This is a genomic window from Paraglaciecola arctica (assembly GCF_018861065.1).
Lineage (GTDB): Bacteria > Pseudomonadota > Gammaproteobacteria > Enterobacterales > Alteromonadaceae > Paraglaciecola > Paraglaciecola arctica_B.
Genome location: NZ_JAHKQO010000048.1, coordinates 1 through 115,343 on the forward strand (window position 1 = coordinate 1; position 115,343 = coordinate 115,343).

The window sequence follows — 115,343 nt, forward strand, 5'->3', positions numbered from 1 at the left end:
TGTTAAATAGACTGGCTGGCGTTCCATCAAAAAAATCTGCTGTTCGCCCCTTTAATTTTACTATGTCTTAGCATACCTTTTATATCTACGTTCATTGTAAGAGGTCATGTAATGACAGCTGTGGTCGCAAAAAAAATAACTGGGGGGTGCCTGTGCGGTGCTGTCACTTACGAAGTCAAAAATGACTTCAATCGTTTTTACTTTTGCCACTGCCAACAATGCAGAAAAATTACCGGATCCGCTCATGCAGCTAATCTATTTACTCGCCCCGACGCCATAAAATGGACTGGTGGAGATAGTCACAAGAAACAATTTAGTTATCCGGAGCGTGATTTTAGCGTAGTGTTTTGTACTGAATGTGGCTCCGGACTGCCATTTGTAACTAAGAATGGCAAAGCGTTAATTGTACCAGCAGGAAGTTTAGACGCAGCGCCGAACATTCAACCCAACGACAACATCTTTTGGGCTGAACGTGCGACTTGGTATGATAAAGGTAAACAAGCGCATAAGTGTGCCGGTTTTCCTCGTTAATCCACGGTGCTTTCACCACTGGCTGTTTGTTCTAACATCGCATAATAAAATTGGATAGCGTTGAGATAGTCCTTAACTGCTATTTGTTCGTTGAGTCCGTGGAATTGTTTTAATGATTCAGGATTCAGTGAAACCATCATAAATCGATAAATATTTTTAGATAGGTCTTGAAAGTGTCGTGAATCTGTTGCGCCTACAACTAAATAGGGTGTGACTAATACATTGTCATCCAAACGCCTGATTGAGCTTTCGATGAGCTTAAATCCAATGTTATCTGTAGGGGATACTGCAGAGGCTTCATTAGCCAATTCTGCAGAAAGCGTTACTCTGGGATCGTCAATAACGCTTTCGAGATGTGATTGGATACCAGCGATAGTATCACCGGGTAAAATTCTGAAATTTACCACCGCACTAGCAATAGTGGGTAATACGTTGGATTTAGTGCTGCCTTGTAACATGGTCACAGCTGTTGTGGTTCGAACACTGGCTGCTGAAGTAGGACTTTCAAGTAATGTGCTAAGAACAAGGGGTTCAAGTAACCATAGGTTAGCTAAAGGTAATCGTTGTGATATCGGCATTGAATAGCCTATGTTATCGAACATCAAATTGAAAAATTCTGTTCGAGCTTCAAAAGGATTATTTTCGACACTAACTATGGCGCTAGCTAATACACCTGCTGCTGTATGGGCTGGTGGTTGAGATGAATGTCCACCTTCACCTTTAACTGTAAGTCTAAAGTTTACAAAGCCTTTTTCTGCGACCCCGACCAAGGCTACGGGGTGAGTCGGTCCGGGAATAACGCCATCGGTAATGACACCACCTTCATCCAAGATAAATTCAAACTGAATGTTTTGCTCCGCAAAATATTTTGCTATAGCGATTGCGCCTTCACCGCCCGTTTCTTCATCGTGACCAAAGGAAAAATAGATATCTCTTTGCGGAATATTGTTTTGTTTTAGGTACCACTCTAAGGATTCCATCAGTGCCAGCACGCTGACCTTGTCGTCAATTGCGCCTCTACCCCAAATCACTCCGTCTACTATATTTCCGCTAAAGGGCGGTTGTTGCCATTGGTCTTTGGTTTGTTCGTCAACCGGTACTACATCCATGTGTCCCATAAACAGTGCGGGTTTAAGTTGCGGATTTTGGCCTTTCAGGTGAAAAACCATACTGAAGTCTTTGAATTTAGTAAGCTCAGTGTTCTGGTGCACCAAAGGGAAAGATTGTTTCAAGTGTTGGTGAAATGCCTCAAAAGCTGCAATGTCTAATCTGCTGGTATCATCATAAGATATAGTGGGAATTTGAAGGGCTTTACTAAACCTGTCTAGCGCAGCGCTTTCATTTAAAGGGATAGGAGTTAATGATTCACTAACTTGGTATTGGTTGTTCTCGAATACACTATTGGCGCGATAAACCAAAATAGCCACTACTGCTAGTATAAGAATGACTACAGACAGTAATATTTTTTTCATTAGACAGTCACTTATTGTTATTTACTGGGTAAACTAACGGTCAGTATATCCTTTCACTAAGAGTAATAAAATATTGTCTAACCCTGTTCTATTTTCGGTTGTAGTGCTTATTTGGGGATCGACTTGGCTGGCTATTACTTATCAGTTTGGTGAGGTAGACCCTACGCTTTCAGTGGCTTATCGTTTTTTTATCGCAGCGGCGATTCTATTTGGTTACTGCAAAATTAAAAAGTTATCACTGAGCTTACCTAGGCACATTCATTTTAAAATGGCCGGTGTGGGTTTATGCCTTTATACCCTTGATTACACTCTTTTGTATCAAAGCCAACAGTATATTATTAGCGCGATCGTGGCATTAATGAGCTCTGGAATGGTGTATATCAACGTGTTATTGCGGCGGGTGTTATTAAAAAAACCGATCCGCAGAGAAGTCATGTTTGGGGCGACACTAGGTATGTGTGGCATTGGACTCATTTTTTTACCCGAATTCGCCAAAGTCAGCGCTAATCAATATTTATTGTTAGGTATCGGTCTCGCTCTTAGTTCCTTCTTTTTCGCCTCTCTTGGAAACGTGATTTCTGAACGTATCCTCGATCATGGTACACCTGTCATTCAAATGAATTTTTGGGCGATGAGTTACGGAGTGATATTTATTTTCAGTGCCGCTATGTTCAACGGTGCTGAGTTTAATTTGCCAACTAACCCTAACTACTATTATTCGATGTTTTATTTGTCAGTATTTGGATCGGTTTTAGCTTTTGGTAGTTATATGCAGTTAGTGAAACAAATGGGCTCGGATAAAGCCGCCTATGTAGTGTTGGTTTACCCTATTATCGCGTTACTGTTATCAACTATGTTCGAAGGTTATCAGTGGCATCTAGAAGCTTTTATTGGTGTGGGTGTTGTCTTGATAGGTAATGCTATCGCCATGGGAAAATTACCCCTGCCATTTCTTAAAGCAGAATCCAATCAAGGTTGATTGAATTTTTATTTAATTCATAGACCAGCGTATAAACCTCAGTGTATTTTGGATTTATTTTCAGATAGTTGTAATAACTTTATTTATTTAAAGACTAAGTCATTGAATCTAATATTTTATTGTTTTTTAAGGAAGGCTGAGCCACTTGAGCACAGACTTTAGTCAAATTTTACAAGCGCATAGTGCCTTATTGGGCAGGGTAGCGGCGACTTATGAAGCGAACTTTCATTTACGTCAAGAATTACTGCAAGACATTACCTTGGCGGTATGGCAAGCGCTGCAAAAATTTAAAGGTGATAGTAGTGTAAAAACTTATGTGCTGCGTGTAGCACACAACAAAGCGATTACACACGTTGCCTATCATGCAAAGCAGCCGCGAAATGACAGTTATTGTGAAATAGAGGCGCCCAAGCCGAATCTGCAAACGACAACAGACGAGCAATTGGGGCAGCAGCAACAAATTCAAAATATGCTGAAAGTCATTCGCAACATGCCAATTCAAACCAGACAAGTTGTCACTATGTCTATGGAAGGGCTTAGCTACCATGAAATTGCTGATGCCTGCGGGATCAGTAACTCAAACGCCGGGGTAATACTTAACCGTGCGAGAAAAGTGTTAATGGAGAGCATTTAGTATGTCTGAAGGTCAAGACTCATTGAGCCAATTGTGGCAAAAGCAAAAGGTTGAACAAGCAGATCTACTTGAGGTGACCAAAAAGTGGCGCAAGGTTAGATTGAAGCAGCGCTTTTATGTATTGTTGGATTTTTTAAGTTTAGCGATTCCTTTTGCCATTATATGGTTTAAGGCTGACAAACTAGATAGTTTTACTACCTCAATGTTAATTGCTTTGGCGGTTGTTGGAGTGGCGATGGTGGTTTATATCACCTGGTTGCGACGTTTTTCTTTAGGTTGGTCAAATTCCTCTACAGAGCAGCACATTCAACAGCTACAAAAACAAATTCAAAACAACATTAAAATCGCTAATTTTAGTTTGCAATCTGTGTGGCTTGTGGTGATATTAAGTGTGCTTTTATATGTCTGTCTATATTATTTTCAAGTTTTTCCTCCTGAAAAGCTAAAGGATAAAATAGTGTTTACGGTTAGTTTCAATGCCATTGTGTTGCCTTGTATTTGGGTGTGGGCGGCAAGACGCAAATCGAGATTTAGCAGAGAATTGGCAGAACTTGAACAATTACTCCATGGCAAAAATTCCTAGAGCTAAACCCTATACTGAAATCTCTAAGTGGCTTGAGTAGGGAAAAAAGTAGACGCAAAAAATAAGGTGGATATTCGACCTTGCTCTATTCCTTTCTAAACTAGCGAATTCTATTCTCGAATTCGCTAGTTTTAATCTGGTTTACTGTTGCTTGTGGTTTTTCTTTGCTCTAAACCACACAAAACCTTTATAAGCCACTAGTGCACATAAGCTCCAAAAAGCAATGTGGTAGGCAAAATGAAGGTTTTCGCCAAGGGCATGATCTTGATGTGCGAAGGCACTACTAGTAACCAATAAACATAGCATTGTGAGTAGGTATTTCATGGTGATTCCTTAAAATAGTTAATTGATAATTCGGTTAATGAAGCCTGTTGTTACAGTTGTAACATGCCTTCTTTTTCAATAAATTGGATGATCTCGTCTAAACCTTGCTTGGTTTTCATATTACTAAAAACGAAAGGTTTGTCACCGCGCATTTTTTTGGTGTCTCTGTCCATGACATCTAACGAAGCACCCACTAAGTCTGCCACATCGATTTTATTGATGATTAGTAAGTCAGATTTAGTGATACCTGGGCCGCCCTTTCGAGGGATTTTATCACCGGCAGACACATCTATTACGTATAGGGTTAAGTCCGATAATTCAGGACTAAAAGTAGCGCTGAGGTTATCACCGCCACTTTCTACCAATACAAAATCCAAGTTAGGGTGACGTTCTTGTAAATCGTCTATGGCCGCTAAATTCATGGAAGCATCTTCGCGAATAGCGGTGTGCGGACAACCTCCGGTTTCTACCCCTAAAATTCTGTCAGCTGATAATGCATCATTGCGAGTTAAAAACTCGGCGTCTTCTCGGGTATATATGTCATTGGTAACTACTGCCATGTCATATTTTTCACGTAGTTCAAGGCACAACATCCGTAATAACGCGGTTTTTCCTGATCCTACTGGACCGCCAACGCCTATGCGTAAAATCTGTTTATTTTTGCTCATTACTCACTTCTTTGTTAATTAAATTTTTACGTTAAATCTTTTGGTTAAGCTTGGTTTGATGTTTAGGACCGAAATAAACGCGTGTACTGGGTTTCGTGCCATGCGCTAGCCATGGCTAGGCGCGGTAAGCTAGAACCAATATTATCATCATTTATCTGATTGGCCTGTTCAATAGCCTGTTCAACTTGTTCGCTTAGTTCAAACAGTAAGTTTTGTCCTTGGGTTTGCCCTAATGGCACCAATTTTGTTGCTGCTGCCACTTGGTTATCAATAAAAGCCCAACAAAACCCACTTTGCATGGTCGCCAGTTCAAGGCCAAATAAATATCCTGCTAAAGCAAAAGCGCTGACAAAGCTGATTTGTTTTTCTTTGATTAATGTACTGTAGTGCTGACTATCTATACTTTGAATGTCTTTGAGTAAACGCATTAACGCTTTGCCCATCGCAACGTCAGCTAAGTATAATTCGTTACTCTCACGACAAGCTAGGGCGTGTTGGTTCCATTTAACGAAACCAGAAAAGTCATTCTCTGCTAACGTTTTTTGTAAGCGATTTAACAGCGCTAAGTCAGTATTTGTTATGGAATGCGCTAAATTAAAACCGATCCATTCCTTGGTTGATACCGCGTTGTGAACCCAACCCATTTCCACCGCGTACTCCAAACCTTGAGAAAACGAAAAACCGCCTACAGGTAGGTTAGCACTGCACAGTTGCAGTAACCTGTTAAGGCGCAATGGTTCTTGATTCATTTCGTTTTTAGTCATGTGAATGGGAATGACTGTGTCCATGACCTTGGTTTCCATAGGCGCCGTTCTCCGGTTCAAATATTGCAGGAGTTCGGTCAATTGTTAAGCCGTAGTTTTCCGCTAACTCTTCTAATACGTGGTCAGGTTTAAAACGCACCCATAATTCACCAATTTGCAGAGTTGTATGGCGATTACCTAGATGATAACAAACGCGGCTAAAGTCCATCCAATCCCTAGTGACAGCGGTAGAAACGGGTTCTGCTTTGCCTTTAACCTCAATGAGTAAACCACACTCGGTTTCGAGTACTTCACCCACTAATAAAGGGTGACCACGTTGCATAAAAATGCCTAACTCTTGCCCTTGATCAGTGGTGATTTTGATGCGTGCCTTTTTTCGGGTATCGTGATCCAAAGTCACTGAATCATCAATGGGATCGTGACTATGGGAAAGGCGTTCAAATGCTTGCAACATATTTAATTGGGTTTCCTAAAATAAACAATAACGCTGTGCTAAGGGTAATTCGGTGGCAGGCTCACAGGTGAGTAGTTCACCGTTGGCCCGTACTTCATAGGTTTGTGCGTCGACTTCAATCTCTGGTTGCCAGTTGTTGTGTATCATGTCCTCTTTGCCAATATTTCGGGTGTTTTTACATTCACCTACCATACGTGTCATACCGACTTTTTCAGGTACTCCTAATTCAATTGAAGCTTTAGACATAAAGGTCATTGATGTTTTGGCTGATGCCGAACCAAAAGATCCAAACATTGGACGATAATAAACCGGTTGTGGCGTAGGAATTGACGCATTGGCATCACCCATAGGCGCAGCTGCAATAAAACCTGACTTAATGATCATCGCGGGCTTAATGCCAAAAAACGCAGGTTTCCATAAAACCAAATCAGCTAACTTACCTACTTCAATTGAACCCACTTCATGGCTAATGCCGTGACTGATTGCCGGATTGATAGTGTACTTAGCGATATAACGTTTTATCCTAAAGTTATCATTTCGCTCAGTATCGGGTGCTAATGGCCCACGTTGTTGCTTCATTTTGTGAGCAGTTTGCCAAGTACGAGTGATCATTTCGCCTACTCGGCCCATGGCTTGTGAGTCAGAGGCAATCATACTAATGGCGCCTAAGTCATGCATGATATCTTCGGCGGCGATACTTTCCTTTCGAATACGTGAATCGGCAAAAGCGATGTCTTCTGGAATTGACGGATCCAAATGGTGACATACCATCAACATATCTAAGTGTTCATCAATAGTATTGATGGTATAGGGGCGGGTCGGATTGGTAGAAGAAGGTAAAACATTGGCTTCACCACAAGCACGAATTATATCTGGAGAATGTCCTCCCCCTGCACCTTCAGTATGATAAGTGTGAATGGTGCGGCCTTTAAATGCACCTATGGTGTCTTCAACAAACCCCGATTCATTTAGGGTGTCGGTGTGAATGGCGATTTGTACATCGTACTTTTCAGCGACCGATAAACAGTTGTCTATGGCGGCGGGTGTGGTGCCCCAGTCCTCATGAAGTTTTAGACCACATACACCTGCTTCAATTTGTTCTTCTAACGCTAAGGGCAGACTGGCGTTGCCTTTGCCTAAAAAACCAAAGTTCATGGGGAAATTGTTGGTTGATTGCAGCATTTTGTGAATGTTCCACGGCCCCGGTGTACAGGTTGTGGCATTGGTACCCGTTGCAGGGCCAGTGCCGCCGCCTATCATAGTGGTGACACCAGACATTAAGGCTTCGTCTATTTGTTGCGGGCAAATAAAGTGAATATGCGCGTCAATGCCACCAGCGGTGAGTATTTGACCTTCACCCGCAATCACTTCAGTGCCGGGACCTACCTCGATATCAATGTTGTCTTGAATATCAGGATTGCCAGCTTTACCTATGATAGCAATACGACCATCTTTAATGCCTACATCAGCTTTCACTATGCCCCAGTGGTCAACAATTAAGGCGTTGGTGATCACCAAATCAGGGGTATCTTTGCATGATGCTTGGCTTTGCCCCATGCCATCACGGATAACTTTACCGCCACCAAATTTCACTTCTTCGCCATAGGTAGTGGCGTCTTGTTCTACCTCTAGCCATAAATCAGTATCAGCTAAGCGTACTCGGTCGCCTACTGTGGGCCCAAACATATGTGCGTAGGCATGTTTATCTATACTAGCCATAACTATAATGCTCCTTGTACTAAGGCTCTAAATCCATACACGTGGCGTTTTCCAGCAAATGGCACTAAGGTCACTTCGCGCTCTTGACCTGGCTCAAAACGTACCGCGGTACCAGAAGTAATATCGAGGCGATACCCTTTGCTTTTTTCACGATCAAAGCTTAATGCCGCATTGGTTTCGTAAAAGTGATAATGTGAGCCAACTTGAATCGGTCTGTCACCTGAATTGGCAACAGTGATGGCTATATTTTCGCGGCCAACATTAAGTGTCCGCTCGCCCGCGTCTGTTTTAATTTCGCCTAGGATCATGTTTTGAGTTCTCTTTTTGCTCTGTTTCTAAACAATGGGGTTGTGGACTGTGACTAATTTTGTGCCATCAGGAAAAGTCGCTTCCACTTGCACTTCTTTGATCAGTTCAGCAATACCTTCCATCACCTGATCTCGGGTTAACAATGTTCGGCCATAATCCATCATTTGCGCCACTGTTTTACCGTCCCGTGCACCTTCGATGATTTCCATAGAAATATAGGCCATAGCTTCAGGATAATTAAGCTTTACCCCCCGTTTCAGGCGACGTTCGGCTAATAATGCTGCAGTAAACAACAGCAGCTTGTCTTTTTCTCTTGGTAATAAATCCATCTTTATCTCTACATTTGTGACTTAGGTCCGAAAGACCTGTATGTTTAGGTGAACCAAATTCTAGGTTGTACGCCTTGTTTTTCGATATATAAAGGCCGTATTAGTTTCCAAAGTTCAATAAATAAACTTTTGCACTGATGGGCTTGCTGCCCTAAATAACGTATCACTAAGAGTTGCCGAATATCGGTAATACTAATCAAAGTGTCGGCATTATTGTCAGTGACCATTTCCCTAAGTTGCGAAATTAATTGTGACCTTTGTTCATCACTAACTTGTGCACTTGGAGCATAAGCTAAAAATGTGCCAAATACTGAATTGCCAGCCAACCCAGCGGCGTGGTGCTGAATGTTGCTCTGAGGTTCAATAAGTACTTTATCGTGGTAAATCAGAATGTCGTCACAGTATAGAGTATTGAGCTGTGTAAAACGCCCCGCAGTAAAATTTTCATTGGAACTCGGTAGTCCTAAACAAGTCATGTCCCAACCACAATAAACACTGGAATTGTGTAATTTCACCTCAACATTATTGACACCATTGGCTTGGTCATACACTAAGGTTTCAAGGGGAAAATGTTCGCATTTAGCATCAGTATCTAAGTTAATTTGGGTAACTTGAGTTTGTTTAGGATCCCCAATCGCTAAGTTTGTACGGGCACGATAAAAACGATTGGCTCCTGGGGTAGTGACTAAGGTGTGGGCATCTTGTTTTACATCAATTTTCACATGCAATTCGTCACCAGAGACTATGCCCGCTGGTGGATGTAACAAATACAAGTGGGCACAGTCTCTGCCTTCTGGATAAAAGGCTTTTTGAATCGTAAGTGGCCCACTACGTTTGGTTTTTGTCAGTTGAGTTCCGTAAGATGAATGACCCAATTGTAATTCTAAACTGGCTATCCACTGACTTTTTACTATTTCTATTGCTGCTTCGGTCATCGCATACCTAAGTGAGCGCGCTTTGCTATTTTGTTATCTACAAAGCGCGGTGTTAAACGGCTAAATATTGACCTACAAGCTCATCTGTTAACCCCGCCATAGGGCCAGAAGATATGACTTGGCCTTTTTCCATCAATACAAATTCTTCACCCACCGCTCGGGCAAAAGGCAACTTTTGTTCGACCAAAATAATGGTCATGCCTTGTTCTTTGTTCAATTTAAGTAACACATCACGGATTAATTGCACGATATTGGGTTGAATGCCTTCATTTGGTTCATCCAATATCAGCACATCTGGATTGAGTACCAAAGCTCGACCAATGGCGAGTTGCTGTTGCTGGCCACCTGACAAATCACCGCCACGCCTATGTAACATTTCCTTCAATACGGGAAATAGCTCAAATATGTGTTCTGGTATTGTTTTGCTGGTTTGTCGCTTGCAATTCAAACTGACAGTTAGGTTTTCTTCGACAGTTAACTGCGGAAAAATATGCCGTCCTTGAGGTACATAGCCTATACCAATGTCTGGGCGTAATTCAACTGAACTGTTGCTGATATCCCTGTCACCAAAAGTGAGTTGTCCCGAACTTATCGGCAATAGCCCCATAATGGTTTTTAACAAAGTAGTTTTTCCGACCCCATTGCGGCCCATAATACAGGTACGAGAGCCAGGTTTAATGGCTAAGTTCAAGTCCCATAAAATCTGGGTGCCACCGTACTTTTGATTGACTGCGCTTAATGTGATCATATTAACCTTGCTCCTCACCTAAATACACACGGATTACATCAGGGTTGGCTTGAATTTCAGACATAGTGCCTTCCGCCAATACCGAGCCTTGGTGTAAAACCGACACTTTTCTGGCGATTGAACGCACAAAAGCCATATCGTGTTCGACTACCACAACCGAATGTTCGCCTGCCAAAGAGGTGAGTAATTCTGCGGTGCGTTCGGTTTCTTGCCCTGTCATACCTGCTACCGGTTCGTCTACCAACAACACTCTTGGCTCTGCGGCCAATAACATGCCAATTTCAAGCCATTGCTTTTGCCCGTGTGACAATCTACCTGCTGGATAGTGACACTCGGCCACTAAGCCAATAGTGTGTAAAATCTCACCGATGCGGTCTTCTTGTTCGCCACTTAATTTGTGAAATAACGCGGTCCAAATACCTTTGTCACCTTTAAGGCTCAATTCAATATTTTCAAATACCGATAGCTCTTCAAAAACAGTGGGTTTTTGAAATTTTCGTCCGATACCCGCCCGCGCTATTTCTGATTCGTCGAGCTGTAATAAATCGATCTGCTGTCCAAAGTTTACTTTGCCAGTATCGGGGCGGATTTTACCGGTGATCACATCCATTAAGGTTGTTTTACCCGCACCATTTGCGCCGATCAAACAGCGCAATTCACCATCATTAATATAGAGATTGAGGTTATTTAACGCCTTAAAACCATCAAAACTCAGGTTGACGTCTTCCACATATAAAATCACCCCATGGCGCGTATCAGGCACAATGTTTTCGTGGGCCGTCAGGGGCGAACCTGCTTTATTGGCAGTCATGATTTTGCCTCCACTGAATCAGCTGTGTTGGCAAATTTTTGTTTAATACTTGGAAGCAACCCTGCGATGCCTTTAGGTAATAACAAAGTCACCAATACAAACAATCCGCCTAAGGCAAAGAGCCACGCTTCTGGCATGATGGCGGTAAAGCGAGTTTTGGCGTAACTCACAATAATGGCTCCAATAATCGCACCGTATAAGGAGTTTCTTCCACCTACCGCGACCCAAATCACCATTTCAATAGAATTCAGTGGTGAAAACTCACCGGGATTAATAATGCCCACTTGCGGCACATATAACGCGCCTGCAAGCCCTGCCAACATGGCCGAGACCACAAATATCCACACTTTGTAATGCTCGGGTTTGTAGCCCACAAATCTTACGCGGCTTTCAGAGTCGCGAATCGCCGTGACTACCCTGCCCATTTTAGATTTAACGATAAAATGGCAGGCACAATAAGCGAGTGCTAGGGCAATCGCTGTGGCAATAAAGAGCCCTAATTTGGTGCTGGGAGACTGCAATGAGAAACCAAAAATTTCCTTAAAATCAGTTAGCCCATTATTGCCACCAAAGCCCATCTCGTTGCGGAAAAAGGCTAACATTAAGGCGTAGGTCATCGCTTGGGTCATAATTGATAAGTACACCCCGCTCACACGTGAACGAAATGCTAAACTACCAAAAATAAAGGCCAATAATCCAGGGCCCAAAAACACCATGCACACCATCCATATTACGCTGTTAGATCCTGCCCAAAACCAAGGTAATTCGGTCCAGTTTAGAAAGACCATAAAATCAGGTAAATCAGGGTTGCCATATACACCGCGGTCGCCAATTTGACGCATCAAATACATGCCCATGGCATAGCCGCCCAAAGTAAAAAATGCCCCATGTCCCAAGCTTAGAATACCGCAATATCCCCAAACCAAATCCACTGCCAATGCTAGAAGTGCATAACACAAGTACTTGCCTAATAGGCTGACAGTATAATCGCTCACATGAAAAGCCGATGATTCAGCAAAGATTAAATTACCTATGGTCACCAATATAGTGGTGATAAATAACAGGCCAATTGTCAGATGCAAAGGATCTCTACTACGAAACAATGACTGTTGTTGATTGTTTTGATTAATATCTTGATTAATAGAAGTATTCATTAGTCCGCCGACCTCCCTTTTTGTGGAAATAGTCCTTTGGGGCGTTTTTGAATAAACAGCACCAAACCAACTAATACGATGATATTGGCCAGTACTGAGCCAGTGAGTGGTTCCAGAAACTTATTAGTCAGGCCCAAGGACATAGCTGCCACCAATGTGCCCCACAAATTACCAACACCACCAAAAACCACCACTAAGAATGAATCGATAATATAGGCCTGACCTAGGTTAGGGCCTACATTGGTTAATTGACTTAATACCACGCCAGCTACTCCAGCTATCCCAGAGCCAAGGCCAAATGTAATGGCATCTACCCAATCACTTTTGATACTTAACGCTCTGGCCATATCGCGGTTTTGGGATACCGCACGCACATGTAAACCAAGGGATGTTTTTTTAAGTATCATCAGTAAAGAGACAAATACAAAAATGGAAAACAAAATGATGTATAAGCGGTTATAAGTGAGTGAAAAAATAGGATTGATTTGCCAAGAACCACTCATCCATTCAGGGCTAACCACCTGACGGTTTAAAGGGGAAAATATGGTTCTTACTAGTTGTTGCAAAACTAAACTGATGCCAAAAGTCGCCAACAAAGTTTCGAGAGGTCGCCCTTTTAAAAAGCGTATTACGCCGCGTTCAATTAGGATCCCCACAAAACCGGATACCAAAAACGCTGCAGGAACGGCAATCAGTAATGAATACTCAATCATGGAGGGAAAGGCTAATTGAATCACGTAAGTGGTATAGGCGCCTAACATGATCATTTCGCCGTGGGCCATATTGATTACCCCCATTACCCCAAAAGTAATGGCCAGTCCAATGGCCGCCAATAGTAAAACCGAGCCTAGGCTAAGCCCAAAAAATACAGTTTCAATTGCGCTATAAAAGCTGGCTCTATTGTCGATTTCGTCTAATGCGTTAGTTAATTGACTCTTGAGGATTTGTTGCTCTGCAGTTAAGTCTTTGTTTGGTAGATTTTCGAGCAAACTAACAATTTCATTTTTTACTGTAGGCTCTAATGAGCCGCTAAGTTGTTCTAGCGCTATCAGTTTTTCATCAGAACTGCCTGATTTTAGTTGTTGTAAGGCCAAGGTAGTTGCCATTAACGCCCGCACATCTTGGTCTGTTTCGTCATCAATTAACTCAGTAATAATAGCTGCCGATTGTTTGCTTGGAGAGCTAAGTAACTGCTGTACCGCTTGTAGGCGTATTTGTTTATCATCGTCAGTTAAGTCAATTTTGGCGAGTATGTTGCGCAAAGTGCTGCGTAAACGGTTGTTTGTTTTGACTTTAGACAGTCGCGATTTTTTGACTGGGGTAAGTGATTCTTGGGTTAATACATCGGTTAATTCATACAGATTATTTTCCGTCGACTGAGCATGTACAACTTGTTTGTTGGCTCTTAAATAATACAGCTCTCCGTCGAGCATAAATTGTAATATTGCTCGAGTTTGTGGCTGTTTAGTCTGGGATATTTTTTCAATGAGTGGAGCCATTTTTCGTAATTTTGTTTTAGGTAACTGATTAAGCAGACCACTCAATTGTGAATTAGATTGAGTATCTGAGTCAGGCTGCAAAGCCGCACTTTGCCCAGAAATAAAAATCAGTAGCAATAATAAATATATTCGGTGCATTACCTGTTCCTTGCTATGTGTTGTTATGAACTAAAAAAGTCCGACTTCCCCTGAAAAAACGAGAAGTCGAACAACCAGGGACTGTGTTAAAAAATCATCAGTCGCTGTCCTCACACATAAAACTTAGAAGTTTTGACCCGAACATTTAGCTGTTTTAACATCGAAGTTGCCGCAGCTAACCGGGGCGGTCCAATCAGATATGAGGTTTTTAGAGCTAGGTAAATAGTCTGACCAAGCATCACCAATTACCGTATCAGGGGTTTCCCAAACCACTTCGAATTGACCATCTTCTTGGATTTCACCAATAAGCACAGGTTTAGATAAATGATGGTTTGCATTCATTACTGCAGTGCCACCCGTCAAGTTTGGTACTGCGACACCTATCATTGCTTGCTCAACCGCATCGACATCAGTTGAACCGGCTTTTTCAACTGCTTTAACCCACATTTCAAAACCGATATAGGTGGCTTCCATTGGGTCATTTGTGACGCGTTTTTCATCTCCAATATATTTTTTCCATTGTGCGATAAAGGCGTCGTTGCTATCAGATTCAACACTTTGGAAATAATTCCAAGCAGCTAAGTGACCAACCAAAGGTTTGGTATCAAAACCCGACAACTCTTCTTCACCCACTGAGAAAGCCACCACTGGAATATCTTCAGCAGAAATCCCTTGGTTGCCGAGCTCTTTGTAGAAAGGAATGTTGGCATCTCCATTGATAGTTGAAACTACCGCGGTTTTTTTACCTTGAGAGCCAAACTTTTTGATATCAGAGACAATGCCCTGCCAATCTGAGTGACCAAATGGTGTGTAGTTGATCATGATATCTTCAGCTTTTACACCTTTAGCCAATAGATAAGCTTCAAGAATTTTATTGGTGGTTCGAGGATAAACATAATCTGTACCGGCTAATACCCAGCGAGTTGCACCTATATCATCCATCAAATAATCAACTGCAGGAATTGCTTGTTGGTTCGGAGCTGCGCCAGTATAAAATACATTCTTAGACGACTCTTCACCTTCATACTGTACTGGGTAGAACAATAATCCGTTGAGTTCTTCGAGCACTGGCAACGCCGACTTACGAGATACAGATGTCCAGCATCCGAATATCACATCGACCTTGTCTTTAGCTAATAATTCACGGGTCTTTTCTGCAAATAATGGCCAATTTGAAGCAGGATCAACCACCACAGCTTCAAGTTGTTTGCCTAAGACTCCGCCTTTTTTGTTTTGCTCTTCAATCATCATTAACACTGTGTCTTTCAGTGTGGTTTCACTGATGGCCATGGTGCCCGACAAAGAATGCAATACGCCTACTTTGATGGTGTCTGCAGCGATAGATAGTTGTGTGACTAAACTGCTAGCAATAATTGAGCTAGCAACTATGAGTTTTTTAAGTTTCATTATGATTCCTATTTATAAATTTGTGGTGCCAATTTGTGATGTGATAAAAGTCACGTTTTATAAAGAGTTGTTTAGAAAGTGATCAAAGCTTCAACCGCTAAGTAATCCACATCTACATCGTTTACTTCGTCCATTCGGTATTCAAAGACCATTAACAGGTTTTCATTAACTGAAAAACTGGGCGAAATAGTAATACCACTGGCTTCTTCAAACGACGCACCAGTAGCATCTTCAACTTCATAGTCGTGATAACGAGCTGTTAGTCCTAATCCATTTTCAAAGCCGTAGTTAGCCATCAGCAGAAAACCATCGGCTTCACTACCGGCAAAAGCGGTGTCTTCAGAGGAGTTATATTCAACTGCTAAGGTCAAGCTATCCTTTGAGTAGGCAGCCCAGGTGTTTATCATAGTGGTATCACCATCCACCGAGTAAAAGCCTTTAATAGTGAAATTTTCTGTTGGCATAAAGGCAACCATAGTTTCAACCCCTGGGTGCTCTGTATCAGTCGACTGTGGTCCGGCTAAATCGTTTACGACTGACACCGCCACTGCAAATTTTTCACCGCTATATAGCGCAGATACGCCTTGTTGGTAGTAACCATAGAAGTACTGTGCGTAACCCGTGCCTGAGTATTGAAATAAGCCAGTTGGTTCTTCTGTTTCCCAACCTGTATAACTTAAAAAGCGACCCGCTTTGATACTGAAATTGTCAGATATAGCGTATGAAATAAAAGCCTGCTCAACGTCCACACCTTCAGCTGCATTTTGGTATTCAACATCTACAGTGGCGGTGAGCTTGTTGCCAAAATCATAACCAAAATTTAGTTCTACTTGATCAATGCCTGAATCATGTGATGAGTCAGCACCGTCAACCTCGACTGACAAATAAGACATATCGATAAAGCCGCTTACACTGAGTTTGTCAGCTGTTATTTCAGCCTGTGCAGCATTGATTGTGCCAATTGATAGCAACAGTGACGCTGCTATCCGGGTAAATTTCGCCTGTAGTTTCATTTGTGCATTCCGTTTATTTTTAATTCGAAGTTTGTGTGTGGGTCATCTTTTTTGCATGACGACCTTGAATAAAACGTTTTTAAAGCGGGAGTAAGTATTGCGGGTTTGGTCAAGAGTGAATATGCGTAAAAGCGCGCAAGGGACTACGTAAAATGACGTAGATTTGGTTTTTTAGTCTAAATTAGAAAGCGATGAGCAGAGTTGCTGCGCAACATTAAAAGCATAAATAGAGGCGTGCCAAAAATAGAGGGGGCAATCAGTTAACTATGAATAGAATAAATTGGTTATATCTACGTCAATCTACGCATATTCGTCTTCACCAATAATGTGTAAACTCAATCAACTCGAATGCTAGGTCAGCTGTTTATTTCAGTAGCCAGTTTTAAATTGAAAGCGCTTTTGAATGCAATCCAATAAAAAAATTCTGGCCACTAGAAGAACTTACAATAAGCTCGTTGCTAACGAGATGATGGAAGACTTTGCGCTTCGTTTTACGGCGAAAAGAGCACGTATTTGGTCCCCAGGTCGGATTGCCAATACCGCATTGGGCATTGTGTCGTTTTTGGTTTTGGAAGCGATAGGTGGTGCCATAACCCTGAATTTTGGGTTTGTAAATTCAGCTTGGGCGATTGTTGCGGTTATTTTCGTGGTGTTTTTGACTGGCCTGCCTATTAGTTATTACGCCGCGAAATATGGTGTAGATATTGATTTATTGAGCCGTGGTGCTGGTTTTGGTTACATTGGTTCAACTATTGCGTCACTGATCTACGCCTCTTTTACTTTCATTTTTTTCGCCCTTGAAGCCGCCATCATGTCCATGGCATTGCAAATCTTGTTTGGTATGCCTTTACCCATAGCATACGTGGTTAGTGCCTTAGTGGTGTTGCCATTAGTAACACATGGGATTGCATACATCAGTCGTTTTCAGGTGTGGAGCCAACCTTTCTGGGTAGTTCTGCAACTCATTCCTTTGTATTTCGTGTTTACTCATCCTGATAGTGATTTAAGGCAATGGTTAGGATTTACAGGTCTAGCTGGAGATCAAGGACAAGGTTTTAATCTATTATTATTTGGCGCCGCTTCGGCTGTGTCGTTGTCACTTGTCGCGCAAATTGGTGAGCAGGTTGATTTCTTACGTTTTCTGCCTGAAAAACCCAAGCAGGGGTTATGGCGTTGGTGGACCGCTTTGATAATGGCGGGTCCTGGTTGGATTATTTTTGGTGCATTAAAACTATTCTTAGGGTCGTTTTTGGCCTATTTTGCATTAACCCAAGGTGTCTCGATGGATTTAGCTGATGACCCAGCTAATATGTACAACCTAGCTTTTAGCCTAGTTTTCGACAACCCAACCATTGCCGTAATAGTCGCTTGTTCATTTGTGGTGATATCTCAGCTTAAAATCAACGTAGCCAATGCTTATGCAGGTTCGTTGGCCTGGTCTAACTTTTTCTCCCGCGTTACCCGCAATCATCCCGGTCGAGTGGTGTGGATGGTGTTTAATGTGGCTATAGCACTACTACTAATGGAGCTGGGCATATACCAAACTATTGAAAGTATGTTATCGGTTTACTCAGTGATTGTTTTGGCTTGGCTAAGTTCGGTTACTGCAGACTTGTTGATTAACAAGCCGTTAGGCATCAGTCCACGTCATATCGAATTCAAACGTTCGGGTTTGTACGACATCAACCCAGTGGGTTTTGGTTCAATGTTAATCGCCTCTTTTGTTGGGTTTACTGCGCATTTCGGTTGGTATGGAGAAACCACTAAGGCGTTGGGCTCGTTTATAGCTTGTGGTTTGCCTTTTATAACCGTGCCTTTGATAGGGTATTTAACCAAAGGTCAGTTTTATTTAGTCAAAAATCAACAGGCGCCCATCACTCAAAGTACACAATGCCATATTTGTGAAAATACCTTTGATCAAGAAGACATGGCTTTTTGCCCAGCTTACCAAAAACCGATCTGTTCTTTGTGTTGCTCCTTAGATGTACGTTGCGGAGATCAATGCCGGCCAGCAGGTACTTTGTCCAATCAGTCGCAACACTTTTTTCGACGGTTTTTGACCACTGACTTACTTAGAGTTATGACCACGCCAATGGCGCAGTTTATCGGATTAACGCTCAGTTTAAGTGTTATTGGAGCGGGTTTCCTATTTTTGATTTATTTACAGGTGCCAGTCGATGATGTCGCAGTTAAACAGGTGTTCGCTAACACTCTAATAAAGATATTTTTCTTGTTGTTGATCATTATTGGAGTCGTCAGTTGGTTGTTTATTTTAGCGCGAATTGGTAACCGTTCGGCACTTAAGGAGTTACGTTCGTTAGCTAGCGCTTTGGCTAAAGAAAGTAGCGCTCACGAAAAAACATCTATGGCGTTGCAGGATGCCAAAGTCAAAGCAGAATCTGCAAACGAAGCTAAAAGTCGTTATTTAGCAGGGTTGAGCCATGAGTTGAGAACACCGCTAAATGTGATGTTGGGTTACGCACAGTTACTCAGTCAAGATGATTCGTTTCCGCAATCACAACGTGAGACGTTAACTATTGTTAAACGCAATGGTGAACATCTTGCTGATTTGATAGAAGGGTTACTGGAAATATCAAAAATTGAAGCGGGTAGGTTAACCCTGCAGCGTGACGAAGTTAATTTAAAGGCAATCTTGCAACAGTTGATTGATATGTTTCAAATGAAGGCCGCACAGAAAAATATCGAGTTTATTTACCAGCCCTGTTCAAACCTTCCTGACTATGTTGCAACTGACAAACAGCGATTTAGGCAGATACTAATCAACCTTATTTCAAACGCTATCAAATACACAGAGCGAGGCTCTGTGACACTAAAAATTAGTTATCGTAACCAAGTAGCAAATTTCAGCGTCATAGATACAGGAATTGGTATTTCTGAACAGGACCGTGAGTCTATTTTTAGGCCTTTTGAACAAGTTAGAAACTCTCACACTCAAGCAATTGGAGGTGCAGGGTTGGGGTTAACTATAGCGCGTTCATTAACCGAGTTGATGGGGGGCGAAATTTCCCTTAAAAGTACCCTAGGGCAAGGCTCTACTTTTAATTTTAGATTGATGCTGGTGGAGCTTAATAAAAACGAAAATGCACCAGAAAATACCCAAGCCAAAGCAACGGGTTATCTGCAAGAAACAAAAACAATATTAGTCGTTGAGGATGATCCACACCAAAGACAATTGCTCGCCGATTTGCTTAAACCTTTAGGATTTAAGGTGTTATTAGCAGAACATGCTGCAAAAGGGTTGCAGATGTTAACTGAAAATCAAGTTTCCTTGATCATTTTAGACGTGAGAATGCCTGATAAGGATGGTTGGCAAATGGTCAAGGAGGTCAGAGATCATGGATATGTCATGCCCGTTCTGATGGTTTCGGCTAATGCCCGTGATATTGATAGCCATATGGTTGAAGAACATTTTCATAATGGTTATATGGCCAAGCCTATTAATTTGACCGCCTTGTTAGGAAAAATTGGAGAGTTGCTTAACATACAATGGCAATATGCCTCGACAGAAGAAGCCTTAGATGTTGAGACTGCTAGCGCGAACCTATGCAACCCTGTTACTAAAGAGCAATATAAAACCCTTATTTCACTAGCAGAGATTGGCTATTTATCTGGTTTTAAAAGTAAATTTTCAGAGCTACACGGAATATACGAATTTCCAGTGGAAGTAACCTCGCAAATAAACGAATACGTTGCCCTGTGCAATTTTCCCAAGATTATCGGCTATTTAGAAGAATTGTGCGATGAATAATAAAATGAATAATGTGGTGCTAGTGGTTGACGATTCTCCTGAGTCATTAGGCATGTTGAACGTGGCCCTGAATAATCAAGGGTTTACTGCTCTTGTAGCCCTCAACGGTGCACAAGCGCTCTCTATTGCTGAAAAAATAGAGCCTGACATCGTTTTGATGGATGCGGTCATGCCTGAAATGGACGGTTTTGAAACGTGCCGTAGACTCAAGCTGCAACGGCCAAGCACCCCTATCATATTTATGACTGGATTGACCGAAGTAGAGGATGTTGTGAAAGGGTTTGAAGCTGGAGGCATCGATTATGTTACTAAACCGATTTCACCCGATGAAGTGATTGCGCGAATTAAAACCCATATTCAAACGGCTAAACTCGCGCTTAGCGCACAAGACGCACTAGATCATGCTGGTAGCAAAGTATTTTGTGTAAGTGAACAAGGACGCTTATCTTGGGCGACACCTAAGGCACACCAGATAATCGATGAATTTTCAGGCAACGATATGAGTCCATGGGCGACATTGGCCGGGCTAATACAAGATTGGTTAGTGACTAGCACCAAAGAAAACCTAAAAGTAAACTGTTTTGAAACCCCATTTGAAATTATGTATGAGCGCCAGCAAGATGACAAACATATGCTTAAAGTGGTTGAAAATAAGATACAAAAAACACCACTAGTTTTGCAGCAAAACCTGTCTATCACAAAGCGCGAGTCTGAAGTTTTGTATTGGGTATCTTACGGCAAAACCAATTGGGAAATATCCCAGATATTGAGTATGAGCCCTAGGACTGCAAATAAACACTTAGAGCAAATTTATAAAAAACTCGGAGTCGACAACAGAACGTCTGCAGCGGCGATTTCAATTCGACTTTTAGAATCTAACTAATCACCAATTCAACTTTGAGGTAGGACTTGTGGTAGCTGATAGTTACTTTATACTGCGCCACAACTAAGTGAGGTTTCATGAGCGAAATTAAACAACTACTTGAAAATAATAAAATCTGGTCTGAATCAACAAAAGAGGCAGATCCAGAATTTTTTAACCGTTTATCTGAACGACAAAAACCTGAATACTTATGGATCGGTTGTTCAGACAGTCGGGTGCCAGCGAATCAATTATTGGGCTTGATACCCGGTGATATTTTTGTACACAGAAATGTAGCTAATCTTGTTGTGCATACCGACTTTAATTGTTTGTCGGTATTACAATATGCAGTAGATGTACTTCAGGTTAAGCATATTATTGTATGTGGTCATTACGGGTGTGGGGGTGTAGAAGCAGCTCTCGGCGACCAACAATTCGGTCTAATTGACAACTGGTTGGGACACATCAAAGATTTAGTTGTGAAATATAACGACGAATTAGAGGGGCTGAATGATCAGGATAAATCGGCTCGTATGTGTGAATTAAACGTGTTGGAGCAAGCTGAAAATATTCGCCGTACTAATATTGTTCGCGATGCAAAAGATCGCGGCCAAAGGCTAAGAATTCATAGTTGGATTTATAGTTTACGCAATGGACGTTTGAAAGATTTAGCTAACCCTGACAATTCAGTGCCTACAGAGCTGTAAGCCACTTTTCAATAAGTAATGAATCATCCATGGCGCCTGAGCAAACACCTTCTAAATCGGTTTCAGAGGTTGTTAGATTAGGCGTTGGAAGTAAATCTCGGATAGATTGTACTTGGCTTTAGTCAATTTGTTGTTTATATAAGTCCCGCTTTCAAGACTAAGCTAAAAATTCTAAGCACAATTAATGGTCGGTGCTAGAATCCTCACCCCTAAAATTCAATGGTTTAAACATGTCACTCAATCGCAATTCCAATCCTGGTGAAACAAATAATCAAATCAAGGCCGATATAGGTTTATTTGAGTTTGTTGCGCTAATGGCATTGATGACGTCTTTAGTTGCCTTAAGTATCGATGCAGTTTTGCCTGCATTATCTCAAATCGGGACTGATCTAGAAATTACAGATCCTAGGCAGACTCATCTTATCGTTTCTTTATTTTTTTTCGGCATGGCATTTGGGCAACTTTATTACGGACCATTATCTGACGACAAAGGAAGACGTTACGCGATAATTTCTGGTTTGATTGTGTTTGCGATTGGTTCATTAGTTTGTATTTACGCGGAATCCTTAGAAGTCATGCTAATTGGCCGAGTTATCCAAGCTTTTGGTGTGTCAGGGCCAAGAATTGCAACCTTAGCGGTGATAAGAGATAAGTACGAAGGTGAAGCCATGGCCCGAGTCATGTCATTTATCATGATGGTATTTATACTTGTTCCTATGTTAGCCCCTAGTTTTGGGCAAGCTATTTTATTTTGGTTCTCCTGGCAGTATATTTTTTCATCATTTCTGATTTTTGGGTTACTGACCGGATTATGGTTTTTTATTCGACAACCAGAGACATTGCCTAAAGAAAAGCGATTGCCATTTAGTTGGTTGCAACTATGGCAGTCGAGTAAATTTATTCTTACCCATAAATTAGTGATGTTTTATACCCTTTCGTCGGGTATCATTTTTGGCGCTTTTTTGGCCTATATCAGTTCATCGCAAACCTTATTTCAGCATGTTTACGACACAGGTGATTTGTTTCCTGTGTATTTTGCTTTGTTGGCTTTTTCGATTGGATTTGCATCCTTTATTAATGGCACCTTAGTGATACGTTTGGGAATGCGAACCTTATGTACTTGGGCGATGTTAGGCTGGTTGTTTTTCTCAGGGATCCTAACGGTTTTATGTTTTGTTAATCAGGGAGTGCCCCCCTTTTGGCAGTTCGTAGCTGTGTTGTTTTGCGCATTTTTCTGCATCGGAATTATGTTTGGTAATATCAATGCAATGGCGATGCAGCCCTTAGGTAAAATGGCCGGCCTAGGTGCGGCTATAATTGGCTCGCTAAGCAGTTTAGTCTCAGTACCTACGGCACTATTTGTTGGTAGTTTTATTGAATCTACCATTACACCGATTGCGATAGGCTTTTTGGGGTTTGGTGTGTTGTCGTTTGTGTTGTATTGGAATGCAACTAAGTCCTAAAACAACTGTTGTCTGGTTAAATTCATAAGTTGTTCATAATCTATTCAGTATGCGTCGTTTAGGGTAGTCCGGTATTGAATCAGTGTTCGATTTTATTCAATTTTGATGATTCGATTTTAAGCGCTGTGTATAGGTTGTACCAAAATTTGGTGTATACATAGCGCTTTTTTAATCGCTAGAAGCCACTAATTATTTGACTAAGCGAATGTTTGGCTGGTTCTCGGAAATATCGACTTGTTTTGACGTTCTAAAACCATTCTTAACTCTGTCATAAGTGATACTCTTCATTCCCATAGACTGACAAAATTTATAAATTGTCATGAAATCATCCTTGCTAAGTTCTTCGTCTTTGATGGATAAATGCGAGTCTATGTGCATTTGTTCGCCGCTAGCTGTCAGTTGCGCTATGGCTGAGTATGAGTCTCCATAATTCTTTGATTTTATTGCTCTGACCATTTTTACTTCAAAAAACCAATCATCCATTTTGGCAATACGTGTTATTGATTTATTCATGCTTAATCCTGTTTCTTGTCTATTGGATTGAATGTCGGTGTTGCAGATACGGCGTGCTATTGTTGAGGCTTTCCTGTCACTCGATTTTAGCAAATCGCAGGCCAAGTGCGCAGACACCGTAAAATCAGGGCGTAGCTTAGATTCTTATGGATTTTTAGTCTTGAGGTGTATGCATTTGGCTACGCATGATGATGTTATTGCAAAAAACTATTTAAAAGAGAGGCGTTTTTGAGACTTTTTTAGGCGGAAACCTATGGAGGCTATTAAATTAGGGATATTACCTAGTCTTCTAATACATACACCTAATGTAAGTTCTAAGCATATAACCAATATTGAGAGTCGTTGCTTCTAGGTAACGTGAAGCAAATGTTCTAGAGATACTATTTAACAAACAATGTTTTAGTTATTAAAGACTAAATAAAAAAGCCCAGCCAAAATGGCTGGGCAAGAGGGCTTTTAACAAGCACCTTACGACAGAAATCGTTGCAAACCGTTAGAGTGTAGCTTCTTATGCAGACTCAACAATTGTTTTCATATCAGTCATATAACCACGTAATTTCGCGCCAACTGTTTCTACACCGTGCTCTCTGATGCTTTTGTTGATATCAACAAGTTTCTTGTTATCAACACTGTTTGAGGCAGTTGTATAAGCTTTACCAATAAGGTCAGTACCTATGCTTGGCATAAGTTTTTCAGCCAAAAGCGGAATAGCTGCGTTGGCGAATAAATAGTTACCGTACTCTGCTGTATCTGAGATCACTACGTTCATTTCGTATAGACGTTTACGGGCGATAGTATTAGAAATTAACGGCGTTTCATGTAATGACTCGTAGTACGCAGATTCTGGTAAAATACCGGCTTCTACCATTACATCAAAGGCAAGTTCAACACCTGATTTAATCATCGCAACTAAAAAGATGCCGTGGTCAAAATATTCTTGCTCATCGATATTGCCATCAAAAGCGGGGGAGTTTTCAAAACCTGTTTGACCCGTTTCTTCGCGCCATTTAAGCAAGTTCGCGTCACCATTGGCCCAATCTTCCATCATAGTGCGAGAAAATTCACCGCTGATGATGTCGTCTTGATGTTTGCCAAAAAGAGGACGCAGTAATTCTGTTAATTGTTCAGATAATTCAAAGGCTTTTACCTTGGCAGGATTAGACAATCTGTCCATCATATTGGTGACGCCACCAATTTTAAGTGCTTCAGTGATTGTTTCTAAACCGTCTTGGATCAATTTACCTGCATAGCCAGGATCGATGCCATTTGCGACCATTTTTTCGTAACCTAAAACTGCCGCTACTTGTTGCATACCACATAGGATAGTTTGTTCACCCATAAGGTCAGATTTAACTTCTGCTACAAAAGAAGATTCAAGTACACCGGCGCGATCACCACCTGTTGCTGAAGCGAGTGCTTTTGCGATATCCCAACCTTGGCCTTGTGGATCATTTTCAGGGTGTACGGCAATTAAAGTTGGTACACCAAAGCCTCGTTTATATTCTTCACGTACTTCCGTACCAGGGCACTTAGGTGCACACATTACAACGGTGAGGTCTTCGCGAATTTGTTGGCCTTCTTCAACGATATTAAAACCGTGTGAATAACCTAAAGTGGCGCCTTTTTTCATTAGAGGCATGACCGCTTCTACTACACTTGAATGCTGTTTATCAGGAGTTAAGTTGTAGACGATATCAGCTGTAGGGATAAGATCTTGATAAGTACCAACAGTAAAGCCGTTGCCATCTGCACGATTAAAAGAATCACGCTTTTCATCAATAGCAGCCTGACGTAATGCATAAGAGATGTCTAAACCAGAATCTCGCATGTTTAAACCTTGGTTTAAACCTTGCGCACCACAACCTACAATGACAATTTTTTTGCCCTTAAGGAAATCACAGCCTGTCGAAAACTCTGAACGTTGCATAAAACGACAACGACCAATTTGGTCTAATTGCTGACGTAAAGATAATGTATTGAAATAATTTGCCATGTTTAATTTTCCTAATCTAATTAACTACAAGTTATTGGGTCACTTGCGATGTTTTGATAATAGATCTAAAGCGGTGTTGTTTAAAATGATATATTTGCAATATAATGTTGCGATATATGCAATGTAGCTAAAAATAGTTAAATTAGGTCAATTAGATGGATATACGTAGCTTAGAGTTGTTTCAACATTTAGCGAGTAGTTTGCATTTTAGTAAAACTGCGGCATCAATGTTTGTTAGCCCTTCTACTTTGAGTCGCGCTATTCAAAGGCTTGAGGACGAATGTGGTACCACTTTGTTTGCGCGAGACAATCGTAAAGTTAAACTCACCGCAGCCGGCTCTAAACTATTAAGTTTCTCTCAGTTAATTTTGACTGAATGGAAAAAAGTAAAATGGGAACTTCAGCAAGAGCATCAACATTTACAAGGTGAGCTGAGTTTGTTTTGTTCAGTTACCGCTAGCCAAAGTCATTTGCCCAGTCTTTTAGATAATTTTCGCCACAAATATCCACAAGTAGAAATAAAATTGAGCACCGGCGATCCCGCGTTATCCGTAAGTAAAGTGATGCAACAAGAGGTCGATGCCGCCATTGCTATTCACACACCTGATTTTCCTGCAGAGTTAAAATTTTTATCGCTAGGTGACATACCCTTGCTACTTATCGCCCCTAAAGACACTTTGATAAATCGATTAGAGCAAGTGGACTGGCGTCAGCACTCTTTCATTTTACCTGACTCGGGTCCATCAAAACGTATTGTGCATCATTGGTTTGCTGAACAAGGCATAAGGCCACGCATTTATGCCAAAGTTGCTGGAAATGAGGCGATAGTAAGTATGGTGGCTTTAGGTTGCGGCTTGGGCATAGTACCGCAGATTGTGTTGGATCATTCCACCCTAGGGCGAAAGGTCAATCGCATTGCACTTGATGATATTGAGCCCTATCAATTAGGATTGTGTTGTTTACGAAAACGAGCCGATGAACCGGCTATTCAGGCTTTGTTTAATTGTTAAAAGCATCGGCAAAAGTTAATAGCCATCCATCGCGTCATTCCGGTCGCCTTTAGAACTGGGATCCACTCCGCAACTTTTGGTTTTAACTGACAGTTAGTTGCAAAAATCACCTTGATTGTTTGAGAAGTCCTTGAAAGAAAGTTAGGTTAACTCATACTCTGTTTTAGAGAATTTACTGGCCCTGTTGACCGCGATTTATTTATTCTGCGATAAAGTGTCTAACTAGTGTTAGCTAATGCGTCTTTATAATGTCAGTAGTGATTAATCTGCTGAAAATATAAATACCAAGGAGCAAAAAATGAGTAACAAAAAATTCATGTGTATTCTAAGAAGTGAGTCTGGGGCTTGCGAAAAACCATCACCTTCAGACATGGAAACTATGTATGCTAAATACCAAGCGTGGCAAAGTAAATTTGCAAAAAATATTTTAGACATGGGAGGTGCATTATCAGGCGCCGCTGCAGTAGTAACAAATGATAGTGTCAAAGATGGTCCCTTTATTGAATTGAAAGAAGTAATAGGCGGTTATATGCTCCTTGTAGGTGAAAACTTAGATGAAGTGGTAAAAGTGATTCAACAAAGTCCCATGGTCGAGAACCCCCGCACCAGTCTAGAAATCCGAGAAATTTCTACACCTTGAGTAACAAGGAACAACAAGACAATATAGAGCATGTTTTTCGCCATGAGTACGGTTCACTTGTGGCGACATTAGTTCGTCGTGTAGGCATACAACACGTTGAAATGATAGAAGATGCGGTGCAATGGTCTATGACACAGGCTCTTACGCATTGGGCTTTAGATAAGAAGCCTGATAACCAGGCCGCGTGGTTATATCAAGTTGCACACAGACATTTATTGTCTGAATTTAGAAACACAGTGCGACATCAGGTGATATTAAATAATGAATACGAACAGCAAGATATTGAATTCAGCCCGGACATAGAAGCAAGCCTATCAAGTGAGTTATCAGATGCATTGCTGCGTATGCTTTTTTTGGCCTGTGACGATCATATTCCAATTGAGTCGCAATTAGTCTTCACCTTAAAGAGTCTTTGTGGATTTAGTGTTTCTGAAATTGCCGCACGGTTATTCGTCTCTGAGGCCAATGTTTATAAGCGTTTTATTCGAGCCAAAAGTGTGTTGATAAAACAAAAGTTTAATATGGACGAGATCAATCAATCTCTAATTAAACAGAGAATTTCAGCTGTTCACCGGGTTTTATACTTAGTATTTACTGAAGGTTATTTGTCTTCACATCCGGATGTGCTGATCCGCAACGATCTGTGTGAAGAGGCCTCGCGATTAACATTATTGTTAATACAAAATCCAATATGCAACGTACCAGAGAGTCATGCATTACTCGCACTTATGTATTTTAATATCGCTCGACTTGATACTCGCGAAGACCAAACTGGTTTGGTGTTATTAGCACAACAAGATAGGTCGATGTGGGACCAACAAAAAATAACACAAGCTATGGAACACCTGATGCAATCTGGCCAAGGAGATATTATTTCTCGTTATCATATTGAAGCAAATATAGCTGCAGAGCATTGTATGGCCGTAAGCTACCAAGATACTCGTTGGGACAAAATAGTTGGCTCATATGAATTATTAGAAAATGTGGCCCCTTCAGCGTTACATATTTTAAATCGAGCGCTAGCAATGGCTGAATGGAAAAATGCTAAACAAGGATTGGAGGTTTTGCAACGAGCAGATATTCCTACATGGTTGACGCGATCTTATCATTGGTATGCTGTACTGGCAGATTTACAATACCGCGATAAGCAATATAAATCTGCCAAAAAAAATGCCGAACAAGCTATCCACCTAGCACCTACAAAGGGTATTAAAGATTTACTAAAAAGACGAATAGCTAACTATAATACTAACAAAAGCATCAAAAACTCCCCAAGACACTCATTGTAATGAAACGACAAAAAATCAATATTGCGCATGTGTTGGACCACTTCGCTTAGAATAAAAAGTCATCCCTGTAGCGTTAGGTGATACTGAGCCATCTCAATTAAGTATGTTTGGTATTAATTTTTAGCTGAATAAGCAGACTCCCAATCTTTCCATACCACTTCGAAACCTGCGTCTTTTACCACTTTTGCCATTTGTGCTGGACTGCGTTCATCGTCAATTTCAAATTGCGCCAGTGCCAGCGTTTGATCGGCATATCCTCCCGGCTGGGTTTTTGAACCGGCACTGATTTGAGTCACGCCTAAACCCAGTAAGTTGTTTCTTAATGAAGCGGGTTCGCGGGTAGATAACACAATATCGATTTGTGGATTAAATAATCGAAATGCGGCAATGAGCTGTAATAGCTGGCCATCAGTAGGTAAATGCTCAGGAATAATCCCCCCAGTACATGGGCGCAGGCGTGGAAATGCCACCGATAATCGACTTTGCCAATAATACTTTTGTAGATAATCAATATGCATGGCTAACTTAAGACAGTCTAACCGCCAGTTGCTGAGTCCCAACAAGCATCCCACGCCTATTTTATCCATGCCAGCTTGGCCTAATCTATCTGGGGTTTCTAAGCGCCAGCGAAAGTCAGTTTTGTTGCCTTTAAGATGGTGTTGTTGATAGGTTTTTTGTTGATAACATTCTTGGTAGACCAATACGCTGTCGACACCTAATCCTCGCAGTGTTTGATATTGCTGGGTGGATAAAGGCTGTACTTCTAACATCACATAACTGAAATGTTGCTTAATAATGGGTAACACAGTGGCAAAATAGTCCATGCCGACTTTTTGCTCGTGTTCACCTGTGACCAGTAAAATTGTATCAAACCCCAAAGCTTTAATCGCAAGGCATTCAGCTTCTACCTGCTGAGGCGTGAGGGTCAGGCGCTTAATTCTATTGCTCATGGAAAAACCACAGTAACTACAATCATTGGCGCATAAATTGGATAGGTACAGTGGTACAAAAAAACCAATAGTATGTCCAAAACGTTGACGGGTGAGGGCTTGTGACTGCTGTGCTAGAGGCTCCAGATATTTTTCTGCCGCAGCAGACAACAATGCAGGCATGTCTTTTAGGGTTATCTTGGGTTGACCCAATAATCGCTCAACATCCGCTGTTTGCACCTCGTCTAATTGCTGCTGTAGTTGCTTATCGTTTATTTCTGCCCATTGATGATAGAAGCTCTGGTCGAGGTAATTCACCTTGAAACCTCGGATAAAAAACCAGTTAATGGACTACTCGCTTGGCTGTGTATACTTTTAGCACCTAGACCTGCCTGATAAGCTGTAAAGCCTGCTTCTACAGCTTGTTTAAAGGCCTTGCCCATACTGATTGGGTTGGGTGATACGGCCAAAGCTGTGTTGACTAACACCGCATCTGCGCCCATTTCCATTGCTAAAGCTGCGTGGGACGGCGCACCTATACCTGCATCAACGATAACAGGCACCATAGCTTGTTCAATAATAATTTCTAACATCGAACGGGTCGTAAGGCCTTGGTTAGAGCCAATGGCTGCGCCTAAAGGCATAACTGCAGCACAGCCTACTTGCTCTAAACGTTTACACAATACAGGGTCGGCGCTGCAGTAGGGCAATACCACAAAACCTAAAGCGCAGAGTTGTTCGGCAGCTAGCAAGGTTTCAATCGGATCGGGCATTAGGTACTTGGGGTCGGGATGAATTTCTAATTTCACCCATTGAGTACCTAAGGCTTCGCGGCCTAATTGAGCGGCAAATATAGCTTCTTTAGCGGTGCGCGCACCAGATGTATTAGGTAATAACTGCACACCAAGTGGTTTTAGTTGGCTTAAAATATTGTCATTTTTTTGCTGTAGTTCAGTGCGTTTTAACGCCACAGTCACCAATTCACTGCCGCTTGCTTTGATAGTCTTGGCCATGACTTCTCCACTTGAAAATTTACCGGTGCCGGTAAATAACCGCGAATGAAATGTTTTATCAGCAATCTGTAAGCTCATAAGTTCAACCTCCAGCTATAGCTTGAAATAAAGTGATTTCATCATGTTCACTTAATGGTGTTGAGGCCCAACTTGAGTGGGGAATGACAGTATTGTTAATAGCTGCAGCTAAACCCGTTTCAGATATTTGGTATTTATCTAACAAGGTTTGCACTGTGAAGCTTGATTCGATTTCAACAATTTCATTATTTAATTTAATACGCATCTTTGTTCCTTAAAGGTTTGTCGGCACAAGCGGGGCAGTTTGGATCTACTGTGAGTGCTAAATTTTGCCATTGCATGTTTATGGCATTGAACCTATGTAACTTAGGTTCTTGGCATCCTATTTGACTGAGATATTTAATCCCTTGTAAAGCCTGCATACTGCCAATGACTCCCACTAATGGACCCATTACGCCATCTTGTAGACAACTGCTTTGATCATCAGGAGTAGAATGGTAGATGCATTGATAACAAGGTGAATTTACGGTCATGGGGAGAGTCAGTAATTGGCCTTTAAAACCAATGGCTGCGCCACTGATAAGCGGGCGTTGCAAGTTCACACAAGCCTGATTGATCAATAAACGAGTTTGGATGTTGTCAGTACAATCCAGTACTAAATCAGCATCACTTACCAGACTAAAAACATTATCAGCCGTGATCTTTTCACTCACCACGTGATAACTCACATCTGGAGCCATGGCATGTAAGTTAATGGCACCCTGTTGTGCTTTATTGCGGCCAATCTGATAATCCTGATATAGAATTTGACGGTGTAGATTACTGCGTTCAACCGTATCAAAATCGGCAATGACTAAACTACCAATGCCCGCTGCAGCCAGATACATAGCGGCTGGGCAACCTAATCCGCCCATTCCAATAATTAACACCTGTGCCTGTTTTAGGCGTAACTGTCCATTTTCACCTAATTCTGGGAGTAACATTTGCCGTGCATAGCGCAATTTTTCTGGCTGGGAAAGTGTGCTGTTCATGGCTGTATCTCGCCAATAGAATTATCAGCAGTTGGTAGTAATTTTTTGAGTAATCTGTGAGTGACCGATTGCCAATTGGGTGCCTGTAAAATTGCAGACACCATGGCAATACCGTTAACCGATGTTTGTTGTACAGCATCCACTCTTTGTTCTGAAATACCCCCTATAGCTACAGTTGGGATACTTTCACATAAACCCACATAGCGCTTTAAGTTGTCTAAACCTTGTGGGTTAGACGGCATCTCTTTGGTCTGAGTTGGGAAGATATGTCCAAGGGCGATGTATGAAGGTTTGAGCTGTTTGGCTATAAGTAATTCATGGTATCCGTGAGTGGAAATACCCAAACGTAAATCTGCTATTTTTATTGCCTGCAAATCTGCTAGTGCGAGATCTTCTTGGCCTAAATGTACGCCATAGGCTTGGTATTTAATTGCCAACTGCCAGTAGTCATTAATAAATACCTGCGCCTGATAGCGCCGCCCTAAGATCACGGCTTCGCTAACTTGAGTTTCTAAGTCAGCTGCCGCAGGGTCTTTAATACGTAATTGTATTGTTTTGACGCCCGCCTCTAATAACCGGGTTAACCATTTCACATTTGGCACCACAGGGTACAAACCCAACCACTGCTTGTTACAGGGTAAAAATCCTACTTGCTGTTGTTTGGATGTTGTGTCGTTGATAGTGCCAATATACGGAAAGTCAGCTACCTGCGTAGGCCATCCAGCATGTGCCACAGGCCCCGTACCTTGGCCTAATGGATAGGCTAATCGAATGCCTTGATTGACATAGGCTTTGGCTATAACAAGCGCATCGTTTAATTGGTATCCCTTGGCTATTGCTGCGCTGATAGCTGATGACAGTGTGCAGCCCGTGCCATGTGTATGTTGGGTATCGTGGCGCATCGAGCGCATACTAAATACGTGTCCAGCGCCGAAATATCTATCGATAGAGTACTGGCCATTAGCATGGCCCCCTTTGACCAATACCCCTTTACAGCCTTGCTTGAGTAAGTGTTCTGCCGCTGCTTTTTGTGTATCTATATCGTCACAGTTAGTTAACCCGTCACAGACGCCGCTAGATAAACAAGCTAACTCCAGTAAATTTGGGGTCAGTAAGTCGACTAACGGCAAAAGGGTATTTTTGATTGCAACAGTGACATCTTCCCCAGCCATCACGTCGCCTGTTGAAGCCACTTGAACAGGATCTAAAACAACAAAAGGGCGGTGTTGTGTTGCAGAACAGATAGCGGTAAAGCTTAATATCAAAGTGCTTAAAGCGTTAACTTGAGCAACAGATGCTAGCAAACCGATCTTTATAACCGCAGGCGGTATATCCTCTCGCAGGCTAGCAAGTTGCTGAGCAAAACTCTGCGCTGACATCACCTCAAGGTGATTTACCGCTAGACTGTTTTGTGCTGTTACCGCAGTAATTACTGTCGCAGCGTGTACACCAAAGTCATGAGCTGTTTTAATATCTGCCTGTATGCCTGCGCCACCACTGCTGTCACTGCCCGCCACCGACCAAATGACGGCTGGTGGCGTATGGTTAGTTTGAGTCTCGCTTAGGTGGTACATTGATACAGGCTTATTAATGGGCGAGCCCACTAATTCTTTTCCTTTTCAAGCACTTGGTCGGCACGGTGATACAATTCACTGCCTTTTTCCCTAAACACTTGCGACATGTTTTGCATACCTTTTTCTATATCACTTTGACTGGTGTGTACTGCTTGGGTATTGCCTTGCATATCGACCATTTTTATGGCGATTTTTTCTTGGCTTTCTAAATTGGCTGCATAAGCTCTGACTTCTTCCGTTATTTTCATAGAGCAGAATTTAGGACCACACATAGAGCAGAAATGCGCTACTTTTCCAGACTCTTGAGGAATGGTTTGGTCGTGATAATCTTTGGCCGTTTCAGGATCAAGAGACAAATTAAATTGGTCTTCCCAGCGAAATTCAAAGCGAGCTTTTGATAGCGCATTATCCCTAATCTGCGCACCGGGATGGCCTTTGGCTAAGTCGGCAGCATGGGCGGCAATTTTGTATGTGATCAGCCCTTGTTTTACGTCTTCTTTCTCGGGTAAACCTAAGTGTTCTTTGGGGGTGACATAACACAACATGGCACAACCAAACCAACCAATCATGGCTGCCCCAATGCCTGAGGTGAAATGATCATAACCGGGAGCAATATCAGTGGTCAGTGGGCCTAATGTATAAAACGGCGCCTCGTGGCAGTGCTCTAATTCTTCGGTCATATTCTTTTTGATCATATGCATTGGCACATGCCCTGGCCCTTCAATCATTACTTGAACATCGTATTCCCAAGCAATTTTAGTCAGCTCTCCTAAAGTGTGTAATTCAGCAAATTGTGCTTCATCATTGGCATCCGCAATGGAGCCTGGGCGTAGGCCGTCACCTAAGCTAAGGCTAATATCGTAACGAGCGCATAATTGGCAAATTTCTCTAAAACGAAGATATAAAAAACTTTCTTGGTGATGTGACAAGCACCATTTAGCCATAATAGAGCCACCACGAGACACAATACCGGTGACACGTTTAGCGGTCATGGGCACATAACGCAGTAATACACCCGCATGAATAGTGAAATAATCGACACCTTGTTCGGCTTGCTCGACTAAGGTGTCATAGAACACTTGCCAGTTAAGATCTTCAGCGACGCCGTTGACTTTTTCCAGTGCTTGGTAAATGGGGACGGTGCCAATAGGCACAGGAGAATTTCGAATGATCCACTCACGGGTTTCGTGAATGTTACGACCCGTGGATAAATCCATTATGGTGTCGGCGCCCCAGCGCGTTGACCAGAGTAGTTTTTCCACTTCTTCTTCGATAGAAGAAGTCACCGCAGAGTTACCAATGTTAGCGTTAATTTTAACTAAAAAATTACGCCCAATGATCATAGGTTCGCTTTCAGGATGATTAATATTCGCGGGAATAATTGCACGGCCTTGGGCCACTTCTTGGCGCACAAATTCAGGTGTAATCTGTTCTGGTAGATTGGCCCCGAATGATTCTCCGGGGTGTTGTTGCAGTAATATCTCGTCAGTTATGCGCTGACGGCCCATGTTTTCACGGATGGCAATATATTCCATTTCTTTGGTGATAATACCGCGACGAGCATAATGCATTTGACTGACACACTGCCCTTCTTTGGCTACTTTAGGCAAAGGTCGGTGTTCAAAGCGTAGTTCATCTAGAGTGTCATCAGATAAACGTTGCTGGGTGTAATTGGCGCTTGAGCCCGTTAACGTTTGGCAATCATTGCGTTCGTCTATCCAAGCACTGCGTAACTTGGGTAAACCCTTATTCACATCAATAGCGATGTTCGGATCGGTATAGGGTCCAGAAGTGTCATAAGCGGGGATAGGTTCATTTTTAGCAAATGTAGGTGTTTCTTTAGTGCCGCCTATGATGGAGTCACCTAAAGATATTTCCCGCATACCAACACGTAGATCACCTTCCGAATTTTGAAGATAAATACGAGATGAATTGGGGTAAGACTGGTGTTGTAAATTAGCAATAAATGCTTGAGCTTGTTCTCGACGTTGACGGCGAGTTAATTGAGTAGACATAGCAAAATCTCGTTAGTTAAGAGGATATTTGCTTGTCAGAAGTGTTGCGCAACTCAATATATTCTGGCTCTAGATAAAAAATTCACCTAGAGATATTCAATTTTACTATCTAACCAATACAGTTAAATAAAAAACAATGAGTTACTTTTGTTTCCTACGCAGGTGTTAGCCTGATCAGGTTCAACGGATCCCGTAAAATAACGGTCTCAGCCTCGAGGGCACTCCGACAAGTATCGAGAAGTGTAAACTTTTTGGTTAAAACTACAAGAGGCTAAACATTGAATACGTCCATTTCTTCAATTACGGAGTGTTTTATGGACTTTTTATGGGAAGCGTCCATTTGAGTCAGCAGGTTAGTCATGCTTTATTTGCGCTAGGTAAGATGCCAGGTTTTTATGTTTATCATTTGGGTAACGCGTCTCTAAAGTTTCGAAATTGGATATCCGATCAAGTCGAAAATTACGAAATGACTGACGTAGTTCACACCAACCAGCTAAAAGCCAAACCGGACTAAAGGAAATCAAAGCTAAAGGCCAAATGACTCTCTGAGTGTTTTGGTTTTGCAAATCAAGATAGGTGAACTTAGTTTTATTTTTACGCCGAATACATTCCCTCACTTGAGTAAAGCCTACTTCCCAGGGAATTTTATAATGGCTAGGTGCCGAAAACGTACTGATTTGATGCAATTCCTGAATCAATGGCGCCGGCAAGGTAGCTTGAATCTTTTTATAAGCACTTTGTGCTTTGGCAGCGAACTTTTCATCGGTCCAATTGCCAACCATGCCAATCCCCAGTGCAATCGCTTCTAGTTCATCGGCGTCAAACATAATAGGGGGCAAGTGATAACTTTTATCTATCATGTATCCAACGCCTGCTTCACCACTAATAGGCACGCCTGAATCTATCAAACTTTGAATATCTCGATAGATGGTTCTAGGTGATACTTCAAATGCTTCAGCTAAAACCGAAGCGGTGACAGCTTGGTGCATTCTTCGTAAATGATGGACTATGTCATTAAGACGCTCTGCTTTTTGCATACATACTCTAATTCAAGATTATTCTGAATATCTAGTTTATTGAAACACTACTGACAAAGACTGTCAGTAGCTAAAGCGTAATATTTATCTGCAACAAACAACAACTCATTGGAGATAATCATGATTGGATATGTAACTTTAGGTACAGCAAATTTGGCGAAATCAAGCGCATTCTATGATGTGTTACTTGGCACAATAGGTGCCGGGCGATTTATGGAAGAGCCTGATTATTTTATTGCATGGGCCAAGGCCCCCGGTGAAGCTTCAATTGCGGTTTCTGTGCCCTTTAACAAAGAACCGGCTTCTGTAGGTAATGGAACTATGGTTGCCGTAGCGTTAGATACCCCTGAACAAGTTGACTCCTTCTACGCTAAAGCACTGGAGTTAGGTGGCACTTGTGAAGGTAAACCGGGTTTTCGTCCTGAAGATGCCTCTTCAGGATTCTATGCTGGATATTTTAGAGATTTAGACGGCAATAAGCTAAATGCATTTTGCATTGTGGCTGACAGCTAACAGTTAACAACGTAATCAACGGATCTAACGGAGTCAGAGTTGCCGAAATTTTGGCAACCCAATAACTGTGTGTTTTAAAAACAGTATTCAAAGCCTGTGAGATCCTTTTTTATAACTAAGGAGAGTTTTCAAATGTTAAGTTCTATAGCCAATTGTCTTTGCGGTGCAGTGAAAATTACTGCAGGTGAAATTAATCCTAAATTTACAGTGTGTCATTGTGATACTTGTCGCGGATGGGGCGGTGCACCATTTTTCGCAGTGCAATGTGGACCGAATGTTAAAATAGAAGGCAGCGATAATGTAAAGATATATCCTTCTTCAGATTGGGCTTCTCGTGGCTTTTGCACAGAGTGTGGTACCCACTTATTTTTTAAATTTAAAAAAAGTGGTGATTACAACATGCCGGTGGGCATATTCGAAAATTTACGAGATATAGAAATGGATGTGCAATATTTTAGCGATAGGCGCCCTGATTATTACTGTTTCTCGAATAAAACCAAAGAACTGAGTAAAGCTGAAATAATAGCCTATTTTGAAAATGCACTATGAAAACATTCTTAAGCTTTATGTACTAAAAGGTGGCTGGGCATTAAACAGAATAGCGTTTTATACGCATTGGCTCACTGTATCTGATTGGTAGTGTTAACTATTAGTTAATTGCGCTAGCATTCTATCAAAGGCTCGGTAGTTAAGGGCTTCGGCTAGATGTTGCCTGTTAATGTCTGTACAAAGAGCCAGATCAGCAATAGTGCGAGCGACCTTTAACACTCTGTGGTAGGTGCGCAATGATAGCCCTAGTTTCTCTACCGCCTGCTGTAAAAATAACTGTTCCGGCTTTTCTAATTTACAATATTGTTCGACTTCTTTGCTGCCAAGTTGCGCATTAGTTTTACCGCTGCGCTTCAGTTGTAATTGGTGAGCCTGAATGACTCGTGCACGGACCACTTCACTACTTTCTCCGCGGCTTTTCACCTGCTCCGAAAAATCGTTGTTTGGCAGTTTAGGCACATCAACTTGTAAATCAATACGATCTAAAAAAGGGCCTGAAATGCGGTTAAGGTAACGTAAAATTTGGTCGCAGTTGCTACGCCCATCATTCAAACTGCCTGTTGGACTAGGGTTCATCGCGGCAACGAGTTGGAATCTAGCAGGAAATTGAGCTTGCCTGGCTGCTCTTGAAATACTCACGGTTCCAGACTCTAAAGGTTCGCGCAGTACATCTAATACTTTACGATCAAATTCGGGCAGTTCATCTAAAAACAAGACACCGTTGTGCGCTAAGGATATTTCGCCTGGTCTAGGTATGCTACCGCCACCTACCAAAGCTACGGCAGAACTGGTGTGGTGTGGGTGACGAAACGCCCGTTGTTTCCAAGTTGTGGGGTCTACAGGTTTACCTACAATCGAATGGATCGCGGCTGATGCCAAGGCTTCTGCATCTGTCATTGGGGGAAGAATAGTGATTAAGCGACTGGCTAACATGGTTTTACCTGTGCCAGGTGGCCCTGTAAATAACAGGTTATGGCCGCCTGCGGCAGCTATTTCTAAGGCCCTTTTCCCTGCAGCCTGCCCTACGACATCTTGTAAATCATTATCATAGGTCAGCGTTGGCTTTGAAACCTCAGCTTGGTATAAATCGAGTGGACATTGCCCAGCGATGTGGTGAAACACATCTAATAGTTGCTTGGCAGGTACAATGTTAGCTTGTTTAATTAATGACGCTTCTGGAGCATTTTCAAGGGGTAAAATTGCGATTCGCTTAGCTTGTGAACAAGCATAAGTAAAAGGCAAAGCGCCAGTTATAGGACGTATTTCTCCTGAGAGGGCGAGTTCGCCTACCAGCTCTATGGTTTCTAGTTGACTACTGGTTAATTGGTTGCTGGCAGCGATAATGCCGATAGCAATGGCTAAATCAAAACGGCCCCCTTCTTTGGGTAAGTCTGCTGGTGCGAGATTAACAGTGATACGTTTTGCAGGGAACTCAAAGCCTGAATTAATTAAGGCGCTACGGACTCTGTCTTTGGCCTCGCGCACTGATGCTTCAGGTAGGCCTACTAAGTTAAAACAGGGTAAACCATTGGCCAAGTGCACCTCAACTGTAATCAGTGGCGCGTCAATGCCCACGCTGGCTCTTGAATAAACAATTGCTAGTGACATTAAGCAACTCCATTTGCGTAAAAGGTGAGTCTTTAAGGCTAGCTAATCCTCTTAAAAATGCGAGTTATTCATCCTTTACAGAATCATGGGGGTTAAAAACAGGAAGATGCCAGTTCCACTTCATCGCACCTAAACGACAGAATAATGTAATGCAAAAGCCAATTATCATGCAGCTCACAGTGCTCAAACCTAGCTGTAAACCTAAGATGTAACATGCTCCACCTATGATACAAGCGGTGGCGTAGAGTTCGCCTTTTAAAACTAGCGGAATTTCCCGGCAAATCACATCTCGAATCAAGCCTCCAAATACACCTGTCATAGTACCCAGCGCGATGGCAATTAAGGGGGATGCCCCATAAGTTAGCGCTTTTTGTAACCCCATTACGTTAAAGAAGGCTAACCCTATGGCATCTGCAAAAAACAGATAGCGTAGCGGAAAGGTGTCTTTGCTACGTAGCCAAAAAATGGTGGAAAAGGCCGCAAGTATGATGACATAAAAAAAGCTGGGGTCTTGTACCCAAAATACTGGTAGATCTAAAATCATATCCCGCAGTGTGCCGCCGCCAATAGCAGTTACTGACGCCAGCACAACCACTCCAAAACCGTCCATATGTTTCTTATAGGCCATCAGTGTGCCAGCGATTGCAAAAACAGCCACTCCCGCTAAATCAACCCAATGTAACCAAGTTTCCATAAGTCCCCTAACAATTAACGTCTTTCGTTTTCGATGTATATGAGTATATAACCCGCTAAAAAGGCATATAGCAATGCTTGATCAAATTATCGGCTTCATGCTATTTCTATGTTCAAGTAATGATAAATAAAATTTGTGATGTGATGCCCTATTCTTTTTTGCGCAATGCAGTGACAACTTACTTAGTCTACAGGCTAGTGATTATTTTATTGCGGGGATAGTGCTTACGTCTAGTAAGAATTCTAAACCCTTCGTACGAAAGTCCGAGGGGTTTTTTGTTAATGGCAGTGCTTATTTGAAGCGAGCCTAAACAGTTAACTCAATCAGTTTAGATATTTAATTAAAGAGTAAAGATCATGTCAAAGTTACGATCAGCCACTAGTACCCAAGGACGAAATATGGCGGGAGCTCGCGCCCTGTGGCGTGCCACCGGTATGAAAGACGGCGATTTTGGAAAGCCAATTATTGCTGTATCCAATTCATTCACTCAATTTGTGCCAGGACATGTACATCTAAAAGATATGGGGCAACTTGTAGCGCGCAGCATAGAAGCAGCCGGTGGCGTAGCAAAAGAATTCAATACCATAGCAGTAGACGACGGCATTGCTATGGGGCATAGCGGCATGTTGTATAGCTTGCCATCACGCGAGATTATCGCTGACGCCGTTGAATATATGGTTAATGCACATTGCGCTGACGCCATAGTGTGTATTTCAAACTGCGATAAAATCACACCCGGTATGTTGATGGCTTCTATGCGTCTAAATGTACCTGTGATTTTTGTTTCTGGCGGCCCGATGGAAGCCGGCAAAACAAAATTGTCTGATCAAATTATTAAGTTAGATTTAGTTGACGCTATGGTGGCGGGTGTTGACGATAATATTAGCGACAAAGAAAGCGAGCAAGTTGAGCGTTCTGCATGCCCAACCTGTGGATCTTGTTCGGGTATGTTTACCGCCAACTCTATGAATTGTTTAACCGAGGCTTTAGGATTGTCATTGCCTGGTAATGGTTCCATGTTAGCTACACATGCCGACCGTGAAGGTTTATTCAAACAAGCCGGTACTCAAATTGTAGAGTTATGTCGTCGCTATTATCAAGAGAATGACGAGTCGGTATTGCCTCGCAACATTGCCAACTTTAAAGCGTTTGAAAACGCTATGACTTTAGATATTGCTATGGGCGGGTCGACCAACACCATTTTGCATTTGTTGGCCGCCGCCGTTGAAGGTGAAATACCTTTCACTTTGGACGATATCGACAGGTTATCTCGTAACGTGCCGCATTTATGTAAAGTTGCTCCTTCGACACCTCAATATCATATGGAAGATGTGCATCGAGCCGGTGGTGTGTTGGGTATTTTAGCCGAGATAAACCGGGCAGGCTTATTACATACAGACTCGCCGCACGTTTTAGGGAAAACCATAGGTGAAGTAGTCGCTGAGTGGGATATCACCAATCCAGCTAATGAATATGCCTTAGAATTTTACAAAGCAGGACCTGCCGGAATTCGCACCACTAAAGCTTTTAGTCAAAATTGCCGCTACCCAACGGCCGATACTGATCGTGAAAATGGTTGTATCCGTAACCGTGCCAACGCATTCAGTGAAGAAGGCGGTTTAGCGGTGTTGTTTGGCAACATAGCCGAAAATGGTTGTATTGTTAAAACCGCAGGTGTGGATGAATCTATTCATAAGTTCACCGGTCGTGCGCGTATTTTTGAAAGCCAAGATACTGCCTGCGCAGCTATTCTTGCTGATGAAATTGTTGCTGGTGATGTAGTGATTATTCGTTATGAAGGCCCTAAAGGTGGTCCGGGAATGCAAGAAATGCTTTACCCTACCACCTATTTAAAAGCTAAGGGGTTAGGGAAACAATGTGCCTTGATTACTGATGGGCGTTTTTCCGGTGGTACATCAGGTTTGTCTATTGGCCACTGTGCGCCAGAAGCTGCTAGTGGTGGTGGTATTGGTTTGGTTGAAGAAGGCGATACCATTTTGATAGATATTCCAGAACGTAAAATTGGTATAGATATTAGTGACCAAGAATTACAAACACGTCGCGATGCAATGAATGCGAGTGAAAAGCCTTGGAAACCTGTTTCTCGTGAGCGTAAAGTGTCTTTAGCCCTTAAAGCTTATGCTTTGTTGGCAACAAGTGCCGATAAAGGAGCGGTGCGAGACGCATCGAAATTGGAAGATTAAATGAGCCGTTCAGCCAATGATTACTTAAAGAGTATTTTGTTATCGCCTGTTTATGACGTGGCGGTGAATTCTGATCTACAAAAGCTAGAAAAATTATCCGCTTCTTTAGGTAACGAAATTTGGCTGAAAAGAGAAGATCAGCAACCCGTTAAGTCTTTCAAGCTGCGAGGCGCTTATAACAAGCTAAGCCAATTATCTGACGAGCAACTCGCCAAAGGTGTGGTGGCTTCGTCCGCTGGCAATCACGCGCAAGGTGTTGCCTATTCTGCAAGAAAAAAGCGCATTAATGCGACAATAGTCATGCCTGCAACGGCACCAGATATAAAAGTAGAAGCCGTGAGAGATTTTGGCGGTGAATATGTCAACGTTGTGTTGCATGGTACGAGTTTTGACCAGGCCAAAGAAGAAGCCTTGCGTCTCTCCAAAGAGCAGGGTTTTACTATGGTTGCCCCTTTTGACGACGAGGATGTGATTGTAGGTCAAGGTACCATTGCCCGTGAATTACTTGAACAAAATCCTGACCTAGACACCCTGTTTATCGCTGTCGGTGGTGGTGGTTTAATTTCGGGTATTTCGGTATTTCTTAAGCAGCTCAAGCCTGATCTTAAGATCATCGCCGTGGAATCTGATGAATCAGCATGTTTACAGGCCGCGATGTTAGCGGGTAAACCTGTACCTCTTGACCACGTGGGCATATTTGCTGACGGTGTGGCGGTTAAAATTATTGGTGAAGAACCGTTTCGATTATGCCAAGAATATGTTGATGAAGTGATTACCGTTAATACCGACGAAATTTGTGCTGCGATTAAAGATATATTTGATGATACCCGGGTAATTGCAGAGCCTGCTGGAGCCTTATCTGTAGCGGGTATTCGTAAATATCTCAGAGCCAATCCTATGCAAGGCAGAAAAATTGGTGGCATTTTGTGTGGCGCCAACATTAATTTTCATACGTTGCGTTATGTCTCTGAGCGCTGTGAGTTAGGAGAACAAAAAGAAGCGGTGATAGCGGTTAAAATTCCAGAACGTACCGGTGCATTTAGGGATTTTTGTGAGTTGTTAGGTGGTCGTGCTATCACTGAGTTTAATTACCGCTATTCAACTGATCGCGAAGCACACATCTTTGTGGGAATAAAGTTAAAAAAAGGCCGTGAAGAATTAGCGCAACTGACAGATTCTCTTAGTCATCATGGTTACAAGAGTTTTGACTTATCTGAAAATGAAATGGCTAAATTGCATGTTCGTTACATGGTAGGAGGTAGGCCTCCTAGTTTACTCAATGAAAAGTTATTTTCCTTCGAGTTTCCAGAACACCCTGGAGCCTTAATGAAATTCTTAAATACACTCGGGGAAAGGTGGAATATTACCTTGTTTCACTATCGCAACCATGGTGCAGCTGATGGCCTTGTGCTGGCGGGTTTTGATATAGCCGATGCTGATCGAAGTGAGTTTGACAGCCATTTAGCCAAACTGGGTTATTTGTATGAAGAACAAACGGATAATCCCGCATACAAATTTTTCTTGTCTGACTTAAATGGTGTCTTCGAGTCGTAAATGCAAACAATTGTTGATGACATCGCTAGGAAGATAGCCTCAAAAACTAATAAAGGCACAGTCGCTAGTTATATTCCGCAGTTGGCCTGTGTTAATCCTAATCAGTTTTCAATCAGTGTGGCATTGCCAGATGGTTCGATTTATAGCGCTGGAGATGCACAAACGTTATTTTCGATTCAGAGTATTTCCAAAGTATTTACCTTAACTTTAGCCTTAGGAAAACTCGGCGAACGAGTTTGGAATAGAGTGGGTAGAGAGCCATCTGGCGACCCATTTAATTCTATTGTACAACTTGAACATGAACAGGGAAAACCCCGCAACCCTTTCGTCAATGCAGGGGCCATTGCTGTCGCTGACGCAATAATTCAGGGACATCAACCAAAAGAAACCTTGGCAGAAATCCTGCAATTTATGCGTTACTTAGCAGACGATGAAAGTATTGCGATTGATGAAAAAGTGGCGCGCTCAGAGCAAATGACAGGCGACAGAAACGCCTCGTTGGCTCATTTTATGGCATCTTTCGGGCATTTTGAAAATCCTGTTGATGCAGTGTTAGGCACTTATTTTCATCATTGTTCTATTGCCATGACCACAGCACAACTTGCTACCGCAGGACTCTTTTTAGCAAACAATGGCATTAACCCTATTACGGGTTATAGAGTTGTATCTCCGAACCGAGCAAAACGTATTAATGCGTTGATGTTGATGTGTGGTCACTACGATGGCTCGGGTGAATTTGCTTTTCGCGTTGGTTTACCCGGTAAAAGTGGCGTAGGAGGGGGGATTCTTGCAGTTGCCCCTGGAAAAGCGTCAATTGCGGTATGGTCTCCGGGATTGGACACCATAGGTAACAGTAAGCTTGGAACACAAGCGCTGGAACTGCTCACTCAAAAGACCGGTTGGTCTGTGTTTGGTGAATAGCGTTTATGCACCCATTACCCAATATCTAACGTTCTTATATTTGCTGTAAGCGTTGTGCTATTTCAGGCTCGATTAAATCAATGACATCAGTTTTTAATAATGCGCTTTGCTCTGTATGGTGCAGTTGACCGATATCGTCGGTTTCTATTAAGGCGTTTTCCTTTAATGCGTTGATAAAGGTTCCCAGTACATTCTTATCAAAAAATTCGGGTGAATTGATACCATGCAGCGCCGTTAACCTTTCGGCAAATTGCGCGCTTTTCTTTTCTAACTCTGAGCGGCTAACTTGTTCTTGTCTGGATAACAAGGTTAAGACCACCGCGTAGCGATGCAGGGTTTCTTGAATGCTACGGTTAAGTAACCAAGCTGAATAAAACATTTTACTGTTTGCTGATGGCGGTTGAATGTCAGTTTGGTCAGTTTGCAATAAGCCCATTTCTAACATTTTACTAATTATTGACTCTGTATATTCAGAGGCTTGTTCAATGCTCATGTAAATAAATAGTTCACGTTTCAATAAGGGATACAGTTTGGCTACCAAAAGCACGATCTGGCTTTTAGGTAAACTTTTGTGGGCAAAAACGATTGCCGCAATTAGGCCAGGCAACGCAAACAAATGCAGAATATTGTTACGGTAATAGGTGAGGGACACGGCATTTCTATTTCTCAACGAAATAATTTTGCCAAAACTATCTTTGTGCACATCAAATTTATTCAGCTTAAGAGTATTTTCCAATAATTTTTTGCCAGATATTTTAGGTAATGTTGCAAGTTCGCTGTATGGGGCATCACTTAAGAGCTCCAAAAAATGCTCAATAGCTTGTTCTAATTCAGACTGCGCCATAGCGTGTTTTTTAGCTGATAATAAACACATGGCACAAATTGCCATGCCATTGATCGCTGCACTTTGGTTTATTCTGCCCATTACTTCTGTAGCGAGATTATTGACAACTGGTGTCAGCCATTTGGGCTTTTTATCGTTACTGTTATCTTGATCGTCGCGCCAATCTGGAACTTGTTGGTCGAGGTAATTGGTTAAATTGATAGGGTCACCAAAATTAAGGAATCCATAGCCATAATTTTTAAGTTTCTTGATAGCTGAAAATATCTGTAGAAACGACTCTTTTTTCTTGCCAGTGCCATTGAGCTCTTTGAGGTAACTAGAGACTTCCATGACATGTTCGTAGCCTATATACACAGGCACTATACTCACAGGACGGTTAACACCTTTTAATATTGCTTGTAACGTCATAGCTAACATGCCTGTTTTAGGCGGTAACAAACGCCCTGTTCTGCTGCGGCCACCTTCAGGAAAATACTTAACGGAATATCCCTTGTTAAATAGCAATTCTAAGTATTCACGAAACACTGCAGTGTAGAGTTTGTTGCCCGCAAAACTACGACGTAGGTAAAACGCACCGGCTTTACGCAATATTCCACCTACAGGTCTAAAATTAAGGTTAATTCCGGCAGCAATATGAGGTGTGACTAGGCCTTGGTGATAAATTACATAGGTAAGTAATAAATAATCCATGTGGCTTCGGTGACATGGCACGTAAATAATTTCGTGGCCATTTTGCGCTAAGGCTCTGACTTTTTCTGCATGCCTAACTTCGATTCCGTTATAAATTTTATTCCAAATTTTAGTTAGAATCCTCTCGCCTAACCTTATCAGACCGGGTCTATAATCAGCTGCAATTTCATCTACATATTTTTTTGCCTGTAGCTTAGCTTGTTGGTGACTCAATTTTTTACTTCGAGCTTGTTCAACAATGGCCTTACGTACTGGTTTTGATCCTAACACTCCGTTATACAATTGATGTCGTTCAAGAATGTTAGGGCCAGTTAAGTTTTGATGGCGTCGGTAAAAGTGTGTACCTGCTAAGCGAATCAGCTTATGGGCGATTTCATCATCACTACCTTTCAATTCAATCATCTTCCGTGAAGATACGGCTTTGCTATAACAAACGAAGTTGTCTCTGCCTAAAAACAGCACAATAAAAAATTTACGTAACCAACTGGGAGACATTTGGTTGGCGATCACATCTGACCAACCTGAGGTGTTTTTCTCAGGCGTTCTGCCCCAAAGAATAGAAACAGGGACTATTTGAATATCTAAATCGGGATTTTCTCTATGTAATTTAAATAATTTTGCCGCATCTTCTTGGATAGAAGTGCTGCCAGTTTTACGATTTAACACAGAGCGTGGCTTTTGCAAAAATAAGCATGCGGAATGGCTCTGATCAGCAATGTTGATGTTTAGCGCAGGTTTAGGCAGCCCCAAGGCTACTGCTGACATTTTCAATGCTATTTCGTCGGTAATTGAACGGGTACGTAGTAAATAAACAATGGGACGCTCTTTGTTTATCCCCAACTCGGATCTGAGATCACTAGGAATACTGTTTACCTTTACCAGCCACTTGACCGGCACTGATACCATTGCCAACAGCAATTTATGCAGCCACAACATACTTATTTGCTCACAAAAAATAAAACCAGCGCAGGATACCACAGACAGTCCTAGCTGTTTATCTTTGATAATCGACGACTGCTATTTAATTTGTGTCAAAAAACACTCAGAAAAAACAAATTTGAGATTTGGATATAACTGTATATACTGACACCAACTGTATAGAAAAACAGGCTGTTTATGCGTCCACTAACTGCACGACAAGAAGAAGTACTTCAATTAATAAAAAATACCATGTTAGATACAGGTATGCCGCCAACCCGAGCAGAGATAGCGCGAGAGTTGGGTTTCAAATCCGCTAATGCTGCGGAGGAACATTTAAAAGCCTTGGCTCGTAAAGGAGTGATAGAAATATTGCCCGGTACATCTCGTGGCATTAAATTGAATATCCCCTTAGAAGACCAACTTGAAGAACTTGGTTTACCTTTGATTGGAAGAGTGGCTGCTGGAGAACCCATACTGGCCCAAGAACATGTCGAAGGGCATTATCAAGTGGATCCTAGTTTGTTTAAACCCAGTGCCGACTTCTTGCTTCGCGTAAATGGTATGAGCATGAAAGATATCGGTATATTAGATGGCGACTTGCTGGCGGTGCATCGTACCACTGACGTGCATAATGGTCAGGTAGTTGTGGCTAGGGTGGACGAAGATGTCACCGTGAAGAGGCTTGAGAAAAAAGGTCGACAAGTTTTGCTTCATGCCGAAAACGAAGCGTTTTCTCCTATCAAGGTCGATTTAGCGACTCAACCTTTCAATATCGAAGGCATCGCAGTTGGAGTTATTCGTAACGCCGATTGGATGTAAGATTTAGAAGGCGTATTATTATTGAAATAATGCGTCTTTTTAGTGTCATTTTCAGTTCTTTTCCCGTCTTTGTATGCCAATTCCCTCTTTATTTCCGTTATTTATCATTTATTAACAATTTATTGTTTAAAAAACAACCAGTTGGTTGTAAGTTAAATAAAAAAGCTAGACTATTAGCTATTAAATGAGCGACCCTTAACATTCCAGTGTGAAAAAGTAACAATATATTAACTATGCATTAACTCAAAATGGTGGCGATTGCTGTTTTTGGCGTTGGTGTTTCAGTGAAAAATAAAAAGTACGTGTAACGTATATGAGGTGCCATGTGAAAAGATTTTTGTCCAAGGCTGGAACAATGCTTACTGCATTGATGACAGCACCGGTGTTTGCAGAGACAAGTGATAAAATTGAGCAATTCCAGCTAAACATGACCAGAGGCGTGACGGATATCAGTGCTGGTGTCTACGACATGCACATGTTGATGTTTATTATCTGCGTAGTAATAGGAGCGGGTGTTTTTATCGCTATGTTTATCTCTATGTATTTCCATAGGAAATCTAGAGGAGCTAAGCCAGCCAATTTTCATGAAAGCGTCAAAGTTGAGATCGCTTGGACAGTTATTCCTTTTATTATCTTAATTTTTATGGCCGTACCCGCTATGAATCTGCTGATTGATATGGAAGACGCCAGCGAACCTGATGTCTCTATTTTGGTAACGGGTTCACAGTGGAAATGGCACTATAAATATATGGATAATGATGTTGAGTATTATTCAAAAATGGCGACTCAAGCGGAGCAAATTTCAGGCAAGCTTCCTAAAAACAACAACTATTTACTTGAAGTCGATCGCCCTCTCGTTATTCCTACTGGCCAAAAAGTCCGCTTCCTCATTACTTCAGACGATGTTATCCATTCTTGGTGGGTACCCGATTTTGGATTCAAACAAGACGCAAACCCAGGCTTTATTAATGACGCATGGACTAAGGTTAATGAACCTGGTGTTTATCGCGGCCAGTGTGCTGAGCTTTGCGGTAAAGATCACGGCTTTATGCCCATAGTAGTGGTTGCAAAAGAGCCGGCTGAATATGACAAGTGGATTTCTGAACAGCAAGCGATTCAGGAACAAGCTAAAGCAGAAGAGCAAAGACTTTTAGCGATGAATATGACCATGGACGAAGCAATGTCTATGGGTGAGAAAATATACAATGCAAATTGTGCGGCCTGTCATATGCCTAACGGAGAGGGGCTACCAGGAGTGTTTCCTGCGTTAAAAGGCAGTCAAATCGCTATCGCAGACCAACCTAAACATATCGACATTTTACTAAACGGTGTCACTGGAACGGCTATGCAAGCCTATGCTAAACAATTAACTATGTCTGAAATTGCCGCTGTGGTGACTTACGAGCGAAATGCTTGGGGTAACGATACGGGCGACTTGGTACAAGCTAAAGACATTAATTCAGCCATCAACGGACAATAGGAGAAGGTGACCATGACAACTGCAACTGATTCCACTCACATAGATGATCACCATGATGATGACCACCACGAGCATCATATTCCACCTGGTATAAAACGTTGGTTATATACCACTAACCACAAAGATATAGGCACCCTATATTTGTGGTTTGCATTTATTATGTTTTTGACAGGTGGTGCTATGGCTATGGTAATCCGCGCTGAATTGTTTCAGCCTGGATTACAAATCGTTGACCCTAATTTCTTTAATCAAATGACCACAGTTCATGGCTTAATTATGGTGTTTGGTGCGGTAATGCCGGCATTTACAGGTTTAGCAAACTGGTTAGTACCTATGATGATAGGTGCACCGGATATGGCTTTACCTCGCATGAACAACTGGAGTTTTTGGATTTTACCTTTTGCTTTCGCAATTTTACTAGCGTCTTTGTTTATGGAAGGTGGCGGTCCTGCTTTTGGTTGGACTTTCTACGCGCCTCTTTCTACCACCTATAGTAATGATGGCACCGCGCTTTTTGTCTTCGCGGTTCATATTATGGGAGCGTCGTCGATTATGGGAGCGATTAACGTTATCGTAACTATCTTCAATATGCGAGCTCCGGGTATGACCTGGATGAAAATGCCTTTGTTTGTTTGGACTTGGTTAATTACTGCATTTTTATTAATTGCGGTAATGCCTGTGTTAGCGGGTGCCGTGACTATGGTGCTAACCGACAAGTTTTTTGGTACCAGTTTCTTTGATGCGGCTGGTGGCGGTGATCCTGTTATGTTCCAGCATATTTTCTGGTTCTTTGGTCATCCAGAAGTATACATAATGATTTTACCCGCATTCGGTATTATCTCAGCGATTGTACCTACCTTTGCACGTAAGCGATTATTTGGTTATGCCTCTATGGTATACGCAACTGCTTCTATTGCATTGTTGTCATTTATTGTTTGGGCACACCATATGTTTACTACAGGTATGCCAGTGGCAGCAGAGCTGTTCTTTATGTTTGCTACTATGCTGATATCAGTACCCACAGGTGTAAAAGTTTTCAATTGGGTTGCCACTATGTGGCGCGGCTCTATGACGTTTGAAGTGCCTATGTTGTTTGCAATAGCGTTTATAGTGTTATTTACAATAGGTGGTTTATCGGGGTTAATGTTGGCCATCGTGCCAGTGGATTTCCAATATCATGATACTTATTTCGTGGTAGCTCATTTTCACTATGTACTAGTGACAGGTGCCATCTTTTCCATAATGGCTGCGGTATACTATTGGTTACCAAAGTGGACCGGAAAAATGTTCCATATCGGCTTAGCAAAATGGCATTTCTGGTGTTCTTTGGTTTCGGTTAACGTGTTGTTCTTCCCAATGCACTTCGTTGGATTAGCTGGCATGCCTAGACGTATACCTGATTACGCATTGCAGTTTGCAGACTTTAACAAGTGGATCAGTATTGGTGGATTTGCGTTTGGTTTATCACAGTTGATCTTCTTAGCATTGCTGATTAAAGCCTGTAAAAAACAAGGTGAGCCTGTTTCCGACCAAGTATGGGAAGGAGCTGAGGGCTTAGAATGGGAAATCCCTTCTCCAGCGCCTTATCACAGTTTTGAAACACCTCCAGTTGTTAAGTAGCTAAAGGTATTCTTGATGAGTGAGCAGAGTACCCAAAACAAAAACAGCAAAATGGTGATTAAGTTATTAGTCATCGTTGTGGGTATGTTTGGGTTTGGCTTTGCTCTGGTGCCTTTATACGATGTGCTGTGTGATGCACTAGGTATCAATGGCAAAACATCGAATACCGCTGCATTGTATGAGTCAGTGGAAATAGATGAGAGCCGCTTAGTAACAGTGGATTTTATCACACGGACTAATACTGGCATGCCGTGGGAGTTTAGAGCTGAAACCAGACAAGTGAAAGTACACCCTGGGCAACTCAATCAAGTTGATTTTTACGTAAGAAATACCGCTGTGACCGATATTGTAGGTCAAGCTGTGCCATCAGTTTCACCGGGCCCAGCTGCTTTATATATGAATAAAACTGAATGCTTTTGTTTCGAGCAACAAAAGTTACACGCTGGGGAGGAAATGTTGATGCCAATGAAATTTTATGTCGACCCTCAACTGCCTGAAAATATTACTTATTTTACTGTGCAATATACTCTATATAATGTCACTGCCACTGCAGATGTGGTTGCAATGAATTGAGAATGAAGGAGAACACAATGTCAGAAAAAGAATACGAAAAATACTATGTTCCCGCAGAAAGTCCTTGGCCCTTTATGGGCGCCGTAGCGCTATTTTTAATGGCTGTTGGGGCAGGCAATTTTGTGATTGAAAGCACCCGTGGCAAAGAAGGGTATGGCGCTTATATTTTAGGCGCGGGATTTATCGTTTTAATTGTTATGTTAGTCGGTTGGTTTAGAAATCAAATTCACGAATCTATGAGTGGTATGTATAGCGCGCAATTGGGGCGTTCGTACAGACAAGGTATGTCTTGGTTCATTTTTTCTGAAGTGATGTTCTTCGGGGCGTTCTTTGGCGCGTTATTCTACGCAAGATTTATTTCTGTGCCCTGGTTAGGTGGTGCATCAAATAACGACATGACAGGCGAAATTTTATGGCCCACATTTGAAGCCATTTGGCCCCTAGTGCAAACACCTGGTGGCCTTACCACCGAAGCCATGCCATGGACAGGTTTACCATTAATTAACACTGTGCTGTTGCTAGCATCTTCAGTGACTTGTCACTTTGCACATGTCGCGTTAGAAAATAACAATCGTGGAAAACTGAAGTTAATGCTTGGGTTAACTGTATTACTTGGCGCTATTTTTATGGTGATGCAGATTGAAGAGTATATTCATGCTTACAATGAAATGAATTTGACTTTGCAATCTGGAATTTATGGGAATACATTCTTTTTACTAACTGGATTTCACGGTTTTCATGTAACGCTTGGCGCAATTATTCTATTTATAATGTTGCTTAGAGTATTTAAAGGGCATTTCACACCAGATAACCACTTTGCGTTTATGGCCGCTAGTTGGTATTGGCATTTTGTAGACGTAGTTTGGGTAATACTATTTGCTGTCGTTTATATCTTTTAAGCGAAACATTTGCGAGAACTAAGAGCCACACAACTCAGACAACTAACGTGGCTCTTAAAATTATCTAATGGGGTGTTGGGTTAGGGGTGATGAGCCCTGTAGCAACAGCGAGTAAAATAAGACCAATAATAATCGCTGATGTTAGTACCCTTCTACCTATAAATTTACTCATAGAGGGACCGTTTGGATTGTCTTTGAGCATAATCATCATGGCTTTAAATAAATTGAACACCATAAACAACAATAACCCACCAACTAGTATTTTGATTAACATCTACTTACTCCTAAAGATATCCTGAGCCGCGATGTGGACTTTTCTGTCGCGTTTACCCATTGTTGCTACCATAGTAACTTTTGTGTGTGTTGTCATTATGTTTGCTTTGGGTAATTGGCAATTGCAAAGAGCTGAAGAAAAAACGCAGCGATTGTTGGCCTTAGATGTTGCTGCTAAGACAGCTCAGGTCGATTTACAACATGTGTTGCAAGGCAATTTAGACAATATGCTGGATATGCCAATAAGTTTTGAGGGAACCGCGGAAATATCGAAATTTTTTCTATTGGATAACAAAATCCATAAAGGCCGAGTCGGGTATCAGGTATTAGTGCCTTTGCAAACCACTTCAGGCACGGTAATGGCAAATTTTGGTTGGGTCGCTGCCACTAACAACCGAAATATTTTGCCAACCATCGAAATTGATGGTGATAAGTCTATCTACGCCGGCATTGTATCCTTGCCTTTGGATAATGCCATGATAGAAGAAACGGCAGTTATTGATGGTATTTGGCCAAAGGTTTTACAACAAACAGATCTGAAGATCATTCAGCAACACTATAAGCAAGAGGTACTGCCATTTGTGGTGTTATTGAATGCACAAGAAACCTCGGGTTTTGTTAGAAATTGGCAACCTGTGGTTATGGCCCCAGAAAAACACATTGCTTATGCAGTACAATGGTTTTTATTGGCATTTGCGGCGTTGACCGTATTTATTATTGCCCACAGAAATAAATTTAAAAGGAACCCAGAGTGAGTACCACCAAAAAAAATAATAAATCGATGATGTTACTTCTAGCTGCTGTTTTTATCTTACCGGTATTATTAGCCAAGCTTGCACTAGATAATGGCTGGTTTAATCAAGGCGTGACCAACAAGGGGGAACTTATATCACCTCCCATAGATATTAATGTTCTACAAACTAAGCAGCAAGCACCCAAATGGAAGTTAATTTACGTTTTGCCTCAAGAGTGCAGCTTAGGTTGCGAAAATGCACTGTATAGCATTGCTCAAGTACATAGTGCGTTAGGCAAAGAGAGTGACCGAGCTGAAGTTGTGGTTATATCCCATGAACAAAGCAATATAGAGCAACTCGCAGAATTAGCCACTAAGCAAAATATTCGATTGGTGAGAAGCGACCTGAAAAGCCTGCAACAAGTGTTTAAAGAAACTTCCACTGATGGCATTTTTATCGCTGATACCTTAAACAACGTATTTTTGCGTTATCCATTGCAAATAGATAAAGAGCAAGCCATTCTGCATAGTCGTGATATTTTGTCGGATATGCGTAAGGTACTCAAACTGTCGCGTATTGGCTAGAGGATACTTTAATGAAGAAGTTGGTATTTTTAAGCATTCTGATGGCAATGGTCGTAATTGTATTAGGCGCATACACTCGTTTGACTGACGCTGGTTTAGGGTGTCCTGATTGGCCTGGGTGTTATGGTCATCTTAGCTTTTCAAATACCACCAAAAATATCGAAACCGCTCAGCAAGCATTCCCTGAACGGCCCTTCGAAGAGCATAAAGCATGGAATGAAATGATTCATCGTTATTTTGCCAGTGCTTTAGGTTTTTTGATCTTAGTTATTTTTATTAGTAGCCTATTTAATCGTGCTTATAATAAACCGGTAAAGCTACCGCTTTTTTTGGTGTTTCTTGTTTGTTTTCAAGGCGCTTTGGGAATGTGGACCGTCACCCTTAATTTATTACCTATAGTAGTAATGGGGCACTTGTTAGGTGGTTTTACAGTTTTATCTACTTTGTTTTTACTGTACTTGAGATTGACTCCCTATCGGATTCCTGGTGGTGATGCGCGAGTGCGCCACTATGGAAAATATGCAATTTTAGGTGTAATCATTTTGACTGGACAAATCGCTTTAGGTGGTTGGACATCCGCAAATTACGCCGCGCTAGCCTGTACTGAACTACCTATTTGTGAGGGAGCCTGGTATCAACGATTAGACTTTGCTGGTGCCTTTAGTATTCCTGTCGCTGAGAACTATGAGTTTGGCGCTCATGACTATGATGAACGAATGACAATGCATATTGTGCATCGAATAGGCGCTTTGATTACCTTTTTATATTTATCATGGTTAGGTCTAAGATTGTATGCTGCAGCTAGTTCTAGCTTAGTTAAAAAACTATCTGCCATAATGGTATTGGTTATGGGGATACAAATCATACTCGGTGTAAGCAATGTAGTATTTAGTTTGCCAGTAGCAGTAGCTGTCATGCATAACGCTGTAGCAGCGTGTTTGATGTTGGTATTAGTCAACATTAGTTATACGCTATATCGTAAAACGTAGGAGAAAAAGGTGAGTAAGGGCGTGACTTTAGGTCAACAAAACAATCAATTTAATTTATGGTCCACTTGCCAAGATTATTATGAATTAACTAAACCCAAAGTAGTGTTATTACTTCTATTAACTGCTTTGGTTGGAATGTGTTTAGCCAGTGAGAGCTGGGTGAGTTGGCAGATATTCACCGCGGGACTCATAGGTATTGGATTTTTGTCCTCTGCAGCTGCAGTGGTTAATCATGTAGTTGATAGAAAAATTGACGGGAAAATGGCGCGTACCTTTAATCGACCTGTTGTTAAAGGCAAAGTGAGCCCCAGAAAGGCGCTAGTGTTTGCAGCATGTTTAACGGTTATTGGATACGTGATCCTTGAACTGTGGGTTAATCGTTTAACCGCACTACTAACACTGGCTGGGTTGCTTGGCTATGCGGTGGTTTATACTATGTATTTAAAGCGCGCCACACCTCAGAATATTGTCATTGGGGGGTTAGCTGGAGCGATACCTCCGCTGTTAGGTTGGACGTCGGTTACTGGAGAGATACATGCTCACGCGCTATTATTGGTATTGATTGTATTTGTCTGGACTCCCCCACATTTTTGGGCATTAGCGATTCATCGTGAAAAAGACTATGCCAAAGCACAGGTGCCTATGTTACCCGTGACTCACGGTATCGAATTCACTAAAACCTCAATACTTTTGTATACGGTTTTACTCTGCGTAGTGTGTTTGTTGCCCTATTTAATCGCTATGACTGGGCTCATATACTTAGTAGGTTCGACTGTTTTGAATGCTGGATTTTTATACTACGCCTGGAAGCTAAAGTTTACCGCATCTGCAACGACGGCCATGCAAACCTTTAAATTTTCAATTATTCATCTAATGGTGCTGTTTGTAGTGCTCTTAGTCGATCATTATTTTCGGTTTTACATATGAGTAAATTGCAAGCAGGTTTATTAGCGCTTGTCGCTTTGGTTATTGGTATAGCGGCGGCGATTTTTATTGCACCTCCAACAAGTGATAAAGACACTGAATACGTGAGCCTTTACCCCGCAGCAAGAGTATTGCCTGATTTTGAGTTGCAAGATCATCAAAAACAGCCATTTACTTCAAAAAACCTTGAAGACCACTGGAGTTTGGTTTTTGTTGGATACACTTTTTGCCCAGATATTTGCCCGACCACATTGTCCGAATTAAAAGGTATTTATCCAGCACTACAGAAAATACCAACAGACTTTCCTATTCAAGTCATATTGATTTCGGTCGACCCCAAGCGTGATACGCCAGAGCGCTTAAATGAATACATCAATTTTTTTCACCCTAAATTTATTGCCGCCAGTGGTGAGCATGCTCAACTATTTCCCTTGGTACGAGCGATGGGCATGATGTATTCAATGTCTGAAAGCTCTGATAACCCAAATTATTTAGTCGATCATAGTTCCTCCGTAGTGGTCATCAATCCCAAAGCTCAGGTGATAGGTCGTTTTAAACCAGATTTTGTTGTAGGCAAATTACCTATTAGTGAGGGGCAAAAGATATTGGCTGATATGCCAGCAATTGTCTCTCAGTAGGCAACAAACCCATGAATATAAGACAGGCTAAACAGGCTGATGCCAAGGAATTAGCCGCCTTGGTCTATTCTTCGGCACCGTTAGTTATTGCTGCAGTGTTTACTATTAATGAAGAGTTGTCTGCGAAAAACTTTATTGAAAGTTGTTTGTTAGATGCTGAAGGGCAATATGGTTACAACAATCATTGGGTCGCTGAGGTAGACAATCGCGTGGTGGGCTGCATAAGTGCTTGGCATAGTGCGCTGCCGAATTCATTTCATCAAGCTACATTAAACAAATTGGCTGAATTCTATGGTGTTGCTCATACTTTAGCGGTTTTGCAGGCTAGCCAAACTCTACAAGATTGTATTCCTAAACCTCAAGATCACGAATGGTGTATCGGGCATTTTGCGGTATCTGCAACCTATCAAAAAATAGGTGTCGGAACGGCACTATTAAAATTCATGCATGAAAAAGCGCTCAATTTTGGTAAGTACGAGCTTTGCCTTGATGTTGAGAGTATCAATACTCGAGCGATCAATTTTTATCTCAACCACGGGTTTCAGAAAAATGGAGAATCAGGCGTAAGCCTAAGGATGAAAACCTTAGGCTTAGGTGAGTATTTTCACTTAAGTAAACAGTTAATCTAACCAATTACCAGCAGAAGTAGGTATAAAAAAAGGTTGAGAATACCAATAGAAGCGACCTTTGTTATGTTTACTTGGTGCGGTACAGTTCACCCTATGTCTGCCTGCTTGAGTAATCGAGTTAATTTGAACTGACACAGTACTTTCTTCTACCCCTTTGGTAAGAGGCTGGCCATTTTGAAAGCAGGTTATTTGAAGTGGTGACATGTCAGCGGTTTTTACATCAAAAGTCATAGTCGGGTCTTGAAAAGGGAGTACCGCCTTTGGATCTTTTATCGAATTGTTAGTCACTGGCATTGCTAAACTATTTAATTTTACTGCTAGGGTTTTAAGATTACTGTACACACCCGCTGCGGGATATCTTGGTAAGGCTGAAAAGTCACTATATGATGCTATGGCACCACTGTGTTGGGCAAATCCTACGTAGCCTCTTGAGCTTAATCTTTGTTTCAAGTCTGCGTCAAACTCTCCGTATGGGTACGCAAAATATTTTAGGCTATAGCCAATCTGCTGTTGCAGCATTTTTTCAGCTTCTTCAATCTCTTGCATCGTACGATTTAGCCAGTCTTGCTGTGACTCGCCTTTGCGTTTACCCAGCATATGATTGTGTTGTTTCCCATGATTGGCAAAACTGACATTTTCTTTAGACATTTGTTTTATTTGTTGCCAGTCTAGTTGGTAATTGACTTCACCTATTAGGGGGGGATTCACAAAAATAGTATACGGAAATGCAAATTCTCTGAGAATGGGATGTGCATTGACATAAATGTTGTCATAACCATCATCAAAGGTGATAACCACGGTTTTGTCTGGCAACCTTTGTTTGTTTTGCAAGGCTTCAATTACTCGTTTTAAAGGTAAAACGTTATGGTTATCTGCCAAATGTTGCATATGTTGTCGAAAGGTTTGTTCTGAAACAGATGTTGATTTGGGGGTAGTGCTACTGACATGGTGGTATAGCAGTATCACTGCATTGTCAGTTGCCCACGTATTTAAGCTAATCAGCGCACATGCTAAAGTGACTGTAATAAATCTCCAATTTTTCCCCATGAATTTCCTAACGATGACTAAATGACACACAATACTACTCTATCAAACTTCTTTCAGATTAGTCTGCATCAAAAAATTATTGCTATAGCGATACCAATGATTTTAAGTAATATCACCACACCCTTAATGGGGTTGGTGGATACCGCAGTATTGGGGCATATGCCAGGTACACATTTTCTGGCGGGGGCATCGGTTGCTACTTTGATTATCACGCAACTGTATTGGTTGTGCGGTTTCTTGAGAATGACCAGTACAGGATTAAGCGCCCAGGCAAAAGGTAGTGCAGACCTACTTCAGCTCAATCAGAGTTTGTTTCAAGGCATGTTGATTAGTTTCGTGCTGGGTTGTTTGTTGTTGTTAGTGAAAGATAGTATTTTGAGCTTAGGGTTATTTTTCGCAGACGCAACTCCCATTGTTGAAAATGTCATATCCGAATATTTTTCAGTGCGTATTTGGGGCGCGCCTGCAGCAGTGCTGAATTTAGTTCTTATCGGTTGGTTAATCGGGCAGCAAAAAGCCAAACAAGTATTGCTTATTCAAGTTTTAGCAAATCTAATAAATTTGGCTTTAAATCTTTGGTTTGTGTTTGGACTCGAGTTAGAAGTTTTTGGGGTGGCGCTGGCTAGCGTTTTGGCTGAGTATTTTATTACCATAGTGGGTCTGTTCGCCGCGCTGAAGGTTATTGGAAAACCTCTAGTTCAAAAAAAGTGGTTCTCGGTTACCTATTTGCGACTTTTGTTGTCACTTAATGGTGATACATTTTTTAGAAACCTGCTATTACAGGCTTGTATCGCCTTTCTGATTTTTAAAGGCGTCGGCTTTGGTGCTACCTCAGCCGCAATCAACGCAATCTTAATGCAATTTTTCACATTAATTGCTCTTGGCCTAGACGGTGTCGCTTATGCCGCAGAAGCATTAGTCGGTGAACAAAAAGGCAAAAAAAATTCCAAGGGTATTATTCAGGTGATTTTACATGGATTACTTTGGTCCATTATTGTGGCTGGATTGTACTCTTTGATTTTTGTGGTTTTTGGCACTGAAATTATCGCTATAATAACGGATCAAGCCAGTCTGCAAATCGCCATGTATGACTATCTAAACGTTGTTTATTGGTTGCCTCTTATTGCCCATTGGTGTTTCTTTTTTGATGGTGTTTTTGTGGGATTAACGCGGGCAAAAGCAATGCGAAATAGTATGTTGTTCTGTGCTGTGGTGATTTACTTTCCGACTTTTTGGTTGTTTGTAGATTTTGAAAACAAAGGGCTGTGGTTGGCGATGTTGCTATTTTTACTCACTAGAGGAATAAGCTTAGGCGGATACTTTATTTATCTTTGTCGAACTCAGAAGGTGGTGGTGTAAAGCTACTGGTCATTCGGTGGGCTAGAATACCAAGGTAACCTCTGATGGAATAAAGGCTACCTGCTGCCAGTAGAACTAGTCCAGGAATTTGAATAATAGGCACAAACTTTGTACCTATTATGATGAGTGCTGCGCCTAAACAAAAAATGCCTAAACCGCGTTTAAAAAACGCCCAGCTTTTATTGGGATCATCGCCTAAACGCTGTAACCAGTTAATGCTTTTGTCCTTTGACAGTTGCTACTTAATCAATAGTAAGAATGTTCGCCAGCTTGATGTTCAGTCGCGTCTTTCACGGCTGTTAATTCACCTGGAAACTGTTCCAACATTTGTTTTTCAATTCCATCTTTTAAGGTGACATCTACTTGCGCACAACCGTTACAACCTCCACCAAATTGTAATACGGCTTCTTTTTCTTCAGTGATTTCTACCAACATCACTTTACCGCCATGGCTCGCAAGTTGTGGATTGATTTCGGCTTCAATCATGTAAGTCACACGCTCAGCTAAAGGAGCATCGCTATCCACTTTTCGTGCTTTCGCATTGGGTGCCTTAAGTGTGAGTTGTGACCCCATTTGATCAGTAACAAAATCAATTTCTGCTTCTTCAAGAAATGGTGCACTTTCTAAGTCCACTACTGCATCGAAACCATTAAACTCTAGTACTGTATCTGACTCTTCAACGGCATCTGGTGGGCAATAAGACACACCACATTCTGCACTAGGCGTACCAGGACTGACTACAAACACACGTATGTTAGTGTCTGGCTCTTGGTTCGCAAGCAACTTACAGAAATGTGCTTGCGCTGTTTCTGAAATGTTAATCATGGGCTATGTACCTCTAATATTTGTCTACTTGTATAATAACAAAATTACTTGACTAAAACACTCAAGTAATCATTTTTCCTTATGTTAATTTAAACTAAAACGTGCGACTATTTTTGTAAGTATGGGTTATTTCGGCGGATTTTATGGGTTACGTATATCGAGTTTTTGCGTGTTTTTTCTTATTCAACAGTGTTCAAGTAGCGGCAGTTGTTGATTCCGAATATTTACCGGCTAATACACAATATAACTCCGAGATTACGACTCCGACTCAAGCATTAGGCGCACTTGTGGGCGAATGGCACGTACGCCATGACCAGATAGTTAATTACATGCAAATCTTAGCGTTACAATCTGATCGCGTCAGCTTGGTGGAAACGGGACGTACGCACGAGAACCGTCCATTATATTTATTAGCTTTTAGTGCTCCTGAAAACCAGAAAAAACTCGCTGAAATCCAAGCTAAACATATTCAAAACTTAGGCCAGTCTGCTGACAAAAATGATCCATTGGTTATTTGGATGGGTTACAGCGTGCATGGTGATGAACCATCGGGTTCAAATGCGGCTCTGTTGATTGCTTATTATCTTGCTGCCGGTGACAGTGATCTAATCAGTGAATTACTCGATGACAATATTATTTTACTTGACCCAAGTTTGAATCCCGATGGCCTAGCAAGGTTTGCGCAGTGGGCAAATATGCATAAGAGCAATAGTCTAGTGTCTGACCCCAATAGTCGAGAACATCAACAGGCGTGGCCTTCAGGACGAACTAACCACTATTGGTTTGACCTAAATCGAGATTGGTTGCTGTTAACTCACCCTGAGTCGCGTGGAAGAATTAAGCAATTTCATCAGTGGCGTCCCCACGTTTTAACTGACTTTCATGAAATGGGTACCAACAGCAGTTATTTTTTCCAACCCGGTATCCCTGCAAGAAAAAATCCTTGGACGCCGCTAAAAAACGCAGAGTTGACGGCTGCCTTGGGTGATTTCCATGCTGCCGCGCTGGACAAAACTAAACAGCTTTATTTTACTCAAGAAAGTTACGATGATTTTTATTATGGTAAAGGTTCTACCTATCCAGATGCTCACGGTAGTATTGGTATTTTGTTTGAACAAGCCAGCAGTAGAGGGCATGTGCAAAACTCTGCCAATGGTCCTTTGGCGTTTTCTGATACGATTCAAAATCAAGTGACAACCTCGATTTCGACTTTTGCAGGTGCATTAGCGAATAAGTCGGCCATTCTTGCTTATCAAGTTGAGTTTGCCAAGCAGACAAAAACGTTAATTAAAGAGGATGAGTTTGCCGGTTATATTCTGAACGAAAAAGCTGATCCATTTCGGTTTTCTAAGATGTTAGATATTTTATCTGCTCATCAAATTGAGTATTTTCCTTTGAGTAAGGATGTAAAGGTAGAGGGGCAATTATTTGATTCAATTCACAGCATGTATGTGCCCCTCGATCAGCCGCAATATCGACTAATTAAGTCATTATTTTCAACCCGTAAATCCTTTGATGACAATACTTTTTATGATGTATCGAACTGGAATTTACCTCTTGCCTTTAATCTTCGATATCAAGCCGTAAAGCGCGAACCCAAGTTTGATAAACCGCTAGCTAAAAAGTCAACTGTTGTTACACCCGAACTTTTACCTGATGCTTATGCTTATGCATTCTCGTGGGAAAACTATCAAGCTCCTAAACTTTTACAACGTCTGCTAGCCCATAACGTAAAAGTAAAAATCGCAGGAGATGCTTTTTTTGCCAAAACAACTCAAGGTGGCATGAGCTTTTCAGCCGGAGCGGTGATAATACCTTTAGCTCTCAAGCAACCGGACGATTTACTAGACATCATTGGGGCCCAGACCGAGGGCATTGATATAGCAGTTCATTCGATAACCTCAGGTCTTACTCGTCAAGGAATAGACCTAGGTAGCAGAAAAATGCTCAATGTAACTGAACCTAAAGTTTTGTTAGTAGGTGGTCGCGGCACGTCTCAATATGAAGTAGGTGAGGTTTGGCATTATCTTGATCTACAGGTCGATATACCCGTTTCAATCACCGATTTAACACAATTGGGACGACTCCCTTTAGAAAACTATACCCATATAATTTGGGTAGAAGGTAACTATAAAGAAGTACCTGATAAAACCACTAGAAGAATCGAAGCTTGGTTGAATTCAGGAGGCATACTTATCGGGCAAAAATCGGCTGCAAAGTGGTTTGCTGAGCAAAATTGGCTTAAGGCCAGTTTCAAGAGCAATAATGAGATCAAATCGGCGTTTGAAACAACTGGTTTAGCTTACAAAGATCAGAATAGGCTCAAAGCCAAACAAAGAATTGCAGGTGCTGTATTTGAAACTCAGTTGGACTTGAGTCATCCCTTAGCGTTTGGCTATACCTCAAATGTGTTACCTATGTTTCGCAATAGTACTTTAGTAATGCGTCAACCCGACACAGCTTTCGTGACAGTAGCAAACTACGTGAAATCGCCGCTTATGGCTGGCTATACTGCAGAAGAGCTACAACGGCATATTTCAGGCAGTGCCGCAGTTGTTTCCCATAGTGTTGGCAAAGGCAAGGTTATTGCTTTTGCTACTAATGTGAATTTTCGAGGCGTTTGGTATGGCACAAGTCGTTTGATGAGTAATGCTATTTTTATGGCTGGATTGATTAACGCACAAGGGTAAGGCAAATACTCCAGATATCTATTCTTAATTGAGGGTTGTGTTTACGCAAAGTTTGGTAAGCACAGTTCATCGTGCTGCCCGTGGTAATAACATCGTCGAATAAAACGATATGTTGATAATCTTTCAAGCGCAGCTGTGACCTTGTATCTACTAAAAAGGCGTTACGTAAATTTTTGCGCCTTTGAGCGGCTGACAAATTAGTCTGAGCCGTAGTGGATTTATTTCTGTTAATGATCGACGTATCCATTTTCAACTGGCAGTGCTTACAAATTTGCGCAGCTAACACTATGCTTTGGTTGAATTTTCTATATAAATATCGATTTTTATGCAAAGGCATAGGAATGATTAACTGCGGCAAATTAGGCATAGTAGATAGGCAATGTTTGACAAAAAGAGCTGCCAAAGCGTGAGCATTTGGGATCTGTTTAGAGAATTTTAACCCTGTTAATAATTTAGACAATGGCCACTGATAATCGGCAAGAGCCAAAACAACTGGAAATTCCACTTTTGCCAATCCTAACTTCACTTTGGGAGATAACATCAAGTTATGTTGGTATCGTTCCACATCAAATAAGGTAAGATCATCACAGCAATATTGACAAATTGAAGTGTCGCTAGATTGGTTACACAGCAAACAATTTTGAATATTCGTGAAAATCACCTTGTTTTCGTCCCTGTGTGAGTTGTCACTATTAATATCCCAGAGGTTTAGTGTAGAAGAAATGTTGAAGGTTTTAAAAATAACAACCCAAGGCCGCGGCAAAAATTTGGTATTTTTACATGGCTGGGGAGTGAATAGTGGTGTTTGGCAACCACTTATAGACATACTAAAAGAAGAGTTTTGTATCACTACTGTTGATTTACCTGGATACGGATTAAATCATCAACAATTGCCAACGACATATAACTTGGAAGCTGTTGCTACTATGGTGGCAGAACGGCTTCCAGAGAAGTGCATTCTTATTGGCTGGTCTTTGGGCGGGTTAGTTGCTCAGCAAATAGCGTATTGTTATCCGCAAAAGCTCAAAAAACTGATTTTAATTTGTTCTAGTCCAAGGTTTTCTAAGAATGTATCCTGGCCTGGAATTGATCCTAAAATTTTGGATTTATTTACTCAGCAATTACACCAAGATCCAACTAAAACTCTAGCACGCTTTTTGGCAGTGCAAGCTATGGGAAGCGCGAATGCCAGACAAGAAGCGAAAACTATCAAGCTCGCAGTGCAAAAATATCCTGTGCCTTCTTCAGTGGCATTAGCTGAAGGTTTACAGTTATTACAAAATATTGATTTGCGTGAACAATTCAGCACATTATTGGTTCCTTGTCAGATATTCTTAGGTCGTTTCGATACCTTAGTGCCTAAAGACGTCGCACCTTTAATTAAACTATTGAATTCTAAGGTATCCATTGATTTCATTTCCGATGCGGCTCATGCTCCGTTTATTTCAAACACTGAGAATTTCGCAAAACACCTAATAAAGGCAATTGATTAGCGAATAAAGCGCGGTAATGCTATGAAAAAATGTAAAAGTGGTTAATAATTATACTTGAGAGGTTAAGGTATAGAGGTATAGGTAATGAACATTAGTAACAACGTAAATGCTGCGATTGTAAGCGGTACTATTGGTCTGCAAAATGCTTCTGATGGAATTACACAAAATGCTTCTAACCTAGCGAATCTGTCAGCCGTTACTGCACCCTCTAATGACCCCCAAGAGTTTTTGGCAAATGCTACGTTAAACCAACTCGATGCAATTAAACAAACGCTTCCGCAAACTAGCGAAGGCATTACCTACGACATAGTAGGATTATCAGTCAATCTTAATAATGCACAAGCTTCTGCAAAAGTAGTTGATACCGCAAACAGTACTGTCGGCACTATTTTGGATATTCTGGCTTAGTTTCGGCCGCCCTTTATGAATATTGTACCTCCCATCCCCACTCCCACAGTATTTAACGTTGGCACTGTTAATACTGAGTCAGTGCGAAAAGATAATACTCTTAGAGAAGCGGTACCGCAGTTAACTTCCGGTGAAAAGTCTGCAGCCGAAACCGGTGTGGGCTCTGAAGCTGATAAGGCGAAAACACCGGGTAAAGCACCTCAACCTCTAACCTATGAAAAACCCGTTTCCCAAGCTAGCCAGCAACTCGATACACAAAACGACACTACACAAGATAATGGACAAGATGCGAGTGCAGGAAGAGAAAGTGCAGAAGATAAGCAACAGCAACAAGCTGAACAGCGGCAAGTCACTGAGTTAAAACGGCGTGATACTGAAGTTAGGACCCATGAACAAGCCCATGCTTCACTAGGAGGACAATATGCGAGCTCTCCCCAGTACGAATATGAAACTGGCCCTGATGGTAGAAGATATGCAGTAGCGGGTGAAGTCTCTATTGATATATCAAAAGAATCCACTCCGGAAGAAACGCTTCGCAAAGCGACGCAAGTTAAAGCCGCAGCATTGGCACCTGCAGAGCCAAGTGTACAAGATTTACGCGTTGCAACCGAAGCCACTCAAATCGCCCTTGAAGCACGTACTGAAATCGCGAGTGAAAAAGCCCAAGAAGCTCTCGAGGCCTATAACCAAGCTGTACCAGACCTTCAAAACAATGAAAAAACCCAGCAAAATTTTGCTATAGATGGTGCTCCTTCACTTGAGGATATTGTTGAAGAAATAGATATCGATATTCCGACTCGTTCATTGGACTCTAATGAGTCAGAGGCCGAAGAGAAAAACGCTACTGGGTTAGTTTTTGATTTAGATGATGTCAGTGAATTTCTCAAAAATAGAGATGCAGATATTACTCGTAGGGTGTCAGTGATTGAAAGTTTCTACAAACAAGTAGCCAATCCTCGCGCTGAGGGATTACAACAGTTTTCGTAACACTTAAGCGTTAAACAATAAAACAAGCCCTCGATGCAGGGCTTGTTACTTTAAACTAGTTAACCTTATTTGTTTTTTGCTTTGGCAAACGCATCAGCAAATGCATTACCCATCATTTGATTAGATTGTTTAGGTTGTGATTGCTGTTGATTACTTCTAGCCGGACGGTTGTGAGTTTTTTTATCGGACGTGTGTTTACGTGTCAACGGCTTCGATGGTTGATTAGGTGTATCACCCATTCGCATAGTAAATGAAACACGTTTTCTGTCCACATCCACTTCCATCACTTTAACTTTGACGATATCTCCCGTTTTAACAATATCCCTAGGATCAGAAATAAACTTATCTGTCATGGCGCTAATATGTACCAGTCCATCTTGATGCACACCTACGTCTATAAATGCACCAAAGTTGGCAACGTTACTCACAACTCCTTCTAAAATCATACCGACTTTCAAATCTTTTAAAGATTGCACGTCATCTTTAAAGTTGGCCGTTTTAAATTCTGGACGAGGATCGCGCCCAGGTTTATCAAGTTCGCTAATAATGTCAGTTACGGTTGGGAGGCCAAAAGAATCGGTAACAAACTCTTCAGGTTTGAGTTGTTTCAGTACATCGGTATTACCCACTATATCGTTCATCGCTATCCCAGCGTGTTGCACGATCGAGCTAACTATTGGATAAGCTTCTGGGTGAACTGCAGATGCATCAAGAGGATCATCCCCTCCCATAATTCGCAAAAAACCTGCCGCTTGCTCGTACGCTTTAGGTCCTAGTCGTTCGACTTCAAGCAAAGTCTTACGGAGTTTAAACGCCCCGTGTTGATCGCGATAGCTGACAATATTATTAGCTAAGGTGCGATTTAAACCCGATACATGACTAAGCAAAGCGCCAGATGCCGTGTTGATGTCAACTCCGACTGCGTTTACACAGTCCTCAATTACGGTTCCGAGAGATTTACCTAAATTACTTTGGCTCACATCATGTTGATATTGCCCAACACCTATAGCTTTAGGTTCAATTTTGACTAATTCAGCAAGTGGGTCTTGCAAGCGTCTCGCGATTGAAACCGCGCCACGCAAAGAAACATCCATATCCGGTAATTCGTTTGAAGCTAACTCTGATGCCGAATAAACCGAGGCACCTGCTTCACTGACGATAATCTTACTGACGGCTAAATCAGGATTTGCCTTGATCATTTCCGCCACTAGTTTATCGGTCTCTCGGGAGCCTGTGCCGTTACCAATACTGATGAGCTGGACTTTATGTTGCTTACATAAGGTCGCAAGGGTTCGTAGTGATTTGTCCCACTGATTTTGTGGAACATGCGGAAAAATAGTCGAGGTGGTTAATACTTTGCCAGTTGTGTCTACAATCGCTAGTTTTACACCTGTCCTTAACCCCGGATCTAGACCCATTGTGACTTTGGGACCAGCAGGCGCGGCCATCAATAAATCGTTTAGGTTTTTGGCAAATACATTAATAGCATCTTGTTCTGCTTGCTCGCGCACCGCACCAAAAAGTTCATTTTCCATGTGTAATAGTGTTTTAACGCGCCAAGTCCATTGCACCACTGACGCCAACCAAGAGTCTGCTGGCTTGTTTGTAAATTTAATATTGAAGTGTTCGGCAATAATTTGCTCACAATAAGAGCTTTTATCGTTTTCATCCTTCTCGGGATCTGCATCTAGACTGACTTGAAGGAATTTTTCGTTTCTTCCTCTAAACATGGCCAAAGATCGATGGGAAGGGACTTTTCTTAACAATTCAGTATGTGAAAAATAGTCTTTGTATTTACTACCTTCAGTTTCTTTGCCAGAGATTACTTGGCTTTTAATATGAGCATGTTTGTTTAAATACTGACGAATTTTTTGTAGTAATTGAGCGTCTTCTGCAAATCGCTCCATTAAAATGTATTTCGCTCCGTCTAAAGCTGACTTAACGTCTGGTACTTCGCCTGATTCGTCCACAAACGACAGGGCTTCGGATTCTGGTGTTAATCCAGGATCATTAAGTAATAAGTTAGCTAAAGGTTCAAGCCCTTGTTCAATGGCAATTTGACCTTTAGTACGACGTTTGGGTTTAAAGGGAAGATAAATATCTTCTAACTCAGTTTTGTTTTCAGCATTTAATAAGCTAGTCATCAATTGAGAAGACATTTTCTCTTGTTCTTCGATTGACTTTATAATGACTTTTCGACGGTCTTCTAAATCGCGTAAATAGGTCAAGCGTTGCTCTAACTTTCTCAATGCTATGTCGTCAAGGCCGTTGGTGGCTTCTTTTCTATAGCGAGCTATAAAAGGTACTGTAGACCCTTCATCAAGTAATTTTACTGCTGCTTGTACCTGTTGCGCTTGGACTTGTAACTCTTGCGCAATTTTTTCCACTATCATCATCGAAGACCCTGTATGTCATTCATTTTTAATTAAGCCCTTATATAAGGGTGCGAGCCCGAAATTACCAGCATTTGATCAATAAAAGTGACAATAATACCATTCCTATTCAAATGCATCTTTGTAGCGAATTGAATTAATAAACCATTCTTTTGTGCCGCTGGGGGTTTTAACAATGCAGACGTCATCTACAGACTTTTTGATAAGGGCTCTAGCCATAGGGGAGTCGATAGATATGAAATCCTTATCTTCGCCATAAATTTCTTCTGGACCTACAATACGAAAATTTTTAACTTGGCCTGCTTCATTTTCAATCTCTACCCAAGCTCCAAAAAACACTTTGCCATCTTGTGTTGGACTATGTTGCACTACTTGAAGTTCAGGGAGAAGCTTTCTTAGAAATCTGACACGCCTATCGATTTGCCGTAACAATCGTTTATTGTATTGATAATCTGCGTTTTCTGAGCGATCTCCGAGACTCGCTGCCCAGCTTACAATTTTGGTGATTTCAGGACGCTTTACCTTCCATAAGTGTTCGTGTTCATCGTAGAGTTTCTTGTAACCTTCAGGTGTGATTAATTTGGTCTTCAATTTTGAATTTAGCTCAAAACATAGTTGGAATATGGCAATTATAGGTTTTCTCACGCTTTTACCAAAGCGTCTATTTTGAACTGATTCACATCTTACCTTTATTTGATAAATATCTTGCAAAATTACCCATGGAAATGAGCTGTTATAAGTGAATAATTTAGTCTACAAAAACGAGTTAGGTTATTCCTTTTTCCTTCTAATTTGGTTTTCTAAAAGCAGTAGACGAAGAAGAAAAAGTTGCAACATTAAGAGGTAATAAAAACATTTTTATTAGTGCTATTTATTCCAAAAAAATGTCTAAGTTTGCCTTATGAAAGTGGCGTAATCGGCTATGCTTAAGGTTAATCAAAGTGTAATGAGTTTTAATCAAAAATTAACTCAACCCAATACTCAATAGATACTTTGATGAACCTAGCGGAAAAAGCGTTGCCCTTTTTTTGTTAATTGTAAAGTCAACTGAAATTGAGAGAGAAAGTCATACTACCTTTAAACTTGGCAATAATTGCTTTGAGGTAAAAAAAACAATATTAGAAAATTTAAGTCGAAAGACAAAACTAACAGTTCTTAAATTACCCGGTTAAATCGGGATAAATCGCCCTTTTGAAGGGCAACAAAGTGAGGGAATAAGGTTCAGCAAGGAGAGTAGCTGATTATCAAAATGATAAAGTCGAGCCGGCCACTGTAAAGTGTCCGGCTTTTTTATTGGGTGATTATGATTACTTCAGACTGAATTTACTTTGTTGCAGCTTTATTTGATTCGATGACGTCCAATAACTCGACTTCAAATATTAAAGTGGAATGACTAGTGATTTTGCCGGTGGAACGGGCACCATAGGCTAGTTCAGAAGGTACATAAAATTTGTATTTTGCTCCTACACTCATTAATTGTAGCCCCTGTGTCCAACCTTTAATCACGCGGTTTAAAGGAAAAGTGGCGGGTTTATTTCGTGCATAGGAAGAATCAAACTCCGTCCCATCTAAAAGTGTACCAAAGTAGTGGACAGTCACTGTATCTGACGCTGCTGGTTTGCGCCCTGTCGCTTTTTTTAGCACCTCGTACTGTAGTCCGGAATCGAGCGCCACGACATCTTCTCTTTTAGCATTCTCGGTTAAAAATGCTAACCCCTTAATCCGATTTTCATTACCCATTTTAGTTTTTAGTTCGATCTGCTTTTCTCTTACCAAGGTTTCTGCTTGCTGAGCGATGGACAAAATTTCTTCGTTATTTAATTGAGATTGATTTTGTAAGGCTGCTACGAAACCTTTTAAAATCATACTTTTATCGTATTCAATTCCAATTGTCTTGTGATTACTGATTTTACCTTCAACTATTTGCCCCATACTCGCGCCCAAAGTATAAGAGCGTTTTTGTGACTCGTTTTTAAGATCGATTATCTCCACTTTCATTGGATCAACAGCAGGCTGACAGGCACTTAAGAGTAGGATTGAAACAATCAATACAATGAGTGAGGCCATTTTCATTACAATTCTCCAACTAGCAGTATGCGATTGCTACATAAAACACATATACTAAACGGCATATGGCAAAAGAGAAATATATTGAGCACACACTCTAAAATCTTTTATTTCGTAATACTACTCTGTGTTACAACACTTTTAAGCTGCGGTGGGGCGAATGATAAGCCTGTTAGTTCGTTTCGCCTTGCCGAGGGGGGATCACATGCGTCAAAAATTTCTGCAGACAACAGTATTGCTGTTGTTTCTAGTATAGAAAATGGCATTACCGTTTGGGATTTGGTTACTAATGAGCAACGATTTGTATGGCAGCATCAGGATGATGGTAATAACTCAGTAACCAATATTCATATTGCCTTTGATAACTCATACGTAGTGACATCGGATAGAGAAGCATTTGCGCTTTGGAATCTAAATATTGGAGAGCCTGAAGGGTTTTGGCGTATTGATGAATCCAGTATTCGGGATATTGCCGTTGCAAACCAAGGCCGAGGAATTCTGGTTGGGCGCGGCAGTGGCAAAGCCATGTTTTTTGAACCTTTTACAGGCAGGCGATTAGAGTTTTTAGGTCATCAAGAAAAAATTAATAGTGTGGACATTTCGCCAAACGGTTTTTTTGCCTTAACAGGTGGTAACGATTATTTGGCATATTTGTGGGATACCCGAACGGGTCAAGTTATACACAAATTCGAACATACCAGTCGTGTTACTAAGGTGTCGTTAGACGATTATGGGCGTTATGCATTTACCGCTGACAGTAAGCGCGACGCAAGGATTTGGGATTTAGTTACCGGTAAAGAAGTCAGCAATTTACAATATATGGCAAGACAAAGAATCTTCACTGTCGCGGTTTTTTCTGATGATGGTAAGTACCTACTAACAGGTTCCCCAGCAAGAAGAATCAATCGTTGGGATGTGAATTCAGGTAAAGAGTTAAATGAATGGCGCGCAGCGGCCCGTGAAGGCAGTAAACCCGCATCGTCGGTATTGCATTCAGTTGGGTTTCTAAATGAAAGCGAAATTATTTCGGAAAGTAGCAGTGGTCTATTAGAAAAGTGGAAGATCGAAAATTAATGAATACAGTACAAATAGATATCGAACAATTACAAATGAAAATAGCTTTTCAAGAAGACACAATTGAAAGCCTAAACCAAGCCCTTATTGAACAACAAAAACAAATCGACGACTTGCAATATCAGCTCAAACAAATGGCTTCTAAAATCAGCGCTATCGAGCCGAGTAATATGGCCTCAGAAAAAGAGGAAATGCCACCTCCACATTACTAATAGTTTTAGACTTAAAAAGGTGTTGGGTAAATTTTTTGCACGAGCATAAAGAGGAATATAAAAAGCCAATTGTTTGTCAGCATTTAAATCATCAAGCTTAATCTCTGCGTTACTAAAGTTAAAAGCTACTCGGGCTTAAACACCCCAATTACACTCTCACTAGTTCGGGTAGCTTTTGCCACTTTTTTATCTGCTTGCGATTCTGAATAATTGCATTTCACACACTGCAATTTTTCTACATTATTTTCAAAATACAGCATGATGGTGTCGAGTGCGCGGCATTTTGGGCAAGTTGCTCCTGCAACAAATCGTTTTTTTATTTTGTTAACCATGGTTTAAGAGATTTTTTCGGTTGCTCATCTTGGTATGATACTCCTATTCAATTTTGAGTGTTATCCCGTATTAGTGTCAGTACTAAAAAATACAGACTTGATGTATGGGGCAACTAAAAGTTTTCTAACAGGTTTTCATGATCCAATTTTCAGATGTTTCTTTAATGCGTGGCAGTAAAGTATTGCTGCAAGATGCCAATGCCACCGTCTATCCTGGTCACAAAGCAGGTTTAATCGGAGCCAATGGTTGTGGTAAGTCGAGTTTGTTTGCTTTGATAAAGGGGGAGCTACATACCGAACAAGGGGATTTTAATATCCCAAAAAATTGGCAAATTGTCTCCGTTGCCCAAGAAACGCCAGCTGTAGATCGCTCTGCACTGGACTATGTAATTGACGGTGATAAACAATACAGAAAACTACAAGCTCAACTTATTTCAGCAGAAGAAACCCACAACGGTGAACAAATCGCTCATCTACATGGGTTGTTAGAGCATGTTGGCGCATATGATATAGATTCACGTGCCGCGACTATTTTAGCGGGCTTAGGTTTTGCCAATGACGTAATGAAAAATCCAGTTTCTGATTTTTCGGGCGGTTGGCGGATGCGTTTAAATCTGGCGCAAGCGTTATTGTGCCATTCTGATTTATTGCTTTTAGATGAGCCAACAAACCATCTCGATTTAGATGCGGTAATTTGGTTAGAAAAATGGCTGCAGCGTTATACCGGTACGCTAATGTTAATTTCTCACGACAAATCGTTTCTAGACAGTACAGTAAACGAAATTATTAGTGTTGAGCAGCAACAACTGATTAGCTATACCGGTAATTATGATGCCTACGAAAAGCAGCGTGCTGAGCGTTTGCGTTTACAAAGTCTGCAATACGCAAAACAACAGGATCAAATTGCCCACCTCGAATCCTTCATCAATCGTTTTGGCGCGAAAGCGAGTAAAGCCAAACAGGCACAAAGCCGCGTAAAACAACTGGCAAAAATGGAAACTTTGCTACCAGTAATGGCCGCTTCTGAATTTAGTTTTGAGTTTTTTACCCCTCCGAAATTGCCGAACCCACTTATAAAAATGGAACAGGTTAAAGTGGGCTATGGCGAGACTATTATTTTAGAAAAACTGCATTTGAATTTGGTGCCTGGTAGCCGAATTGGCTTGTTAGGGAAAAACGGAGCGGGAAAATCGACATTAATCAAATTGTTAGCAGGTGAAAAAACGCCGATAGAGGGCATTTACGAAACCTCTGCCGGTTTACGAATAGGTTATTTCGCCCAGCACCAATTAGAGTTCTTACGTGGTGATGATTCGGCATTGGCCCATATGCAACGACTAGATAACAAAGCTACCGAACAAAGCTTGAGAGATTATCTAGGTGGTTTTGGGTTTCGCGGTGACAGTGCTTTGAGTAAAGTCGCCCCCATGTCAGGCGGCGAAAAAGCCCGTTTGGTTTTGGCATTAACCGTTTATCAAAAGCCTAACCTGCTGTTGCTAGATGAACCAACCAACCACTTAGACTTAGATATGCGTCACGCACTCAATATGGCATTACAAGGTTTTGAAGGTGCCATGGTGCTGGTCTCACATGATAGGTTTTTACTGGCGTCAGTTTGCGATGACTTCTACTTAGTGGATTCAAAACAAGTACAAGCTTTTGATGGTGACTTAGATGACTACAAAGACTGGATCCTAAAAGGGGATAAAGGCGCAGATAAAAATTTAAACACTACCAATGAAAAAAGTTCAGCGAAACCCGACCGCAAAAATACCAAACGTTTAGAAGCAGAATTTAGGCAAGCAACTAAACCAATGAGAAAAGCCATTGAACAGTATGAAAAAAGCATGGCTGATGCTCATAAAAAATTACAGTTGTTAGAAGAGCAGCTTAGCGATACCGAAATCTACAGTGCCGAAAACAAGCCACAACTTAAAAAAGTATTAGCTGAACAAGCACAGTTAAAATCCAATTTGGAAGAAACTGAGATGCAGTGGCTCGACACCCAAGAACAGTTAGAAATTAAGCTGCAGGAATTTGAGCTACAAAATGGCACTTTATAAAATTAGATTGCGACACCTATAAGCATGCAAAGCCCAATTACAGGTTATCACTTGGATACAGTTAATGACTGGGTAGCTGAATTGGCTTGCGGCCATTTTCAACATGTCCGTCATAACCCACCATGGGTAAGTCGCCCTTGGGTTACCAGTGAAGATGGTCGAAAATCCATGCTTGGTCATAAATTGCCATGCAAAAAATGTAATATGGGTGCGCCTAGAGATAGTTCTTAGTGATGTTCGGATAAGAATATTTGGATAATAGAGCGAGGATTTTGTTTAGAGTTGTATCGTCAATGATTTAGATAACTTTCTCGGTCGTACCTTCTAACTCTAGCCGAACAATGCCAGCTATTTTATTATTCTTATTTTTAATGATTTCTGTATTGCGATGAACTAAAAAAGATTTTTATGTTTTCGTTCAATTGATGTACCTTACTCTAATAACTATGTAACTTTAATAATTGATGTTCTCCAAGTCTCAAACCAATCAAAATGTCCGTTATGGTGAAATTGTCGAAAGTGACTTTGTACCACCTTGGTGGGCTAAAAATAGACATATACAAACCATTTTTCCGCGTTTTATCCAAAGACGCGCCAAGCTAAATTATCGAAAGGAAAAATTAGTACTGCCTGATGGTGACTTTGTTAATTTAATTTGGGCGGGTGATGTTCGAAAATCCTCGGGTTTAATTGCGATCTTTCATGGTTTAGAGGGGTCAATTCGTTCTCACTATACGAACGATATGATGGCGAATTTTGTAAAACAAGGTTATGCCGTGGTGCTAATGCATTTCCGCGGATGCGGAGGGGAACAGAATATTACCCCCAAAGCCTACCATTCTGGTGAAACCGGAGACGCTTGGTATTTTTTGAATTGGCTTGAGCAAAAATTTCCTGAAACACGTAAAGCAGCCATGGGTTTTTCGTTAGGCGCCAATATGTTGCTGAAACTGTTAAGTGAGCAGCCGAAACAAAAAATTGTAAAAGCGGCAATGGCAGTGTCTACACCATTCAACCTGAATATTTGCGCAACTGCTATTAATCAAGGGTTCTCCAGGGTTTATCAGGCTTATCTATTAAAAAGCATGGTAAACAATTTATTGATTAAAATGCGCACCATTGACTATGGCAAGTTACTTAAAGTAACAGAATCGCAGATTAAACAGTTTAGGAGTTTTCGAGACTTTGATGAACACATCACCGCACCTTTAAATGGGTTTGCAAATGCAGACGATTATTATCAACAATGTAGTGCGTTGAATTTCCTTAAAGGCATTGCCACGCCTACGCTAGTGGTACACGCTAAAGACGACCCATTTATGCATAAAAGCATAGTGCCTGTATCTGAAAGATTATCGCCCAGTGTATGCCTAGAAGTGAGTGAAAATGGTGGCCATGTGGGCTTTATGCAAGGTACACCATGGCGACCTAAAATTTGGATGCAGCAAAGAGCTAACTCCTTTTTCATGCCTTTCATTGCGGATACAGATACGAGAACATTTACAGGGGATCCAACATGATTATTCCCATTGCCGATTTGAGTGAAGATGCGGTATTGAACATTATTGAAGGTTTTGTATTACGTGAAGGTACCGAATACGGTGAAGCGGATGTGTCATTACAGCAAAAAGTACAACAAGTGCTGACTCAGCTAACCTCTGGTGAGGTGCTGTTAGTTTACTCTGAATTACATGAAACGGTGAATATCATCCCTAAACAACAGCTTGGAGAGTTTGAATTATCGGAAACTCTCCAGCAGTAGTTTGTCGATTCAGTCTGCGATAAATAACAAATTAAAACTAACTGGAACAGTTAGTCCTATGCCATTTAGTCCTGCAAGTTTTTGTAAAATTTCAATCCCAGAGGTTAAACCATAGTCAGCAGCCGATATTAATATTGGCTGGGTGCTGGTAGCAATTATGCCATTGTTTGCCGTGCCGGTGACTTGTACTGATACCATAATTTTTTTGGACATACCCATAAGGTCTAATTTAGCGGGAAGTGTGACTAAAATCGAATCGCCTTCTTCGAGCGATAACAAGTTACTCGTTAATTGAGCAGATACGTTAGCCGTAGGGAATTTATCAACTACAAAAAGTTTTTCGCGCATACGAGTGTCACGAATTTCAATACCCGAATCAATGCTTGTTAAATCAATTTCAATGAGTAACTTACCTGTAGGGCTCAATTCACCTTTTAGAGTTTTGAACTGTTGAATTTCACTAACATGTTGATTTTTAGTTGAGACAAAACTGAGACTTGATAGGTCATTGACTAAAGTCCAATTGGCGTTGGCAGAACAACAAAACAAAAATAAAACGACTGAAATAATAACTGTAAATAAAGATTTCATAATTAACTCTTTTGCAATTAAATGATGTGATTAATCAAGTTGGTTGTTATTGCCAAATTCGCACTTTACTAAGCTTTGCCAATCGACATTTTGATCACCCATAATAAAAAAATCTGGATTAATAACGCTTTCACGCTGATTGTAACTTAAAGGTGCAAAGTCATGGGCTAATATTTTCCCCCCTGCTTCAACTACTATACATTGAGACGCACCCGTATCCCACTCGCCTGTTACCCCAAAACGTAAAAATACATCGGCTTTTCCTTCAGCAATAAAACAGGCTTTAAGTGAACAACTACCCGCTGGTAAAGTTTGATACACACGATCTTCGCTAAGACTAGACATCACTTTTTCTCGAGCCTGTCTGCGACTGATCGCAATGATTACCGGGTCATCATTAGGGGCGTCTAAGCTGCGCACAAATATTTGTTTATTTTCTACAGGGCATTCTTTAAATGCACCGTGCCCCTTTAAAGCAGAATACAAAGTTTCTCCCGTTGGCCAGTAAATCACTCCCATAACAGGCACATTGTTTTCGATTAAAGCAATATTTACCGCAAAGTCGCCGCTGCGAGCAATAAATTCTTGAGTGCCATCAATAGGGTCGATTAGCCAATATCGGGTCCAAGTTTTGCGTAACTCTAGCGCTCCTAACTCGGTTTCTTCAGACATAATAGGAATGTTAGGTGTAGCCTTTTCGAGCATCTCCATAATGACTTCGTTGGCTTTATAATCAGCCGTAGTGACAGGAGAGTCGTCGTCTTTTTGAAAACTGGTAAAATCACCGCTGTCGTATATTTCTAAAACCACTTTACCTGCTTTAATAGCGGCTTTCTTTGCGATATCCAGTAATTGTTGAATATTCTGTGTTGGCATTAGAGCGCCCTCTTCCATTTTTCAGCAAGTAATAATGCCGCTATACATCTTGCTTCTATAAAATCTTCTTTGGCCAGTAAGTTGTCAATATCGTTAATTGACCATTTAACCACTTCTAAAGGCTCAGGCTCATCACCGGGTAACACTTTAGCGTACAAATCTTCAGCTATAAAAATTGTCATTTTGGCGTCAAAAAATGCAGGAGCCATATTCACACTTTGAAGTAGGTGTAACACTTTAGCTCCAAAGCCCACTTCTTCTTTTAACTCCCTGTTTGCCGCTACTTCTGGCGATTCGCCAGGATCAATGAGTCCTTTGGGAAAGCCTAATTCGTAGGTATGTGTGCCAGCGGCATATTCTCTCACTAATAAAAATTCATGGTCATTGATAAAAGGTACCACCATGACTGCACCACGGCCGCTACCAGCCATACGTTCAAAAATGCGGGTTTCACCGTTAGAAAATTCTAAATCAATTTGTTCTATTTTAAATAGTCCGCTATTGGCAACCACTTTACGAGAATGGATTTGTGGAAGTGATTTCTTATTGTCTGTGTTGCTCATGAATGTTTCACGTTAATATAACTGTCGTTTTTGGGAGTTCAAAGATTGAATTAACTTTAAATCGATGAATTAAAGGGGCTGTTGACCTTTCATATGTCAACAGCCCCGAGTGTTTTAAATATACCTGTTAAATTGAGGACATGCCACTTGTCAAAGCTTGCTTGGAAAGATATTCACACTGTGTTGCTCGATATGGATGGAACATTACTTGACCTTCACTTTGACAATCATTTTTGGTTAGAGCACTTGCCTAAAAAATTAGCCATAAAACGAGGCGTTTCTTTGCAGCAAGCTAAAGATTTAATGACCGTTGAATATGAACAGGTGGTGGGGACGTTAAGTTGGTATTGTCTGGATTTTTGGACAGATAAACTCGACATTGATATCGTTGAAGCCAAGCGCGAAATTCAACATCTAATCAGTATGCGCGATGATAGTTTACCTTTTATTGACGCTTTAAAAGCAACGGGGCGAAAAGTCATCTTAGTGACCAATGCACATCCTGATAGTTTATCCCTTAAAGTAGAACATACTCAGTTGGATCAACATATCGACGAGTTGATTTCGACCCATGAATTTGCCGTGACTAAGGAGTCCCAAGAACTATGGCAACAACTCCACAATAAGCTTGAATTTAATCCACAAAATACATTATTTGTTGACGATAGTTTGGGTATCTTAAAAGCGGCACAAGACTTCGGAATTAAACACTTGTTAGCTGTTAGTAACCCAGATAGCAAACAAGCAGTGAGAGATATTTCTGAGTACCCATCAATTCAGGATTATCGCTATTTATTAGCTGATATTGAAGGCAGCCCAGTGATTGCCTGAGCTAGGTCAAAAATATTAGGGTCTTAACTCTGTTAAAACCTGATTGGGTAATATCCTTCGGCGTCAGGCTTACCAAAAAACTGTGCTGCTTGATGCACTTCTGCTGGTAAGTTCGCATCAGGTTTAAAGCGACCTGAAACTTTGAACTTCATATTAGCTGGAATGGAGGCTTTTGCTGCCAAACCAAAACTATTCGGTTGTTTAACATCGATAACAATTTCACCTTTTTCACAGCTTAAATCAGCATTGAAGTTACCTAGGTCTATCACACCAGCATTCCCGGTAAAGTTAGCGTTGAGCCATTGACCTTTTCCAGTGAATTGTTGGCACCCGGATTCGTAGTACACTTCGTCTAGTTGCACTTTAAAACGCCCATCAGCTTGAACCGGTACCGGCAATGGTAACAGGCTGATGACTAGGTCTGTGGGTATGTAAGCTAATAAATCGTTAGCTTGAACATGCTTTGTCGTGGCGCTAACGTGAGCATTTAGCGAAATTTGCTCTTTGTCTCGTAAATTTCCAGCTTTAATTTCGGCGCTGACTTCACCTAGTAAAAGTGGCAAGAAAGACAGCTTCCACTCTACGTTAGAGACTGGTAATCCGTTTACCTGTGCGCGTTGCGCCTGCCCATCCCAAATGGTGCCAGTAATACCGCTTAGACGAACCTCTTTAGGTAACTGAATTTGCGCCAATACATGAACCGCAGGTAATTTAACTATTAAAAAAATAAAATAAACCACAAGGCATAAGCTGCCCCATTTCAATACTGACTTCATGATTTCCCTAATTTTAAACGACGAATTTTAACTTGCCCTGGCAAATCTGACTCTGCTATGTCGATGTCCAATATGCTTACACCGGATTGCTCAAGTGACTCTAGCCAACTTAGTAGTTCATTAAAAGGAGCTTGATCTATCCACACTTGTAATTCCTCACCTTGAGGTTGCATCCGCGAAATAGCGATATTCATACGAGTTGCTGATCGGTTTACCGCTTGAGGTAACGATCCAGAAAATGATGCATTTTTGCCTACACTACTACGCAGTTGAATCGCTTTATTGGCGTTCTTTTGTACCCAATCAAGCAATTCTGTTTGATTCTTAACCGCGACTTTATTGCGTTCAAGGGACGTGTTCAGCGGCGACCATATTCCCCAATAAAATATCGCTATTACTACCAATATCCCGGAAATAATCACTAAACGTTGTTCACGTTCATTGAGTTTTAGGTACATACTTTTAAGCTTGTCCATATTAACTCCTAATCGACATAGTGCCGATCACCTGGTTGTCTTTTTGGTTGATAGAGCCTTGCTCTACCGTAAACCCTTGCGCTTCTGCTTGGCGCTTAAATTTGTCTAACGCCCCAAAGTTATTGGCCACGGCTTGGATACGTAGCTCAGCACGATTGCTGTCAAAGCGTAATGTTTGAGGCTTAATATTAGACTCTTCAAAAGCAGGTTTGAGTTGGCTTAGCATAATTAATATTGATACCCCATTTCCACCGCCTTGCTCTAAGGCTTTCATTTGGCGTTCCATGGTGCTTCTAAGATCACGATAGGCGCCCGCATTGGGAAAAGCTCGTTTGTATTCGCTACTTACTTGCGACTTTAACTGAGTCAATTGTTGTTCGAGTTGGCTGCTTTCAATATTTTTGTCAATTAAACTCGTGAATAAAGCGACAACTGCCAACACTGCAGCTAAACGCCATTTCTTCCAATCGGCGCCAACTTTTTTCTTAACTTTATATTCGCCTTGCAACAGGTTAAATTTCGCGGATTCAGAACCTTTAGCTAAAACCTTCATTGGCATATCTAGGGGCATTACTGTTACTTCTAGATTATCGATATTGGCCAAATCTGAACCAGAATAATCGTTAACTGATAGTGCCTGTTCATGTTCATTTGCGTATTGACGAGCTAGATGATTGATAGCCTGAATAAGCCAATCTCTCTCTCCTTGTAAGCCAGCCCAATCATCCTTGCGAACCAATAGTTGTTCACCCAACTCCAATATTGACCAAGCGTCAGTATCTGCCAATGGCAACGCCAACACGTCGGGAATGAGTTGGTCACAAGATAATCCCGCTGCCTCGATAATATCCAACCAGCTTTGTAATTTTTCTTTGCTAACGATGGCGACAGCCTGTTTGTTAGCTTTTTTGGGGCCAAGTGCAAAAAATTGCTCAGAAATATCGCCACTGATTTCTTCTTCCAAAATATAAGGAATAGCGGCAATTGCTTTTCTTCCAGCTTTTGCGGGTAATTCCACCCATTTCAGCAAAATATCACTGGTAGGCACTAACGCACAAATTGGCCGTCTTCCCGCTCTGTCGGATAATGTGGCCAATTGCGTGGCATCTGGTAACACACCAGATGCAATTATTTCGTCTTCTTGGTTAGACCATACTATCCAATGAATAGCTTCATCTGGATCGGCGCCTAAGCGCACTACTAACTGTTCCATAAGGTTTATGTACCCTGTTGCTTGTTATGGATTAAAAAAGTCTTATCGTTGACAACCAGACCATCAAAATCCACTTAAATCACGCCTGATGGCATTAACATTGTTACTAGAGTCAACCTTAAATAAGGTTTGCATCGCAAAAGTTGATTCATTGTACTTTGTTTTGGTGTGTAAAATAAAATACGATGTTTTTACATCAAACCATTCGATTTGTTCATTTTTAAGCTTTAATGCCACTATGCTAGGGTCATTTAAGAAATCTTGTGTGGTTTGAAACGCACCTGAACTACGATTCGCAAGTATAGATTCGGCTTCAGGCAAACTAAGCCCGGTAGCTGCTGCGATTATTGCTGCGTTTTCTTCACTCACGGTATTGATGTTGATAGAAAATAAACTGTCATTCGGCAAGACACAAACTAGTTTGAGTAAGGCATTTAGCCAAGAAACTTCTACCCCATTGACTAAGCGTAATTCAGATTTGTGGATCATGTAGTTATTGGCAGCAACATAAGGAAATTGCAAACTTTCGTATTCGCTGTCTTCTACACCGAATCCTGTAGGGCTGTCGTTTTCGTCTAACCAATCTACCAAAGAGTCTCGCAACATATCTACGTTATAACTTGGGATTGCAGGATTTACATTTTGTAGCAAACGTTCAAACGCCAACATACGTTCAGGCAGTAAGGGCTCGCCACTGGTGCTGCCGTCGCTACCCGAAACAACTTTAGGTTCTCTTAAGGCATTGAGGTTAAAACAACTTTGCATGTCGAACAGTTGTGCTTGTATACCGCCCCCTTCAATTGGGTAGGCAAACTCTTGGTTCCATTGTTGCTCAAGGTGTATGACATCACCGTCTAATTGCATCAGTTGTTTGATGGATTTTCGCGCATACTGCTCAGCACCCATGGCATACCAATAGGCTTGGGTGTTTTCTTTAATGTTAGATGCTCGCTTGATTTGCAATTGCAAGCGACTGCCCATCTCTGTGGCCATCACACTCACCATAGCCACGATGAGCAGTACTATGATTAATGCTACGCCTTGTTGTTTGCTCTTAAACTGATTCATTGTCCATTTGCCAACATAAATTCGCGGCGAATCTCACCAAAAGTTTTACTGACGATCGTAATAGAAATGGCTAACGGAAGAGCTTTTTCGGAATAGGATTCTTGCCACTTCTCAGGTTCTTCAAGATGCTCTCTATCGGTTAAAAAGCTAACTCTAAAATCTTCTACGTCCGTTAACAGGGTTTTTATTTTTGGTTCGTAACCAATTACGTTGTCTACATAATTACCGTATAAACGTTGCAACTGTTCTTCTTGAATACGGTAGCCTACCGCTTGCAAGGTACTGCGAGGTAGCAACATTTGGGGGTTGTACCAACCAATTCGAACAAAACTAATACCATCAGCATCGCTTTCTAATACATCTTCACCGCCAGTTAATACGGCGCTTACAAATTCGCTGTTAACACGCACAGTACGCGGCACGATTTGTAATATATCGCGCTCCATGGTCAGCATGGCTCTTTGTAATGATTCCAATTTAGCAAAACGTTCAGAAGAGAGTTGATCACTATTAATGACCGAATTGAGCACACCAGTACTGGCCAACCCTATAATGGTAAATATTGCCATGGCGACCAAAATTTCTATTAAGGTAAAACCATATTGTTGTCGAGTTGCAGGGGCGCTCATATTCAAATTTGCTTTGCAATAAAAGTGCTGACTGAGGTAATTGATTCTTGATATTGTTCGTCTAATCCAACAGTAATTTCTACTTGAACCATTTCATCGTCACTGGTCTTAATGGTGCGTTGTTGCCAGTACCATAATCTGCCAGCCATTTCTTGTTCGCCTTTTTTATTATTTTTAATAGGCCAAGTGTTATCAATGTGCACTTGATTAAGGCGATTATTAGCGACCCAAGTAGCGAAGGTAATATCTTCAATTTGGCCCACACCAGTTAGATGGTCACTTGCTGCCTTCATAATGGCGGTGCCAGTCAGTGCAAAAATAAACAACGCAACTAATACTTCAAGTAAGGTCATCCCAGCGCTGTGTTTTTTGCCAATCACAAGCGAGGCATTAGGGCTCATCTAAAGGCCCTTCTACTGTTAACGGTGTGCTATCTTGACCATCGACGCGATAGTAACTTGGTAGGTCGCTACTAAAACTTGGTTCGTAAGCTAATGTGATGGAAAAAGGCGTAATTTCACCACTTGAAAAAATAAAAACTTGAGGAGGGTCTAATTTTTTTTCTTCCTCATCACCTATCTCCACACCTTCGTTAGATACAGAGAGTTCCTCATCAAATCCGTCACTACTAAAAAGGCTTTCTTCTGTTTCCCAAGGTAAGTCTGTTAAAGACAACTCTATGCTAAACATTTCAGGTAATTGATGTTCGTCAAAAGTGGTATCAAACTCTATTTTTTGCCACTCTTGTTCATCATCTAGGTACATAAAATAATAAATGTTGTCTTTATCTTCTACCCGCAGTCCCAGTTGTTTTTGATTGAGTACGGCGTAATCAGACGCCATATTGAATACTACTTGCAAACGTTGGGTTTGTTTTTTTAGTAAATCTTCACCGCTTTCGCCTGAATAACTTAGCACTACAGCACTGGTCGCGATACCCATGATAAACAACACCACCATGACTTCAATCAGGCTAAATCCTAGGTGTTTTGATAAGGGTGAACGCTTAGTGATCATAATTAGTTGGCGATAAAATAAACTAGTTTAAGTAGTCGCTAATATTCCAGTTGCCGATGTCATCTTCGGTGCCTGGTTCGCCATCTGGACCATTAGAAAAAATATCAATTTGTCCAAGTTCCCCAGGGCTGATCAATTGGTAAGGGTTATTCCAAGGATCATTTGGAAGGCGAGTAATGTAGCCGTTTTTTCTATAGTTGCGAGGAATTGGATCGACTGTAGGTTCGCTCACCAAAGCTTCTAAACCTTGCTCAGTTGTCGGGAAAACATTGTTACTTAATTTATACTGAGTTAGGGCGTTTTCTAAACTTTGGATATCAATGGCTGCAGATTTAAGTTGCGCTTCTTCCTGGTTGCCCAATATTTGCGGCGCGATCATACCCGCCATGATACCGATAATTAGTAAAACCACCATGACTTCAATAAGAGAAAAACCAGTGTTTTTGCGTTTGTTGTTTATAGAGTTGTGTTGTTTCATTACATGTTCACCATAGAGTTTAAAGCTAAAATAGGTTGTAGGATCGCCAGTACAATAAATAATACTACGCTTGCCATAGTCACAATTAGTATAGGTTCGAATATTTTGAGTGACACACCCACCAAAGATTCAAATTGTCTGTCTTGATTGTCTGCGGCGCGTCCTAACATTTGTTGTAATTCGCCACTTCGTTCACCTGATGCAATCATATGCATCATCATTGGTGGAAAAATTTTGGTTTGTTCTAGTGAAGCTCTTAAGCTCGACCCTTCTTTTACGAAACCTGCAGCGTTGTTGATTGCATCCCTTATATGTAGGTTTTCAAGCACTTCACTAGCTATACGCATACTTTCCAAAAGTGGCACCGCGCTAGAAGTCAAAATACTTAAGGTGCGTGCAAACCTTGCAGTATTTAAACCTTTTGAAAGGTTCCCGATTAGAGGTAACCCCAGAATAAATTTATGATAGCGTTTTTTCATTACAGGTTTTTGCAACATGCTGTTGATGATTACTGTGATTGTCATCACAACAACGGCTACCGCCAATCCATAAGTCCGCAAAAAATCACTGATATTAATCATTATCTGGGTAATGGTGGGCAATTCTTGCCCCATGTTTTGAAACTGACCAACAATTTTGGGTACTACAACTGTTAGTAGCAATATCACTATGGCAAAGGCAAAAAACATCATAATGCTTGGATAAACCATGGCTTGAGTGATTTGACTTTTTGTTTGTTGGCGTTTTTCTGTGTAATCAGCTAATCGATTTAGTACCGTATCTAGGTGTCCAGATTTTTCACCAGCTGCAACCATGGCGCGGAATAAATCGTCAAATACATGGGGAAACTCTGCCATTGCATCCGCTAAGGTGTGACCCTCCACTACTTTGCTTCGTACCGCCATCATCATATTTTTTTGACGTGGCTTTTCACATTGTTCAGCAACAGCGAGTAAGGCCTCTTCGATAGGCAGGGAAGCTTCAACTAATGTTGATAATTGGCGAGTTAATAGCGATAAATCTGCGGCAGATATGGTGTTTTTAAATAGCTTAAAGCTAGTCTGCGATTTGCGTTCTTTTTCAGCGACTTGGTCAACTTGCATAGGGATTAACCCTTTTTCGCGCAATTGTTGACGAATCTGCCTAGCATTGTCGCCTTCTAATACACCACTTTTATTTTTGCCACCTTTGTCCATGGCTTGATATGCAAAAGCTGCCATTTAATCTTCCCTTGTTACTCGTAACACTTCTTCAAGCGAAGTCATTCCTTGCAGCACTTTATTACAACCATCATCACGAATACTCGGTGTACTCTTACGGATATATTTTTCTATGGCTTGTTCACCGTGACCTGTATGTACTAGCTCTCGTATTCCTTCGTCTACTACTAACAATTCGTGAATACCGGTTCTGCCACGGTAACCAGTTTGATTACAAGCAGCGCAACCCTTAGGTGAATGGATTGCGTGACCTGCAGAATCAGCAGTGGTTAGCCCTAAAATCTGACGTTCTTGTTCACTAGGTGTATGCGGTACTTTACAATCTGGGCATAAAGTTCGCACCAAACGTTGCGACAATACAGCCAATAAACTGGAAGATAATAGGAAGGGTTCAATACCCATATCTTCCAAGCGCGTAATAGCGCCAGCAGCTGTATTCGTATGTAAAGTCGACATTACCAAGTGACCGGTCAAACTGGCTTGTACACTAATTTGAGCGGTTTCTAGATCTCGAATTTCACCTACCATGACTACATCAGGGTCTTGACGCAATATTGCTCTTAGGCCTCGAGCAAAGGTCATATCTACCTTGGCGTTTACCTGTGTTTGTCCAATGCCTTGCAAATCAAATTCGATTGGATCTTCAACCGTTAAAATATTACGGTCTTTGGAGTTAATTTCACTTAAACCCGCATACAAAGTGGTCGATTTACCCGAACCCGTAGGGCCTGTGACCAAGATAATACCGTGTGGTTTGTGCACTAGGTCAGAAAATACGTCTCGATTGGCCTTTGTCATACCTAGATCTTGAAGGTTCAGACGTACGTTATTTTTATCGAGTAAACGTAATACAACACGTTCGCCATGACTAGAAGGCATAGTAGAAACCCGCACATCTACTGCACGACCAGCAATACGCAAAGTAATACGCCCATCTTGCGGCACACGTTTCTCGGCGATGTCCATTTTCGACATAACTTTAATACGCGATACTAACATCGAGGCCATTTTGCGATTTGGCCGCAAAATTTCTCGTAATACACCATCAACTCTAAAACGCACTAATAGCTGGGTTTCAAAGGTTTCAATATGAATATCAGAAGCTCCTTCCTTGATGGCTTCGCCTAACATGGCGTTGATGAGCTTGATAATGGGCGCGTCATCTTCGCTTTCTAATAAATCTTCAGTATCAGGTAATTCTTCAGCTAGGCTAAATAAGTCACTCTCATTGCCTATGTCTTCCATTAGCTGTTTCGCTGCAGAAGAGTCCCGTTGAAATGCACTGGTTAATATGGATTCGAATTTATCTAGTTCGATTTCCTTAAGACGAAATTCTGCACCTAAAAAACGCCTAACTTCAGCAAATACAGGAAATTTAGTATTTTCTGTATGATACAAAATGGCCGGCTTTTCGCCAGTATCAAGCAGTACTTGATGACGTTTCGCAAAGCTAAATGCCAATTGTTTGTGCTCGGGCTCATCGATCGGTTTGTCCAGATCTGCACCTGATTCCAGCAAGGCCTGCTCTTCAGCATCCGCTGCGCTTAAATGTGCGGACGACATAACTAGTCTTTATCCTCTGTTTTATCTTTGTTAAGTAGGTAGTCTTCATAAGAAGGTGGCAGACTTAATTTTTCATCCCATTCAGGCAAAGAAGGACCATCAGTGAAAGGCATTAAAGGTATACCTTCAGCCTGACGTTTTAATTGTTCAGCGCGTATGTATTGATATTTTTTCTGACTAATATCATTCATAGTCACACCATCTCGTACAATGGTAGGGCGAATAAACACCATTAAGTTACGCTTACTGACGCTGGTGGATGTGGACTTAAACAAATGACCTAAAAGTGGGATGTCGCCTAATAAAGGTACTTTTGAAACACTTTCTTGTACTGCATCATCAATTAATCCTCCAAGTACTATGGTGCCACCATCGTCTACTATGACTGAGGTTTTAATTTCACGTTTATTAATGATTACGTCTACTGATGTGGCGCCGCTAACACTCGAGACTTCTTGTTCAATTAATAATTGTACTGCGTCACCCTCGTTAATTTGTGGAGTGACTTTTAATTTTATGCCCACTTCTTGACGATCAACAGACTGAAACGGGTTGGAGTTTGTCGAGCTCGCGGTCGAGCCAGTAATAATCGGTACTTCTTGACCCACTATAAAAAAGGCTTCTTCGTTATCCATAGTGGTAAGGTGTGGTGTAGCGAGAATATTCGAATTGGTATCTGTACTTACCGCTTGTAAAACTGCTCCCCAGCCGTTAGTGACACCACCTAATAAGAAGCCATTTACGCCACCTAATAATGAGGCTAGAGTGGTAAAATCACCTTCTTCAGTAGAGTCATAGGAATAGGGATCCCCGTCGTCGTCAAAGCCCGTTGTGGTAGTGGTACTATCTGTTGCTTGTTCTACTCCAATTGCCAGCTGGCCTATGCCTACTACACCGTTAGTAAACTGAGTGCCACCGCCTTTTTCGTTGGCCCACTGCACCCCTAAAGTGGTGCCGTCACCTTCAAACACTTCTACAATAATGGCCTCTACTTGCACTTGCGCGCGGCGTACATCTAACTTGCGTATTACTTCTTCTAGCGAACGCATCATATCGGGTTCAGCTGTTATCACTAGTGCGTTTGATTCTTGGTGAGACTCTATACTGACATCGCGAGCGCTAGATTGGCGGTTTTTAGTATTCGTTTGCCCATCAGCTTGAATGCTGGCGCTGACGCCTTGTAATACTTTGACTAGGTCTTCTGACTTGGCATAATTAAGGAAAATAACTCGAGTGTTGCCATTGGATTCTAACTCCGAGTCCATGCGCTGAATTAGGTTAACTATTCTAGTTCGAGCTTTTACATCACCACTGACTATTATGCTATTGGTTCGATCGTCGGCCACCACTCTAGGTGCTGACTTATCACTCGCGTTAGTTTTACCTTGGGATTTGTTGATGCTTTCGATGATACGCACTAGTTCAGTGGCAGAAGCGTACTTCAATTCCACTATTTCAACTTCTTCATCACCCGCTTGGTCTACTCGTTCTATTATTTCTACCAAACGATTAACCACTGCTGCGCGGCCTGTAAGCATCATGACATTTGACGGGTCGTGACTCACTACGTTACCACCACCGGCGGTATCATTTAGTTGGCGAAGTAATGGAGCAAGTTCTCTTACTGGTACGTTATACACTGGTACAACGCGAGTGATCATTTCATCACCATCAAGTAAGTTTTCGCCTACCACCGGAATGTTCGAAGATTTTGCGTCTTTAGAGCGGATGACCTTGATTACACCACTTGACATTTCTATTGCAGAATAACCATAGACTTGTAATACGTTTAGGAAAAACTGGTAATACTGATCTTCAGTTAACAGGTCATAACTACGAACCGTTATTTTGCCCCTAACATTGGGATCAACAATGATGGTTCTTTTAAGGTTTTTACCCACAATGTTGATAAACTCGCCAATTTCAGTGTCTTTAAAATTTGGGGAATAATCTGCTGCGGCTACTAGGCTCGAAACAGCAAAAAACGCGCTACCAACAGCAAGGAGTAATCCTTTGAATAAATTCGAGCGTTTGCGAACAATCAGACGATTGCGTGACTTAAAGATCATGTTTCAGGTTCCTCTTCCCCTTGGGGTAGATCAAGGTAAATAGTAATAAGTTCATCTGCGCGTTGCACAGTCATTTGCAAAGATTGTAACTCTTTGAGCATGTTCATCGCTTCTAGCGCTTGTTGCATATCGGTTAAATCTAAGCCATTTATGTCGGTGATCACGTCACCCGTTTTTAATCCTGCGGCCTCAAACAGAGCCGGTTTTTTACCGGGGCTGACTTGGTATCCAGTCAACTCTCCATTAGGGCGGTATGGCGATACACTGATGTAATCAATAAAGTTCGCCGGTTGTTGTTGTAAATTTCTGCTTGCTTGGATAGCTGCGTCGGATAATGTGTGGCGTTCAGAATCAGAATTATTCTTTGGAGTATTCTCTTCAGGTTCTTTACTCACTACTTGCAAGACATTTTTCTTATAATCCACACCATCTAACATTAAGGTTTCACTGGTGGCGCCATTCTTGATAATGACGCGATCAGGATAAACTTTTTGCAGTGAAGCGTTAGTACCTTCAATTTTTTCACCAATTCCATAGGTTTGTTGTAGTTTGCGATTCTCAATAATTGCAGCACCATCGTCCTCTGTGGTACTTGCCACCACGCCGGTTAGGGTCAAACTAAGCCTAGTGACTGGTGCGTCGGTGACTTCTTTCTCAACTACAGGTGCCGCATTATAATTGCCAAAAAGGTTGAGTTGTTTGATGTCAGCCAAATTTAAATTGTTATCAGAACGTTGTTGTTTAACAGGTTGTCCGATAGACATATTATCTAACCTAGTGTTACTAGCAGGTTGGGGCCATAAACGCCATGTCAGTTCTGCGGCATAAGCAAGTAAAAAAATCGCCAATAGCATTACCACCAACAAATTTATTTTTTGTTGGTTTTTGACTAGTTGGAGCCATAATTGATTAGCGGTATGATTAACGACTGTCATTGTCTCTCGGTGGGATATTTAAAATTAAAGCTTAACTCAGCAATGATAACTAGTAGGGACAAAGGCGACAACCTTAATCTTCGATCGTTACAAAAAATTACAAATTTAAAGAGTCTAACCTATGCAAAAAACCCCTGATAAAAGCAAAAATGTACGCTTAGACAAGTGGCTTTGGGCTGCACGCTTTTATAAAACCCGTTCTCTTGCCAGAGACGCTGTACAATCTGGCAAAGTACAATACAACGGGCAACGCAGTAAACCTGGCAAAATAGTAGAGTTGGGAGCAACCATAAAAGTTCCCCAAGGTTATGATTTAAAAGATGTTGTGGTAATGCAGTTACAAGAACAGCGACAGGGAGCGCCATTAGCGCAATTAATGTACAAAGAAACCTCGGCCAGTGAATCCTTACGTGCAAGAAACGCAGAAGCACGTAAACTTAGCATTTTTCATAGTCCTAGACCTGACCATCGACCAGACAAAAAGCAGCGTCGCCAAATCATTCAATTTAAACAACAGTAATTCGCAAGGTAAATAATATGGCATTTGACCAACTTCATCGGTATTTATTCAATCAAGGCAATGTTAGAGGTGAAATGGTGCGCCTAGAAAAAAGTTACCAAGCGATTTTGGATTCGTATCCCTACCCGCCTGTTATACAGCAGCTCTTGGGGGAGTTGATGGCCGCCGCAAGTTTATTAACCGCCACGTTAAAATTTGAAGGAGATATTGCCATTCAAATTCAAGGAGAGGGGCCACTTAGTTACGCAGTAATCAACGGCACACACAATCAACAATTAAGAGGCGTTGCCCGTTGGGATGAAGCATTAATAGAATTGCCTACAAACTTTAGCGATTTAGTACAAAAAGGGGTGCTGGTGATCACTATTACTCCTGAACATGGTGAGCGCTATCAAGGCATGGTGGCATTAGATAAACCGACTTTGGCAGAATGTATCGAAGGTTATTTTCAACAATCCGAACAACTCGCCACCAAGGTGATTTTACGAACGCAATTGGTTGAAAATCAAGCCAAAGCCTGTGGTATGTTCTTACAAATTTTGCCTACTAGCAGTCAAGCTACAGATAAAGTTGATACAGCCTTTGAGCACCTAAGCGCCTTAACTGAAACCATTAAAAATGAAGAGTTATTTGAATTGCCAGCTAATGATATTTTACACCGTTTATATCATCAAGAAGACATAGAATTGTATCCTGCTACTGAAGTGGTTTTTAAATGTAATTGCAGCAAAGAGCGCAGCGCCAATGCGCTTTCAGGAATAAGTAAAGAAGAGTTGTTGGATATAATCGCCAAAGACGGCGACATAAAAATGAATTGCCAATATTGCCATACCGAATATAGTTTTGATGCCATTGATGTAGAAAGTATTCATGCGGGTACTTTTAATATTCCTGTTGGGCAAGGCTAGTTGTTGAGTCTTAATTGATGTTAACGTTTGACCTGAGGTTTAGCTAGCATCGATTTTAGTAAGGACAGTTGAGTGTTTATTGAAAAAATTAGGCATGTAATCACTGAAAAATGCGCTTTTTTGATTTTTTTCATGACGTCATTGGCGACCATAGTTAGACCACTACTGATTCAGCAAGACGTTTTATTTACTTATGTTGGGATAGTGAATTCAGTGGCAATGGGTAGTGTATTTTTTTATTTAAAATACACTACGCCTAAGTCTTGGCACCCTCTGTTATTCGTCAATGTAGGTATACTGGTGTTAGCCCCTATCACATTCGTGTCTGGTGGTATAAACAGTCAATTCGCCTATTTATTTCCTATTATTCCCATTTTTATCGCCTTGGTCAGTAATGCAAAATATACATGGTTGACTGGACTGACTGTCATCACGGTTGTGATTGGTTTGTTTTTGAGTGTTGGCGTTTTTCCAGATTATACCTTTGAAAATGTACCTCAGGCTAAAACCAAGTCAAGGGCAGTTTGGTTGTGTTTGGCCGTGTTAATGGCAACAAAACTAGGGGTTGAATTTAATCGAATTTACGGAGCTTTAGGCGATCAAATTAGTAAACAAGCCGAGACTGATTTGTTAACTGGGCTCAATAACCGCCGTTCAGTGATGAGCTTTGTACAAACGGCAATTGATCAAGCGAAACAAGAAAATAGTGCTATGTCAGTAATGATGATAGATCTTGATCACTTTAAAACAATTAACGACAGTCATGGTCATTTGGCTGGAGATCTCTGTTTGAAGCAAGTTGCCCAATTGATAAAACAAAATGTACGCAATAACAGTGACTTAGCGGGCAGGTTTGGGGGGGAAGAGTTTATTGTGGTGATTAAAGATATTGACAAACAAACCGCCCATGACATTGCAAATAATATTCGCCTGAGTATCGAACAAGCAAGCATCAATTTGAACAATAATCTCAAACTAAAAGTAACGGCCACCATAGGCATTTGTGTGCTCAAAGGAGAACAACTTTCTAGTGTCGAACATTGTGTGGATTTAGCAGATAAAGCGTTGTATCAAGGTAAAAAAGAAGGCAGAAATCGAATCGTCATGAGTTGATAAGACTCATTTGTTTGATAATCCTATTCGGCTTCAAAAAGCCATTGTTGAGTGTATTCAAGTAATCTATTCATATATCAAGCGCAAACAGGTTAATATCTTGGAAATTCCAATACAGCATCGAGTTTTATGAAAAAAATTGACCTTAAAAGTTGGAATAGAAAACAACACTTTGAGTTTTATTCCCAGTTTAAACAACCGTTTTTTAATGTGTGCGCCACAGTTGATGTCGCTAACACTCTAAATTATTGCAAACAAAATCATCTTTCTTATTTTATTTGTTCGTTATTTCTTCTCGGATACACAGCCAATCAAATTGAAGCGTTTAGGTATCGAATCAATGATAACGAAGTCGATATCCACGACAATTTAGAATTAAGTTGTACTGTGCTTAATAAGGATGAAAGTTTCAGTTTTTGTGAATTCGGTGAGTGTACAAATTTCGATTCGTTTTACCAAGATGCGACCCAACAACTAGAAAGAGTAAAAAACGGTTTCAAGTCTTTGGTTTCATCCAATCAACAGCATAATAAGATCTTTTGTTCAGTATTACCTTGGTTGCATTTCACTAGTTTCGCCCATGCGCAAAAACAAGATAAACATGACTCGATACCCAGAATTGTTATGGGAAAATATAAACGTACTCACAATGAAATATTGATGCCTGTGTCAGTAGAAGTACATCATGCGCTAGTTGACGGCTTACATGTAGGGCAGTACTTTGAAAAGTTACAACAGAATTTTGCGGATTTTTTTATTCGCAAGTAAATCTAATCGTCAAGCAATAAATAGTTAAGTTTAATGGTGTTGTTTCATTAATGTTGGGGCGACTCTTGTTCGTTATCAACTATGCCTTCTGCTCGCATCACCGGGTAACCAAAATTCATCCAACCAAATATACCTTCATACAATACCGCAGTTTTGCTGTAACCCAGCTCTCTGAGTTGCTTAACGACATACTCTGTGGCTGCTCTTGGGCATGAGCAGTAACCTACGATTTGCACATCTTTGGGTAGATCTTTTAGGTGGCCTTCTAACTCAGTGTAATACGGAAAGGGTATTGCACCCTCAATATGGGCTCTTTGCCACACTGAGGCAACTCGTGTATCCAGCAAAACCATTTTCTTTTTATCTAATATGGCTTGATATAAATCTTTAGAGGAGACGTACATTCCTTGGTCTAACGTAAAAACTGGGTCGTCATTTTCTGGATTAAGAATATATTGGTCGGGGTTAGGCATTGCACTTAACATCACTTTTTCAGCCTTCCAACCGCTTGCTTTACTGCGGATAAACGCTGTGACATTGTCGATGTCCGCAGCTGATAATTTCTCGTCAAAAGCTACCATTGGTGTGTCTTGACGACCGTTTTCTATGGCGTAACGAATAAATTCGTCTTTGTTATGCGCTAAGGCAGATTGATTGCCTAAGGCGGGTGCATTGACTCCTTCGCCATTTTTACCGTGACAAGAAGCGCAGTTTTCTTGATATACCTGCTCGCCCCTTATGATATCTCCTTGAACAGGGTTTTCAGATAACTTTATCCGTTGGGCACTTGATTGCCAGAATAACCAATAGGTTAAATCCCAAACTTCATCTAGTGTCATCGGTCCACCCATTTCATCAAGGTAACCTCCCATGGCGGTACCTTCTCGTCCATATGAAATAGGTCGCAGAATGGAATGGGGGACACCGGATTCAAATAAACTCTTAGCGCGCAGAGAAGGTGCATGGTCATTTTTGTGTCCTTCACGGTTTTCACCGTGACATAAAACACAATATTTTTGGTAATTAGCTGCTGCAGTTGCGGCTTGTTCTAGGCTTAGCTCTCGAGGAGGAGCTTGTTTTTCATAGATTTTTTTTGCAACAGCAATATTTGATATGGTTAGATGGGCTAACGCCATTGCGACTGCAATTTGCTTGAGAAGTATGCTCATGCTCTAAGTCCTTTAGTTAATGAGCCAGTTAACCCATTACTTGATAACCAATAGTGACAGTCGCAATTAAGCCCCCTTGCGCATGATTTTGCAACGTAACTTTGCCTGAGTGCATTTCAACTATACGTTTTATAATCGCTAAACCTAGCCCTGAACCCAAGCTTCCTCTGGCTTTGTCACCCTGCGTAAATGGTTCAAAAAGGTTCTGTATTTGCTCATCTGGAATACCTGGACCAAAATCACGAATCGAGAAACATAACTGTTTGTCTTTTTTACTATGTCGAGAAGTGATTTCGATATTGTCACTGCCATAACGAAAGGCGTTTTCAATCAAATTATCTAACACTCTTTTTAGGGCGACACGCCTTATGAGTGTTTTAGGTAATGGCGCTAGGTCTAGTTTGATTTTGTGATTTTCTTCAATGTTTCTGACTTGTGCGGCATCTCGTATTAAATCATTTAAGTTACTTTCTTCCATGCATTCTTGTTGGTCTTGGCGCACATAATCAATAAATTGGTCGATAATTTCATTCATATCCTCAATATCGTGAACAATGCCTTCTTTTACCCAATCTTGTGACTCAGGTAACATCTCCGAGGCCAACCTTATACGCGTAAGTGGAGTACGTAGGTCGTGAGAGATCCCTGCGGTCAGTAGGGCTCGGTCATCTTCCAATTGTTTGATACCTTTCGACATTTGATTAAATGCATGGGTTACTGCTATTAGTTCGCTAGAACCTTCCTCTTTCAAAGGTTTGGGTACTTGGCCGCGTCCTACTAACAAGGCTGCGTCTTGTAGGGCTTTTAAGGGGCGGTTTAAGCGCCGCACAAAAATTAGACTGCCACCTACACTCAGAATGCCAATCATTAATAGGTAAACCAAATGCGGAGAGCCATCGCCTTGCCCTAAACCCACCATAGGTATAGTGATCCAAATATCAGGATTTTGCGGAGGATTGATCCAATACAAATAGGGTTCGCCATGGGTGATCCTGACTTTTGCCTCACCACCTAAACTATCTGACATTTGCCTAGACCAAGACTGGTACGGAGTGGCTTGTTCTAAGCCGTTTTTAACGGCGTCAGAGTAGTTATAAACCTGCATTCCGGCAGCTTGATAAAAATGGGTATCTAACTGTGGAGTATGACTATCAATATCTTCAACAAAAGCCAGCTTGATTTGTGTGGCAAGTAAGTTATTGATTTGCTGTACATTTGGGCTAACGAAATAAAAGGTCACTGAAACTAAAGACACAACTTGGTTGATAAACAGCAAAATACCTATCAACAGAACAGTTTGGCCAAAGGCACTTTTGGGTAGAAATCTCACTTTATTTTACGCAGGGCTACTCTCACCATCAGGTACAAATACGTAACCTAGGCCCCAAACTGTTTGTATATAACGAGGATTGGCAGGATCTTCTTCAAGCATTCGGCGCAATCGAGAAACCTGCACATCGATACTGCGTTCTAAAGCACTATAGTCTCGGCCCCGTGCTAAATTCATTAATTTATCGCGAGACAAGGGTTCTCTAGGATGAGTCACTAGGGATTTAAGCACTGCAAATTCGCCACTAGTAAGTGTCATCGCTTGTCCATCAACATTCATTTCTCTGGTGCCTAGATTAAGCGAGTACTTACCAAATTCTATTATTTGTTCTTCTAAAGAGGGGGCTCCCGGTGCCTCGATAGTTTTGCGGCGCAACACGGCTTTGATTCTGGCGAGTAACTCTCTAGGATTAAAAGGTTTTGGAAGATAATCGTCTGCCCCCATTTCTAGACCAATAATACGGTCAACTTCATCACCTTTAGCTGTTAGCATTATGATCGGAATTTCGTTTTCTTTTTGACGTAAACGGCGACAGATAGTCAAACCGTCTTCACCCGGTAACATTAAATCAAGCACCATAAGATGAAAATTCTCACGCTCCAAAAATCGATCCATTTGTTCAGAATTGGCCGCAGCTCTAACCTGAAAACCCTGTTCGACTAAGTAACGTTCTAACAAGCTACGTAGACGCATGTCGTCATCCACGACTAAAATTTTTGTAGTTTCTTGACCCATGACAAATCCAAAGTGTATTACGCAATTACGTACACTATATGTGAAAGACTGTTAATTCAAAAGGTTGCCGTTATGTCAAAGGGGGATGGATTGTTACAAAGTTTGTCATAAGTTTCGCTTTAGTTAATTTTCCAGTGATTTTCAGCGAATTGTGTTGGCTCATCCAAAGTAAGTCAGTTTATTTATCGACTAATCACTAAAACCTCGTTATTTTATGAAAATTAAGTGTTGTAAAATTGTTAATGCCATTACATTGTTACTGGCTAAATTGGCAATGCAACTATCGTCATTCAATTAAGTAAACGGTGAAAGTATGAGTAATTCTCGGCGTAAATTATTACAGGGCATGGCGTTATCAAGCGCAGCAGTCATTGCTGGCAAAGTTGTGGCTGCATCTGAGCCAAGTGTTTCGAAGCACAGTAATAATGGACTCAAGGGTAATGTTAAGCATTCAGTAAGTCGTTGGACTTATGGTGATTTAGACATAGAACAACTTTGCGTATTGGTTAAGTCGCTAGGATTTAGCGCCATTGATTTAGTCGGGCCTGAAGACTGGCCTTCTCTCAAAAAGCATAATATTGATTCGTCTATGTGTAATGGCGCAGAGTTAAATTTGGTTGATGGTTGGATCCACCCAGAATTTCATGATGAGTTAACACGTCGATATCTTGCTCATATCGAACTCGTATCTCAAGCTGGGTATAAAAACTTAGTGTGTTTTAGTGGTAACGCTAGGGGAATGGACCCCGAACAAGGATTAAAGAATGCGGTAGAAGGTTTACGGCGAATTCTTCCTGCTGCCCAAAAACAGGGTGTCATGATTCAAATGGAGCTTTTCAACAGTAAAATCGACCACCCAGATTATATGGCAGATAACTCAGCTTGGGGTATCGAGTTATGCAAACAACTGGATTCACCTAACTTCAAGTTGCTTTACGACATTTATCACATGCAAATAAATGAGGGCGATATCATTCGAACTATTGGTGACAACCATCAGTATTTTGGACATTACCATACTGCCGGCGTACCCGGACGAAATGAAATAGACGATACACAAGAGCTATTTTATCCGGCGATTGTAAAAGCGATTTTAAAAACTGGATATCAAGGGTATTTAGCACAAGAGTTTATCCCAACTCCCAATACTCCAGAAGGGCGAGCAGAGTCGTTAAGGCAAGCTATCCACATATGTGATGTTTAGTAACCAATAGTAACTAGTTTATAAAAACGGGAAAAATTTATGGCGACGAATGAGTACGACGCAATAGTAGTGGGTTCTGGTATCAGCGGAGGTTGGGCGGCTAAAGAACTAGCCGAAAAAGGCCTAAAAGTATTAATGCTTGAACGTGGTCGCAATATCGAACACATCAAAGACTATACCAACGCAATGCACGAAACCTGGGACTATCCTCATAGAGGATTACCTACCCAGCAAATGAAAGCGGATAACCCTAAGCTGGCTCGTGAATACACCTTAAATGAAATGACCAGTGGAATGTGGGCTAACGATAAAGAACACCCCTACACTGAAGTGAAACGTTTTGACTGGTTCAGAGGTTATCACTTAGGTGGACGCTCTTTACTTTGGGGGCGTCAAAGTTATCGCTGGAATGCCGAGGATTTTACGGCCAATTTAAAAGACGGCATTGCGGTCGATTGGCCAATTCGCTACTCAGACATAGCACCTTGGTATGACTATGTTGAGAAATTTGCGGGTATAGCTGGTACCCAAGAAGGCTTAGATGTATTACCAGATGGTCAATTCTTACCACCAGTGCCGCTAAATGTCGTTGAAAAAGATGTAGCCAAACGTATTGAGAAAGTTTACAAAGGTATGCGCCACCTTATCCATAGCCGCACCGCTAATATCACTCAACCCATGCCCGAGCAAAACCGAGTTGGTTGTCAATATAGAAACAAATGTTGGCTAGGTTGTCCCTTTGGTGGTTATTTTAGTACTCAATCTTCTACCCTACCTGTAGCAATGAAAACCGGTAATCTCACCGTCAGACCCTTTTCTATCGTGACTAAAGTGCTGTACGACAAAAACACTAAAAAAGCCACGGGTGTTGAGGTGTTAGATGCTGAAACCAATTTAACCTATGAGTTTACAAGTAAAATTATTTTCTTAAATGCTTCCACTTTAAATTCTACTTGGATAATGATGAACTCTGCCACTGATGTGTGGGATAAAGGATTAGGCTCAAGTTCCGGGGAGCTGGGTCATAATGTGATGGATCATCACTTAGCTGTTGGCGCACACGGCAGCATCGAAGGTTTTGAGGACAAATATTATTCAGGTAAACGACCCTGTGGATTTTACATTCCAAGATTTCGTAATTGGGGTAAAGACAAACGAGATTATATCCGTGGTTTTGGTTACCAGGGCTCAGCATCTCGATCAAGTTGGCAACAAAATGTGGCTGAATTAGGTATAGGAGCTGACTTTAAAAATGCTTTGGCAGAACCTGGTTCATGGAATATTGGCATGGGTGGTTTCGGCGAGATTTTGGCCGACCACAGAAATAAAGTGACATTGGACAAAAGTGTAAAAGACAAATGGGGACTGCCTGTTTTATCCATGGATGCGGAATTGCAGGCAAATGAATTACGTATGCGCAAGGATATGAAACAAGATGCAGTCGAAATTTTAGAGGCGGCGGGCGCTAAAAATGTACAAGGTTGGGATGGGGCATCGCCTATAGGAAAAGGGATCCATGAAATGGGCACCGCCAGAATGGGGAGAGATCCCAAAACCTCTGTACTGAATAAACACAACCAAATTTGGGATGCCCCCAATGTTTTTGTGACTGATGGTGCGTGTATGACTTCGGCATCTTGTGTTAATCCTTCTTTAACTTATATGGCCTTAACCGCCAGAGCTGCGCATTACGCTGTTGAAGAACTTAACAAGAGGAACCTATGATGCAAAGACGTGATTTGTTAAAGATGATCATGGCCACCACAGGTGTGGCTATGGTAGGTGGCAATGCTTTAGCTTACGAATTGAAAAGCAAAGTGCCGTTAACTGATACGGTATTTAAATCAGACGATCTTCTTTTGTTTAATGAAATTGCCGAAGTCATTTTGCCTCGTACTAACACTCCCGGCGCGAAAGACGTGAACGCTGGTCTAATGGCACTTATAATAGCGAATGACTGTTATACCTCTCGAGAACGTGACACCTTGGTGAAAGGGCTACATTCCCTCAATAAAAATGTTGAAAAAAGTTATGGTTCACCTTATTTATTATTGAGCAGCATTGAGAAAACAGAATTCATCAATCAACTGGATGCTGCAGCTAAAGACTATAATCATCAACAAAATATCTACTATCTATCGAATACTCCTTACGACAGAGAAAGTAGCGATGAAAAGCCGCTTCCACATTATTTTACCTTGATTAAGCAGTTAACCTTGTTTAGTTTTTTTACCTCAAAGGAGGCGGCGACTCAAGTGTTACGCTACGAGGCTGTTCCGGGTAAATATAACGGTGAATTAGATTACAAAAAAGGTGATAGAGCCTGGTTTTAATAAACCTGCGTAACTAGGTTACTTTATTACAAAAAGGCGCTGTCAATCAGCGCCGAGTCCGCAGGTTTTATGGGTAATAGAATAATTTAATAGCTAGCTTTAGGTTGTAATTAGAAAGGCACTAACCTTAAAAGAATTTTTTACCAGTAAGCGCCAAGTACATCGCAAAAACACCCACCAATGAATAAATTACTTCAAAAAAACTAACCTCACCTTGGGTCTGGTTTATTAACATTGAAATAATCATTGCAGCCAAAATCAGTGAAGGTAACGCAATAATACCAATCAATACGCGGACCTTTAATGATAATTTAGGTTCAGTATTCATAGGTACTTCCGTTATTTTTCACTGACCCAGTCCATCTGAAAACCAGCACGGCGTTTTTTGTCCAACAATTCTTCTAGCAGTGGCATGAGGATCAATTCCATCGCAAGACCCATTTTTCCACCAGGTACAACAATAGTATTGATGCGAGACATAAATGACCCGTCAATCATTTTGAGCAAATAGGGGTAGTCGACATTTTTCATTTCCCGTCGAAAACGTACTACAACGAAACTTTCGTCTTGGCTGGGGATTTCTCTAGCGCTGAAAGGGTTAGAGGTATCCACTGTGGGAACACGTTGAAAGTTGACATGAGTGCGAGAAAACTGGGGAGTGATGTATTTAAAATAGTCGTCGAGACTACGTACTATACTGCTCATTACCGCTTCACGAGAATGCCCCCGGTCGGTGGTATCTCTGACTATTTTTTGGATCCATTCCAAATTAACTATCGGTACCATGCCCACTAATAAGTCGACGTGTTTAGCTACATCTACTTCGTCGTTGGTGACGCCGCCGTGCAATCCCTCGTAAAATAGAACGTCTGTATTTTCAGGTAAATCTTGCCAAGGCGTAAAGGTTCCGGGCATTTGATTAAAAGGCACAGCCTCGTCAAAAGTATGTAAATACTGACGGTGCTTGCCCATGCCAGTTTCAGCATATTCGGTAAACAATGTTTCAAGCATTTCAAAGTCATTGGCTTTGGGACCAAAATAACTAATGTGCTTGCCTTGTTCTTGTGCTTTGCGGATCTCCACTTCCATCTCTGGACGAGTAAACCGGTGGAAGCTATCCCCTGCCACCACAGCTGCATTGACCGACAAGTTCCGAAAAATATGTCTAATGGCATTGGTAGTCATAGTTGTGCCGGCACCAGACGAACCAGTGATAGCGATTATAGGGTGTTTTACAGACATTCAACGCACTTTGCTTGTTTAATGGATGTCTTTTATAAGCAAGCTTGGCACACCGGTCAAGTGTTAGTTATTTTTGAGCGACTGAAAAATAGTCCTTAAAATCAAATCGGGTTTGACTTTAAGCCATCATTCGGCATTAATGAGCTATGCAAATTATTATCTTTGATACCGAATTCACCGCTTGGGAAGGGTCTGCGCAACGTAATTGGTCTCTTGATTGGGAACACCGAGAGATTATTCAAATTGCCGCGGTGAAAGTTGCGCTAGATTCAAATTGTGTGCAAGTCATTTCGAGTTTTAATACCTTAGTCAAACCCGTTGTTAATCCCAAGTTAAGCGACTATATAGTGCAACTAACCGGAATAGAACAACAAGTTTTGGATGATATGGGTATCGATTTTCAAGATGCATTGTCACAACTCCATGCTTTTTGCTCTCAAGGAACGTTACCCTGTTATTCTTGGGGCAATGACAAAAGAGTGTTACTAGACAATTGTTTATTAAGTGGCGTTGCGATGCTCGATTTTAATGGCGGATTTCATAATTTGCATCGCATCGCCCGAAACGCAAAACTAGATGGGGCGCATTTATGCAGCGGCGAATTAGCGAGTCATTTGGGGTTAGAACTGAATGGACACATTCATAACGCGCTTTACGACGTGCGCAGTATTGCACTTGCGCTTCAGCAATGGGTCGAAAAAGGAGCTTTACCGGCTTCTTTATTACAATCCAATTTACAATCAAAAAGTGCTATTCATTAGCCTCTGCCACAATCATCACGAAATAAAACTGGATAAGCTCGGGTCATGTCATGTTCAATCGTGTATTCACTTAACAAATGCACTAATTACAGATAGTAAAATACAGAGTAAATAGTGCTAGCGAAGCTTCCAACCATAGGACAAAACTAAATGAATCTTAAACGAGGGCTACTTCTCGTCACTATTGTGATGTTGATCGCCGCTTTTTTTATTTTTGATATCGGGCAATATTTAACTCTTGATAGTTTAAAAGCGCACCAACAAGATTTAGCTGAATACATTCAGTCAAATTGGTTGCAGGCATTTGTTATTTATTTTGTAATTTATGTTGCGGCCACAGCCCTTAGTTTACCCGGCGCGATTATTTTAACCCTAGGTGCCGGTGCATTGTTTGGATTAGGCTTTGGATTACTACTGGCTTCTTTTGCTTCTACAATCGGTGCCACACTGGCATTCTTAGTCTCGCGGTTTTTACTTAGGGATTGGGTTAAAGCCACTTTTTCTGAGCGTATTAAAGCAATAGACAAAGGTGTTGAAAAAGATGGGCCTTTCTATTTGTTAAGCTTAAGACTGGTGCCTATTTTCCCGTTTTTTGTTATCAATTTAGTCATGGGTGTCACCAGTATCAAAACCGTGACTTATTACTTTGTTAGCCAAATCGGTATGCTCATTGGAACGGCCGTTTATGTGAATGCTGGAACGCAACTAGCCGAGATCGAAGCGGTATCTGACATTGTCTCTCGAGATCTGATTTTATCTTTTGTGTTATTAGGCATTTTCCCAATTATTGCTAAATTGATTATTAATTTCATCAAACAAAAACGGGTCTATAAAGGTTGGCAAAAACCCAAATCCTTTGACCGTAATATGGTGGTCATTGGTGCAGGTTCTGCTGGGTTAGTCACTGCCTATATCGCGGCCGCAGTGAAGGCATCAGTGACGCTAGTGGAAAAACACAAAATGGGTGGAGACTGTTTAAATACAGGCTGTGTACCTTCGAAAAGTTTATTACATGCCAGTAAATTAGCGCATACCCATAAAGTGTCGGCTAATTCCGGGGTTAATTACCAAGCTCCAGAAGTTGACTTTAAAGCGGTCATGAATCAAGTACACAATGTAATCAAAACCATAGAGCCTCATGATTCTATCGAGCGTTATGAGTCCCTTGGGGTAAAAGTAGTGACGGGCAGTGCTACGATAGTCTCGCCTTGGCAAGTTGATATTCAGACTGCCGATGGAGTGCAATCGCTCACCACTAAAAATATTGTGATCGCTACGGGAGCCAGTGCTTTTGTGCCACCCATTCCCGGACTGCAGGATATAGATTACTTAACGGCTGATAACCTGTGGGAGTTAACCGAACAACCTAAACGCTTAGTGGTGTTAGGTGGCGGGCCGATTGGGAGTGAATTATCTCAAGCTTTTGGTCGCTTAGGCACACAAGTCACGCAAGTTGAAATGTTGCCACAATTACTGGCTAAAGAAGATCCAGACGCAGCCCAGTTTTTGTATGATCAATTAATAAAAGACGGCGTAGACGTGCGTTTGAATACTAGAGCAACCGCCATTGAAAAAACACCTGAAGGTAAGTTTATTGTTTTAGAAAAAGACGGTAAACAGGAAAAATTACCCTTTGATGAAATATTGATCGCAGTGGGTAGGATGGCTAACTTAAAAGGTTTTGGCTTAGAAAAACTGGACATTGAAACCAACAGAGTGGTGGTGACCAATGAGATGTTGCAAACCAAATATCCAAATATCTTGGCCGCTGGCGATGTCGCGGGTCCCTACCAGTTTACCCATACCGCAGCTCACCAGGCATGGTATGCAGCAGTAAATGCGTTATTTAGACCCTTTAAAACCTTCAAAGTCGATTACCGAGTGATTCCTTGGGCAACTTTTACCGACCCCGAAATTGCCACTGTAGGTCTAAACGAACAAGCTGCGAAAGAGCAAAATGTAGAATACGAAGTAACCCGTTATGATATCGGTGGCTTAGACCGAGCATTAGCAGACGATCACGCAAAAGGGTTTGTAAAAGTACTGACACCTCCAGATAAAGATAAAATACTAGGGGCGACTATTGTAGGGGCCCAGGCAGGAGAGCTTATCGCAGAGTTTGTGTTAGCAATGAAATACAATCTTGGTATGAATAAACTTCTCGGTACAATTCATATTTATCCGACTATGGCTGAAGCGAGCAAGTACGCCGCTGGGAACTGGAAAAAAGCCCATACACCGGAAAAATTGTTGGCATTTGTTGAGCGTTTTCATACATGGCGTCGTTCCTAAATGGTTAATAAATTGATTAAGGGTAAAATACTTTGTTATTTCTTTACGGCGGCTTTGATGATGATCTCAACTCTAGTACAAGCCTTTGACCATCAACACCAGAGCTTCACTGAAGTATTGAGTAAAGTCGTCAAGTTGTCTCCCGATAAAAAACAAACGCGGGTAGATTATGGGCAGCTTCATAAGAAGCCAGAACAGTTAAATCACTATTTAGCCCAACTATCTTCAGTTAAACAAAGCGAATACCAGCAATGGAGCAGTGATGAGCAACTTAGTTTTTTGATCAATGCGTATAACGGTTTTACCTTACAATTGATTGTTCACAACTACGCTAAGTTTCAAACTGGTAAAGCGAAATCGATTAAAGATTTAGGTAGTTTTTTCTCTAATCCGTGGAAACAATCGTTTTTTACGCTGTTAGGCGAAAAGCGCAATTTAGATGATATAGAACACCAAATGATCCGCCAATGGTTTGCACGACCGCGTATTCACGCGGCTTTAGTTTGTGCTGCAGTAAGTTGTCCACCATTGAGGCCTGAAGCTTTTGTTGCTGATAAACTGAATCAGCAATTAAATAGTCAAATGTTGCAGTTTTTATCAGATGACCAACGCAACACTATCAAAATCAGTGAGAATACTGTGTACCTTTCGTCTATTTTTAAATGGTACCGTGAAGACTTTGAAAAAGGGCAGCAAGGATTTAACCGGCTCGAAGACCTGATTAAAGAATATCAAGCTGAATTGGCTAATTACCCTCAACAACTGACTTGGTTGCAAAAACAAGACTATAGTATTCGTTTCTTAGACTACGATTGGCGGCTAAATGACATCTCTACGTTTTAAGGTTTTAAGCCGTCGATTTATCCTATGTTTACTTTGGATTTTTGCGGCGGCCGTGCAGGCTCAGTCTGAGTCAACAACTGTAGATGTTATTCAACAAAGCAGTAAACAATGGCAACAAACCTTAAAAGCGGCTCAAGGTCAGTCAGTGTATTTTTATGCATGGGGTGGTTCAAAGGCGGTAAATGATTATTTACGATGGGCAACACGTGAAATTGCGCGGCAATATCGCATTAGACTCATTCACGTTAAAGTCACTGACCCTTCCGAACCCGTGTCTCGACTTAAAGCGGAAAATGGCCGTACCAGTGCTATCGACCTAATTTGGGTAAACGGGGAAAATTTCGCCTATTTAAAGCAACAGGGTTTCTTAATGGGGAATTTATGGGCAACGATCCCAAACTCATCGAATTTGGCGGTGGATAAACTCCCTATCACTGTGGATTTTGGTGAGCCAATGGAGGGTTTTGAGGTGCCATGGGGAATTGGGCAATTTAATTTAATTGCTGAGAAAGCCCTGTATCCGGCACAACAACTCAGTGCAGCTTCGTTATTAGATGTGGCCAAAAATCATCCACAAACAGTCACTTATCCTAGGCCACCTGAATTTCATGGTACGACTTTTCTAAAACAACTCTTAATTGATTTAAGCCATGGGGATCCTCGCTTATATCAATTGGCCTCAGAACAAGCTAAGAGCGAATTATTACCCGCGTTATGGCAGTATTTAGATAAATTACATCCGCATTTATGGCAACAAGGTTTAGCTTTTCCAAGTTCTTCAGCGGAACAATTTTTATTGTATCAACAAAAAAACCTCTCAATGGCGGTAAGCTTTAATCCTAATCAGTGGTTAAAAGAAAAAAGCACCCAACAGATTTCTGAGTCGAGCGAGAGACGTTACTTTACTCATGGTGCCATAACCAATAGCCATAACCTTGCTATTCCTAAACATGCACCAAATTCAGAAGCCGCTAAAGTGGTGATTAACTTTATGTTGAGTGAAAAAGCTCAGCGTGAAAAATTTTCGGGGGTATGGGGTGACCCATCAGTCATCACTACATTGTTTGATGAAAAAGCCACTATGCCTGCCCATCCAGAACTGCACAGTTCGTGGCATGTCGTTATTGAGGACATATGGCAACAAAAGTACGGCGGCTAGGATTAGTCTGCGGATGGTCCTTGGTTGCTGGCATTTCTATGTTGCCAATTTTGGGTATTGTTGTGGGATTGTGGCCGCAAGAGCCGCTCACGTTTGCCGGTTTTGAGTCTTTTTTAGGCTATCAAGGTTTAACAACGTCAATTGTAATGACGTTGCTCACGGCTATATTAAGTTCCTTAATCTCCTTGTACATAGCGTTTGTGGTATATAGCCAGTACCACCTAAGCCAGCGGTTACAGTCCTTTGAAAAATACCTAGCGCCGCTTTTATCTATGCCTCATCTCGCTATCGCTATAGGTCTAGTGTTTCTGTTTAGTGACGGCAGCATATTTTTTGTCGATTCAGGACTTCCAAGGAAAGGATTGGCGACTCTGACTCTGACTATTGTTATAAAAGAAGTACCGTTTTTTCTATTGATTTTTAGTGCCTTAGGGCGTCAATTACCGATAAAAAATTGGTTACTACAAGGTAAAGCTTTGGGCTATCAAGCGTATCGATGTTGGTGGTTCTTAGTGTTTCCGCCCTTACTTAAACAATCACGTTTAGCCTTGTTAGCGGCCACTGCTTATACTTTGTCTGTGGTAGATGTGAGTTTGTTAGTTGGACCAAACATACCCGAGCTATTTGCTGTATCAGTATACCGTTGGCAAACGAGCTTTGCAGATGGTGATCAGGTGTTGGGGTTCTGGTCTAATGTTTTACTGTTACTACTATTGGTGGTGTCAGTATCGTTATTATATGCCCATGAAAAGCTGGCCTTTGCTGGATGTAAATCTCTCGCCACCCAAGGTCGTCGTTTTTTAGTAGGAAGAATTAGTCCTATTTTTAAAGCTTGGATACCTCTATCAGGTGTGTTGACCGCCCTAATGATATTGGTATTTGTGTTGTGGTCTTTAGGTTATGACTGGCACAGTAGTCGCCCTAGTTTTAGTCAGTTAAGTACCGTATTGTGGCGAGATGAGTGGTTGTTTTTTGCATTACCGTTGCAAAATTCACTGTTAATTGCTGGTTTAGCAGGTTTACTAGGGGTGGCACTGGCATTGTTAGCGTTGGAGCTACAGCGTCAAAGAGGTCAATACTGGCCTGATTATTATTGGTTGTTGGCTATTATTTTACCGCAACTGAGCATGGTATTAGGTTGGCAAATTTTACATATTTGGTTGCAAGGTGGTTATCACAGTGGTTGGATTGTTTTGTCTCATTTACCTTTTACCTTTGCCTACGGGTATTTAGTGTTAAAAGGTCCGTTTCAGAATGTTGATGAGCGTTACGAATTATTGGCCGCTAGCTTTGGATACTCCCTGTGGCAGAGCTGGTGGTTGGTTAGATTTAGATTGTTACTTCCTGCTATTTTTACAGGTTTGGCAATTGCCTTTTCGGTCAGCGTTGCTCAATACATCCCCACTATAATGATAGGAGCGGGGCGAGTCACAACTATCACCACTGAAGCGGTAGTGATAGGCACTGGTAGTCAACAAAATCTCATTGCACTTTACGTATTATTACAATCCATCTTACCTTTTATGGCGTTCTTTATTGCTGCATTGTTAGCGCGAAGATTTAGAGGAAGTGTTGGAGGATAAGATGTTAGAAGTTATTGATTGCCAAATTGAAGCAAAAACTTGGTGTATTACCTTGCCAGATATTCAGGTGCACAAAGGTGAACTGTTAGTGGTCACTGGACCAAGTGGTATCGGAAAGTCGACTTTATTACATTGGTTGTTGGGTAATAATCCTCAGCACGTCAGCATTAAAGGTCAGATTATTTTATCGGGTGCCAACATAACTGATTTGCCAATTGAGCAAAGGCAAGTCGGGTTATTAATGCAAGATGTATTGCTGTTTCCGCATCTTGATGTTCAAGACAATATTTGTTTTGCACTACCCAAAAGTCAGCAGTTATCTTCTAAAAAACAAAGGCGTGCTGCAGCTATGGATTTGCTTGAACAAATAAACTTGGCCCACCTTGCCGTTCGTTACCCTCAAAACCTCAGTGGCGGTGAACGTTCTAGAGTTGGCTTAATTAGAGCATTAGCCAATCAGCCACAAGTTATGTTGCTAGACGAACCATTTGCGGCATTAGATCCCAATACCAGACAACAAATGGGGGCATGGGCATTTCAGCAACTCGCCCAGCAAGATATTCCCAGTGTTATGGTGTCTCATGATGTAGAGGACATTCCCGTATCAGCTCAACAACTATGTTTAGCTGATTATTACCACGTTTTAGAGTCAAATAACCAATGATCGATCCCTTACTCAACAAAATATTTAGGCCACCACTAGCTTTAGCGGCACAACCCTTAGTTCGACTGGGTATTTCTGCAAATCAAGTGACTGTTTTTGGATTCGCGATAGGGATGTTGGCAGTGCCTGCCATTATTGCTGAATATTTTGATTTAGCTTTACTACTTATTTTGCTTAACCGATTGAGCGATGGGCTAGATGGAGCGGTTGCGCGACTAACTCACACCACAGATGCGGGTGGGTTTTTAGATATTTCTTTGGACTTTATTTTTTACTCGGCCATAGTTTTTGCTTTTATTGTGAGTCATCCACAACAAAATGCATTAGCAGGCAGCCTGTTAATGTTGTCGTTCACTGCTACCGGTAGTTGCTTCTTAGCCTTTGCAATCATGGCCAGTAAACACCAAATTGCTAACCCTCAATATCCGAACAAAAGTTTGCATTATATGGGGGGCTTGGCAGAAGGTTTTGAAACCATAGTGGTACTATGCTTGTTTTGTTTATTTCCCGAGAACTTCGTTTTTATCGCATTGGTCTATACTGCAGCTTGTTTTATTACTGCAGCCGTGCGGATCTTTAGTGGATACCAAACACTCAACAAGCTAAAGTAAATAAATTTGGTTTACTCAATCAACTCAATTAAAAGGAATTGTTATGAAAAAATTATTTATATTGGTGTTAGCTATTACCACACTCCAAGCTAAAGCTGATGTTGAACTGGTACCCTTAGATATGGAATTAGGTTATTGGGAAACAACATCTGAAATGGACATAGAAGCAATGTTAGCCAATATACCTGAGTCACAAAGAGCGACCCTTGGCGCTATGATTTCTAAAAAAATGAAAATACCTGTAGTTAAACAATGTATTACCCAAGAAACTCTTAAAGATATGGAGGCTCAAATGAAAGAGTCGTTTAAATCCGCAGGCAATGATTGTGACTTACAAGTGAAAAAAAGCACTTCACAGGAATTTAGCGGTGTACTCACCTGTGCAGGTGGAGAAGCCACTACGACTATTAATACTAAAGTGATTAATTCCAAACGTGTTGAAAGCCAAGTCGTAGGCGATATGGGAGGTATGGGTAAAAATAATATCACTACTGTTGGTGAGTGGAAATCGGCAAGCTGCCCTTAGCTTCAAGGTTTTTCGGTAAAAAAAAGTGTAGCTGCAGTCAATTAACCGTTCAATTCGGACGTTATTTTTCGGCAGCTAATAAGATCTATTTCAATAGGTGATTTTTTAAAACTTTGGCATTACAATCGAATCCTCACATAGGGTGTTTTTTAATCTAAAGTAGCTAAGTATCATGGGAAAAGATAATCGTGTTAAGTTGGACGATTTTGATGAAGAAGAAATAATCGGTTCATCAAAAAATAAAGGCTCTGCAAAAATTCGAGCGGAACTTGAAAAAAAACAACGTGAAAAAAGACTTAAAAATAGTGAATCAAAAAAACGGCATCAACCCGATCCCTCATTTCAAAAACAAGACTAGTTAAATTTAGACGGTTGGATTTTTGGAATACGTTGGCCGCCAGACGCTTCAATAGATATTTGCCGAAGTAACTGGAGGTCTGAATGATTTGGGCCGACTATTGAGGATATCTATTAGTTTTAGTTCCCAGAATTGAATTATTTGGCCAATCTAGGCGCAGTAGAATATGGATGACTTAGATTGCTGACAGAATAATTGATTACCATCAATATCAAAATATGAATTACCGTTAAGCTAGCTGTTGTTCTTACGCAAAAGGGCTGAAACGACTAAAAAGTGACTATTGATAAATAGTGCATATACTTTTTGAAAGGTTTTAGCTTTAGATCAGCTTGGCATCAATATCATCGTTCCTCAGTATAATCTCCAAAAGATACTTTAAATTATGAAAAAAATATTAACTCATTTTATATTTCTGCCCCTTATTATTATTGCTGCGGTGGCTTTGGTGATTATACAGCTCAATTCTAAGCAGGAGATTGAGCACCAAAACGTACAGTTTCCAGTAAAAACAGTTGAAGTATTAACCGTTAAAAAAATCCCCTTTCGTACCCGTGCTATGGCTTATGGCAATGTAGAGCCAGCAACGGTGTTAAAGGCTAAATCAGAAGTAAACGGCAAAGTTAGTTATATACACCCTGAACTCAAACAAGGTGGCAGTTTACCTAAAGGTACAACCGTTTTAAGAATTGAAACCACCACATTTGAGATTTCATTAGATTCTAGCAGAGCAGGCTTGGCGAGCAGTCAATCGTCCTTACAACAAATAGAAGCAGAAGAAAAAAGTGCTAAACGTTCGTTACAAATTGCGCAAAAGAACTTAGAGCTAGAATTAGCAGAGCTTGAAAGAGTGAAAGTGTTGGTAGAGGCTCGTACACTCGCTAGAAATCAGCTTAATATTGAAGAGCAAAAAGTCCTTCAACTAAGCTCTACAGTGCAAGATTTACAAGGTCAAGTCGATACCTATGCAAGCCGAAAAGCGTCGATACGTGCTCAAATTAAACAATCAAAAAGTCAGGTTGACCAGAGTGAAGATTCCCTCATACGTACCGAAGTTGTGCTCCCTTTTGATGCGCGAATAGGCACTGTTTCAGTCGATGTGGGTGAATTTGTCGCAGCGGGTGGTCAATTATTTGAAGCCTTGGGAATAGAAGCGGTTGAAATTAATGCCCAATTACCCATAAAACATGTACGCCCTCTAGCGAGTACTATCAATGGTGACGGTAACGCTCAGTTAGTTAACTTGCAGGGCAGTACCAATTTGCAGCAAGCGGTTACGCATTGGAAACTAGACGCAAATGTTCGTATTGTTGGAGGTGATCCAAATACTCTATGGAATGGCGTGCTCCTTCGTATTAGCGAGTCGGTTGACCCCACGCGCGACACTGTGGGTTTGGTTGTTGCCGTTGACAAACCTTATGAAGGCGTGATCCCTGGAGTACGTCCCCCCTTACTAAAAGGCATGTATGCTTCAGTAGAATTCCTCTCTCAAGCTGCAGATATGCTGGTTATTCCTCGTAAAGCATTACATGAAAATCGTGTTTATGTTGTGAGTGAAAAAAACACCCTATCCATTCGTCCTGTTCAAATTAACTATTCCCAAGGCCAGTTAGTGGTGGTTAAAGGGGGACTCAAGGAAGGTGAAAAGATAATCATCAGTGATCTTGTTCCGGTTATTGAAGGCATTAAACTTGAACTGATCGAATCTGATGAATTCCAAAAAGAATTTGAAGCTCTCGCCTTGGGCACAAAATAATGATCCGCTATTTCGTTTCTCATCCAACAGCAGCCAATATCTTAATGATGGCAATTATCGCCATTGGATTAGTGGCCTTACCCAGTTTAAATAAAGAAACATTTCCGAAGATAGAGCTTAATCAGGTACAGGTTAGTGTTGCTTATCCTGGCGCTTCTCCTTCTGATGTTGAAGAAGGGATTTGTAACCCGTTAGAAGATGCGACAGATGGTATTAGTTTCACAAAAGAGCAGCGCTGTGAAGCTCGCGATAATATTGGCATGCTGATCATGGAGATGCAGGAAGATGGAGAGATACGTCAATTTATAGATGATATTAAATCTGCAGTCGATGGCATTATGGATTTCCCTGAAAATGCCGAAGATCCGGTAATTACAGAATTAGGGCGAACCGAAGCCGTTGTAACAGTGGCGATAACTGCAAAAAACTTATCATCGCCCGAACTTAAAGCGTTAGCCGAGTATTATCGCGATAAATTACTGGCTTTACCCCAAGTCCCGATTGTTACCGTTTCCGGTTTTTCTACCCATCAGTTGAATGTTTTGGTTAAGCCAAACACCATGCTTCAATACGACTTGAGCATTAACGATATTGCTGATTTGATTAAATCACAAGCATTGGAATTACCCGCTGGTGTACTTGAATCCAAAGATACGTCCTACCAAATTCGTTTTGATAATTCCCGTAAAACCGCAGATGAATTAGCTTCTTTAGTTATTATTAACACCAATAAAGGCGGAGAAATACGCTTAGGTGATATTGCTACTATTGAAGATCAATTTGAAAATTTAGAAGAACGTGTAGAGCTTGATGGCAAGCAAGCTGCTCTACTCAAAGTCAATAAAAACTCCAGCGACGACACCATCACCATATTCGATGCGGTACAAGAATTTGTTGACCAAGAAAACCTACGTTTACCCGACGGCACCCAGTTAACGCTAACCCAAGATGCTGCGAGTATTGTTAAAGACCGACTGCAATTATTATTGAAAAATGCATGGCAAGGATTACTGCTAGCAACACTGGCACTTTTCTTATTTTTTAGTTACCGCTATACCTTTTGGATAGCACTAGGACTACCCGTTTCTTTCCTGGGTGGTTTAGCTGTTATGAGTACCTTGGGCGTGAGCATCAATATGATCTCTATGGTTGCCTTGTTAATGGCAATCGGTATTTTAATGGATGATGCCATCGTACTGTCAGAAAGTATTTCCCATGAATATAATCAAGGCAAAAGCCCCATGGAAGCGGCTATTTCAGGCACACAAAAAGTAGCCCGCGGGGTGTTTTCTTCTTTTATTACATCGGCGCTATTGTTTGGCAGTTTGTTGTTTATGAAAGGAGATATGGGCCAAGTAATGGGGGTTCTACCCGTGGTCTTGCTGGCTGTTTTGACCTTTAGTTTACTCGAAGCGTTTTTGGTTTTACCTCACCACTTAAAGCATTCATTGGAGCATTCTCATCAAAAGGAGAAACCCAAATGGCGTAATCGTTTCGACGCTAACTTTTTAAAACTTCGTGATCTTTTTACAGAGTTTGCTAAAAAAGCTATTACCTATCGCTACATTACTGTGGGTTCAGCTTTTGCCTTGTTGATACTTTCAATCGGCATGTTGGTAACTGGCACCATAAAATTTAAGGCGTTTCCTGATCTTGAAGGCAATAGGCTTGAAGCGCGTATTCTGTATCCACAAGGCACTCCTCTAGAAACGACCGAAGCATTGGTTGAAAGGCTCATCACTGCGGCTCGTAAAACCCAAGACCAATTTCAACAAAATGAGTCGCTCGCACTTATTAAAAATATCCAAGTTGCCTATAGCGAAAATGGTGACTCCAGCGAAACAGGGGCTCACCTAGCAACTGTCAATTTAGAGATTTTAGACACTGAATTACGGCATACATCACTTGCCGATTTTACTCCCGCTTGGCGCAACAATACGGGGTCAGTACCGGGTATTATTAGCCTGCAATTTAAAGAGCCTTCATTGGGGCCGGCGGGGCGAGCGATTGAAATTCAGTTAAGTGGTAATGACCTTGGGGAGCTATCTAAGGCATCTTATGAAATTCAAAACTGGTTGATCGGTTATGACGGTGTTTCCAATGTGCTTGATGATTTACGCCCTGGAAAACCGCAATTTAAAGTGAAGTTACTACCTGGTGCATTAGCAGCAGGAGTAGATGCGCAACTAGTCTCAACGCAGTTACGTTCGGCCTATCAAGGCGCCAAAGTTAATGATATCTACAAGGGGCGAGAAGCCTACGAAATTAACGTTAAATTAGATAGTCGTCTCGAAGATGCCCTTGCTGATTTTGACGATATGATTATCTTTTCTAAAACCGGCCAAAGTGTACCGTTAGTGAGTGTTGCCACCATTGAGGAATACCGTGATTATGCTCGTATCGGTCATGTTAACCATCAACGAGTAGTTAATGTATTTGGTAATATCGACTCTGCTAAAGCCAATACGTCGGAAGTATTAAGTGATACCCAAGAGCGTTTGTTTCCTGAACTTAAAAAACGCTACCCCGACCTTAAAATTTCATTAAAAGGTGAAATCGAAAGCGGGGCAGAAACCAATAATTCTATATTCTCCGGCTTCTTCCTTGCCCTTACTGGTGTATTTTTATTATTAAGTTTGCAGTTTAAAAATTACCGAGAGCCATTGGTAGTAATGTTAAATATTCCACTTGCACTGATTGGCGCTATTATGGGTCACTATATTATGGGACTCGATTTTACTATGCCGAGTATGATTGGTTTTGTATCCCTCGCTGGTGTGGTGGTGAATGATTCAATTTTACTGGTTGAATTTGTTAAATACCGGGTTAAGGAAGGCATGGTATTACATGATGCTGCGAGTCAGGCTGTGCATGATCGCTTCCGAGCTATTTTCCTCACTTCGATAACCACCATCGCCGGGATGGCTCCATTATTATTAGAAACCAGCTTACAGGCACAAGTGTTAATCCCATTAGTAACCAGTATCGTCTTCGGAATGCTAACTTCAACAATGTTGGTGCTGTTAGTGTTACCGGCGGCCTATGGAATCATGGAAGATATTGGTTTTATAGAGTTAACCAATGAAGAAGAAGGCATAGAGCCTGAAGAAGTTGCCCATCTTGGATAGCAACAAATTGGATATCTATTTGCGAAATGGCATTAATAACAAAGCTTTGAGGCTGGTATTGGTTTGAGAGCTTGAATACTCTTTTAAACCTAATAACAGTACCGCTGCGATTTTTACAACTAAGCTCAGGGCAATTTCTATAGGGTGAAAAGACAGGCCTGTAGAGGCGACGAGACGGTTTTACAAAGGTTGCCAAGATAAAAATGCTAGACTAATTGCGTTTCTTAATAAGCTCTTAAGTCTTTAAAACTCTTAAGCGTTGCAGTACTTAAGTGTGTAAAGTTTAAATAAAAGGAACTAAAAATGTACCACGGCTCTTGTTTGTGTGG

Annotated in this window: 113 protein-coding genes and 1 riboswitch (1 of these 114 running past the window's edge); of the genes, 58 read left to right on the forward strand and 55 right to left on the reverse strand. The window is 41.3% G+C overall.

Annotation, left to right across the window (positions count from 1 at the left end; translation table 11 throughout):
* Positions 1–111: 111 nt before the first annotated feature.
* The gene (locus tag KO534_RS20670; RefSeq protein WP_215932867.1) at positions 112–531 is read left to right on the forward strand and encodes a GFA family protein; all 420 of its coding nucleotides are present in this window, start codon (positions 112–114) and stop codon (positions 529–531) included.
* Here KO534_RS20670 and KO534_RS20675 read toward each other — a convergent pair.
* Complete coding sequence (locus KO534_RS20675) at positions 528–2,003, reverse strand: M20 family peptidase (protein WP_215932869.1); 1,476 nt, start codon at positions 2,001–2,003, stop codon at positions 528–530. The two genes, KO534_RS20670 and KO534_RS20675, sit on opposite strands and share 4 nt — an antisense overlap.
* A gap of 73 nt (positions 2,004–2,076) precedes the next feature.
* On the opposite strand from KO534_RS20675, the gene KO534_RS20680 reads away from it, so the two are divergent.
* The 3 genes from KO534_RS20680 (at position 2,077) to KO534_RS20690 (ending at position 4,199) form a co-directional block, all read left to right on the forward strand.
* Complete coding sequence (locus KO534_RS20680) at positions 2,077–2,982, forward strand: DMT family transporter (protein WP_215932871.1); 906 nt, start codon at positions 2,077–2,079, stop codon at positions 2,980–2,982.
* Positions 2,983–3,127: 145 nt separating this feature from the next.
* On the forward strand, positions 3,128–3,616 hold the full coding sequence (locus tag KO534_RS20685) for an RNA polymerase sigma factor (RefSeq protein ID WP_215932874.1): 489 nt from the start codon (positions 3,128–3,130) through the stop codon (positions 3,614–3,616).
* A 1-nt stretch (position 3,617) separates the two neighbouring features.
* Positions 3,618–4,199, forward strand: coding sequence for a hypothetical protein (locus KO534_RS20690; protein WP_215932876.1), 582 nt, complete (start codon positions 3,618–3,620; stop codon positions 4,197–4,199).
* A gap of 141 nt (positions 4,200–4,340) precedes the next feature.
* Here the strand turns inward: KO534_RS20690 and KO534_RS20695 are convergent, their stop codons facing one another.
* From KO534_RS20695 to KO534_RS20760, 14 genes are all read right to left on the reverse strand, one after another.
* The gene (locus KO534_RS20695) at positions 4,341–4,523 is read right to left on the reverse strand and encodes a hypothetical protein (protein WP_215932878.1); all 183 of its coding nucleotides are present in this window, start codon (positions 4,521–4,523) and stop codon (positions 4,341–4,343) included.
* A gap of 50 nt (positions 4,524–4,573) precedes the next feature.
* Positions 4,574–5,191, reverse strand: a complete 618-nt coding sequence (ureG, locus tag KO534_RS20700) for an urease accessory protein UreG (RefSeq protein ID WP_215932881.1) — start codon at positions 5,189–5,191, stop codon at positions 4,574–4,576.
* 62 nt (positions 5,192–5,253) lie between these two features.
* Positions 5,254–5,979 (reverse strand): urease accessory protein UreF, encoded by a 726-nt coding sequence (locus KO534_RS20705; protein ID WP_252732329.1) that lies wholly within the window; start codon positions 5,977–5,979, stop codon positions 5,254–5,256.
* Positions 5,948–6,409 (reverse strand): urease accessory protein UreE, encoded by a 462-nt coding sequence (ureE, locus tag KO534_RS20710; RefSeq protein WP_215932885.1) that lies wholly within the window; start codon positions 6,407–6,409, stop codon positions 5,948–5,950. The genes KO534_RS20705 and ureE overlap by 32 nt, the downstream gene beginning before the upstream one ends.
* Before the next feature lie 15 nt (positions 6,410–6,424).
* Positions 6,425–8,128: an urease subunit alpha gene (gene ureC / locus KO534_RS20715; protein ID WP_215932887.1), complete on the reverse strand. Its 1,704-nt coding sequence runs from the start codon at positions 8,126–8,128 to the stop codon at positions 6,425–6,427.
* Positions 8,129–8,130: 2 nt separating this feature from the next.
* The gene (locus KO534_RS20720) at positions 8,131–8,436 is read right to left on the reverse strand and encodes an urease subunit beta (protein WP_215932889.1); all 306 of its coding nucleotides are present in this window, start codon (positions 8,434–8,436) and stop codon (positions 8,131–8,133) included.
* Between the two features lie 27 nt (positions 8,437–8,463).
* A complete protein-coding gene (locus KO534_RS20725; RefSeq protein WP_215932891.1) occupies positions 8,464–8,766 on the reverse strand; it encodes an urease subunit gamma in 303 nt (100 codons plus the stop codon).
* A gap of 44 nt (positions 8,767–8,810) precedes the next feature.
* On the reverse strand, positions 8,811–9,701 hold the full coding sequence (locus KO534_RS20730) for an urease accessory protein UreD (protein ID WP_215932893.1): 891 nt from the start codon (positions 9,699–9,701) through the stop codon (positions 8,811–8,813).
* A 52-nt stretch (positions 9,702–9,753) separates the two neighbouring features.
* On the reverse strand, positions 9,754–10,449 hold the full coding sequence (gene urtE / locus KO534_RS20735) for an urea ABC transporter ATP-binding subunit UrtE (protein WP_215932895.1): 696 nt from the start codon (positions 10,447–10,449) through the stop codon (positions 9,754–9,756).
* A 1-nt stretch (position 10,450) separates the two neighbouring features.
* The gene (urtD, locus tag KO534_RS20740; protein WP_215932898.1) at positions 10,451–11,260 is read right to left on the reverse strand and encodes an urea ABC transporter ATP-binding protein UrtD; all 810 of its coding nucleotides are present in this window, start codon (positions 11,258–11,260) and stop codon (positions 10,451–10,453) included.
* Positions 11,257–12,414 carry an urea ABC transporter permease subunit UrtC gene (gene urtC / locus KO534_RS20745; protein ID WP_252732330.1) on the reverse strand — a complete coding sequence of 386 codons (1,158 nt, stop codon included), beginning with the start codon at positions 12,412–12,414 and terminating at the stop codon, positions 11,257–11,259. Before urtC ends, urtD begins: the two co-directional genes overlap by 4 nt.
* Positions 12,414–14,051, reverse strand: a complete 1,638-nt coding sequence (gene urtB, locus KO534_RS20750) for an urea ABC transporter permease subunit UrtB (protein ID WP_215932900.1) — start codon at positions 14,049–14,051, stop codon at positions 12,414–12,416. Before urtB ends, urtC begins: the two co-directional genes overlap by 1 nt.
* Positions 14,052–14,174: 123 nt before the next feature.
* Positions 14,175–15,458: an urea ABC transporter substrate-binding protein gene (gene urtA / locus KO534_RS20755; protein ID WP_215932903.1), complete on the reverse strand. Its 1,284-nt coding sequence runs from the start codon at positions 15,456–15,458 to the stop codon at positions 14,175–14,177.
* A gap of 71 nt (positions 15,459–15,529) precedes the next feature.
* Positions 15,530–16,471, reverse strand: a complete 942-nt coding sequence (locus KO534_RS20760) for an outer membrane beta-barrel protein (protein ID WP_215932905.1) — start codon at positions 16,469–16,471, stop codon at positions 15,530–15,532.
* A 403-nt stretch (positions 16,472–16,874) separates the two neighbouring features.
* Between KO534_RS20760 and KO534_RS20765 the strand changes: the two genes are divergently transcribed.
* The 4 genes from KO534_RS20765 to KO534_RS20780 all read left to right on the forward strand — a co-directional run bounded on the left by KO534_RS20765 (position 16,875) and on the right by KO534_RS20780 (position 23,272).
* Entirely contained in the window at positions 16,875–20,240 is a 3,366-nt protein-coding gene (locus KO534_RS20765; RefSeq protein WP_215932907.1) for an ATP-binding protein, read from the forward strand.
* Complete coding sequence (locus KO534_RS20770; RefSeq protein WP_215932909.1) at positions 20,233–21,123, forward strand: response regulator transcription factor; 891 nt, start codon at positions 20,233–20,235, stop codon at positions 21,121–21,123. Before KO534_RS20765 ends, KO534_RS20770 begins: the two co-directional genes overlap by 8 nt.
* Positions 21,124–21,200: 77 nt before the next feature.
* Positions 21,201–21,809 (forward strand): carbonate dehydratase, encoded by a 609-nt coding sequence (gene can / locus KO534_RS20775; RefSeq protein ID WP_215932911.1) that lies wholly within the window; start codon positions 21,201–21,203, stop codon positions 21,807–21,809.
* Between the two features lie 230 nt (positions 21,810–22,039).
* Positions 22,040–23,272, forward strand: a complete 1,233-nt coding sequence (locus KO534_RS20780) for a multidrug effflux MFS transporter (protein ID WP_215932913.1) — start codon at positions 22,040–22,042, stop codon at positions 23,270–23,272.
* 189 nt (positions 23,273–23,461) lie between these two features.
* Here KO534_RS20780 and KO534_RS20785 read toward each other — a convergent pair whose 3' ends face one another.
* Together KO534_RS20785 and ilvC are read right to left on the reverse strand one after the other, a co-directional pair.
* On the reverse strand, positions 23,462–23,785 hold the full coding sequence (locus KO534_RS20785) for a hypothetical protein (RefSeq protein ID WP_215932915.1): 324 nt from the start codon (positions 23,783–23,785) through the stop codon (positions 23,462–23,464).
* Between the two features lie 508 nt (positions 23,786–24,293).
* Entirely contained in the window at positions 24,294–25,778 is a 1,485-nt protein-coding gene (gene ilvC / locus KO534_RS20790; protein WP_215932917.1) for a ketol-acid reductoisomerase, read from the reverse strand.
* Between the two features lie 155 nt (positions 25,779–25,933).
* Here ilvC and ilvY point away from each other — a divergent pair, with 155 nt between their 5' ends.
* From ilvY to KO534_RS20805, 3 genes are all read left to right on the forward strand, one after another.
* Positions 25,934–26,788: an HTH-type transcriptional activator IlvY gene (gene ilvY, locus KO534_RS20795; RefSeq protein ID WP_215932920.1), complete on the forward strand. Its 855-nt coding sequence runs from the start codon at positions 25,934–25,936 to the stop codon at positions 26,786–26,788.
* A 298-nt stretch (positions 26,789–27,086) separates the two neighbouring features.
* Positions 27,087–27,428, forward strand: coding sequence for a YciI family protein (locus tag KO534_RS20800; protein ID WP_252732331.1), 342 nt, complete (start codon positions 27,087–27,089; stop codon positions 27,426–27,428).
* Entirely contained in the window at positions 27,425–28,717 is a 1,293-nt protein-coding gene (locus KO534_RS20805) for an RNA polymerase sigma factor (protein ID WP_215932921.1), read from the forward strand. Before KO534_RS20800 ends, KO534_RS20805 begins: the two co-directional genes overlap by 4 nt.
* Positions 28,718–28,830: 113 nt before the next feature.
* Here the strand turns inward: KO534_RS20805 and thiH are convergent, their stop codons facing one another.
* From thiH to KO534_RS20840, 7 genes are all read right to left on the reverse strand, one after another.
* Entirely contained in the window at positions 28,831–29,964 is a 1,134-nt protein-coding gene (gene thiH / locus KO534_RS20810) for a 2-iminoacetate synthase ThiH (RefSeq protein WP_215932922.1), read from the reverse strand.
* Positions 29,961–30,737 (reverse strand): thiazole synthase, encoded by a 777-nt coding sequence (locus KO534_RS20815; RefSeq protein ID WP_215932923.1) that lies wholly within the window; start codon positions 30,735–30,737, stop codon positions 29,961–29,963. Before KO534_RS20815 ends, thiH begins: the two co-directional genes overlap by 4 nt.
* A gap of 4 nt (positions 30,738–30,741) precedes the next feature.
* A complete protein-coding gene (gene thiS / locus KO534_RS20820) occupies positions 30,742–30,942 on the reverse strand; it encodes a sulfur carrier protein ThiS (protein ID WP_215932924.1) in 201 nt (66 codons plus the stop codon).
* The gene (locus KO534_RS20825) at positions 30,932–31,708 is read right to left on the reverse strand and encodes a HesA/MoeB/ThiF family protein (RefSeq protein ID WP_215932925.1); all 777 of its coding nucleotides are present in this window, start codon (positions 31,706–31,708) and stop codon (positions 30,932–30,934) included. The genes thiS and KO534_RS20825 overlap by 11 nt, the downstream gene beginning before the upstream one ends.
* Positions 31,705–33,312: a thiamine phosphate synthase gene (gene thiE, locus KO534_RS20830; protein WP_354667969.1), complete on the reverse strand. Its 1,608-nt coding sequence runs from the start codon at positions 33,310–33,312 to the stop codon at positions 31,705–31,707. The genes KO534_RS20825 and thiE overlap by 4 nt, the downstream gene beginning before the upstream one ends.
* The gene (gene thiC, locus KO534_RS20835) at positions 33,312–35,297 is read right to left on the reverse strand and encodes a phosphomethylpyrimidine synthase ThiC (RefSeq protein WP_215932926.1); all 1,986 of its coding nucleotides are present in this window, start codon (positions 35,295–35,297) and stop codon (positions 33,312–33,314) included. Before thiC ends, thiE begins: the two co-directional genes overlap by 1 nt.
* Before the next feature lie 134 nt (positions 35,298–35,431).
* Positions 35,432–35,533: riboswitch (TPP riboswitch) on the reverse strand.
* 117 nt (positions 35,534–35,650) lie between these two features.
* Positions 35,651–36,334, reverse strand: coding sequence for a helix-turn-helix transcriptional regulator (locus KO534_RS20840; RefSeq protein WP_215932927.1), 684 nt, complete (start codon positions 36,332–36,334; stop codon positions 35,651–35,653).
* 120 nt (positions 36,335–36,454) lie between these two features.
* Here KO534_RS20840 and KO534_RS20845 point away from each other — a divergent pair, with 120 nt between their 5' ends.
* Together KO534_RS20845 and KO534_RS20850 are read left to right on the forward strand one after the other, a co-directional pair.
* Complete coding sequence (locus KO534_RS20845; protein WP_215932928.1) at positions 36,455–36,847, forward strand: VOC family protein; 393 nt, start codon at positions 36,455–36,457, stop codon at positions 36,845–36,847.
* Between the two features lie 132 nt (positions 36,848–36,979).
* A complete protein-coding gene (locus KO534_RS20850) occupies positions 36,980–37,396 on the forward strand; it encodes a GFA family protein (RefSeq protein ID WP_215932929.1) in 417 nt (138 codons plus the stop codon).
* 93 nt (positions 37,397–37,489) lie between these two features.
* Here the strand turns inward: KO534_RS20850 and KO534_RS20855 are convergent, their stop codons facing one another.
* Complete coding sequence (locus tag KO534_RS20855) at positions 37,490–39,004, reverse strand: YifB family Mg chelatase-like AAA ATPase (RefSeq protein ID WP_215932930.1); 1,515 nt, start codon at positions 39,002–39,004, stop codon at positions 37,490–37,492.
* A gap of 64 nt (positions 39,005–39,068) precedes the next feature.
* Positions 39,069–39,698, reverse strand: coding sequence for a trimeric intracellular cation channel family protein (locus KO534_RS20860; RefSeq protein WP_215932931.1), 630 nt, complete (start codon positions 39,696–39,698; stop codon positions 39,069–39,071).
* A gap of 356 nt (positions 39,699–40,054) precedes the next feature.
* On the opposite strand from KO534_RS20860, the gene ilvD reads away from it, so the two are divergent.
* From ilvD to KO534_RS20875, 3 genes are read left to right on the forward strand one after another with little or no spacing between them, the layout of a single operon-like run.
* A complete protein-coding gene (gene ilvD / locus KO534_RS20865; protein ID WP_215932932.1) occupies positions 40,055–41,902 on the forward strand; it encodes a dihydroxy-acid dehydratase in 1,848 nt (615 codons plus the stop codon).
* Complete coding sequence (gene ilvA, locus KO534_RS20870) at positions 41,903–43,456, forward strand: threonine ammonia-lyase, biosynthetic (protein WP_215932933.1); 1,554 nt, start codon at positions 41,903–41,905, stop codon at positions 43,454–43,456.
* Positions 43,457–44,377 carry a glutaminase gene (locus tag KO534_RS20875; protein WP_215932934.1) on the forward strand — a complete coding sequence of 307 codons (921 nt, stop codon included), beginning with the start codon at positions 43,457–43,459 and terminating at the stop codon, positions 44,375–44,377.
* A gap of 34 nt (positions 44,378–44,411) precedes the next feature.
* Here KO534_RS20875 and plsB read toward each other — a convergent pair whose 3' ends face one another.
* The gene (gene plsB / locus KO534_RS20880; RefSeq protein WP_215932935.1) at positions 44,412–46,847 is read right to left on the reverse strand and encodes a glycerol-3-phosphate 1-O-acyltransferase PlsB; all 2,436 of its coding nucleotides are present in this window, start codon (positions 46,845–46,847) and stop codon (positions 44,412–44,414) included.
* A 180-nt stretch (positions 46,848–47,027) separates the two neighbouring features.
* Here plsB and lexA point away from each other — a divergent pair, with 180 nt between their 5' ends.
* From lexA to KO534_RS20905, 5 genes are all read left to right on the forward strand, one after another.
* Positions 47,028–47,651 (forward strand): transcriptional repressor LexA, encoded by a 624-nt coding sequence (gene lexA / locus KO534_RS20885; RefSeq protein ID WP_215932936.1) that lies wholly within the window; start codon positions 47,028–47,030, stop codon positions 47,649–47,651.
* 370 nt (positions 47,652–48,021) lie between these two features.
* Entirely contained in the window at positions 48,022–49,131 is a 1,110-nt protein-coding gene (coxB, locus tag KO534_RS20890) for a cytochrome c oxidase subunit II (RefSeq protein WP_252732344.1), read from the forward strand.
* 12 nt (positions 49,132–49,143) lie between these two features.
* On the forward strand, positions 49,144–50,751 hold the full coding sequence (gene ctaD, locus KO534_RS20895) for a cytochrome c oxidase subunit I (protein WP_215932938.1): 1,608 nt from the start codon (positions 49,144–49,146) through the stop codon (positions 50,749–50,751).
* 15 nt (positions 50,752–50,766) lie between these two features.
* Positions 50,767–51,324, forward strand: a complete 558-nt coding sequence (locus KO534_RS20900; RefSeq protein ID WP_215932940.1) for a cytochrome c oxidase assembly protein — start codon at positions 50,767–50,769, stop codon at positions 51,322–51,324.
* Between the two features lie 17 nt (positions 51,325–51,341).
* Positions 51,342–52,223 carry a cytochrome c oxidase subunit 3 gene (locus KO534_RS20905; protein WP_215932942.1) on the forward strand — a complete coding sequence of 294 codons (882 nt, stop codon included), beginning with the start codon at positions 51,342–51,344 and terminating at the stop codon, positions 52,221–52,223.
* Between the two features lie 64 nt (positions 52,224–52,287).
* Here KO534_RS20905 and KO534_RS20910 read toward each other — a convergent pair whose 3' ends face one another.
* Complete coding sequence (locus KO534_RS20910) at positions 52,288–52,497, reverse strand: DUF2909 domain-containing protein (protein WP_215932944.1); 210 nt, start codon at positions 52,495–52,497, stop codon at positions 52,288–52,290.
* 31 nt (positions 52,498–52,528) lie between these two features.
* Here KO534_RS20910 and KO534_RS20915 point away from each other — a divergent pair, with 31 nt between their 5' ends.
* The 6 genes from KO534_RS20915 to KO534_RS20940 are packed head-to-tail and all read left to right on the forward strand — an operon-like array spanning position 52,529 to position 56,994.
* A complete protein-coding gene (locus KO534_RS20915) occupies positions 52,529–53,251 on the forward strand; it encodes an SURF1 family protein (RefSeq protein WP_215932946.1) in 723 nt (240 codons plus the stop codon).
* Complete coding sequence (locus KO534_RS20920; protein ID WP_215932948.1) at positions 53,248–53,814, forward strand: hypothetical protein; 567 nt, start codon at positions 53,248–53,250, stop codon at positions 53,812–53,814. Before KO534_RS20915 ends, KO534_RS20920 begins: the two co-directional genes overlap by 4 nt.
* 11 nt (positions 53,815–53,825) lie before the next feature.
* Positions 53,826–54,803, forward strand: a complete 978-nt coding sequence (locus KO534_RS20925) for a COX15/CtaA family protein (protein WP_215932950.1) — start codon at positions 53,826–53,828, stop codon at positions 54,801–54,803.
* 9 nt (positions 54,804–54,812) lie between these two features.
* Positions 54,813–55,730: a heme o synthase gene (gene cyoE, locus KO534_RS20930; protein WP_215932952.1), complete on the forward strand. Its 918-nt coding sequence runs from the start codon at positions 54,813–54,815 to the stop codon at positions 55,728–55,730.
* Positions 55,727–56,365, forward strand: coding sequence for an SCO family protein (locus KO534_RS20935; protein ID WP_215932954.1), 639 nt, complete (start codon positions 55,727–55,729; stop codon positions 56,363–56,365). Before cyoE ends, KO534_RS20935 begins: the two co-directional genes overlap by 4 nt.
* A gap of 11 nt (positions 56,366–56,376) precedes the next feature.
* Positions 56,377–56,994 carry a GNAT family N-acetyltransferase gene (locus tag KO534_RS20940; RefSeq protein ID WP_215932956.1) on the forward strand — a complete coding sequence of 206 codons (618 nt, stop codon included), beginning with the start codon at positions 56,377–56,379 and terminating at the stop codon, positions 56,992–56,994.
* Here KO534_RS20940 and KO534_RS20945 read toward each other — a convergent pair.
* Entirely contained in the window at positions 56,986–58,041 is a 1,056-nt protein-coding gene (locus KO534_RS20945) for a polysaccharide deacetylase family protein (protein ID WP_215932958.1), read from the reverse strand. The two genes, KO534_RS20940 and KO534_RS20945, sit on opposite strands and share 9 nt — an antisense overlap.
* Before the next feature lie 21 nt (positions 58,042–58,062).
* Here KO534_RS20945 and KO534_RS20950 point away from each other — a divergent pair, with 21 nt between their 5' ends.
* Positions 58,063–59,400, forward strand: a complete 1,338-nt coding sequence (locus tag KO534_RS20950; RefSeq protein WP_215932959.1) for an MATE family efflux transporter — start codon at positions 58,063–58,065, stop codon at positions 59,398–59,400.
* Positions 59,401–59,646: 246 nt separating this feature from the next.
* Here KO534_RS20950 and nfuA read toward each other — a convergent pair whose 3' ends face one another.
* On the reverse strand, positions 59,647–60,225 hold the full coding sequence (gene nfuA / locus KO534_RS20955) for a Fe-S biogenesis protein NfuA (protein ID WP_215932961.1): 579 nt from the start codon (positions 60,223–60,225) through the stop codon (positions 59,647–59,649).
* Between the two features lie 143 nt (positions 60,226–60,368).
* Here nfuA and KO534_RS20960 point away from each other — a divergent pair, with 143 nt between their 5' ends.
* Entirely contained in the window at positions 60,369–62,915 is a 2,547-nt protein-coding gene (locus KO534_RS20960; RefSeq protein WP_215932963.1) for a M14 metallopeptidase family protein, read from the forward strand.
* On the opposite strand, the gene KO534_RS20965 is transcribed toward KO534_RS20960, so the two are convergent.
* Positions 62,899–63,576, reverse strand: a complete 678-nt coding sequence (locus KO534_RS20965; RefSeq protein WP_215932965.1) for a ComF family protein — start codon at positions 63,574–63,576, stop codon at positions 62,899–62,901. The two genes, KO534_RS20960 and KO534_RS20965, sit on opposite strands and share 17 nt — an antisense overlap.
* Before the next feature lie 61 nt (positions 63,577–63,637).
* On the opposite strand from KO534_RS20965, the gene bioH reads away from it, so the two are divergent.
* From bioH to KO534_RS20980, 3 genes are all read left to right on the forward strand, one after another.
* Positions 63,638–64,408, forward strand: coding sequence for a pimeloyl-ACP methyl ester esterase BioH (gene bioH, locus KO534_RS20970; RefSeq protein ID WP_215932967.1), 771 nt, complete (start codon positions 63,638–63,640; stop codon positions 64,406–64,408).
* 84 nt (positions 64,409–64,492) lie between these two features.
* On the forward strand, positions 64,493–64,816 hold the full coding sequence (locus tag KO534_RS20975) for a hypothetical protein (RefSeq protein WP_215932969.1): 324 nt from the start codon (positions 64,493–64,495) through the stop codon (positions 64,814–64,816).
* Positions 64,817–64,831: 15 nt separating this feature from the next.
* A complete protein-coding gene (locus KO534_RS20980) occupies positions 64,832–65,803 on the forward strand; it encodes a putative metalloprotease CJM1_0395 family protein (RefSeq protein WP_215932971.1) in 972 nt (323 codons plus the stop codon).
* Positions 65,804–65,868: 65 nt separating this feature from the next.
* On the opposite strand, the gene KO534_RS20985 is transcribed toward KO534_RS20980, so the two are convergent.
* The 3 genes from KO534_RS20985 to KO534_RS20995 form a co-directional block, all read right to left on the reverse strand.
* Positions 65,869–68,196: a Tex family protein gene (locus KO534_RS20985; RefSeq protein WP_215933149.1), complete on the reverse strand. Its 2,328-nt coding sequence runs from the start codon at positions 68,194–68,196 to the stop codon at positions 65,869–65,871.
* A 105-nt stretch (positions 68,197–68,301) separates the two neighbouring features.
* Positions 68,302–68,787 (reverse strand): transcription elongation factor GreB, encoded by a 486-nt coding sequence (greB, locus tag KO534_RS20990; protein ID WP_215933151.1) that lies wholly within the window; start codon positions 68,785–68,787, stop codon positions 68,302–68,304.
* Between the two features lie 732 nt (positions 68,788–69,519).
* Positions 69,520–70,269 carry an FKBP-type peptidyl-prolyl cis-trans isomerase gene (locus KO534_RS20995; protein ID WP_215932974.1) on the reverse strand — a complete coding sequence of 250 codons (750 nt, stop codon included), beginning with the start codon at positions 70,267–70,269 and terminating at the stop codon, positions 69,520–69,522.
* A 78-nt stretch (positions 70,270–70,347) separates the two neighbouring features.
* Between KO534_RS20995 and KO534_RS21000 the strand changes: the two genes are divergently transcribed.
* Both KO534_RS21000 and KO534_RS21005 read left to right on the forward strand, forming a co-directional pair.
* Positions 70,348–71,337, forward strand: a complete 990-nt coding sequence (locus KO534_RS21000; RefSeq protein ID WP_252732332.1) for a WD40 repeat domain-containing protein — start codon at positions 70,348–70,350, stop codon at positions 71,335–71,337.
* Positions 71,337–71,549, forward strand: a complete 213-nt coding sequence (locus KO534_RS21005) for a SlyX family protein (RefSeq protein WP_215932978.1) — start codon at positions 71,337–71,339, stop codon at positions 71,547–71,549. The genes KO534_RS21000 and KO534_RS21005 overlap by 1 nt, the downstream gene beginning before the upstream one ends.
* A gap of 125 nt (positions 71,550–71,674) precedes the next feature.
* Here the strand turns inward: KO534_RS21005 and KO534_RS21010 are convergent, their stop codons facing one another.
* Complete coding sequence (locus KO534_RS21010) at positions 71,675–71,881, reverse strand: YheV family putative zinc ribbon protein (protein ID WP_215932980.1); 207 nt, start codon at positions 71,879–71,881, stop codon at positions 71,675–71,677.
* Positions 71,882–72,018: 137 nt separating this feature from the next.
* Here KO534_RS21010 and KO534_RS21015 point away from each other — a divergent pair, with 137 nt between their 5' ends.
* From KO534_RS21015 to KO534_RS21030, 4 genes are all read left to right on the forward strand, one after another.
* The gene (locus KO534_RS21015; RefSeq protein ID WP_215932982.1) at positions 72,019–73,944 is read left to right on the forward strand and encodes an ATP-binding cassette domain-containing protein; all 1,926 of its coding nucleotides are present in this window, start codon (positions 72,019–72,021) and stop codon (positions 73,942–73,944) included.
* Between the two features lie 24 nt (positions 73,945–73,968).
* Positions 73,969–74,175 (forward strand): DUF3565 domain-containing protein, encoded by a 207-nt coding sequence (locus KO534_RS21020; protein WP_215932984.1) that lies wholly within the window; start codon positions 73,969–73,971, stop codon positions 74,173–74,175.
* Positions 74,176–74,408: 233 nt separating this feature from the next.
* Positions 74,409–75,464, forward strand: coding sequence for a hydrolase (locus KO534_RS21025; RefSeq protein ID WP_215932986.1), 1,056 nt, complete (start codon positions 74,409–74,411; stop codon positions 75,462–75,464).
* Positions 75,461–75,706, forward strand: a complete 246-nt coding sequence (locus KO534_RS21030) for a YheU family protein (protein WP_215932988.1) — start codon at positions 75,461–75,463, stop codon at positions 75,704–75,706. The genes KO534_RS21025 and KO534_RS21030 overlap by 4 nt, the downstream gene beginning before the upstream one ends.
* Positions 75,707–75,715: 9 nt before the next feature.
* Here the strand turns inward: KO534_RS21030 and KO534_RS21035 are convergent, their stop codons facing one another.
* Genes KO534_RS21035 through nudE form a run of 3 tightly spaced genes read right to left on the reverse strand, consistent with a single transcriptional unit; the run spans position 75,716 to position 77,736 of the window.
* Positions 75,716–76,297: a YceI family protein gene (locus KO534_RS21035; RefSeq protein WP_215932990.1), complete on the reverse strand. Its 582-nt coding sequence runs from the start codon at positions 76,295–76,297 to the stop codon at positions 75,716–75,718.
* A 30-nt stretch (positions 76,298–76,327) separates the two neighbouring features.
* Positions 76,328–77,173 (reverse strand): 3'(2'),5'-bisphosphate nucleotidase CysQ, encoded by an 846-nt coding sequence (gene cysQ / locus KO534_RS21040; protein WP_215932992.1) that lies wholly within the window; start codon positions 77,171–77,173, stop codon positions 76,328–76,330.
* Positions 77,173–77,736, reverse strand: coding sequence for an ADP compounds hydrolase NudE (gene nudE, locus KO534_RS21045; protein ID WP_215932994.1), 564 nt, complete (start codon positions 77,734–77,736; stop codon positions 77,173–77,175). The genes cysQ and nudE overlap by 1 nt, the downstream gene beginning before the upstream one ends.
* A 147-nt stretch (positions 77,737–77,883) precedes the next feature.
* Between nudE and yrfG the strand changes: the two genes are divergently transcribed.
* A complete protein-coding gene (gene yrfG, locus KO534_RS21050; protein ID WP_215932996.1) occupies positions 77,884–78,567 on the forward strand; it encodes a GMP/IMP nucleotidase in 684 nt (227 codons plus the stop codon).
* A gap of 32 nt (positions 78,568–78,599) precedes the next feature.
* Here yrfG and KO534_RS21055 read toward each other — a convergent pair whose 3' ends face one another.
* From KO534_RS21055 to gspC, 12 genes are all read right to left on the reverse strand, one after another.
* Positions 78,600–79,343 (reverse strand): type II secretion system protein N, encoded by a 744-nt coding sequence (locus KO534_RS21055; protein WP_215932998.1) that lies wholly within the window; start codon positions 79,341–79,343, stop codon positions 78,600–78,602.
* Positions 79,340–79,819: a type II secretion system protein GspM gene (gspM, locus tag KO534_RS21060; RefSeq protein ID WP_215933000.1), complete on the reverse strand. Its 480-nt coding sequence runs from the start codon at positions 79,817–79,819 to the stop codon at positions 79,340–79,342. Before gspM ends, KO534_RS21055 begins: the two co-directional genes overlap by 4 nt.
* A 1-nt stretch (position 79,820) precedes the next feature.
* The gene (gene gspL, locus KO534_RS21065) at positions 79,821–81,032 is read right to left on the reverse strand and encodes a type II secretion system protein GspL (protein ID WP_215933002.1); all 1,212 of its coding nucleotides are present in this window, start codon (positions 81,030–81,032) and stop codon (positions 79,821–79,823) included.
* Positions 81,033–81,095: 63 nt separating this feature from the next.
* On the reverse strand, positions 81,096–82,100 hold the full coding sequence (gene gspK / locus KO534_RS21070; RefSeq protein ID WP_215933004.1) for a type II secretion system minor pseudopilin GspK: 1,005 nt from the start codon (positions 82,098–82,100) through the stop codon (positions 81,096–81,098).
* On the reverse strand, positions 82,097–82,729 hold the full coding sequence (gspJ, locus tag KO534_RS21075; protein WP_215933006.1) for a type II secretion system minor pseudopilin GspJ: 633 nt from the start codon (positions 82,727–82,729) through the stop codon (positions 82,097–82,099). The genes gspK and gspJ overlap by 4 nt, the downstream gene beginning before the upstream one ends.
* A gap of 2 nt (positions 82,730–82,731) precedes the next feature.
* A complete protein-coding gene (gene gspI / locus KO534_RS21080; protein ID WP_215933008.1) occupies positions 82,732–83,130 on the reverse strand; it encodes a type II secretion system minor pseudopilin GspI in 399 nt (132 codons plus the stop codon).
* Positions 83,120–83,746 (reverse strand): type II secretion system minor pseudopilin GspH, encoded by a 627-nt coding sequence (gene gspH, locus KO534_RS21085; RefSeq protein ID WP_215933010.1) that lies wholly within the window; start codon positions 83,744–83,746, stop codon positions 83,120–83,122. The genes gspI and gspH overlap by 11 nt, the downstream gene beginning before the upstream one ends.
* Before the next feature lie 22 nt (positions 83,747–83,768).
* Entirely contained in the window at positions 83,769–84,224 is a 456-nt protein-coding gene (gene gspG / locus KO534_RS21090) for a type II secretion system major pseudopilin GspG (protein WP_215933012.1), read from the reverse strand.
* Complete coding sequence (gspF, locus tag KO534_RS21095; RefSeq protein WP_215933014.1) at positions 84,224–85,444, reverse strand: type II secretion system inner membrane protein GspF; 1,221 nt, start codon at positions 85,442–85,444, stop codon at positions 84,224–84,226. Before gspF ends, gspG begins: the two co-directional genes overlap by 1 nt.
* Positions 85,445–87,007, reverse strand: a complete 1,563-nt coding sequence (gene gspE / locus KO534_RS21100; RefSeq protein ID WP_252732333.1) for a type II secretion system ATPase GspE — start codon at positions 87,005–87,007, stop codon at positions 85,445–85,447.
* 2 nt (positions 87,008–87,009) lie between these two features.
* Positions 87,010–89,076 (reverse strand): type II secretion system secretin GspD, encoded by a 2,067-nt coding sequence (gene gspD / locus KO534_RS21105; protein WP_215933016.1) that lies wholly within the window; start codon positions 89,074–89,076, stop codon positions 87,010–87,012.
* Complete coding sequence (gene gspC, locus KO534_RS21110; protein ID WP_215933018.1) at positions 89,073–90,011, reverse strand: type II secretion system protein GspC; 939 nt, start codon at positions 90,009–90,011, stop codon at positions 89,073–89,075. The genes gspD and gspC overlap by 4 nt, the downstream gene beginning before the upstream one ends.
* A gap of 121 nt (positions 90,012–90,132) precedes the next feature.
* Between gspC and hslR the strand changes: the two genes are divergently transcribed.
* From hslR to KO534_RS21130, 4 genes are all read left to right on the forward strand, one after another.
* Positions 90,133–90,531 carry a ribosome-associated heat shock protein Hsp15 gene (gene hslR, locus KO534_RS21115; protein WP_215933020.1) on the forward strand — a complete coding sequence of 133 codons (399 nt, stop codon included), beginning with the start codon at positions 90,133–90,135 and terminating at the stop codon, positions 90,529–90,531.
* Positions 90,532–90,548: 17 nt separating this feature from the next.
* Positions 90,549–91,439 (forward strand): Hsp33 family molecular chaperone HslO, encoded by an 891-nt coding sequence (hslO, locus tag KO534_RS21120; RefSeq protein WP_215933022.1) that lies wholly within the window; start codon positions 90,549–90,551, stop codon positions 91,437–91,439.
* A gap of 72 nt (positions 91,440–91,511) precedes the next feature.
* Positions 91,512–92,552 carry a GGDEF domain-containing protein gene (locus KO534_RS21125; protein WP_215933024.1) on the forward strand — a complete coding sequence of 347 codons (1,041 nt, stop codon included), beginning with the start codon at positions 91,512–91,514 and terminating at the stop codon, positions 92,550–92,552.
* Positions 92,553–92,681: 129 nt separating this feature from the next.
* Complete coding sequence (locus KO534_RS21130; protein WP_215933026.1) at positions 92,682–93,320, forward strand: chloramphenicol acetyltransferase; 639 nt, start codon at positions 92,682–92,684, stop codon at positions 93,318–93,320.
* Positions 93,321–93,367: 47 nt separating this feature from the next.
* Here KO534_RS21130 and KO534_RS21135 read toward each other — a convergent pair whose 3' ends face one another.
* Genes KO534_RS21135 through ompR form a run of 3 tightly spaced genes read right to left on the reverse strand, consistent with a single transcriptional unit; the run spans position 93,368 to position 96,554 of the window.
* Positions 93,368–94,489: a c-type cytochrome gene (locus KO534_RS21135; protein ID WP_215933028.1), complete on the reverse strand. Its 1,122-nt coding sequence runs from the start codon at positions 94,487–94,489 to the stop codon at positions 93,368–93,370.
* A 28-nt stretch (positions 94,490–94,517) separates the two neighbouring features.
* On the reverse strand, positions 94,518–95,819 hold the full coding sequence (gene envZ, locus KO534_RS21140) for a two-component system sensor histidine kinase EnvZ (RefSeq protein ID WP_215933030.1): 1,302 nt from the start codon (positions 95,817–95,819) through the stop codon (positions 94,518–94,520).
* A 6-nt stretch (positions 95,820–95,825) separates the two neighbouring features.
* The gene (ompR, locus tag KO534_RS21145) at positions 95,826–96,554 is read right to left on the reverse strand and encodes an osmolarity response regulator transcription factor OmpR (RefSeq protein ID WP_215933033.1); all 729 of its coding nucleotides are present in this window, start codon (positions 96,552–96,554) and stop codon (positions 95,826–95,828) included.
* Between the two features lie 313 nt (positions 96,555–96,867).
* Between ompR and KO534_RS21150 the strand changes: the two genes are divergently transcribed.
* Genes KO534_RS21150 through KO534_RS21160 form a run of 3 tightly spaced genes read left to right on the forward strand, consistent with a single transcriptional unit; the run spans position 96,868 to position 100,091 of the window.
* On the forward strand, positions 96,868–97,758 hold the full coding sequence (locus KO534_RS21150) for a hydroxypyruvate isomerase family protein (protein ID WP_215933036.1): 891 nt from the start codon (positions 96,868–96,870) through the stop codon (positions 97,756–97,758).
* Positions 97,759–97,797: 39 nt separating this feature from the next.
* Entirely contained in the window at positions 97,798–99,483 is a 1,686-nt protein-coding gene (locus KO534_RS21155) for a GMC oxidoreductase (RefSeq protein ID WP_215933038.1), read from the forward strand.
* On the forward strand, positions 99,480–100,091 hold the full coding sequence (locus KO534_RS21160) for a gluconate 2-dehydrogenase subunit 3 family protein (protein WP_252732334.1): 612 nt from the start codon (positions 99,480–99,482) through the stop codon (positions 100,089–100,091). The genes KO534_RS21155 and KO534_RS21160 overlap by 4 nt, the downstream gene beginning before the upstream one ends.
* A 127-nt stretch (positions 100,092–100,218) precedes the next feature.
* On the opposite strand, the gene KO534_RS21165 is transcribed toward KO534_RS21160, so the two are convergent.
* Complete coding sequence (locus tag KO534_RS21165; protein ID WP_215933040.1) at positions 100,219–100,419, reverse strand: hypothetical protein; 201 nt, start codon at positions 100,417–100,419, stop codon at positions 100,219–100,221.
* A gap of 11 nt (positions 100,420–100,430) precedes the next feature.
* Positions 100,431–101,333, reverse strand: coding sequence for a phosphoribulokinase (locus tag KO534_RS21170; RefSeq protein ID WP_215933042.1), 903 nt, complete (start codon positions 101,331–101,333; stop codon positions 100,431–100,433).
* A 146-nt stretch (positions 101,334–101,479) separates the two neighbouring features.
* Here KO534_RS21170 and KO534_RS21175 point away from each other — a divergent pair, with 146 nt between their 5' ends.
* The 12 genes from KO534_RS21175 to KO534_RS21230 form a co-directional block, all read left to right on the forward strand.
* Positions 101,480–102,094, forward strand: a complete 615-nt coding sequence (locus tag KO534_RS21175) for a 3'-5' exonuclease (protein WP_215933044.1) — start codon at positions 101,480–101,482, stop codon at positions 102,092–102,094.
* 150 nt (positions 102,095–102,244) lie between these two features.
* Positions 102,245–104,386 carry an FAD-dependent oxidoreductase gene (locus KO534_RS21180; protein ID WP_215933046.1) on the forward strand — a complete coding sequence of 714 codons (2,142 nt, stop codon included), beginning with the start codon at positions 102,245–102,247 and terminating at the stop codon, positions 104,384–104,386.
* A gap of 57 nt (positions 104,387–104,443) precedes the next feature.
* Positions 104,444–105,229, forward strand: coding sequence for a DUF547 domain-containing protein (locus KO534_RS21185; RefSeq protein WP_252732335.1), 786 nt, complete (start codon positions 104,444–104,446; stop codon positions 105,227–105,229).
* Entirely contained in the window at positions 105,210–106,388 is a 1,179-nt protein-coding gene (locus tag KO534_RS21190; RefSeq protein ID WP_215933050.1) for an ABC transporter substrate-binding protein, read from the forward strand. Before KO534_RS21185 ends, KO534_RS21190 begins: the two co-directional genes overlap by 20 nt.
* Entirely contained in the window at positions 106,364–107,971 is a 1,608-nt protein-coding gene (locus KO534_RS21195; RefSeq protein ID WP_215933052.1) for an ABC transporter permease, read from the forward strand. The genes KO534_RS21190 and KO534_RS21195 overlap by 25 nt, the downstream gene beginning before the upstream one ends.
* A gap of 1 nt (position 107,972) precedes the next feature.
* A complete protein-coding gene (locus tag KO534_RS21200) occupies positions 107,973–108,635 on the forward strand; it encodes an ATP-binding cassette domain-containing protein (RefSeq protein ID WP_215933054.1) in 663 nt (220 codons plus the stop codon).
* Positions 108,632–109,246: a CDP-alcohol phosphatidyltransferase family protein gene (locus KO534_RS21205; protein ID WP_215933056.1), complete on the forward strand. Its 615-nt coding sequence runs from the start codon at positions 108,632–108,634 to the stop codon at positions 109,244–109,246. The genes KO534_RS21200 and KO534_RS21205 overlap by 4 nt, the downstream gene beginning before the upstream one ends.
* Before the next feature lie 43 nt (positions 109,247–109,289).
* Positions 109,290–109,772 (forward strand): DUF3617 domain-containing protein, encoded by a 483-nt coding sequence (locus tag KO534_RS21210; RefSeq protein ID WP_215933058.1) that lies wholly within the window; start codon positions 109,290–109,292, stop codon positions 109,770–109,772.
* Between the two features lie 172 nt (positions 109,773–109,944).
* Positions 109,945–110,130: a hypothetical protein gene (locus tag KO534_RS21215; RefSeq protein ID WP_215933060.1), complete on the forward strand. Its 186-nt coding sequence runs from the start codon at positions 109,945–109,947 to the stop codon at positions 110,128–110,130.
* 385 nt (positions 110,131–110,515) lie between these two features.
* Entirely contained in the window at positions 110,516–111,886 is a 1,371-nt protein-coding gene (locus KO534_RS21220) for an efflux RND transporter periplasmic adaptor subunit (RefSeq protein WP_215933062.1), read from the forward strand.
* Positions 111,886–115,014, forward strand: coding sequence for an efflux RND transporter permease subunit (locus tag KO534_RS21225; RefSeq protein ID WP_215933064.1), 3,129 nt, complete (start codon positions 111,886–111,888; stop codon positions 115,012–115,014). The genes KO534_RS21220 and KO534_RS21225 overlap by 1 nt, the downstream gene beginning before the upstream one ends.
* A 303-nt stretch (positions 115,015–115,317) precedes the next feature.
* Positions 115,318–115,343, forward strand: the 5' portion of a protein-coding gene (locus KO534_RS21230) for a GFA family protein (protein ID WP_215933066.1). The gene runs 394 nt beyond the window's last position; only the first 26 of its 420 coding nucleotides appear in the window; the start codon lies at positions 115,318–115,320; its stop codon lies beyond the right edge, outside the window.

What these genes read in the sequence shown, in the direction of transcription:
- KO534_RS21030 (WP_215932988.1), top strand. Translation starts at nt 75,461, where the DNA reads ATGATTATTCCCATTGCCGATTTGAGTGAAGATGCGGTATTGAACATT.
- KO534_RS21055 (WP_215932998.1), bottom strand. Translation starts at nt 79,343, where the DNA reads ATGAAGTCAGTATTGAAATGGGGCAGCTTATGCCTTGTGGTTTATTTT.
- KO534_RS20800 (WP_252732331.1), top strand. Translation starts at nt 27,087, where the DNA reads ATGAGTAACAAAAAATTCATGTGTATTCTAAGAAGTGAGTCTGGGGCT.
- thiC (WP_215932926.1), bottom strand. Translation starts at nt 35,297, where the DNA reads ATGTCTACTCAATTAACTCGCCGTCAACGTCGAGAACAAGCTCAAGCA.
- urtE (WP_215932895.1), bottom strand. Translation starts at nt 10,449, where the DNA reads ATGATCACATTAAGCGCAGTCAATCAAAAGTACGGTGGCACCCAGATT.
- KO534_RS21185 (WP_252732335.1), top strand. Translation starts at nt 104,444, where the DNA reads ATGATGATCTCAACTCTAGTACAAGCCTTTGACCATCAACACCAGAGC.
- KO534_RS21150 (WP_215933036.1), top strand. Translation starts at nt 96,868, where the DNA reads ATGAGTAATTCTCGGCGTAAATTATTACAGGGCATGGCGTTATCAAGC.
- KO534_RS20785 (WP_215932915.1), bottom strand. Translation starts at nt 23,785, where the DNA reads ATGAATAAATCAATAACACGTATTGCCAAAATGGATGATTGGTTTTTT.
- KO534_RS20760 (WP_215932905.1), bottom strand. Translation starts at nt 16,471, where the DNA reads ATGAAACTACAGGCGAAATTTACCCGGATAGCAGCGTCACTGTTGCTA.
- nudE (WP_215932994.1), bottom strand. Translation starts at nt 77,736, where the DNA reads ATGAGCAACACAGACAATAAGAAATCACTTCCACAAATCCATTCTCGT.
- gspK (WP_215933004.1), bottom strand. Translation starts at nt 82,100, where the DNA reads ATGAATCAGTTTAAGAGCAAACAACAAGGCGTAGCATTAATCATAGTA.
- gspH (WP_215933010.1), bottom strand. Translation starts at nt 83,746, where the DNA reads ATGATCACTAAGCGTTCACCCTTATCAAAACACCTAGGATTTAGCCTG.
- KO534_RS20855 (WP_215932930.1), bottom strand. Translation starts at nt 39,004, where the DNA reads ATGTCACTAGCAATTGTTTATTCAAGAGCCAGCGTGGGCATTGACGCG.
- gspC (WP_215933018.1), bottom strand. Translation starts at nt 90,011, where the DNA reads ATGACAGTCGTTAATCATACCGCTAATCAATTATGGCTCCAACTAGTC.
- KO534_RS20910 (WP_215932944.1), bottom strand. Translation starts at nt 52,497, where the DNA reads ATGTTAATCAAAATACTAGTTGGTGGGTTATTGTTGTTTATGGTGTTC.
- KO534_RS20945 (WP_215932958.1), bottom strand. Translation starts at nt 58,041, where the DNA reads ATGGGGAAAAATTGGAGATTTATTACAGTCACTTTAGCATGTGCGCTG.
- KO534_RS20975 (WP_215932969.1), top strand. Translation starts at nt 64,493, where the DNA reads ATGAACATTAGTAACAACGTAAATGCTGCGATTGTAAGCGGTACTATT.
- KO534_RS20765 (WP_215932907.1), top strand. Translation starts at nt 16,875, where the DNA reads ATGCAATCCAATAAAAAAATTCTGGCCACTAGAAGAACTTACAATAAG.
- KO534_RS20985 (WP_215933149.1), bottom strand. Translation starts at nt 68,196, where the DNA reads ATGATAGTGGAAAAAATTGCGCAAGAGTTACAAGTCCAAGCGCAACAG.
- KO534_RS20705 (WP_252732329.1), bottom strand. Translation starts at nt 5,979, where the DNA reads ATGGACACAGTCATTCCCATTCACATGACTAAAAACGAAATGAATCAA.
- urtB (WP_215932900.1), bottom strand. Translation starts at nt 14,051, where the DNA reads ATGCACCGAATATATTTATTATTGCTACTGATTTTTATTTCTGGGCAA.
- KO534_RS21210 (WP_215933058.1), top strand. Translation starts at nt 109,290, where the DNA reads ATGAAAAAATTATTTATATTGGTGTTAGCTATTACCACACTCCAAGCT.
- KO534_RS20905 (WP_215932942.1), top strand. Translation starts at nt 51,342, where the DNA reads ATGTCAGAAAAAGAATACGAAAAATACTATGTTCCCGCAGAAAGTCCT.
- KO534_RS21130 (WP_215933026.1), top strand. Translation starts at nt 92,682, where the DNA reads ATGAAAAAAATTGACCTTAAAAGTTGGAATAGAAAACAACACTTTGAG.
- gspL (WP_215933002.1), bottom strand. Translation starts at nt 81,032, where the DNA reads ATGGAACAGTTAGTAGTGCGCTTAGGCGCCGATCCAGATGAAGCTATT.
- KO534_RS21195 (WP_215933052.1), top strand. Translation starts at nt 106,364, where the DNA reads ATGGCAACAAAAGTACGGCGGCTAGGATTAGTCTGCGGATGGTCCTTG.
- KO534_RS21035 (WP_215932990.1), bottom strand. Translation starts at nt 76,297, where the DNA reads ATGAAATCTTTATTTACAGTTATTATTTCAGTCGTTTTATTTTTGTTT.
- KO534_RS20725 (WP_215932891.1), bottom strand. Translation starts at nt 8,766, where the DNA reads ATGGATTTATTACCAAGAGAAAAAGACAAGCTGCTGTTGTTTACTGCA.
- KO534_RS21180 (WP_215933046.1), top strand. Translation starts at nt 102,245, where the DNA reads ATGAATCTTAAACGAGGGCTACTTCTCGTCACTATTGTGATGTTGATC.
- gspE (WP_252732333.1), bottom strand. Translation starts at nt 87,007, where the DNA reads ATGTCGTCCGCACATTTAAGCGCAGCGGATGCTGAAGAGCAGGCCTTG.
- KO534_RS20720 (WP_215932889.1), bottom strand. Translation starts at nt 8,436, where the DNA reads ATGATCCTAGGCGAAATTAAAACAGACGCGGGCGAGCGGACACTTAAT.
- gspD (WP_215933016.1), bottom strand. Translation starts at nt 89,076, where the DNA reads ATGATCTTTAAGTCACGCAATCGTCTGATTGTTCGCAAACGCTCGAAT.
- ilvD (WP_215932932.1), top strand. Translation starts at nt 40,055, where the DNA reads ATGTCAAAGTTACGATCAGCCACTAGTACCCAAGGACGAAATATGGCG.
- KO534_RS21175 (WP_215933044.1), top strand. Translation starts at nt 101,480, where the DNA reads ATGCAAATTATTATCTTTGATACCGAATTCACCGCTTGGGAAGGGTCT.
- cysQ (WP_215932992.1), bottom strand. Translation starts at nt 77,173, where the DNA reads ATGCCAACACAGAATATTCAACAATTACTGGATATCGCAAAGAAAGCC.
- ilvC (WP_215932917.1), bottom strand. Translation starts at nt 25,778, where the DNA reads ATGGCAAATTATTTCAATACATTATCTTTACGTCAGCAATTAGACCAA.
- KO534_RS21160 (WP_252732334.1), top strand. Translation starts at nt 99,480, where the DNA reads ATGATGCAAAGACGTGATTTGTTAAAGATGATCATGGCCACCACAGGT.
- urtA (WP_215932903.1), bottom strand. Translation starts at nt 15,458, where the DNA reads ATGAAACTTAAAAAACTCATAGTTGCTAGCTCAATTATTGCTAGCAGT.
- KO534_RS21170 (WP_215933042.1), bottom strand. Translation starts at nt 101,333, where the DNA reads ATGTCTGTAAAACACCCTATAATCGCTATCACTGGTTCGTCTGGTGCC.
- KO534_RS20915 (WP_215932946.1), top strand. Translation starts at nt 52,529, where the DNA reads ATGTGGACTTTTCTGTCGCGTTTACCCATTGTTGCTACCATAGTAACT.
- KO534_RS20980 (WP_215932971.1), top strand. Translation starts at nt 64,832, where the DNA reads ATGAATATTGTACCTCCCATCCCCACTCCCACAGTATTTAACGTTGGC.
- KO534_RS20770 (WP_215932909.1), top strand. Translation starts at nt 20,233, where the DNA reads ATGAATAATAAAATGAATAATGTGGTGCTAGTGGTTGACGATTCTCCT.
- thiS (WP_215932924.1), bottom strand. Translation starts at nt 30,942, where the DNA reads ATGCGTATTAAATTAAATAATGAAATTGTTGAAATCGAATCAAGCTTC.
- KO534_RS20925 (WP_215932950.1), top strand. Translation starts at nt 53,826, where the DNA reads ATGAAGAAGTTGGTATTTTTAAGCATTCTGATGGCAATGGTCGTAATT.
- KO534_RS21010 (WP_215932980.1), bottom strand. Translation starts at nt 71,881, where the DNA reads ATGGTTAACAAAATAAAAAAACGATTTGTTGCAGGAGCAACTTGCCCA.
- urtD (WP_215932898.1), bottom strand. Translation starts at nt 11,260, where the DNA reads ATGACTGCCAATAAAGCAGGTTCGCCCCTGACGGCCCACGAAAACATT.
- KO534_RS20900 (WP_215932940.1), top strand. Translation starts at nt 50,767, where the DNA reads ATGAGTGAGCAGAGTACCCAAAACAAAAACAGCAAAATGGTGATTAAG.
- hslR (WP_215933020.1), top strand. Translation starts at nt 90,133, where the DNA reads ATGCAAAAAACCCCTGATAAAAGCAAAAATGTACGCTTAGACAAGTGG.
- KO534_RS21225 (WP_215933064.1), top strand. Translation starts at nt 111,886, where the DNA reads ATGATCCGCTATTTCGTTTCTCATCCAACAGCAGCCAATATCTTAATG.
- KO534_RS21165 (WP_215933040.1), bottom strand. Translation starts at nt 100,419, where the DNA reads ATGAATACTGAACCTAAATTATCATTAAAGGTCCGCGTATTGATTGGT.
- plsB (WP_215932935.1), bottom strand. Translation starts at nt 46,847, where the DNA reads ATGTTGTGGCTGCATAAATTGCTGTTGGCAATGGTATCAGTGCCGGTC.
- KO534_RS20815 (WP_215932923.1), bottom strand. Translation starts at nt 30,737, where the DNA reads ATGAGCTTACAGATTGCTGATAAAACATTTCATTCGCGGTTATTTACC.
- gspM (WP_215933000.1), bottom strand. Translation starts at nt 79,819, where the DNA reads ATGGACAAGCTTAAAAGTATGTACCTAAAACTCAATGAACGTGAACAA.
- KO534_RS20690 (WP_215932876.1), top strand. Translation starts at nt 3,618, where the DNA reads ATGTCTGAAGGTCAAGACTCATTGAGCCAATTGTGGCAAAAGCAAAAG.
- KO534_RS21200 (WP_215933054.1), top strand. Translation starts at nt 107,973, where the DNA reads ATGTTAGAAGTTATTGATTGCCAAATTGAAGCAAAAACTTGGTGTATT.
- KO534_RS21005 (WP_215932978.1), top strand. Translation starts at nt 71,337, where the DNA reads ATGAATACAGTACAAATAGATATCGAACAATTACAAATGAAAATAGCT.
- KO534_RS20960 (WP_215932963.1), top strand. Translation starts at nt 60,369, where the DNA reads ATGGGTTACGTATATCGAGTTTTTGCGTGTTTTTTCTTATTCAACAGT.
- KO534_RS20840 (WP_215932927.1), bottom strand. Translation starts at nt 36,334, where the DNA reads ATGCAAAAAGCAGAGCGTCTTAATGACATAGTCCATCATTTACGAAGA.
- ctaD (WP_215932938.1), top strand. Translation starts at nt 49,144, where the DNA reads ATGACAACTGCAACTGATTCCACTCACATAGATGATCACCATGATGAT.
- coxB (WP_252732344.1), top strand. Translation starts at nt 48,022, where the DNA reads ATGACAGCACCGGTGTTTGCAGAGACAAGTGATAAAATTGAGCAATTC.
- nfuA (WP_215932961.1), bottom strand. Translation starts at nt 60,225, where the DNA reads ATGATTAACATTTCAGAAACAGCGCAAGCACATTTCTGTAAGTTGCTT.
- KO534_RS20950 (WP_215932959.1), top strand. Translation starts at nt 58,063, where the DNA reads ATGACACACAATACTACTCTATCAAACTTCTTTCAGATTAGTCTGCAT.
- KO534_RS20730 (WP_215932893.1), bottom strand. Translation starts at nt 9,701, where the DNA reads ATGACCGAAGCAGCAATAGAAATAGTAAAAAGTCAGTGGATAGCCAGT.
- KO534_RS20995 (WP_215932974.1), bottom strand. Translation starts at nt 70,269, where the DNA reads ATGAAAATGGCCTCACTCATTGTATTGATTGTTTCAATCCTACTCTTA.
- gspI (WP_215933008.1), bottom strand. Translation starts at nt 83,130, where the DNA reads ATGAGCCCTAATGCCTCGCTTGTGATTGGCAAAAAACACAGCGCTGGG.
- KO534_RS20860 (WP_215932931.1), bottom strand. Translation starts at nt 39,698, where the DNA reads ATGGAAACTTGGTTACATTGGGTTGATTTAGCGGGAGTGGCTGTTTTT.
- ureG (WP_215932881.1), bottom strand. Translation starts at nt 5,191, where the DNA reads ATGAGCAAAAATAAACAGATTTTACGCATAGGCGTTGGCGGTCCAGTA.
- KO534_RS21015 (WP_215932982.1), top strand. Translation starts at nt 72,019, where the DNA reads ATGATCCAATTTTCAGATGTTTCTTTAATGCGTGGCAGTAAAGTATTG.
- KO534_RS21135 (WP_215933028.1), bottom strand. Translation starts at nt 94,489, where the DNA reads ATGAGCATACTTCTCAAGCAAATTGCAGTCGCAATGGCGTTAGCCCAT.
- KO534_RS21205 (WP_215933056.1), top strand. Translation starts at nt 108,632, where the DNA reads ATGATCGATCCCTTACTCAACAAAATATTTAGGCCACCACTAGCTTTA.
- ompR (WP_215933033.1), bottom strand. Translation starts at nt 96,554, where the DNA reads ATGGGTCAAGAAACTACAAAAATTTTAGTCGTGGATGACGACATGCGT.
- KO534_RS20695 (WP_215932878.1), bottom strand. Translation starts at nt 4,523, where the DNA reads ATGAAATACCTACTCACAATGCTATGTTTATTGGTTACTAGTAGTGCC.
- ilvY (WP_215932920.1), top strand. Translation starts at nt 25,934, where the DNA reads ATGGATATACGTAGCTTAGAGTTGTTTCAACATTTAGCGAGTAGTTTG.
- KO534_RS21220 (WP_215933062.1), top strand. Translation starts at nt 110,516, where the DNA reads ATGAAAAAAATATTAACTCATTTTATATTTCTGCCCCTTATTATTATT.
- KO534_RS20935 (WP_215932954.1), top strand. Translation starts at nt 55,727, where the DNA reads ATGAGTAAATTGCAAGCAGGTTTATTAGCGCTTGTCGCTTTGGTTATT.
- gspJ (WP_215933006.1), bottom strand. Translation starts at nt 82,729, where the DNA reads ATGAGCGCCCCTGCAACTCGACAACAATATGGTTTTACCTTAATAGAA.
- hslO (WP_215933022.1), top strand. Translation starts at nt 90,549, where the DNA reads ATGGCATTTGACCAACTTCATCGGTATTTATTCAATCAAGGCAATGTT.
- KO534_RS20670 (WP_215932867.1), top strand. Translation starts at nt 112, where the DNA reads ATGACAGCTGTGGTCGCAAAAAAAATAACTGGGGGGTGCCTGTGCGGT.
- KO534_RS20825 (WP_215932925.1), bottom strand. Translation starts at nt 31,708, where the DNA reads ATGAACAGCACACTTTCCCAGCCAGAAAAATTGCGCTATGCACGGCAA.
- gspG (WP_215933012.1), bottom strand. Translation starts at nt 84,224, where the DNA reads ATGAAACAACACAACTCTATAAACAACAAACGCAAAAACACTGGTTTT.
- ureC (WP_215932887.1), bottom strand. Translation starts at nt 8,128, where the DNA reads ATGGCTAGTATAGATAAACATGCCTACGCACATATGTTTGGGCCCACA.
- can (WP_215932911.1), top strand. Translation starts at nt 21,201, where the DNA reads ATGAGCGAAATTAAACAACTACTTGAAAATAATAAAATCTGGTCTGAA.
- KO534_RS21020 (WP_215932984.1), top strand. Translation starts at nt 73,969, where the DNA reads ATGCAAAGCCCAATTACAGGTTATCACTTGGATACAGTTAATGACTGG.
- lexA (WP_215932936.1), top strand. Translation starts at nt 47,028, where the DNA reads ATGCGTCCACTAACTGCACGACAAGAAGAAGTACTTCAATTAATAAAA.
- KO534_RS20675 (WP_215932869.1), bottom strand. Translation starts at nt 2,003, where the DNA reads ATGAAAAAAATATTACTGTCTGTAGTCATTCTTATACTAGCAGTAGTG.
- KO534_RS21155 (WP_215933038.1), top strand. Translation starts at nt 97,798, where the DNA reads ATGGCGACGAATGAGTACGACGCAATAGTAGTGGGTTCTGGTATCAGC.
- KO534_RS20780 (WP_215932913.1), top strand. Translation starts at nt 22,040, where the DNA reads ATGTCACTCAATCGCAATTCCAATCCTGGTGAAACAAATAATCAAATC.
- bioH (WP_215932967.1), top strand. Translation starts at nt 63,638, where the DNA reads ATGTTGAAGGTTTTAAAAATAACAACCCAAGGCCGCGGCAAAAATTTG.
- gspF (WP_215933014.1), bottom strand. Translation starts at nt 85,444, where the DNA reads ATGGCAGCTTTTGCATATCAAGCCATGGACAAAGGTGGCAAAAATAAA.
- KO534_RS21025 (WP_215932986.1), top strand. Translation starts at nt 74,409, where the DNA reads ATGTTCTCCAAGTCTCAAACCAATCAAAATGTCCGTTATGGTGAAATT.
- KO534_RS20875 (WP_215932934.1), top strand. Translation starts at nt 43,457, where the DNA reads ATGCAAACAATTGTTGATGACATCGCTAGGAAGATAGCCTCAAAAACT.
- KO534_RS21190 (WP_215933050.1), top strand. Translation starts at nt 105,210, where the DNA reads ATGACATCTCTACGTTTTAAGGTTTTAAGCCGTCGATTTATCCTATGT.
- ilvA (WP_215932933.1), top strand. Translation starts at nt 41,903, where the DNA reads ATGAGCCGTTCAGCCAATGATTACTTAAAGAGTATTTTGTTATCGCCT.
- urtC (WP_252732330.1), bottom strand. Translation starts at nt 12,414, where the DNA reads ATGAATACTTCTATTAATCAAGATATTAATCAAAACAATCAACAACAG.
- ureE (WP_215932885.1), bottom strand. Translation starts at nt 6,409, where the DNA reads ATGTTGCAAGCATTTGAACGCCTTTCCCATAGTCACGATCCCATTGAT.
- KO534_RS20845 (WP_215932928.1), top strand. Translation starts at nt 36,455, where the DNA reads ATGATTGGATATGTAACTTTAGGTACAGCAAATTTGGCGAAATCAAGC.
- KO534_RS20850 (WP_215932929.1), top strand. Translation starts at nt 36,980, where the DNA reads ATGTTAAGTTCTATAGCCAATTGTCTTTGCGGTGCAGTGAAAATTACT.
- KO534_RS20940 (WP_215932956.1), top strand. Translation starts at nt 56,377, where the DNA reads ATGAATATAAGACAGGCTAAACAGGCTGATGCCAAGGAATTAGCCGCC.
- KO534_RS21215 (WP_215933060.1), top strand. Translation starts at nt 109,945, where the DNA reads ATGGGAAAAGATAATCGTGTTAAGTTGGACGATTTTGATGAAGAAGAA.